Origin of the sequence: Vibrio sp. SS-MA-C1-2, assembly GCF_021513135.1 — a bacterium.
In the GTDB taxonomy this organism is placed as follows: domain Bacteria; phylum Pseudomonadota; class Gammaproteobacteria; order Enterobacterales; family Vibrionaceae.
The window spans coordinates 230,687-346,029 of the sequence record NZ_CP090980.1 but is presented as its reverse complement, the minus strand read 5'-3'; the positions used below and the strand labels follow the sequence as shown (position 1 = coordinate 346,029).

The window sequence follows — 115,343 nt, the reverse complement described above, 5'->3', positions numbered from 1 at the left end:
ACACCAACTATTTTAGGTGGCTTACAGTGGACAATGATTATTCAGCCTGGTGAGGGGAGCGAGGGTGACAATGGTCCTGCTGATGGTATTTCAACAGCTTTAACTTATAGCACCAGCAAAACTTGGGCAGTGGGTTTAGCCTATAATAATAATATTAATGATACGGATATTATTAAATTAACCGGTAAATATCATGTCGGTGCCTTTGAGTTTGGTGCAGCTTATCAAAATGCGGATGGTCATGGTGATGATGATCTTTCTGGTGAAGGTGGTATGAGAGGATTAGGCACTGTAGGGCTTTCTCGTGAAAATATTGAATCTCAAAACGCTTACTTGTTAAATGCTGGCTATCACTTGGGAAAAATTTTACTGAAAGCTCAATGGGCCTATGGTGATTTAGAACAAAAAGATGGTTCTGAATCATATGATACTTATAACTATGCCATTGGTGCGGATTATAACTTTAGTCCAGCAATGAAGACTTACGTGACTTTAGCTCAAGGTCAAACAGATCTTGGTTACGGCAGCAATGGTAAAAACAGCCTTGCAACTGTCGGTATGATGTTGAAGTTCTAAATCATCTCATATAAGTGTTTAGTGGTTATTTTGCCTTTAGATCAAATTTATAAATAATTGAACTAAACTTTAAAAACAAGAGAAAACAGTGAGTAGCAGATTTCTGCTACTCTTTTTTTAAGGGAGATGATTATGAATAGAGTGGTCGTAACCATAATTGGAACAGTATTACTTGCCGGTTGTAATACCACTAGTCGTACAGATGAAAATACCGTCTATGCTGTTGATGTTCTTGAAACAGGCGACAATATGGCCGCGTTCTCTGATGAAAGTCAGGGGAAGAGTTTAGTTGTTTGGAGTGATGAAGAAAATAATCCAGGTCTGCTTAATGATGCAATGAATAAGCAGAAAACAGCAGCCCCTCAACTTGATACACCAACGATTCCGCCTAAAACAGCAAATACTAAGAGTGCAACGGCAGCGACAACTGCTACAGCGGTTTCAACAACTTCAATTCCAAAAGAGACAGCAACGAATGCCAACCCTGTTTCACATTTAATTGAAACTAGCTATACCACAGCAACGATTAACAGTGCCGTTCAAGCGCTTTATAGTGAAATGGATAAAGCTTGCAATGATGGTTGGGAAAAAATTCAAGAATACAGCAAAAAGATCCCACAAACTAATCAGTATCAACTTTACTATCGTTTCCGTTGTATCAATTAATTCAATAATAACCAAGCCATTTCATTTTCTATTTAAAAGTGATTCATAAGAAAATTGAATGACTTGGTTTTTTATGATTATAGCCTTCTTACTTGAAGTTGCTAGGTTATTGGCTACGCTCATTAGCCCCAATTATATAGTACACCTATACTCATGGGGGCCTCACTCACTTGCCGCCTACTAGCAACTCCAATTATTTTTGGTATAAGTTATCAATGACCTAAATTGTCAATAACTGCGAGTAACTTATCAATTCCTTGACGATCAACATCCTTATGAGTAACGAAACGCATAGGATTACCGCCTGAAATTAAAATATTTTGTTTTTTTAGTTCATTTAATAAGTGTGCTTGATCTAACTCTTCAGATACTTCAGCAAACAAGATATTGGTTTGAACTGACGACGGATCGATAGAAAAATGTTCTATTTTGTTTAACTCTTCAGCCAAATATTTAGCATTTTTATGATCTTCAATTAATAACGGCACTTGCTCTGTTAGTGCTAGTTTGCCAGCCGCAGCTAATATACCCGCTTGACGCATACCGCCACCAACCATTTTTCTCCAACGACGTGCCTCATTGATCAGTTCATGAGTGCCTAAAATCAGTGAGCCAATCGGAGCAGCAAGACCCTTAGATAAACAGACTGTCATTGAGTCAAAATATTGTGCAATTTCTTTGACATCTATATTCAATGCTGTCGCTGCGTTATATACTCTTGCGCCATCTAAATGAAGTTTTAATTGATTTTTATCAGCAAATTCACGAGCTTCTGATAAATAAGAGAGAGGGAGTACTTTGCCGCCAATGGTATTTTCTAAGCTTAATAGGCGAGTTCGTGCAAAGTGAATATCATCAGGTTTAATCGCTTTTTTTAATTTTTCAAAAGGTAAAGAACCATCCTCAGCATTCTCAATAGGCTGTGGTTGAACAGATCCTAAAATCGCAGCACCACCCGCTTCATATTTATAGTTATGAGCCTCTTGACCACATAAGTATTCATCACCTCGTTGACAGTGACTGATAATCGAAAGCAAATTGGCTTGTGTACCCGATGAAGTAAATAAAGCAGCTTCAAAACCATGACGTTCAGCAGCCCAAAGCTCAAGCTCATTTACAGTAGGATCATCACCATACACATCATCTCCGACAGGAGCTTTAGCCATTGCTTCACGCATAGCCGAAGTTGGGTGAGTTACAGTGTCTGAACGAAAGTCAATCATGGAATATTCCTAAATGTTAAGTATTAAGATCATGATTCTACTATAACATTATCTCGATAAATGAGGACAGGCATAATTTAATGAGGTTAATATAAAGTTGGGACAGGCACAAATATTGAACGAGGACATGCATGGTTTTAAACTGAATTTAAAAGTATGCCTGTCCTATGTTAGGAATAAGGACAGGCATAGTATGTAAGTTTTGAATCTGATGTTTATATTTAACTTTTTTGACGATCTCTTACACGTTTAATCATGGCTAAACGGCGTTCTGCTGATGCCTGATCTGCTTGAGGGTTATCCATGTTATTTCGACGACCTTGACGGTTTTTAAATGCAGGCTTACTGTTCATTTTCAAAATATACGAATCACGGTTTTTCGGTTCATAACCTGGTTGTTCAACGCGACGAATTCGTTGTTGGATTAATGATTCAACTTGAACTAGCGTCAATTCTTCTTCACGGTTAACGAATGAAACAGCATGACCACTCTTTCCTGCACGACCTGTTCGACCAATACGGTGGACATAATCTTCAGCAAGGAAAGGCATATCGTAATTAATAACAAATGGAAGATCTTCAATATCTAAACCTCGTGCCGCAACATCGGTTGCAACCATCACGCGAGCTTTACCTTCTTTAAATTCTGTAAGGGCACGACGGCGAGCACTTTGACCTTTATCTCCATGGCATAAAACAGCTTTAATACCATCTAATTTTAGCTCTTTGACTATTTCATTTGCAGTTTCTTTATAGTTCACGAAAACTAAAACTTGTTTCCAGTTTTTTCGACCAATTAACTCAGAAAGAAGTTCGGTCTTTTTCTCTTGATCGACAGGATAAACAACATGAGCAACTGTTTTCGCTGCAGTATTTTCACGATCAACAATAATACGTTTTGGTTTACGAAGAATATCAACAGCCAACTGGTTCATTTGAGTTGAGGTTGTTGCAGAAAACATCATAATTTGAGGTGCACTCTCAACTTCCATCATGATTTTTCTAACCGCATTAATAAAGCCCATATCCAGAATACGATCAGCTTCATCAAAGACTAAAAACTCAAGTTGGTTGATTGAAACATTTCCTTCTTGGAGGTGTTCTTCTAATCTGCCAGGGGTTGCAACTAAAATATCAACACCAAGTTCTAACTGACGAACTTGTGATGACATCTTATTTCCGCCATATACCGCTGTCACACTTAGGTTGGTATATTTAACAAACTCTTTAATATTCTGACTAATTTGAGCTGCTAGTTCACGGGTTGGTGCTAAAATAAGAGCTCTCGTTGTTTTGCGTGATGCAGGTTTTTCATTATCAAGCAGCTGTTGAATAAGTGGTAATGAAAACGCAGCAGTTTTCCCTGTTCCTGTTTGAGCCGTCGCTAAAATATCGTGGCCTTTACGTGCCATTGGAATCGCTTTTTGCTGAATAGGTGTGAGTTTTTCGTAACCACATTCAACAAGTGCTTTAACGAGTTCAGGGTGAAACCCTTGAGATGAAAATGACATGTAGCCGACTCCTTAAACAGACAGTCTTAAATTTAATTAGAATTGTTTGCCATTATAAAGCAAATAGAGTGATTTATCTCACAATTTATAAGCTTTATAGATTTTTATGACGATGTAGATTGTTTGTCTGTAGATTTGAATATGGGACAGGCACAATTTGTATTGGATTTTAAGTGTAAATGATCATTTGACCTTTATAGCTTAATTTATTTAATCAATCATAAATATATCCGTTAATAAGTGCCTGTCCTTAATTTACTTATTGATTTGAGTTATAATTTCTTGATTGATAGTAAGTAGAGACTTCAACGTGGCAAAAAGAACCCCAATTATTGATATGACATCTTATGGAATATATTCTCATTGGGATGCAAAATCTAAGCAACTACCAAAAATTACTGAGTTCACAACAACAATTCCAGCTAACGAAGATATAGAATTCGGTCTTACCGTTAATATTAAGAAAGCAAAAGGTGAATTAATCGAGTTTTGTATTTATCACCCAGGAGTGTTAGGGAAGAAAGGAAAAGTGCTTCCACCATTTGATGGCGAAGTTTATGTTCGTAGTAATGATTGGGATTTTTACTTAGGGGATACAATCCAGTTGCTAGATCCCATTAATGGATTTGATAGCAATATTGGAAAATGGAGAATGACCTTAGAGCTTAATGGAAAACTCATTGCGGAAAAAACCTTTGATGTTGTTGCAGCTGATGAAGCTAATTTTTGGAAGCAACGTGGATTTTAACTTACAATAATTTGAAAAAGTAGGGTTTTTGGCACATGAGACATTGCCTATGTGCCAAAAATATTAATTTAATTACAGTAGTTTATTGATTGTTTCTTGTAGTTCCTTTTCAATATCTGCATTTATTATTTTATTTTCTTCTAAATCAAAGTTTGAGTAAAAATTAGGAACAGATAATTGACCTTTTACATTGCCTGCAAAAAATGGAGCAGACCCAGTTGCTGCAGCAAGGACATTTTGTGCACCGCCCGGACCCGGTGAGGTTGCAAGCATTATTGTAGGTATATTTTGATAAACTTCGCGATTTACTCTTGTCGTCCAATCAAAAATATTCTTGAATGCGGCAGTATAATGACCATTATGTTCAGCAAATGAAATAACAATGGCATCATATTTACCTAACTCTTCAAAAAAAGCCTTTGCGTTTGGTTGTTGACCAACTTCTTTTTCTAATTGCTCGCTAAAAATAGGCATATCATATTGGTTTAAATCAAGGACAGTCACTGTTGCACCTGAAATTAAAGATGCAGCATAACTTGCTAGTTTCTGATTGATTGATGATGTGCTTGTGCTTGCACCAATTGCTAAAATTTTCATATAAGACCTTAATTTGTAGTTAATTATTTTTGAGGAGTCTTGTTGCAAATGGATGCCTGTCCTCATTTAAATACTTTATTTAGATTTATAATATAGCAGTCAATTATAGGAATAAATAGCAACTTTACGAAGTAACTGTTCGTATTTTAAGAACAATAAAAGCCAAATAAATAAGAACAATGAAAGTAGGCGTTGTAGAGAATATGAATACGGCTTAAAGTGAAAGAAGATATGTGAAGTGAAGATATTCTAGATAATTAAACCACAAGAATACTTTCGCCCCATTAACGTGATAGCTTGATCAATATCTTTCTTCGATCCAATTAAATGTGCATTTTTCTCTTCAAAATAAAGACAACGATAAATCCATTGCTCTATGTTGATATTGATACGATTTAAAATAGATGGCGCTTTATGATTAATTTTTCCTGATTTATCATCTCGATATTGCCTTCCTGTCCAATCTAATAACTTTAAATAATCGCTCAGAGTAAAATTTAATATGTGGCGTTTTTTTACTTTTGTCTTAAATCCAGCCAAAAACGTTGGTAAGTTTAAATTATTTTTTATGGCATCAATTCGAGTTTTAATTGATGTGTATCGCGACTGTTCAGGTAAATTTACTTCCCTTGCACGAACAGGGTTTAAATCAACATATGCCATTGCTGCAATTAAAGCATTATCATCCAATAGTGCCTGACACTTAAATCGTCCCTCCCAAAAATGCCCTGTACATCTATCTTCTTTATTTGCCAATGTAGCAATCCATTCATTCAATGATTTCATATACCAACTCAGACTATATAAACGGTTACGCCAACTTTGAATAATTTTTTCACACTGCTTCATTTCAAATTTAGTTTTTAAATCACCACTTACATATTTAGTAATGAGTGTGGGTGAGTGATGCAGTTTTAGCCATCGATTTATTACTTCAAGGTTGCTAAGCTGCAATGCTTCCTGCTCATCAATACAGCAAACTAAGTGATAGTGGTTACTCATTATCGAATAGGCACAAAGTTTTATAGTAAAAACCTCAGATAATTGCTTCATTCTTGATTCAATGAAAGCTCGGCGGTGTTCGAATGATTTTTGAGTGACAGCATCTTCTCCGCATAAAAAGCTGCGACGAACACATCGAGAGACGCAATGATAATATTTTGTTGCTTCTAAGCAGATTTGTTTACTTCTTGCTGTCGTCATGATTTCTCCTTAATACATTCATAGTTGAATTCCACTGCTATTTTCATTGAATAGCATTGGTGATGCATGACAATAGGAGTGAATTTGTGAAGTTTGTTCCTAAGATAGTTGAAACAACTTGTAGTTGCAGTAGAAAAGATTGTTATTAATCCGAGAAGATTTTAGCTATTAAACTAATGTTATGGGACAGGCATAAGTTATATATAAATTGAATGTTTTATCTGACCAATATTATAAATTTGTGCCTGTCCCATGTTATGAGATTATAAAAATCATGCCTGTCCTGAAATGAAATATGCCCTGAAATAAAGCGTAACAATCTTTAACCTTATTATTAAATTTAAAAATATTATTTAGAATTATAATGCAACCCATCATGAATATAATTTAACCTCTCAGTGGTATAGTGAACTAAATTTAATTCTTTCAATATCAATAAGGTTTGCAATATGAAAAGATTATTATCATTTATTATTACATTATTTATCTCAAGCTCATTAATATTTTCAACCGGCGCCATAGCGGATGGAAAACTAAATAGTGTTATAGAAGCTTATCGAGTCACGGTGGACAACAGTGGTGAAGAGGTTCGCTCACCAGCCGAAGAGGCATTCCCGGGGGATATCATTGAATATCAACTGGTTTATAGCAATGTCTCTGAGGGTGATCTTAAATCCCTTGCGATTACAGGGCCGATCCCAACCAATACCACCTATGTTGCAAACAGTAACCGAACCAAAGTTGATTCAGAATTTACCGTCTCAATAGATAACAAAAAAACGTTTGAATCTGAGCCAGTAAAGCGTAAAGAAGTAAAAGATGGTAAAGAAGTGGAAGTTATTATCTCTGCCGAAGAGTATCACGCCCTGCGCTGGAATACTCAAGCGTTATTAAAAGCGGGAGAAGAACAAGTATTTACTTATCGAGTTAAAGTTAATTAATTATTTATAATAAACATATTAATTAATAACTAAACATATTAATAGCTAAACATATTAATAATTAAGAAAAGTAACTAAGTAAAATAACAAAGTAAAATAACAAAGAAAAGTAACTAAAAAAGAAAAAATAACTAAGTACGGAAACAAAGTATAAATAAAAATTGACTTCATGGAGGGTGATGACTTATTTGAATTTTAAAAATAATAAAACCAATTCTTTTTTAATGATTTCATATTACTAATATAAGGTGATTGATATGGAAACGCGTAATAAATGGAAGCTTACGTGGGCAGCAGGTTTAATCTTAGGGGTTTCTTCCCTCTCAGGTTTAGCTTATGCAGCAAGTACTCCGCCAGATACAGAAATAACCAACCAGGCGACAGTAACTTATGAAGATGCCCTCGGGAATGGGTTCACCGCAACCTCTAATGAAGCGGTAATTACAGTAGGACAAGCTTATGCGGCTAGCCTCGGTGTGGATAGAGTAGTCTCAGTACCAATTGGTGGAATGGCAACAACTGTTCATACTTTAACCAATGAGGGTAATGTATTAGATACTTACTCAATGTCCTGTGGGTCTCATGATGAAGGTGGTGCCGTCACTGGTCTTACTCCAAAGGCCTACTTTGATCTAAATGGCAATGGTCAAGTTGACTCTAATGAATTGGGCTCAGAGTATAGTTGTGCTGGTACTGGTGCTTCGCAATCCATTAAACTGGCGCCAGGTGAGTCTAAAGATATTCTTCTTCAAGCTCCAACAGCAGGTACAACCGCTAATACAACATACGGTATGTTTATTAATGCATCAACAAGTGCTCCTGGTATTGTCGTTGACGATCTTACTCCCAATAACGGTCTTGATTCAAGTTCAGGTGGTGAAGGAAGCAACCACGATCTGGTTCACGTTGTTGCTGGTGATGTGCCTATTCTACAACTTGTTAAAGATGCGGCATTCATTCCAGATGGTGGTGCGGTGACGGGAACTGACCGAATCGAGTATACCGTAACGATTAGAAATGTCGGTCAGGCAGATGCATCTGATGTTATTTTTGTGGATGGATTACCAGAGGGAACAACTTTTGTTAGTGCTAGTTTCAATGGTTCATTGGGTGCAGATATTGACGCAGCCGCATGTACATTAGATGAAGCAGGTTCGATTACATCTAGTGTTCTATCTCCCCTCACGCCAATTTCAATTCCAGCCGAAGATTACAACTCAAATGGTAAATCTGAGACAAGTGTAGCCGGTGTTTGTGCTAAAGATCTCATCTTAGAATCCGGTACAACTATGACCGTTACTTTCTCTGTTGATTTTGATCCGTTAGATATCAATCCAAAAGAGGGGATCAACAATATCGCTTACGGTTGTTATGATTCAGATAGCACCAATACCAACTATACAACCGCTGAATGTTCAGAATCTAATAATCACTTCCTTGGTGAAGATGTCCTAACGTCTATCATTGATGGGGAGATTGTCGATACAGGAAATAAAGGAGCGGCTAGCGACCCTGGTGGTGTAGGTGATACCAATCCAACTGCAAATATTCAGACAGTTGATGAAGCTGAAGAAGGTTCTCAATTCTTCTTCTATAACATTGTTACTAACCTGAGTAACACGGAACAAGCCTTTATTTTAACCACTGATATAGGTAATCATCCTCATCCGAGTACACCTTCAATCGGCCCTCAAGGCTTCCCAGAAGATACGAAAGTGTCTTATATGAATGCAAATGGTGAGATTCCGCTGCTTAACGGTAATACCGCACCAATGCAATCTGCAAGTTGTTTAACAACAGATAGTTCGGTTCAAACCATTGATAATATAGATTTTTCTTGTAACCAAATGCTGGTTAGAGTCATGGTCACGTTACCATTTGGTCATGTAGGTGATACAGACTTAACCGCAACGACCAAGATCACTTCGGTGAGTGATCCAAGCATTGAATCAGCTGGTAAAGACGAATTCCTTGGGGAGATCACTAAAAGCACTGCGCGTGTTGATTTAGCTAACTCAACTCAAGCTACAGGCTTTGGTGATAAAGATGTTGAACCACCAGTAAATGCTGATAAAGCAGGAACTGGAACTGAAACCGGGAACGCTACTAAAATTAAACAAGCAGTACCGGGAGAGACGGTTATATTTGACCTCTTTATTGCTAACGAAAGCTCAACGCCTGATAGCTATATCTTAGGACATGGTATTGATACTGGTTTATCTTTTGATGCGGAGGGTAAACCCGATAAAGTTATTCAAGATCTCCCTGCAGGTTGGGTCGTTGTCTTTAAAGATAGTCGTGGTGTCGTGATTGATGGAGAAACAGAGATCATTGATCCTGTCGGTCCAGCGCCTGGTCTAGATAATGTATTTGCGTATACCGCTCATGTTACGGTACCAGAAGATGCCACAGCAGATACAACAAATATCGTATTCTCAGCCATTTCAGCTCGAGAGGGTGCAGCAGATGCGATTAACGACTACAAGATTGATGCCATTACCGTTACACTTGATCCTGATGTCATTATTAGCCCAGTCAAACTTGAAAATTCAGTCCAACAAGGTGGACGTGTTGAGTTTGAACATGATATTACCAACAACGGCTTTGCAAGCGATACCATATCGATTGGTGTTGCTGATACTGAAGCAGCCAATAATTTTAATACCGTAATTAAAGTGGTATTAGATGATGGTACTAAAGTGCTGCTGAGTGAAGTGTGTACTTTTACTGATCCTATCATTATTGATGGTGTAACTTATACCTCCCCAACTAACTTAGACTGTGCAACAAATGCGTTAAACCCAGTCTTTACCCTTGAGCCGAAAAAAACGATCTCGATTGTCGCCGAAGTGACTGCACCAACCAGTGCTAAAGAAGGCGCGACAAACGAGTCGACCATCACTGTCACAACATCGACGACTTCCGATGATATTGCCATCGATAAAGTCACAGTCGTGACCTCTGATGTTAAACTGAAACTGTTCAAGTTCGTAGCTAAGGCTAAGGATTGTGGGGCAACAACAGATGTCACAACTACATTCCAAATCAATCACAGTACCACGATCTTACCTGGCGAGTGTGCAATCTGGCGTGTGGTTGCAAAGAATGTCGGAACCGAAAATGCTAAAAATGTGGTGATTCAGGATAACCTCCCCGAATTTACCACCTTTGTAGACGGAACATTAAGAGCTTGTGTCTTGAATGGGGTAGCAGGAGAAAATACAGCTCTGCATAATCCGGATGGATTTGGTCAAACCCCTCACGCCGCTGGTGGCGATATTGATACTGAGATCGGGGATATTTGTTCTTTAGCGCCATATTCTTATGCTGACTTTATTGATGGAACCGTTGGCTTCGTGATTGGCACCATGATCCCTGGTGATAAAGCGGCTGTTGAGTTTAAAGTCAAGGTTAATTAATCAAGCTGAAATAGTGGATTAATTCAATTTAACCCCCAAAAGATTGAAGCTGTCGCCCCATTTAAAATAAGGCAGCAGCTTCAATCAGGGAATAAAACTGTAATCATAATTCATAATTCATAATTCATATTTTATAAGTAAAAGTAAAAGTAAAAGTAAAAATAAGAAAAAGCCAACCGCAACTTAAATGAATCACAACGCTAGCTGTCGTTGGCTTTATTTTCTCATGTTTTATTTTCCTGTATTTTTAATGAGTTAGGGTTGTTAATTATGTTGGGTGATAATTAAAATTAATAAATTAATAAATTAATAAATTAATAAATTAATAAATTAATAAATTAATAAAAATTGTAGTGAAAATAAAGAGTGAAAAATAAAGCAACACTCTGGCTTAATTAGTAATAATTTAAGAATTATACATTGAATAAGTAAAGCATAGAGCATCTATTTAACCCTAGAGCCGTACTAATTTCTGTTTAATTAAAGTGTTTTGAGTGGCACTTTAATTAAATAGAAGTAAGTAATAAAAAACAAAAAACAAAAAATAAAATAATTTAATTTCATAAAGCAGCTTTCTATTGCATGGATAGCTAGGCATTAACCCAATTAATGGTGTGATGATCATGGCAGCGCAAAAAAAACATATATTAAAGGACTTCACTATCGTTATCGGTGCGCTATTACTTATGGTAAGTAATGTGTTTGCATTAACGCCCCCGGGGCAAGTGATTTATAATCAGGCAACCGCCAGTTATATCGATAGTGAAACAGGATTTTTTCATCAGTATATCTTTTCCAATACCGCTAAGTTTACGGTAGGTGAAATTTTGGGGGTTGAAATAACCCCAGATCAAGAGATCGATAACAGCACTGCGGCGCCAGCAACGATTGCCGTGACGGCCCCTGGTCATGAGACACATATTTCTCATCAAGTGATCAATCGGGGTAATGTCAAAGATCGCTATCTCGTCGACACTTTCAACACATCAGAGAGTGACAGTGGTTCACTAGGGTCGCATGTTAGCTCAACGTCATACAAAATTAAAATCTATTCTGATAACAATCAAAATGGACAACTTGAGCCAGAAGAAGTTGAATTAGAAAAAGAGAGTTCAGGTCAATATATCACCCCTAGATTAGCGCCGGGTGAGATCTTCCCAATCCTATTTTCTGTCTATGTTCCACCCACTCAAATTGATGGCAGTAACTACTACTTTTCCACAGTGACAACCTCGATAGAAGATAAGATGGTCACGGATGAAACATGGAGTAAAGTGATCGTTAATACTGCGGGTAATATCGATATCTCTCTAAAGGGAACTCACCTGTGTGAAACTATTTTATACCCAGGTGATAAGATCGATTTCAGGGTCGACTACCGAAATACGGGTAATCAAATGATCGACTATACCGAAGGTCCCTACAACGTTTATGACTCTGAAGATTCAAACGTTAAACAACTTTCAGGGGTTTTGATTACCGCCGATGTTCCACCAAACATCACCATTGAAGAGATGGTCAATATCGACGATTATGCACCAAGGCTGATCTCCCTCTCAAGTAATGATTTTATTGGTGGTATCGTTTTAGTGGGTAAAAACCGTCAAGGCAGCAGCCTTAACCCTTCTAATCAAGAATTAGACTGGTATCGGTATGATACATGGAAAGAGAACGTCAATTCTCCTATAGAGCGAATTGGCTTTTTAGTGAATAAAACCTATTTCCAGCCTAACTTCTTTGGTCATTTTACTTATAACGCCAGAGTTAATGAATCGTTCCATGATCAACAATTGGTCGTTAATTCAGTGGCCGAAGTCAATATTGGAGAGAGAAGTGCCAACACAGACGATCCCAGCAATCAAGGGAAAACTATTTACAGTAATAACTACTGTAATACCCTCGGTTCGTTAGATCAGCCCGCGGTAACCATCAGTTTTACCAAGGTTAATTCCAACTTGGTGCAAACGCGTCGCAAAATTGATTACAGTAATGATGAACATTTTGAAGATACCGAATATTACACCCATACCGACAGTGGTAGCTTCGAACCATTAAAAGACAGTATCCATGCAAGAATCAATCTACCAAGAGCCAATAAAAACCGAGCATTGATCGATTTAATCGGGCCAAAAGATTCCGGCTTCCCTATTCGTTTGATTAATGAAAGTGGGGAGTATATCTATTGGTATATGGCAGAGACTGGGCCAAATACGGGGATTTTTAAAACCGTTGCCCCTTCTCATGTCAAAGTGAACTCGTCGGGAATACCGAATGAGGATCCGTCGACCATGACCAAAAAGAGTCGAGCCATTAAATCAACCCGTGGCGGTGCGCAGTGTTTAGGTAGCCTTTCAGGTAGTCCATTTTATACGGGAGATATCACCACCGACGATCTCGTTGACTCTATGCGGGCGATCATTAATTTAGACGCTGAAGATCTAAACTTTGGTGATGGCGATCTGACCAATGCCGATTGCCAAATCTCCGCTAAGTTTAATGAACGGCTGTTAGTTCGTGTTTATGAGAGCGATCCAGAGCAAGAAGGTTCATATAACTTATTGTTAGAAGATATCTCATGGGTTAGCCCTCAAATGCGCGTCTTTAATACCTTATCAAAAGAACCCGTTGCTGATGTTCCTGTTACGTTCTATCAATACGTTAAAGATTCGGAACCAATACGACTTGAGACGGTGAATTCAACCAGTGATGGCACCGTGCCTTATCCCGAAGCGCTATTAGAGACCAATAATAACGGATATTTCATTAACGTCGCCAATGGTGAAAGCTATAGCTGGCCGACAGAAATCAAACAGCCGAATGCTTTTATTAATTATCATGTCACCGACGCCTCTTACGGTAAAGATGGCCCGATGGGTCAACAAGAGTCTGGTATTTTTTATCCTAATGATGGCGAGTTACAGTTTGATATTCCCGTTGATCCAACCATCAGCTCAGGACAACTGTTGATCGAGAAAACCGCCGACCTTTCAGAAGCTGAAATCGGTAGTTATGTTCGTTACACCGTGACCATCAATAATTACATGGATGCTGGCGACTTTTATCGTCTCAATCTTTATGATGCCATTCCTTATGGTTTTAAATATATCGAAGGAATGACCACCATCAACAGCGTCTCTGTCGATGACCCGACTCAACTGAGCGATGGTTCACTTCACTTTGATCTCAATCAGTTATCAGGTCAAGGTCACGCCATAAAACTAAAAATTGGCGAACCTGTTGAGGTGAAATACCTATTACAACTCACGTCAGGCGCGATTGAATCCGATGGCATAAACTCAGCCTATGTCACTGCTTCAGTTGGAAATAGTCAGGAGATTATTGAGTCTAATACGGCCAATTTCCGTATCGATATCCGACAAACTGGCGTGCTAAACGATCGCAGTATCATCTTTGGTAAAGTCTACCTCGATGGAAATTGTGATGGTCAACAAGCTGATGGTGAGTGGCCAATTGGTGGCGTTAAACTCTACCTAGAGACCGGTGACTATGTCATTACCGATGAGAACGGACAGTATTCGCTATTTGGCGTTCAACCCGGGGTTCATGTGTTGCGAGCCGATCCTTATAGCTTGCCAGAAGGGCTGGAACTCAAACCCCTCGACCCCCGAAATGCCGGGGAAGGAAGCTCTCGTTTTGCTGATGTAAGAATAGGGGAGATGCACCGCGCCGACTTTGCCGCTAATTGTCCAGCCACTAATAGCGAAGCGATCATGGCAGAAATTAAAGAGCGCAACGTCAATATTAATGGCAGTTGGTTATTAGATGAAGCGATGAACTACCAAGGCACATTAGAAGAAAATAACCAAACTGCACCGACAACCGGTGATCTAAACAATGCCGTACTGTATGGTCCTGGCGATCAAAAGGTCAATGTTGAAAATCCTGAAACCAAGAAACTCGCTCAATTTACAGGCTTTGCAATTGAGTTAGGTGCAGGGACAGAAAAAGCGATGATGAATCGTCTCAATAAGTTAGATAAAGCGTTGCAAGAAGAGGCCTATCTCTATCAGTTAGATGAGAAAAAATTCAGCTTACGGATCGGTTTTAGTCCCGAAGAGACGCGTTTAACACAGTTAGAAGGGGATTTAGCCGGATATCGAATCAAAGGCAAAATAGTGCCGACCATTTATGAAGGGATCCCATTAGAAAAACGCTTTGCGATTGATAATAAAATCGAACGTTCCATTCCATTGCCATTAAAAGAAGCGAAAAAGATCACCCGTCAACAAGCCGCCGAAGGAACATGGTTATGGCCGACAGATCCAACTCGTGCTGATGGGCGTTTTATCGCGGTCGTTAAATCGGGGATGAAGCCTAAACTTTACCTCAATGGTGAAGAGGTCAATGAAGATCGCTTAGGTGAGCAGGTATTAAATAAACGTGAACGAGCTGAAATCCTTGGCTGGTATGGTGTGCCACTCAAAACAGGCAAAAATCTAGTCGAAATTAAAGCCGTTGATCAGTTCAACAATGAACGAGTGTTATTAAGTGAAACCTTTATCAGACCGCTATCTCCAGTTAGGGTGTCGATTACCGCTGATAGCGATCAAAACCTGAAAGCCGATGGGGGACGTAGTGTGGTTCCACTTAAGGTTCGTGTTTACGATAACAATAATAACCTCGTGAGCGGCACCCACTTTATTACGTTAGATTCTGATGCAGGCAATGTCTGGCTTGATCCTGATATTCAAGATCAAGAGACGGGGCATCAAGTTCGTGTGACTGACGGTGAAAAGACCGTTTACCTCCGCTCATCAGAAGTGACCGGTAATATCCAAGTTGCAGCAAAATATAACGACATGGAAGATGAAACCACTGTTTATCAAATTGCCGATCAACGTCCGCTATTTGTTACCGGTGTGGCTAATTTAAGTGCCAAATTTGCCGATATCACGGGCACCATTCCCGATAACCAATTAGAAGGCTATCAAGATGGAGAGTGGGACTATTCCGACCGTTTTGCGATCTTTATGAAGGGTCGAATTGTGGGCGGTAATTACTTAACCCTAAGTTACGACACCGATAAAGACGATGAGGATTTCTTCCGCGAACTAAACCCAGAAAGCTACTACCCGATTGCCGGGGATGCCAGTATTCGAGGTTATGAAGCGCGCAGCACCAGTAAATTCTATGCCAAGCTTGAGCGCGATAGACACTTCTTGATGTGGGGGGATTACAACACCGGCGATGATGCCAACAGTTATGATCTCGGACAGTCGACTCAAGTCGTGAATGGATTAATGGGCGTATACGATAATAATAAACTTCGGATACAAGTCTATGGCGCACAACCTGAAGATTTACTGAAAGTCGCACGTTTTGATGGTAACGGAACCGCGATGTTCTACGACATCAACGGAGATACCCGAGAAGATATCGTCCGCCACTCAGAAACCGTCACTATTTTTACTTATGACCGTGACAACCGAGGGCTAGTGATCGATAAGAAAGAACTCTCTCGTTATACCGACTACGTTTTAGATTACTACAACGGAACCATTCGCTTTAACGATGCGATCCCAAGTGTCGATGAAGAGTTTAACCCGATTACCGTTCAAGTGACGTATGACGTTGAAGATGGCGGTGATAAATATAACCTCGCGGGTGGACGCTTAACCTATCGTGTTACCGATGATCTGCTTGCTGGTGTCAGTTATGAAACCAATGAACATCGAACAGAAGGTTACGATATTGGCAGTGTTTGGTTTGATTATGAGTTAGGGTCGAAAACAACCTTAAGTGGCTCATTCGCCAAGATCAAAAATACAGGATTAAAGAACGATCCTGATCGAGAACTGACCGATCAAGAGCTTGATGATCTTGAATCAGGTAACGCGTATCGAATCCGAATTAAGCATAACTGGAGCCGTAATGCGGATACCGCCATTGAGTACGCCTATGCCGAACAAGGTTTCGATCACAGTGGTTCAGGCATCATGAAAGGACAAGAAGAGTTAAGTATTGACCATACCCAACGTCTTGGATCGAACGTGACCTTAAATATCGATGGTAATCACAGTAAAGATTTGGTTGATGATGATACCCAACAAAGTATTGGTGCCACCGTTACCACACCACTGTTTGGTACTGAGTGGGATGTGACCGCGGGAAGCCGATATATCAAAAGTGAGTACTCAAATAATTCAGATCGCAATGAAGAGTTCGCTACGGGGATTGTCGGCTTAGGTCGTAATATTAATATTCTCGATAAATCAGGCCGTGTTGATCTTGAATATGAACGAAGTTTTGATGATGCCGAGAAAGAACGAGTCAGCGCGAGAGGGGATCTACAGGTTCATGATCAAGCCAAAGTTTATGCTCAATATGAGTTTGTCGATTCTGTGTCAGGGATCAGTGGGCTAGGCAGTGGTTCAACCAATGAGTTCTCAGCCGGTATCGAAGTTGATTGGCTCGGTGGTGGTCAAACCTACAATGAACTCAAACAACGTGGTGTGAGTGATGGACGAGAACTGGAGTTGATCAACGGCTACCGAGGACGTTTCGAATTAGAGCCGGGTCTATCGATAGATCCAAGCCTTGAGTATGTTCATGTGCTCTATAGCGGCAATAACAAGAGTTTAGAGAATGGTTGGGCGGCATCCGTCGGAATAGCCGACACCCGTCACGATAACTATAAAACCAGTAGCCGTGTCGAGTATCGCAGTGGTGAAAGCCAAGATTATTACGGCGTTTCAGGGGCGTGGGTGACGCGAATTAATATCGATTGGAGCGCGATGGTTCGAGAAGAGTTCCGCTATGTTGACCGTGCAGATGGTGACGACAGTTGGAGCAATGACTTTAGCCTTGGTTTTGCTTACCGTCCTCGCCTCAATAATCGCTACAACATGTTAGCCATGTATGAGTGGAAAAAAGAGGACGACGACGCCGAGAGAGATGTCCATATCGCCTCAACCCATCAAAACTATCAGTTGACCGACAACGTCACGTTATCGGGACGCGTCGGGGTGAAAAGTGAGAGCTATCGAGATACCGAAATACTCAAACAAGTTGACTCTGTTAGCTCTATTTACGATGGCCGAATTATCTACAACATAGATCAACGTTGGGATCTTGATATCCATGGCGGAGTGTTGGCAACGGATGGTTTTGAAAGTGTCCGTTATTCTGCGGGAGCAGGGATTAACTACCTGTTAATGAAGAATTTACGTCTCGGAATTGGTTATAACCTTGTTGGATTTAATGACGACGATCTCGATCCACAAGGCTACAACCTCGATGGGGGATACATCAACTTAATGTTTAAGTTTGATGAGCAGATGTTTGACTGGTTAGCAGAGTAAAAAAGGGAATTTAAGATGATGAATAAAACAACACTCACAATCGCACTATTTTCACTCATGCTTACAGGCTGTAGTTCAACAGAGAAAATTTACGCGAAATACGACACAGGGGTCTGTGTGGTGGACTCTCAAGCAAAACAGATTGTTTCAAATGTTACGACAGAGTTGATACCGATTAAAGCACCAGCGGTAAAAGTGCCAGCAAAACCCGAATGGCCAGAAGGGATCTTTTTTGAGCTGAATCAGGCAGAACTTGATCAACAAGATAAACAGCAGCTCAATCGGTATGTCGCTGAACTAAAAAAATACCCAGAGAGCAGCATTATGGTGATCGGTTACGCCGATGCCCGAGGCGATCGCAGTTATAACGATAAACTGTCACTGCAACGAGCAACCCACGTCGGCCAGTATCTGACTCAGCAAGGGATTGCATCCCATCGTATTCAAACCATGGCAGCAGGAGAACGTTATCCCATTAAGCAAGCGGGGAAGGTTGCTGACTACGCTAACCATCGCCGCGTTCAGTTGCTATTGACCGACTTTAATCAAGTTAACCGTGAACAATCAAACGTTAATCAACGAATTAAATAAGCAGGGAGTAAAATGATGTTAAATAGCCAAAATCCATTAACTGCCAGCTTATTGTCCCGTTGCTTGCAATCTGATCGTTTACCCTCTGCTCATTTTCAAGCTAAGCGAGTCGGGAATAGGATCTCTCCCTTGATGACTTCGCTGTTAGTGATGGCGTTGCTGATCTTCTCTTTTATGGCTCAAGCGGCATTACCAGCCGGCACTATGATCAAAAACCAAGCTGCGGCAACCTACATCGACAGTGCGGATATTGCTCATCAGATAGAATCCAATATTGTTATTACAGAGATTCAAGAAGTATATGGTGTCGAGGTGACAAATGATGGTGCGAGTTATTATCATATTCCAGCCAACGGGGGATTCGGAGGTAATACAGAAGTCTCTATTCCTCACTCGATTCAGAATTTAGGTAATACTAGCGATAGTTATACGATTCTTTGTGAAGATATGCCTGTTTTTATCTCAACGGCAATACTTTACCGTGATATAAATAGTGATGGCCTCCCTGATGATAAAAATAGCCCTTTGTTAAGTTGTGCTGGAGGGGCGGCTACGTCGTTAAATTTTGGTCCTCTTGCTCCTGGTGAAAAAGCCAATCTTGTCATGAATGTGCTCAGTAATAGCAATTCAGGGGTGGAGAAATACCAATTAACGGCGACCAGTGAGACTGATACGAACATTTTTGATTCCGCTCAAACAGAATTAAATATACTCAATACGGCAATGATTTATGTTAGCAAGTCAATTACTCCAGCCATAGGTGTTTCTGGGAGTGGCGAGCGTTATCGCTTAATGTTTACTTATACAAATGTATCAACTGTAGACTTTATTGATTTTATTGGGACATCAGCCCCATCCAATGTGTATATTATGGATTATCTTCCATCGGGTATGCAATTAAATCCAGTCATAGATGGCGAACCATCATCCGGAGCACATATTAAATGGGCAATCAATGGTGTTGATCTTCCAATCGTTATGAATGAACACAAGCCTTCACCTACTGGAAACATCAATATTCAAGGGAAAATAGATGATACGAATAGTGACTATCATGAGAGTAATTTTGACGCAACTTTTAATCACGGTGATAATTCATTAATATTGACACTTGATGGCTTAAAGGCAGGAGACTCTGCGACATTTAGTGCAGATATTGTCATTGAAGAGGGGACGCCGGCTGGTATCCTTTATAATGAAGCAACATATGCCTATGCTAATACCTCCGGTTTTGGGGGGCCTGATTGGTCTTCGCCTATGACAACCAACACCGTCCCTTTTGTCGTCCTTGGTGAATATAGCGTTATCGCCAATAATGGAGGAGGCATTGATCAAGGTACTTGTCAGGGTTCTTCATCTTCATCTTCATCTTCAGGTTCATGTCGTTTGCCTACCGAGATCACCCCATGTGGTGACGCCAGTGGCAGTACATGTACTACAGATGATGGTAGCAACTTTGATAATGTGATCATTCATGGCGCCCAACAAGGACAAACCGTTAAGTTCAGTAACTATTTTTGGAATACCGGTGCGCAAGCAGACACCATTAATTTAATTTTTGATTATGTAACTGGTCTTCACTCAGACTTAAAAACAGCAGGTGCTATCGTCGCCTTCTATAAAAGTGATGGCGTGACACCACTGCTAGACACCAATAATGATGGCATTATCGATACTGGGCCAATCCTAGGTTATGGTGAACTTGATTCGACAACACCAAAGTGCCCAGATAATCAGGTGCTCAGTAGTGATACTCCTCAAGCGTATTGTGGTTATCAAATTATTACGGCTTTAACGCTACCAAATAGTTATGCCACTAATGAGGAAATTATTGCGCTGACTAAATCGGCGCAATCTGTGGGTGATCCTAGTCAGACTAACTCAGTCAATGATATTTTGTATCAGGTTGAAGAAAGTCGCGTAGATTTAACTAATAACTTTGCAGTAACTGATGCTCAATGTGATCAAGAAGACTCGACACCGAATGATGGATTTAGCTGTGGAAAAGGTGCGGGTATTACTACTTCGCCAGTCACTACCATTACCACGGAAGAGGGAACAACAGTGACATTTACTTTATTTGTCAATAACACCTCGGGTATTGCCGATGGTTATGATCTCTTCTATAACACAACGAATAGTTTCCCCGCCACAACGCTTCCTGCTGGTTGGACGATTAAATTTACAGATGGGGCAGGTAAAACAATAACAGATATCCCGATTCTTGCTCAAGGTCAGAGCGCCAAAGTGAAAGCTTTCATTACCATCCCTAATGGTGTCGATGATGGTGATTATCCAATCTACTTCAATGCAACGTCTCATCTTACCGGTCAATCAGATACAAAATATGACCAAGTCTCGATTAAGAATGTGAAGTGCCTTACACTGCAACCTGACCAAAAAGGTGCCGCCTTTGGAGGGGGCTCCATAATGTATAAACATACCTTAACCAATCCGCTTGATGCCAGCGTCGATTTCAAAATCACATTGGTTGAGGATCAAGTTAACTTCTTTAACTCAATGGTTTATCTTGATAGTGGTAGTTCAGGAAAAGATGAAGAGTTTGATGGAACCGACACATTGATCGCTTATCAGGGATCACCATCGGGGAGTCTTACGATTCCAGCTCACAGTTCAAAGGTATTATGGGTCAGTACCATGACCAGAACTCAAACCCCTGTAGGTACGGTGAATACAGCCACTATCACGGCTAACCAATTAAACCCTGTCCTCACTGCTGATTGTAGCGCTCCAAGCGTGACGGATGTCACGGTATTAAGTAATACCAATATGCGGATAGAAAAGCTACAAGGCTTAGATGCAAACTGTGATGGAAAAATAGAGGGGGGGCTTTTGTTAAAACAGGGCTAAACATTATGCCCAAACAGTGTGTTATCTATCAGCTAAATGCAGCAAACACAGCCATCGATGATGCGTATAACGTCAAAATCATGGATCTTGCGCCCGATTATACCTTCTTCCGCAGTGAAAATGGGTTGCCATCCATTTCTCACCCGCAAGGCAGTATCAATGGTGGTCGCAGTGGCAGTGGTCAAATTACAGGCCTTGTTAGCAGTCCCGTCGCTCCCGGAGAAGTTGTCACATTAACATTTATGTTAGAGGTGGAATAACTCATATCTCCTTCATACTTCAAGCTGATCATGGCGTTGTTGTTGGTATATACCCTTCATACTTCGCAGATTCAAGCTTGAAGTTACTATACCCTTCATACTTGAAGTTGCTAGGCTAGGTTTATAACAAGAATGGCTGTCTTCGTTCGCCCCATGAATATAGAAAACCTATACTCATGGGGCCTCATTCACTTGCCGCCTACTAGCAACTCCAATTATTTTAGGTATATATACCCTGATTATTCTAATTTTCTGCTCGAACCATTTATTAATGCTTAACTTTAAATCCTCTTAAACGGTTAGCATTGAGTACGACCGTGATGGAAGAGAGCGCCATGGCGACACTACCAAAGACAGGGCTAAGTAAAATCCCAAATACAGGAAATAGAATACCGGCGGCAATCGGGATCATCAGTGTGTTATACATAAACGCCCAGAACAGATTTTGATGAATATTGGTCATTGTCGCTTTCGACAGTGCCACCATATCCACAACCGACGTTGGGGATGAGTTAAGTAGCGTCATTTGTGCATTCTCTATCGCCACATCTGAACCACTTCCCATGGCTATGCCAACATCGGCAGACGCTAACGCTGGGGCATCGTTGATTCCATCTCCCACCATCGCCACTTTATACCCTTTTTGTTGGAGGGCTTGAATATGTTGTGCTTTTTGGTCGGGTAATACTTCTGCGATAATCTCATCGACACCAATAATGGCGGCAATTTTTTTAGCGACGGTTTGGTTATCTCCCGTTAACATTACCACGCGTAAACCTTGGCTTTTTATCTTCTGTACCGCGTCTGCTGCATCGTCTTTTATCGGGTCTGAAACCGCAATAATACCGGCTATTTTACCATTTTTAGCCGCTAAAATAGGAGTCCATGCTTGCTCTGTATATTGCGTCAGTTTCGGGGTTGTCTCCGTTAAATCGATAGCCCGTGAGTTCATTAATCCGATCGAACCCACTAACCAGTTATCGTTTGCAGTGACAGAATGGTTGATTGCATGATTATCGGAATCGGTATCTATATTAGTATCGATATTAGTCTTCGCGATTGTTGCTTCAACACCCTGACCTCGTAAGTTATTAAACGAGATTAGAGAGCTGGCTTTAATTTTTTGCTGTTCCGCATATTGGCAGATCGCCTTCGCCAATGGGTGTTCCGACCCTTTTTCTATGCCGTAAATATGTTCAAACAGTTGTGCTTCGGTTAACTGTTGATCGAATACCGTCATGTTCTGTACCGTCGGTTTACCTTTGGTTAATGTGCCGGTTTTATCAAAGACTAAAGTATCTATTTTACTTGCAGTCTGTAAGACATTGGCGTCACGAATTAAAATCCCCATCTGAGCCGCGTTACCGATTCCTGCGGTGATCGATAGTGGGGTCGCTAAACCTAGGGCGCAAGGGCAGGCAATAATCAGGACAGAAGTGACCACGATCAACACATAACTTGATGATGGCGTTGGCCCCCAAATTGCCCAGATAATCCCGGTGATTATCGCAATCAAAATGACAATCGGCACAAAGACCGAGGAGATTTTATCTGCCAATTTAGCAATGGCGGGTTTGCTGCTTTGTGCTTCACGAACCAGCTCAATGATCTTCGCGAGCATGGTATCGCTGCCAACACTGCTGGCTTCAATAATTAAGCTACCATCGCCATTAACGGTGCCGGTTGAGACTTTCTTTCCTGCTTCTTTCGCAACACTCAGTGGTTCACCGGTTAGCATCGACTCATCGACATAGGAGTGTCCTTCAAGTACGGTTCCATCGACAGGAATCTGCTCTCCCGGTTTCACACGAACTCGCATACCTTCAATAATTGAGGCGATCGGTTGTTGCTGTTCTTTGTTGTCGTTATCAATAACCGTGGCGGTTTTCGGTTGTAGCTTGACCAGTGCTTGTAATGATTTGGTCATTTTGGCTTTGGAGTAAGTCTCAATATAATGACCCAATGAGATCAAACCGATAATCATCACGCTGGCTTCAAAGTAGACATGACGGGAAGTGGCAGGGAACATCTCTGGAGCAATCACTAAAATCGCCGAATAGATCCAAGCTGCGCCTGTCCCTAATGCGATAAGGGTATCCATGGTAGCATGTTTATGTTTTAAGGCTTTCCATGCATTTTGGTAGAAGTACTTACCGACCGTTGACATAATTGCTAAACAGATTAGCCCAATCACCCCCCATATCAGTTGATCGCTGATATTACGGATCATCATATTACCGCCGCTTAAGCCCCAAATCATCATCAGGCCTCCGGCAATTATTCCCCAGATAGCGGCACGTTTATGGTGTTTTAGCTCTTTCTCTATCGCTTCTTTCTGTTGCTGTTGTTGACTATTTAAGTTCTGTGTCAGCGTGGCGCTGTATCCCGATTGACTGACTGAGGTGATAAGCTGTTGAATCAACTCATCATCGATATGATCGGCATTGATCGCTGCGGTTCGCTCGACTAAGTTAACGCGGGCATTTTTGACGCCTGTCACTTTGGTAAAGGCTTTTTCTACACTGGCGACACAACTTGCACAACTCATGCCACTGATATTGAAATAGAGGGTATCTGCTTTGGTGTTAGTTTCTGTTTCAGGTTTTTTCTTGTCTGTGGTGGTTGCACTTTTATCCGTTTTTTGTTCTGTTTGTTGTGCTTGTGCTTGTGCTTGTGCTTGTGCTTGTGCTTGCAATATGTCAGCGTCTTGCTGCTGAGAATATGAGATAAAATAGACGTGATAATTTAACGCTTCGATCCGAGAAATAACCGTTTGATGAGAAAGGGATGAAATTAACGTTAAGTCGGTTTTTGTTACGGTCCGTTGCTCAATATCCGGATCATTTTCAAATACGGCGTTTACTTTTGCGACACATTTGCCACAACTTAAACCTGACAGCGAGTAATGCGCCTGTTCTTTAGCATGAAAGCCTGCAGAATTTACCGCTTGAATAATTTCTTGGCTATCTAGAGATGCCCAAATGGTGAGCTCAGAGGTAGTTAGTTCGATAATTTCAATGGTGCTGGCTTCTGAGGTATTGAACATCTCTAATTGAGCGGTTAACTTCGCGACACATTTTTTGCAGCTTAATCCAGTGAGTTTAAAATGGTATGTCCATCCAGCCTGAAACTTCAATGTTTCAATTTGCGAGATGATCTCACGGGTTGCAAGTTCGCTATTGAGTCGTAATTTTTCTTTACTGATCTCAATTAATTCAGTGGTTGGGAGTGTTGTCACTAGATCGGTGACTTTTTTTACGCAACGTTGGCATGAAAGTCCACGTAATTGTAGTTCAACAGTACTCATTTCGAGTCTCCAAAATATTGATGAAATCTATTTTTAGTCTGATTCCATTTATTATTCATTGGGTTATTTTACATGATATCAGCCATTAATATCCCTATACCTTTCATACTTGAAGTCGCTAGACTAGGTTTATAATAATAATGGCTGAAAATAAATTAAAGATTAACGTAATTAGCCAAATAGTAGCATTAAAATCAACATGATCACGAGCATAGAGCCAACGACTTTTAACATTAAGCCAATATCATTTGAACCGCCATTCGGCGCTTTATTACAACAACTCATTATCTGTTCCTATTTTACTTCTGGTTTCATTTATGGGTAATGATGATAAGCGAAGTCGTGCCATCATTATTGATTAAAAAGACGGATCTATACCCAAAGTAATTGGAGTTGCTAGTAGACGGCAAGTGAATGAGGCCTCATGAGTATAGGTGCACTATATGATTGGGGCGAATGAGCGTAGCCAACAACCTAGCAGCTTCAAGTAAGAAGGGTATATCCTAGGACAAATAAAATGGCAGGCTTAGTGATGGGGTAAATTGGTATGTATACCGTTGTTGGACACTCAACATTTACATTCTATTTAACCAACATGAATATGAAATCTTAGATCCCTGATTATTTGTAATGTGATCCCCATAAGTTATCCAGTTTATTTAGAGGTAAAGATAGCTTTGATTCAAGCTGCTGATAGCTATAAGCAAGCTTGATTTGATGCAGGTCGTTAAAGTCTTTAACGGTGAGATTTGAACTTGTAAGGTCAAAATTTTTAGCTTTCACTTTAATGAGTTTATTATCGGGCTTTTGGTTATTTAAAATAAGTTGTCTGAGTAAAACCTGTTTGCCTTGTTCAGCTAACATGGAATAGCCTAATACTTCTAACTGATAAAGTGCTTGAGCATGAGTGATACCATGAACTTTCTCTCCGGCTAAAAAGTGATCATTGTTGTCGTAGTGGATATCCTGGGTACTTTGGTTTACTGCGTATTGATAGATCCATTCGCCTTCAAGTGCATTTTGTTGTTCTATGGCTAATGTTGAGTCAGTTAATGGGTGGTTACGATAATCGTCTATACCGGCATATCGATTCCCTCTATCTTGCTGGCAATTGATAATTAATGAAGCGACATTCTCAACTTGCTTCATAGTCACTTTATTCCCTTGTGCGGCAGTTAAAAAGAGAGCGCCATAAATAGTGCCATGACCAGAATGAGAAAGGTTTGTTGTGCTGATTTCTAATGCGTTTAATATCGGTGAAAAGTCATCGGTATATTGATCTAATATATGTTCAAACGTTAAAATCTCATTTTTATATTGGTCTGATATTTGATCTAATCTCTTATGTAAGGCGGCTTTGCCACTTTCAGATAAAGTCTTGCTATTCAGTAACTCCGAACCGGCAATTAATGCGGCTCCAATATGCCCACCAAACCATCCATTCTTTTCATTTTCAACAACACTGGCTAAAGCATTGATCCCTTGCGTCATGTGTTTATTCATCGATTAAGTTCCTTTTTATTAAAATTAATGATTAACAATAAAATACAAGTTAAAGTTAACTTTAAGTCAAGGCTGATTTTAATCTGTTGGACTTAAGTTTGAGAAAAGAACAAATAAAAGAGAGTTAATACAAATATACCCTTCATACTTGAAGTCGCTAGGTTGTTGGCTGTATTCGTTCGCCCCAATCATATAGTACACCTATACTCATGAGGCCTCACTCACTTGCCGCCTACTAGCAACGACAATGACTTTGAGTATAAGATGTCATTAAACAAACAATTCCACGAATAAAACAGAATTCTTTTAGTAAGTTAACCAACTAGGACGGTTATGTCAGGATTAAAAAAAGAGATCACCTTACTGGGTGGAATAGGACAGATGTCAACAACCCTGCTAGGAACAGGGCTGTTTATGGTGCCAGCGATTGCCGCAACCATTGCCGGTGAACAAGTATTATGGGCGTGGTGGCTCTTAATTATTGCTATTTTTCCAATTGTTATCACCTTTGCGGCATTAGGCAAGCGCTACCCCAATGCAGGTGGAGCATCCTATTTTGTTCGACAAGCTTTTGGGTCTCGACTAGAAAAAGCGATTGGGATTCTCTTTCTTTCAGTTATTCCTGTTGGTGTTCCTGCCGCGATTGCTATTGCTGGTGGTTTTGCTCAACAAATTGCACCAACACTTTTAGCGACACCACTCATTGCGCAATTGGTCATTGTCGTATTGCTGATGGGGGTTAATTTTGCCGGAAGTCGCTCCTCGAGTCAGTTACAGACATTGATTGCGATGGGGATTGTATTATTGGTGATACTGTTTGCTTGGTATGGTGATATAGAAACGCATGATTTACTGCCACACACTTCCCCTACAGACTCTTTTTTACCCATTATGGATGCGATTGCCATTATGTTCTGGTGTTTTGTGGGTATCGAGGCATTTGCTCATATGGGAGAGGAGTTTAAGCGCCCCGATCGTGATTATCCTATTGCGATTATTGTTGGTTGTTTGGTGGCTGGAACCATTTATTATTTATTTACTACGGTTGTGTTAAAGCATCATGCTTATGGTGACGAAGCATTAAATACCCTATCTGTTCCTTATTTAGCGAATATTTTCTTCGGTTCTCAGGTGACTTGGTTGATTAGTGTGATTGGTTTTCTCGCCTGTTTTGCAACCATTAATTTATATACTCAAAGTTTAGCAAGAATGATTTGGGCACTGGTGCGTGAATATCGTCCAACAAGTAAAGTGGCAACGCTTTCTCGTCGTGGTGTTCCTGTCCGTGCGACCTTAATTGTTGGTGTGACATTAGCGCTCTCTTGCTTATTTGGCGAGTTTTCTAATATTGATATTGAGCATTTTCTTGCGTTAGCTAATGGCATCTTTGTGGTGATTTATCTATTTGCGATGTGGAGTGCTTTTCGTTTATTAGCGGGCTTTCAGCGTATTCTTGCATTTATCTCATTAATTATCTGTCTGTTGGTTTTAATGTCGTTAGGGTTTGCGACCTTATATGCCCTTTTTATGTTGGGATTGGTTTGGTTGGTTATACCTAAATATGCAAGATAACGTTAATTGGATTGATTAACCTCAACCACATTTTATATCAATGTCATGTGATTGAGGTTTTTGCTTTGACGAGTGGATTAAAATAGTAGTTGAGTGAGATTTTGTGTTGTTGTTTTAGCGGCTTCAACCGTTACTGGTGTGTAGTGTTGATAAAACATAAAGCCACTCTCTGCATTCTCATTAATATTTTTCGTGTCAATTAAGTCGATGTTGTCTGGATCATCATTGTTAGCGACACAGGTATAAGCAATTGAGTAATTGCCTGCACCGACTGATGGGAAGTAGTAATCAAACTGATCAAATTCGCCATCATTGTTTGTATCATGACCTAGAATATTGGCAATGGCGACAGGTTTGCTTAAATCGCTTTGTTCTGTTGTGTCGTAAGCATCGCCCATCATACTGCGATCCATCTCACCCGCATAAAGATAAGCAGCGTGAACAAACTCGTCACCTTCAGTTCCATTGATCATAGATTGAGTATCATTGATACAAGCACTCATTTGTTGCTCGGTAATCGAGCCTGTAATTGAACCCGTTGTTCCAAGGTTTGTTAACTGAACGGCAGTCGGTTTTAATTTAAATAGGTCTTGCCCTGTCGGTTTAGTTAATCCTTTACGTAGATCAAAGTCGACAAGGAAAGAGTTATAACCACTATTTATTGAGAAGGTTTTATTGAAGAAAAGACGACCAGTATTCTCACCTTGAGGCTTAATTCCTGAGCAAGATCCTTGATTCTCCACAACTAAAGGAAGAATGCCATCATCAGTATCAACATAAGAGCGGTCTGTTGCACCCGCTGTTACACCATTTTTAACATAGAGACACATAGTGTAATCACCAATAGGAACATCTAAGCTTGAAATGATTGTTTCGTAATTCTCGCCTTGATATTGCAATAAATCTACTTGCTTTTCATCAAATGTATTAATGTAGAAAGGTTTACGGCTTTCATCGTTTTCGGATGAATTATCTTTTACAGGGACAAGCACAATTTCTGAGAAAGTGGTGACAACATGATTCGCTTGATCAACAGGAGCATCGGAAACATTGAGGGTAAAGGAGCCGATTTCCTGTGTTGAATTGTTTGTAGAAGGGGATGATGAACTAGAAGAATTGCACCCTGATAATAAAATAGAGGTAGTAATTAAAGATAGAACTAATGTTAATTTTTTCATTATGAAACCATATTTTTAGATTTTGGTTAATTTACCCTTTTTTATCTAAACTTATGTCACTAAATTGTGTGTGTAATGTCAGAAGAATATTAAGGACGACTCTTGGGTTGGGAGTTGTTCTTGATATATACCCTTCTTACTTGAAGTTGCTAGGTTGTTGGCTACGCTCATTCGCCCCAATCATATGGTACACCTATACTCATGAGGCCTCATTCACTTGTCGCCGACTGGCAACGACAATGACTTTGGATAGAGTATTAACGCTTAATCAAAGTTGGCAATTTAAAACCAATTAACATCATCACGAAAAAAATTAAAATATCGCTGTTTTCGCCGATCATCGAGAGTGAAGAGGCGACAGGACCTGGACAAATCCCCGCTAATCCCCAACCAATGCCAAAAAGTGCTGCGCCAATGAAGAGTTTTTTATCGATGATTTGAGAAATGGGTAAATTAAAGGTCTCTGAAAATAAAGGTTTTTTCTGTTTTTTAATAAAAATAAGATAAGTCGGCGCAAAGACTAACAGTGCCCCACCCATAACAAAAGCAAGGTCGGGTTTCCAATCCCCTGCAATATCTAAGAAGCCGATAACATTGATGGGATCAACCATGCCAGAAATCACCATGCCCATACCAAAAAGAAGGCCTGATATTAATGCGGTAATGAAAAACATAATCTGTTCCTTAATTAAGAATATGAAGGCGGATAAAAACGGTGATTGCAGCGACGATCATAAAGGTGATGGTGGCAACCATGGAACGAACCGAGAGGCGACCCATGCCACAAATTCCATGTCCACTGGTGCAACCATTGCCTAATTTTGTGCCAATGCCAACCAATAATCCCGCCACCGCAATTAATAGGGTAGAGCCTGAGTAACTCTCTGGAATAGAGTAAAGTCCACCTTGGTCAATCATCACAGTAACTTGGTTAATAATAAAGCCACCTAAAATCATGCCGAGTAAAAAGAGCATTCGCCAAGCCTTGTCGTTTTGGGGAGCAGATTTAGACGGTAGAATACCTGATAAGATCCCACTGATCCCCGCGATCTTGCCATTTCCCCACAACAGTAATACGGCTGACAGTCCTAATAAAATTCCGCCAAATAGGGAAGCCCATGGAAAAGTAAATGACATAATAACTCCTAACTTTCGTTATGCGGACAATATAGATCCTGTAATTGTTGAATTAATATCACCAGTTTTTGATCGGCGAGTGAATAAAAGACTTGTTGTGCTTCTTTGCGTGCCGTTACTAACTGTTTCTTTTTTAATACAGTTAAATGTTGAGAGAGTGCTGACTGACTCAGTACTGAGTTTGCTTGTAATTGACTGACAGGAACTTCACTGCCAATGAGCTGACACAACACCATCAACCGTTCGGAATGCGCAATGGTTTTAAGTAACTCTGCAACAACGGCAGAGTCTTGTCGCATTTTATTTAAATCCATTATTTGACCTCTGTTTACGGATTAGACTTTGCTAATCATACGATGCTCTTTATTTTAGTCAAGACTAATTTAGTTTTCTCTAATTCATATTTTACTAATTTAAAAAACTCTAATTTAGAGTTTACTAATATATAGTTTTGTTCTATTCTTGATCTATTGTTAACCTTGGAGAGGATTCTGGAATGAGCAAGATTGTGATTGTCGGTGGTGTAGCTGGTGGGGCTTCTGCTGCAGCAAGAGCGCGTCGATTGAGTGAAGAGGCTGAAATTATCATGCTTGAGAGAGGAAATTTTGTCTCTTTTGCAAACTGTGGTTTACCTTATCATATTGGTGGTGATATTCAGGAACGTAGTAAATTATTACTTCAAACACCTGAAAGTTTCCTTGCCCGTTTTAATGTTGATGTTCGAGTCAACAATGAAGTGGTAAAGATTGATAAAGAAAATAAAACAGTCACCGTTAAAAATTTGATTGATCAGAACGAGTATATTGAATCTTATCACTATCTTATTCTCAGTCCGGGTGCTGCACCGTTCATTCCTAACATTGAAGGAATATCTAATCCATTAGCCCACTCTCTCCGTAATATTCCAGATATGGATCGTATCTTAGATCTGATTAAATTAAATAAACCTAAACATGCGACGGTCGTCGGTGGCGGTTTTATTGGACTTGAGATGGTTGAAGCTTTCCATCAATTAGGTATTAAAACCACCTTAATTGAAATGACAGATCAATTAATGACTTCGGTAGATAGGGAGATGGCGGGATTTGCGCATGCTGAAGTTAAATCTAAAGGGGTTGATTTACGTTTAGGGGTTGCCCTTGAAGGTGTTGAGTATCAAGAAGCCGATCGCAGTGCGGATCTATTTTTAAGTGATGGTAATAAAATCAGTACCGATCTTATTATTATGGCCATTGGTGTAAGAGCAGAGTCTAAGTTAGCAAAAGAAGCGGGTTTACAACTGGGCGAACTTGGCGGGATCTTTACTACAGACTCAATGCAGACCAGTGATCCTTATATCTATGCGGTGGGAGATGCAATCGAGGATAGAGATTTTGTCACAGGAGAGGCTGGATTTGTGCCATTAGCTGGACCTGCAAATAGACAGGGTCGAATGGCGGCAAATAATATCTTTGGTCGTGATGAAACTTATCAAGGAACTCAAGGCACGTCGATTGTGAAAATCTTTGACTTAGCGGTGGCATCGGTAGGTAAAAATGAGAAATTCTTAAAACGCTCAGCGATCCCGTATGAAAAGGTGTATGTTCACACTGCTAGCCATGCCAGCTATTACCCCGGTGCTGAAGTTGTTTCGCTAAAAATACTTTTTTCTCCTGAAAATGGCAAGATTTTAGGGGCGCAGGCTGCAGGAAAAGATGGCGTTGATAAACGAATAGATATTTTGGCTGTCGCACAACGCGCAGGGATGACCATTGAGCAACTTCAACATTTAGAACTAACTTATGCGCCGCCTTATGGTAGTGCAAAGGATGTGATTAATCAGGCGGCTTTTGTTGCCAATAATATATTGATGGGAGATCTAACACCGATTCATTTTGATCAAATAGATCAGTTAAATGAAAACCAGCTTTTACTGGATGTTCGTAATCCGGGTGAGCTAGAGAAAATTGGTTATATCGAAGGTGCGGTTAATATCCCTGTGGATCAACTGCGCACAAGAATGAGTGAATTGCCTAAAGATAAAGAGATTGTTATTTACTGTCAGGTTGGGTTACGGGGTAACGTTGCTTATCGTCAATTGGTTAATTCAGGTTACCAAGCCAGAAACTTAATCGGTGGCTATCGAACTTATCTGTTTGCGAAAGCCTAAACTCTTCGTACTTATAGTTGCTAGGCTAGGCTAGGCTAGGCTAGGCTAGGCTAGGCTAGGTTTATAACCGTAATGGCGACATTCATTTGCCACGACTAGCAACGCCAATTACTTTGGCTTATACCCTTCATACTTGAAGTCGCTAGGTTGTTGGCTGCACTCGTTCGCCCCAATCATAGAGTACCCCTATACTCATGGGCCCTCACCCACTTGCCGCCTACTAGCAACGCCAATTACTTTGGGTATATATATTATTTCCACTTTGGAATTAAAGAGGCTTTTCCCGTACTGATTAAATTTAATACTACCGGTGCGAAGATTGCGCCTGCTAACATACAAATTGCATTAATCATCTTTTGTACGTCTTGTGTTGCGCTATATAGCCCAAATTCGTCAAAGGCACTACTAATAAAGCTTGCACCAATAATGATCAGAAAAATCATATAAAATTTTCGTGAGAGTCCATTCATTCGTTTTATTTTTTAGTTAATAAAGAGTGCCACCGAGTATACAGTAAAAACCCTATCTTTAGCTGAATTTATACCCTTCATACTTGAAGTCGCTAGGTTGTTCGCCCCAATCATAGACTACACCTATACTCATGGGGCCTCACTCACTTGCCGCCGACTAGCAACGCCAATTATTTGGGGTATAATTATTTGTCGTGCTTATTTTTTTGATAACTCGACATGGATTACCAACAGCAACACTATCACTCGGAATATCTTTATTGACTACACTTCCTGCACCGATAACGACATTATCGCCAATCGACACACCCGGTAGTATTGAGACATTTCCACCAATCCAGACATCATTGCCAATTGAGATTGGAGAGCCAAACTCCGTGATTTGACGTTCAATCGGATCGATAGGGTGACCTGCAGTTGTTATCATGACATGAGGGCCAATAAGGACATTATCCCCTATTTTTACTTCACAAACGTCTAGAATAGTGAGATTGTGATTGCTATAGAAATTATTACCTACATGAATATTAAAACCATAATCACAATAAAAGTTAGGTTCCATATGAGCCTCACCCTGAAAAGAGAGTAAAGACTTTACTATTTTCATACGTTCGGTTAATTGAGTTGGATCCGCCATATTAAATTGATGGCAAATCGATTTCGCTCTCATTCTATTTTGAGTTAGTTCATCATCCCAAGCATTGTATGCCAGACCCGCTAACATCTTTTCTTTTTCTGTTTGGTTGTTCATCATCGCTTCTTATTTATTATACTCTTCATACTTGAAGTCGCTAGGTTGTTGGCTGCACTCGTTCGCCCCAATCATAGAGTACACCTATACTCATGGGGCCTCACTCATTTGCCAAAATCATATTACTTTTCGTACTTTTTTCATACCAATAACTCCAATTGTTTTTAGTTTAGTCATTGTATTATTGAGCTTTTATACTAAATAAGGGAAGAATTAATTTAATTTTGTAATGTAATTTCATGTATTTTAAATATTGTTGGCTATATTAGTTAGACACGAAACAGATACTGTTTCAGAGCCAATAAATTTACGGTAATAACTCCTTTTTTGGCTTAGTGATTTAACCATATTTATAATAAAAGAGAAGTCATATTATGAAATTAAAAACGTTAGCATTCGTTGCAACAGCATTCATCTCTTGTAGTACCCTTGCGGCAGAAGAGTCTTCAAAAGATCCACTGGTCTATGTGGGTGGTTCATTCGGTACAACTGAATTTGATCAAACTGGTTGGGGATCTGATGATTGGTCTTCATATGGTGCTTATGTTGGTACGGGTATTTTACCTGTTGTTGATATTGAAGCGGGCTATCAGAATTTTGGTAACTTCTCTTCTTACGATAGTAATTCAGATGCAGAAACTCTATATCTTGCCGCTCGCGTAGGTATGAGCCTTGGCCCGATTGGTGTTTGGGGTAAAGCGGGTGTGCATAGCTTTAGTTTGAATGATGTTAGTATTTCAGATCAAGCTCAAAATATCGATGAAGATGACACTGATTTTATGTACGGTATTGGTGCTAATTTCTATGCAACGGATCATGTCGCCGTGGGTGTAAGTTATACTATTTTTGAGCTTGGTGACTACAGCAAAGTTAATGTTGCTGCCGCAACCGTTACTTTTAGCTTTTAATTGAGTTTTCTGAGTAGATGATGAATAAAACAGCCACTTTTCTTTTATTATCAGTGCTTTCTTTTGGCTCTTTTGCAGCCAATGAAAGTGGAATGATGACACAAAAATCCAATGAAATTGCGATGGGAATCGGTTTTGATCGAGGTCTTGGCGGTATTATTGAATATAAAAAAAATAAAGTCTCATTTGGTAATGATGGAATTGCTTACGATTATCGCTTAGCAACTGCACCTATTGGTGATGATAGCCATTCTGTACTTTTTGACTGGTATATTGGTGTTGGCGGCTGGGCTGATTGGGATGATGGTTTTGGACCAAGAGTACCTATTGGTATTGAAGCTGACTTTCAAAATAATTTGAGAGCTTATTTTCAGGTCAATCCAGGTGTTGATTTAGAGTCAAATGTTGACTTTGATGTTTCAGCTGCATTTGGCGTTACTTATCGTTTCTAATCCGTAACTTCATTTCTACTTGAGAGTGTCTGTGTAATATACGCAAAGTCATTGGCGTTGCTAGGTTGTTGGCTTCACTTGCCGCCTACTAGCGACTCCAATTATTTTAGGTATATAAGTGAGTTTCGATATATCAATAAGTCAACTCTCTGTCAATTAGTGATCATAATGCAGCGTAATTGTTATTGTTGTGTTATATTTTATTTGTATTTTATCCAATTCAGTTGACGGATTAATAGAGTTGGCGCATTAAAGTTGAATATGCTGCATTTTATTTTATTAAAATGCAGCTTTTTTATGCATGAGTGTATTACAGCTCAATAGCAACCGTTTTTGGATCAAAGCCGCGTAAAATATTACTGAGGGTAATAAAGGCAAAAATAACAATAATAAAGGAGAGATGCCAAGCTTGATTTAAGCCTAATTGAACCAAAATAAGGCTAACAATAGAAGAGACAATCATTTGACCTCCTCCCGACATTGCAGCCGCGACGCCAGCTTGAGTTTTGTACGGTTGCATAACCATTGCCTGAGCACATGGAAGGGCAATACCATTACCTAAGATCATTAATAATTGACCAAGCATCATGAAAATGGGCTCTACTGGAGCAAAAAATAGCCAGATTGCAGCACAAACATGAAGAATTGGGGTGACTAATAACATTCGCTTTGTACCGATTTTAGGTCTGACACGGTTACAAATATTTGTGCCAATAAACATACCAATAGCTGGAATCAAAGCCCACATTGCATAAGTATCTGATGTCATTCCTATCTGGTTCTGCATAATGAATGGCATGACGGAAACGGTGGTGATCATCAGACTGAAATTAAGCCAACCGATAGATGCAAAACTGATAAAGTACCGAGAAGAGAGTAATTGACGGTATTGTATATATATCTCTTTTGCTGATGGAATCGCTTTTTTTTCTGAAACGGTCTCTTTAAATTTAACCGCAATCACCAACCAAGCCATTAATACGTAGCCAAAAAGAGAGATAAAGATAATTAACCAATTAAAGTGATAGTTAATAAACCCCCCAATAACAGGGGCTAACATCGGTGTTATCGACGCAGTCATCGCAACATAAGACATCGCTATGGGTAGTTCTGCTCCGTTGAATCGATCTCTGATTGTTGCTCTTGCAAGCACTGCACAGCAGCCTGTTCCTAAGCCTTGTAAAAAACGGCCTAATACAACATTATAAAAATGCTGATGAAAAAAGATGATTGCCAGTAAACCTAATAATGCGATTAATAGTCCGAATAAAAGCACTTTTTTTCGGCCCAATGAGTCGGATATTGGACCATAAAGGAATTGTGATGGGCCAAAGCCAAGAAGGTAGACACTGATAAGAAGTTGAGCATCATCTATTGAGATATTAAAATCTTTCGCTATCCAAGGTAGAGAGGGGAGAACAAGCCCCATACTGAGCTGACCAACACTAATAATTAAACAAGCAAGCAGGATCGAACGAAAACGGAAGGCTGGCATGATGAAAAGTAGCTTATTGTGAAAGTAATTCGCACTAAGATACTGAATAATAAGTAATCATGCAACCTGGTTTTTCTGTATTTAACTTTGATTGATTAAGAGTAGGGTAACTCAATGGGAAAGGGAAGATCTATAATTTATAATAAATGTGCCTATTTTGTCATATTTAAAGTCGAAATATACCTAAAGTAATTGGCGTTGCGAGTAGGCGGCAAGCGAGTGAGGCGCATAAGTATAGGTATTCTACTTTATTGGCAGAGTATTTTATCTTTATCAATAATGTCTGAGATCATTTCTCTTGCAATATTTAATGAATTTTGGCTACTATTTATTTGTAATGTTGCTAAAACACCATTAATAATTAAGCAGATCTTTTCCGACTTTAATTCTGAGTTTTTAATGTTATGTTTAATTAATAAATCCGCGAATAGTAATTTTGTTTTTTCTTTATATGTTTGACAAGCTAGAATAACTTGTTGATCTTTATTCCAGTATTCACTGTAAGCCAGTTGGAACGGACAACCGTTGAAGTTATCATTTTGAGCACTCGTTTTGATAGCATTAAAATAATAATCAATCTTTTCGGAGAGGTTAAGGTTATCTTGTTTAAACACATCGTGTATTGTCTCCAGAAAACGAGTTCCGTTAATATCTAATGTTTTTGCAATCAGCCCTTCTTTGCTCTTGAAGTACTTATAAATGGTTGCTTTTGATAGACCTGTCGCCGCCGTTATTTTATCCATACTGGTACCATGAAAACCATTAGATGCAAATAGTTCTAAAGACTTATTTAGAGCAAGTAATTCTTTTTCTTTCATTTTTAGACTCCCAGATGGAAAATAGACTTAATATTCTAAACTAAACTAATTAGTTTATCTAGCTTGACAGGCAATAACATCTCCCCTAGACTAAAATGAACTAATTAGTTTATTCTTCTATAATGGATTAGCCTAGTTGATAATATTTGATTTTATTATGGCATTTATTGTGCAAAGGAATTTCACGTTAATAGGGATGTGATGATATGAAAGGTGTAATTGGGACCATATTTTTGTTCCTTCTATTTACCAATTCAACGTTAGCGATCGAGCTAGATATGGATAAAGAGAGTTATTTGAAAAGTATTTCTTTGTTGAGTGGTTTTCAGAGAAGTAACTCAATAAATAGTGTATTTGATGAATCAGCACCCATCATAGATAAAAGTTATTTTTTTGACCAGAAAGTCGATGAATATGAATTATCAGCTAATCAAACAGCATCGACAAGTCAAGATAAGTTAACTGTTCAAACTTCGGCTAATGAAGCACTTAACCAACTTGATCTAAGTATTGATCAATGTCTAAATCGCTTAGATCAATCATCAAAAAATATGTCGAATAATCACCATTTGATGAGGATGAGTGCAAAAATCAATAACACATCAAATGACAATCAGTTTGAGAAAGGGAGTCATTTTTCAAATAATATCGATATTACAAATAGTATTTATAGACGTTTTAAATTTTAAAATATGAGGCATCATTCATTTGTCTATGAATACCTTCAATGACATTAGGTCTATTATACCCCTCATACTTGAAGCTGCTAGGCTGTTGGCGTCGCCCGTTCACCCCAATCATATAGAACCTCTATACTCATGGGGCTTCACTCGCTTGCCGCCTACTAGCAACTCCAATTATTTTAGGTATATTAAGGTAATTATTTTGGCAGATCGCGAGTTTCCTCATGACATTGAGGCCGGTTAACAAGGAAAGTCTTTTTATGAAAAAACGAACTATTGTACTATTATTTATCTCTCATATCGCGGTCACTATTATTGGTTTTGCAGGCGGAATTTACGCTTTACCAATATTAACAGCTCCTGAAGCACCGACGGAGCAGGCTGTAAAAAGTGCGGCTAAAGATGCAAAATATAAAGGAAATTTTGTCAAAGATCTTCAAGATAGTGATGGTTTTCATTGGGGAGAAGGTGTTGTTACCATTGATTCTTCTGTGATTACATTCAAGGGAGAGTTAGCACCTGGACCCGATTATAAAATTTATCTCTCACCTGATTTTGTAGAAACTGAAGCTGACTTTAATCAGTTAAAATCAACAATGGTGAAAGTCGGAGATGTAAAAACCTTTAATAATTTTATTGTTGATATTCCTGAAACAATAAACCCTTCTGATTACACTTCCGTTATTATTTGGTGTGAATCCTTTGGGCAGTTTATTACAGCAGCAAAGTATCAATAACATTATTTATAAATATACCCTTCTTACTTGACGTTGCTAGGTTGTTGGCTACGCTCATTCGCCCCAATCATATAGTACAACTATACTCATGGGGCCTCATTCACTTGCCGCCTACTAGCAACTCCAATTACTTTGGGTATATACCTTTAATATTTGAAGTTGCTAAGTTGTACAGGTATAGGCACAGGTTACCGATTAGCAACTTCTATTATTTTTGATATGAATTGAGACTGACTTCAATCGATCACTTCTTCACGTACTTTGCGGTGATCATCATTTCTATTCCACTATCTAACTTACAGTCTAATTGATGATCTTTTCCTTCAATGATGCGTCTAATGACCGCTTTTGTGCCAATTTTAATTACGTTTGAACTGCCTTTTATTTTTAAATCTTTTACCATGGTGACTTTATCACCAGTTTCAAGAACGGTACCATTAATATCTTTTACTGCATTTGCCTTTTTTTGAGCTTCGAGTTCTTCAGGATTCCACTCATAAGCACATTCAGGACAGACAAGGTTGTTTTGATCTTGGTAGACATATTCAGATTGACAGTTTGGACAAGAAGGAATAGACATGCTGTATTGCTTTCATATAAATAAGTGATGGCAACATGTTACTGTATCTTCTCTGTGTTAGCGAATTTATACTGCTTATTTCCTACCTAATCGCGATTTCTACATTTAAAATAATTGGCGTTGCTGGTAGGCGGCAAACAAGTAAGGCTCCATGAGTATGGGTGTACTATATGATTGGGGTTATACCCTTCAAGCTAGAAGGGTATAAACATCATTTAAGATAATTTATCTAAAATAGATGAAAGCCATTTAGGTAGGGGTATAGACTCGGGTACAAACAAGAACAGGAATGCAGAGAAAGCAATCGAAGCTAAAAGATCTGCAGGCCAATGCATGCCTAACCAATATCGACTAAATCCAACACCGGTTGCCCAAGTCATAAGAATAATCAGTGGAATAAATTTACGGTGACTTAATAAAAACCCGCCCCAAAATAGCACACAGCTAGCTACAAAGATTGTATGGCCTGATGGGAATGAATAGTTCATGCTGTCTTTCCAACTTTCTACTCGCCAATGGTTAACTTGCCCTTTAACATTATCAATTAGCATTGTTTTTTCTTCGTCACTAGACTGATAAAATTCTGCAGGTGAAGAGACGACATGCATTTGAGTGAGCGCCTCTGTATATGGACGCGGAATCTCAGTCGTTGCTTTCAAAACAACCTTAGCACTGAATGCCAAGACTAACAAAATAGCAAATCGAACCCAAAGGGTAAAACACTGCTTAAGTGTCAATCTCATTAGCAATGGAATAAAACAAAGTAAACTAACTGGAATCAAGAAAAAAGGCGAACCAGCGGAATTAGTAAATAAATGATAGATAAAACCACTTGTTTCACTAGAAGGTACGGTAAGATTAGGTTTTTCAGTGAAGAAAAGGAGTAATGATAAAGGAATAAGAAACAGGATTAACGCAATATAGTTTGTTATTTTTTTAGATATAAAATTGTTTAGCATATGAACTTATTATTATTGAATGATATAACGGATAGAACAATTATAGCAACAAGACCAAAATAAGTTCGGTTTGGCAAATAAATGAATTGAGTAATAAGATTCCAAAAATCGGCTGTAATAATAATATATTTCAAATAAAAGAAGGGACTACGTAAAAAGTAGCCCCGATAAAATAATTTTAAACTTTTTGCTCAAGAAGGCTATGCAGTCGCTTTCTCATTAAAAATTGCGATAGTTTCTGTTAATACTTTATCGCCTTTCATCATGCCGTAATCCATCATATCGATAACACCAACATATTTGTTTACGGTATCAGCAATTGCTTGTAGTTCAGCTTGCTTAAAGCGCACTTGAGGGCCAAGTAAGAAAATATCGTAATGGTCTAAAGAATCTGTAAAGGTATCAACAGGTTGAGCATCAATCTCTACCTCAATGTTGTTTGCTGTTGCGTGAGCTTCCATTTTTTTAACAAGCATTGAAGTAGACATGCCAGCAGCACAAAGTAGTAAAATTTTCATCATAATTCCTTATACAACCATCGGTTGGTTAATAATATTGGGTTATAGTATTTATCTTCAATCTAAATTTATTAATTTAAATCTATCAATTCAAACTTATCAATTTAAACCTATAGCCACTATTTAAGCGATTTACTATAGCTTTGAACAAACAAGTTTATTCTGCTAATAATGCATTATTTATCAAATTCGAATAGACAAATATTTATTACCAGCCCTTATTTAAGTTGTTCTTATCATCTATGAAAAAAAATAACGTTACAAATCAAAAATTGAAATTTTGTGACGCAACCGAGATATTTTATTTCGCGATGGAAATAAATGAAACTTACGCGCTAAGTTGCTTATGGTTATGGCTTTTATAGTTATATTTTGTAATAGATAAAATTAATTTGCGAGCCAAATCTCATAATTTGAGCTCAATTTACAAGTTATTGTGATGGTGCTCATAAATTCTTAAAACCAGAATGTAACCGGTTTCTGTAATCGGTTACATTTGTCGTCAGTGAATTAAACTGACAAAATGAATTTTAGGGATTGAAGAAATGAGTACGACAACAGCAACACTTCAAAACTCCATCATGGAGAGAGTCAATAAGGCTTTACCAACTATATTGAAATTTGTTAACTCAAAACCGATTACCGCAATTAAAGAAGGTTTTATGTTAACCATGCCATTAACGGTAATCGGTTCTATCTTCTTACTTCTCGCTTTTGTACCGATCAATGGCTATAACGAATTTATGACAGGCATCTTTGGTGCAGAATGGGCAAAGCCTCTATTTCAAGTAACTGGAGCTACTTTTGATATTCTTGCTTTAGTCGGTGCATTTGGTATTGCCTTTACTTATGTTAAGTATGAAGGACATAACGGTATTAACGCGGGTATCTTAGCGATTGTTTCTATGCTAATTGTAATGAATGCCTTTGTTGTTGCACCAGATGGCACTCAGGTTGGTGGGGTGATTCCTAAAGCCTTCTTAGGGGGAAAGGGATGATTGCAGCGATTCTTATCGGTTTAGCAGTCGGTTGGATCTACTCTCAGATACTAAATCGCAACTGGGTTATTACATTACCAGACAGTGTGCCAGAAGGTGTTTCGAATGCCTTTAAGTCTCTAATTCCTGGTTCAATCATTATTACTTTAGCTTTCTTAACTTATATTTTCTTTGATGTTGCTTTTGATAAGACGTTTATTGAAACTATTTACTCAATCGTTCAAACACCATTACAGAACATGTCTGATTCTTTCTTTGGTGTTGTGGCAATCGCATTACTTATCTCGCTATTTTGGTGGTGTGGTGTTCATGGTCCTGTTCTTGTGATGGGTATCATGGGACCAATCGTCACGGCAAACTCACTGCATAACCAAGCGTTAATCAATGCGGGTGAAGTTCTTGTTGCTGGCGGAAATGCAAAAATCGTAACGAACCAATTTATTGATCAGTTTATTACTGTGGGTGGCTCAGGTCTAACCTTTGGTCTTGTTTGCTGTATGGTGATGTTTGCTCGTTCTAAGCAGTATAAGCAATTAGGTAAGCTTTCATTTATCCCGGGCATTTTTAACATCAATGAGCCAGTTATTTTTGCAACCCCAATCATCTTTAACCCAATCATGCTGATCCCATTCATCTTAGCGCCCGTGACTTCAGCGGTAATGGTTTACAGTGCCATTCAATTTGGATTTGTTGGCCCATTCTCGGCGGTACAGGTTCCATGGACAACTCCAATGGTATTGAGTGGTTTCATTGTCGGTGGTTGGAGTGCGGCACTGTTACAGATTTGCGTGTTCTTAATGACGGTTTGTGTCTACTACCCATTCTTTAAGTATCAAGACAAGATGGCAGTACAAAACGAAGTTGCTGAACAATCTTAATATTAAGAACTAAAACAAACTATTAATGAGTGATAATCAACAACAATAGGTTGTCACTCAAACTAAAATATTCAAGGAATAATAAAATGAAATTTCCACATGATTTTCTTTTCGGTGCAGCAACCGCGTCATATCAGATTGAAGGTGCTTGGGATGTTGATGGTAAAGGTGTAAGTAACTGGGATGTATTTACTAAGATACCGGGTAAGACATTTGAAGGTACAAATGGTGATGTTGCTATCGACCATTATCACCGTTATAAAGAAGACATTGCGCTAATGGCTGAGATGGGAATGGAGTCTTACCGTTTCTCTATCGCTTGGACTCGAATCTTGCCAAATGGTACGGGTGAAGTTAATCAAAAAGGCATTGAATTCTATAACAATGTGATTGATGAGTGTCTTAAGCATGGTATTGTTCCTTTTGTGACCCTGTATCACTGGGATCTTCCTCAAGTGCTTGAAGAGAAAGGCGGCTGGTTAAATAAAGATACCATCGACGCCTACCTAGATTATGCACAAATCTGTTTTGAAGCCTTCGGTGACCGAGTTAAAAACTTTATTACCTTTAATGAAACCGTGGTATTTACCGCACTGGGTTACCTTGCTGGCGCGCATCCCCCTGGTATTCAGAACGATCCAAAGAAATATTTCCAAGCGACCCATAACGTATTTTATGCGCACGCGCGATCAGTGATTGAATATAAAAAATTAAATCAATTTGGTGAAGTGGGTTTAAGTCATGTATTCAGCCCAGCATTTAGTGTGGATGACAGTGAAGAAAACAAACTTGCGGAATATCATGCTAACCAATTCAACACCCATTGGTTCTATGATCCAATTCTTTTAGGTCACTATCCAGAGTACGTGGTGGCAGAGCTTGAGCGTCAAGGTTTAACGCCAGATTGGACGGAAGAAGAACTACAAACACTAAAAGAAGCCGCACCATTAAATGACTTCATGGGCTTGAACTATTACCAACCAATGCGTGTTGAGAAATGTCCTGAAAATATTGAAACAATTGAAAGCACGCGTGAAAACTCAACAGGTTCTCCAGGCAAGCCTAGTTTTGATGGCGTATTCCGTACCGTTAAAATGGATGACAAACGCTATACCAAGTGGGATTGGGAAATTTCACCTGAAGGCTTTGTTAGTGGTTTAGAGATGCTGAAAGATCACTATGGTCAGATCAAGCTTTATATCACAGAGAATGGTTTAGGTGATGAAGATATTATTATCGAAGATACCGTGTGTGATATTCCGCGTATTAACTTTATTAACGATCACCTTGTGGCAGTGAAAACGGCAATTGACCGTGGTGTTCACATCAAAGGGTATTACGCGTGGTCTGCTATCGATCTTTTAAGCTGGTTAAACGGTTATAAGAAACAGTATGGCTTCATTCACGTTGACCATAACAATGACCTAAAACGTGGTAAGAAAGCCTCTTTCCATTGGTACCAAGAGGTGATTCAATCTCGCGGTGCAAACTTAAAATAACAATCATCAAATTAGGCTACCTTTGGGTAGCCTTAAGAGGTCGATATGAGTAAAGAGATTTTATTAGCATTTGATATTGGTGGCACACAAGTTAAATATGGCGTTGTGACTAAAGAGGGTGAGATTTTAGAAAAGGGCGCCATTGATACCAGTCATTCTGGGGATGAGATTGTTGCTAATATTGTCAAAATAAAAAATCAACTTGCTAAACAATATCCTTTGCATGGTGCCTCTTTCTCAATGCCTGGTTTTGTTGATGTAAATAGTGGCTATTTAGAAACTGCGGGCGCTATTTATGATTTTTATGGCCTTAACTTTCGTGACTTAATGTTAGAGAAGTTAGGTCTACCTGTTGAGCTAGATAATGATGTAAATTGTGTTGCGATGGCAGAGAAGTGGTTAGGCAATGGCAAAGGAATTGATAATTTTCTTTGCTTTACTATCGGTACTGGCATTGGTGGTGCGGTTGTCATTAATAATCAAATTGTTCGTGGTCATAATTTTAGAGCCGGTGAATTTGGTTTCACACTTGCAAATAATCCATTTAAAGCCGAAAGAAAAGGCAATGGACTAAGTGACACCGCTTCAATTTATGGCGGATTACGAAAGAAACTGGTTCGAAGAAAGCCTGAATTAAATTTTGACGAAACCTCTGGCAAAGACGTTTATCGATTAGCAGAAAATGGCAATAAAGATGCCCAACAAGTCATAGAAGCATTTTATCAAAGTATTGCTATCGGCATCTACAACCTGACTTTTGCCCTCAATCCACAAAAAGTGTTACTCGGTGGGGCGATTAGCGCAAGAGAAGAGATCTACCCTGAAATCACTAAAGCTTTGCAATATATTTTAGAACGAGAAGCACCGCAATTTAAGGTTCAAGTTTCAGATTTTGTCACTCTTGAATCTACCGCATTTAATAATGATTCTGGAATTATTGGTGCTGCTCATCACTTTTTTATGATGGCTGAGACGCGTAAATAGTCTCGCTCTTATCTCAAATTTTTATGAATTAATTAAAAGGAAAGACCCCATGTTAACTGCTGAAACGTTAGAAATGACCGTTATGGAACTGATTATTAATGCTGGTGAGTCAAAGTCATGTGCAATGGAAGCCTTAAGTGCCGCTAAAAAAGGTGAGTGGGATAAAGTCGATTCGCTATTAAGAAGCCTCTGCTGCGGCATCTAAGCGCGCCCATGATGTTCAAACGGCTCTTGATTGGTATGGATGAAGGTGAAGGAAAAGTGCCAGTAAACCTCATTATGGTTCATGCGCAAGACCATATTATGACGGCAATGCTAGCACGAAAGAGATGATTGTTGAGATGATCGATATTCATCGAAGATTACAAGCACTGTAATTGAAAATATCAAAAGGGAATGCTCTTTAATCTTATCCCTATTGAATTAGTTTATACCTAAAATAATTGGCGTTGCTAGTAGGCGAACGAGTACAGCCAACAACCTAGCGACTTCAAGTATGAAGGGTAGAGTTATTTTAAATTTAAGGAAGAATATCATGTTAAAAATTGCGATTGTTGGTGGTGGTTCAAGTTATACGCCAGAAATTATTGAAGGCTTTATTAAACGACATCAACAATTACCGGTTACTCATATTGACCTTTTTGATATTGAAGAGGGGCGTTACAAAGTAGAAACCGTTGGGGCGCATTGGCAAAACGAATGATCGAAAAAGCCGGTGTTGATATTAAATTAAACATTACCTTTGATCGTAAAGAAGCCTTAACCGGTGCCTCGTATGTCTGTTCTCAAATGCGTGTCGGTATGATCCCAGCCCGAATTGAAGATGAACTATTAGGCCATAAATTTGGCATGATTGGTCAAGAGACAAATGGTATTGGTGGTTTTGCTAAAGCAATGCGTACCATTCCTGTGACGCTGTCACTTTGTAAAGATATGGAAGAGATCTGTCCTGATGCATGGTTAATTAACTTCACTAATCCATCAGGCATTATCACTGAAACCGTGTTAAAACACTCCAATGTCAAAGTGGTGGGTCTTATGTAATGTTCCAGTTCATACTCAGTACGGTATTGAAGAGGTGTTAGGTAAAACCTGTCAGGTACAGTTTGCTGGTCTTAATCACTTTATTCATGCATTCCACGTTTGGGATCAAGGTCAAGATCGTATTGATGAGTTAATTGAACGTATGACCAATGGTGAAGAGTTTAATCTTCCCTAAAAATTTAGGTGAGGTCACTTGGATCCCTGAACAACTAAAACACCTTGGTGCATTGCCGTGTGGCTATCATCAATATTATTACAAACAAGATGATGCAGAGAAGAAAGAGCTAAAAACAGAAAATTTTGTTCCTCGTGGTGAAGAAGTTCAAGCAATTGAAACGGAACTGTTTAAGCTTTATGAAGATGTAAATCTTAGCGATTAAACCACCCCAATTACAAGAACGAGGTGGTGCATATTACTCTGATGCAGCATGTAACTTGATTAGCGCGATTCATAACGATGAGCGTATTTTAATGCATGTTAATGTTCGCAATAATGGCACGATTTCAGAACTTCCTGCAATGATTGTGCCATTGAAGCAACATCAGTCATTACCTCGTGTGGTCCTCAGCCATTAAATCTTGAACCAATTACAAACCCTGCCATTCGCGGTACACTTCAATTACAAAAAGCATTTGAAGAATTAGCCGTAGATGCCGGTGTAAATGGTGATTATGGTGCGGCACTTCAAGCGTTAACCATTAACCCATTGGTACGAAAAGGCACAGTAACCAAAGAGATTTTAGATGAGATGATTGCCGTTCATAAGGCGGATTACCTACCTCAGTTTGTATAGCAATATAGACTTAAAATAATTGGCGTTGCTAGTCGGCGGCAAGTGAGTGAGGCCTCATGAGTGTAGGTGTACTACATGATTGGCGCGAACGAGTGTAGCCAACAACCTAGCAACTTCGAATATGAAGGGTATAAAGTAATTAAAGCCCAACAACTCTAATCAATTGGGAAGTGGGCTTTAAATCAGGTTGATATTAAAAATAACTTTTATTATAAAATCAAATGAGGTATTTATACTTACTTAGAATATAAAACCTCTTTTTCCCTTTGGAATCGATATGACCACTATAAATGATATTTGTCGTAAAGTTGGCTTTTCAAAAGCGACGGTTTCTCGCGTCCTCAATAATACTGGACAAGTAAAACAGTCAACCAAAGACATTATCTATCAAGCAATGGAAGAGATGAATTATCGTCCAAGCTCTATTGCCCAGGCATTAGCGACAAATTCTTCTAATAGTATTGGGTTGGTTTTATCTGATTTTGATGGTGATTACTTTGGGCGATTACTAAAACATGCATCATCAACGGCGGATAAACTAGGAAAGCAGTTAGTCATTGCTGATGGTCATAATGATGCAGAGCAAGAAAAGAAAGCTGTTCATTTTTTAGTCGATCGTAAATGTGACATTATTATCCTTTATTCTCGTAAACTCTCCAATGATGATTTGATTAAACTAAAGCAAACCTCCTCGGTTCCAATTATTAATGTTGGCCATGTTTTAACGGAAGATGCTGGTTTTTCTATTGGGATTGATCACCAACAAGCTGCAACGTTAGCGATGCAGTACCTTGTCGATAATCATCACCAACAGATTGGTTATATTGGTCCAACACCCGTGACATCGACCTCTATTATTCGTTTTAATACCTTTAGAGATACGGTACTTGAACTTCAGAATATCAATCAAGATAAAAAGGAGAGTCAAGACCACTTAAATCCTAGATGTTATAACTTCACAGATGGTTATACCGCTTCTGAAGGTTACCATGCGGCGACGGAGTTATTAAAACGTCCTCAGCCATTGACGGCTATTTTTGCGGCTAGTGATGGATTAGCGATTGGAGTGTTAAAAGCGATCAAAGAAGCAAACTTACGTATACCAGAAGATATTTCACTAATTGGGATTGATAATGATGTTAATAGTCAATTTATGAGCCCGTCATTGACTACGATTCATCTACCTATTGCCAATATGATCAAAGAGGCATTTAGTTTTGCCGAACAAGTGATGGTAGATAATGAACTTAAACCCAAACAAGTTTCATTAAAAGGATCATTGATCGAGCGTGAATCTACACGCCCTAACACTGTTTAAGTCTCTGGCTAACTGTACTTTTATACTCTTCATACTTGAAGTTGCTAGGTTGTTGGTTGTACTCGTTCGCCGACTAGCAACGCCAATTATTGTAGGTATAGCCAACTCTACGACTTACTTAGGTGAGAATAAGATATCTTGAGGATCATCTAACCATTGAGGGAATTTTTTCATAATCTGACTAAAAATAGGCGAGGTTAAATGAGTTTGTAACCAACGTCCTGTCTGGGGATATGGACTTCCTTCAAACCATTTTTTATCTACGTGCGCAAACTGACGTATAAAAGGAAAGACCGCATAATCAGCCAATGTCGGTTGCTCGCCCATTAAATGCTCTTGACCTGTTAAACGCTCTTCTAGTTGCTGAATAAAGATCTCACATTGTTGACGATACTCCTCTTTTGATTGCTCCAAATGACGATCGGCATATTTATACTTATCTAACCAAGGTTTAAATTGTTGATCATTTTCTTCGATTAACTGCATTATTGCTTTCTGCTGATTGTTGCCATTTAAAAGAAAGTTTGCTTCAGGGCTTTGGTTTTGTGTTAATCCCCAAACCATAATATCTAAGCTTTCATCAATGACTGAACCATCCTGTAACTGAAGAACTGGGACTGTCCCTTTTGGTGATATATCCAACATCGCTTGCGGTTTGTTTTTTAATATAATCTCTCGAAGAATAACCGATTGATTACCTAAGAAAAGGCCAAGGCGACCCCGCATCGCATAAGGGCAACGACGAAAAGAGTAGAGTATTGGTAATAATTCCATGTTAAGCCTGTGTGTGGAATAGAAACTGAATAAAGTTAATCATAGATAATTAATAGAATCAATGAACATTCATTATCTATACCTTAAGTCATTGGCGTCGCTCGTCGGCGGAAATAAATGGGATTCCATGAATATAGAGGTACGCTATGATTGTTATAAATGAAAATAGCCTACAACTGAGTAACTTAAAGGAAAAGCGAGAGACGGAATTTAGCCATAATGACTTGATTATTAATCTACTATTTTGGATCTATACTTAAAAATTGACATGATCAATATTTTTATATGATTCAAAAGGATTTGAAATGCAACAAATAAAAAATAAACAGTTACTTACTTTTTTAGTTTCAGAAGAGAGCGAAAATCACATTAAAGTGACGAACCCAGCTACGGGTGAGTTAGTGGGATGTGTCCCATACTTATCTGAAACTGAGATCGTAGATGTGATAGAGAAGTCAAATATCGCTCAAAAGGAATGGGCAGCCATTTCTCTTAAACAACGATCGACATTATTAACTCGTTGGTATGAGTTGTTGATTGAAAATCAAGATGATCTTGCTCGTTTGATGACCTTAGAACAAGGTAAACCATTAGCCGAAGCAAAAGGTGAGGTGATATACGGTGCAAGTTTCATTCAATGGTTTGCAGAGGAAGCAAAACGCACATATGGAAATACAATCCCTGCCGGAACATCAGACAAAAAACTGATGACAATCAAACAACCGCTTGGCGTAGCCTGTGCAATTACACCATGGAACTTCCCTATTGCGATGATTACTCGTAAAGCGGGTCCAGCACTTGCGGCAGGTTGTAGTTTTATTGTTAAACCTGCTGAATTAACCCCTTTATCTGCGTATGCGGTCGTTGAGTTGGCCTATCAAGCAGGTATTCCAAAAGATGTACTGCAAGTTGTGATGGGGGAAAAAGCTTCGGCAGTCGGCGGTATTTTTACGTCTCACCCTTTGATTAAAAAGCTTTCATTTACCGGTTCAACGCCAGTGGGGCGTTTGTTGATGGAGCAATGTGCAAGTACGGTCAAGCGTACCTCAATGGAGCTAGGTGGTAATGCACCCTTTATTGTTTTTGATGATGCAGATTTAGATCAAGCCGTTACAGGAGCAATTGCCTCTAAATATCGTAATGCAGGCCAGACATGTGTTTGTGCGAACCGCTTCTATGTTCATGATGCTGTTTATGATCAGTTTATTGCTAAGTTTGATGCTGCAGTTAGCAAGTTATCTGTTGGTAATGGCTTAGATGAAGGTATTATGGTCGGTCCTGTCGTAGAGCAGAAAGCAAAAGACAAGATTCAGCAACTGATTAATCGTACCTTAGAGCAAGGTGCATCGTTAACGTCTGAAATGAAAGCATTACCAGGCTTATTTATGGCACCCGTCATCCTTCGAGATGTCACTCATAATATGGATATTGTACAAGAAGAAATTTTTGGCCCTGTCGCACCGGTTATTCGTTTTAGTAATGATGAAGAGCTGATTACTATGGCCAACGATACCATTTATGGCCTAGCTGCTTACTTCTATAGTCAAAATATCCATCGTATTTTCAAAATTTCAGAGTCATTAGAATACGGCATGATTGGCATCAATGAAGGCATTATTTCTACTGAGGTTGCCCCTTTTGGTGGGGTTAAACAATCAGGTATTGGACGTGAAGGAGGAAAAGAGGGGATTGAAGAGTATCTGGATGTGAAATACTTGTGTTTTGGTAATAACTAGTTCTCTGATTATTTTAGCGATAAATAGCAAAAAGGTTATGAAATTTGATAAATTCATAACCTTTTTAATTGAATTAAATAATAAAAAGATAAATTAAACAGAAAAGTAGGATTAAAAAAAGTCTGCTAATTTAAATTTAATATATTGTCACTCTAATTAATATTCAACAACAACTTCTTCTTTTACAACAATATCAACCATACATTCATAACCGACTACAGTCGCATAATGAATGCCATCTTGCTTTCTTGTTGACGTTACTTGATAAGCATTTATTTCACTATGACGATTTTTTAATATCTCAACACCTAAGTTAATTGCATTTCGTCTTAAATTATCATTTCTCGCTGTGGTTCTATCAACTAGATTACATTGTGTAGCTTGCTCACTAGTAATTTCAATTGGTTTATCCATTGGCATCGTCACTTGGTCATTCGATGAGCAGGCTGAAATAACAAAAACTGAACCTAACAAGAATGCTATTTTATATTTATGTAACATAGATTACCCCTCTACTAATATTAATTTCAGTGTAGGACTAAATTTTGATAACACAAATTTTAATTTATATGACTAAATATTTTTTCATATAAATTATCTGGTTAGTCTCTGATATTTTATTCCATATCGCTGTTATATCGTGGCTATTTTAATTTTATGACAATTTTTAATATAATATAAATTGCAGGTAGGATGTAGGCTAAATTTATCTGCCCTGCAACTAACGCCATTCCAATATCATCTAACGTATTGACCCAACTATTTTGTAGCTCGAAGCTGATTTGTGAACCAAATCCCATCATGTGTTTGTTATACATAGGTATTGCTAAGAATGCCCAAATAAGAAAAACATAACACCCTAAAAATGATACAACTTTATTCATTACTGTTTATTTTCTATGTTAAAAAAGTGGTATAGATAATATAGCCAACACCTTCTTATTTTATAATAAGAGAATTAAAATTATTATCATACTAAGATTAGAAATTTGAGGTTTTTAAATCATAGGAATGTGACTTTAAGGTAATGTATTTCAATCACATACAATGATGTGATTGAGATACATTCAATGCTTTTTTAAACAAGTTCTGTTGCTCGTTCACCTGCACCTTGAGAGGAACGATCACTATTGGCAACTAAGATCGCTGTCGCGGTCTGTTTTAACTGATTCCATTCTTGATCTTTAACAAATATTCCATCACGCCAAGAGAGTTCCCTTTGACGTTTAAACTCAGAGGCTGAAATATGCTTTTTATAATTCTGGTAACAAGCCGAAATATCAAAATCTGTTAACGATAATTCAATAGTGATCGACTGTTGACTGATGTTTTTGTCTTGCTCTATGTACTGCTGAGTAACCTCTTTTTTCCAATAAAGAGCTCAGGTGTTACTGCCCCTCGATTTAAAAAGTAAAGTACAGATCCTGAACTACTTTTTGTTGTCCATTGAGTCTTACACGCGATGCCTTTTCCTGCTAATTTAACCAATTCACTGTAAGCTAGCCATCGATTATGACAGTTATCTAATTGGATTGTTAAGGATTTTCTGTTGTTCTCTGCCATTAATTCTAATGCATAATCGATAATAATAGGAAGATGATAAGCCAAGCTACATTGATGTAAGTTTACCGTCATTAAAGTCTTATTTTGAGCAGATTGATCCGTTGATGTTTGAATATCAATTGGAAAATCAGGTTCACTTTTCATAAACTGACTTGCTCGATTAAAATGTTCTACACCATCAAGACCTATCATTTGTAGTTCTGTAACCATATTAGCAATAATATCCGCTTCACCACACTTACGTTGCATTCCCAAGAATGCTTTAGAAACTAAGGTAACCAGTTCATTATTTGATACGATCATAGTGATAACTCTCCATTGTTATTATTCTGATTAAGATGACTAGGAAGTAGAGGGAATAACCAATCATCAAGCTCTATTTCATCAAGCAATGGCGCACCTTGGAAAAAGGTCACTTGTACCCAACGATCGGAACGAGGATCGAATTTCGTTGCCCCAAATAATGCTAATTTACAGCGCAGTAAATGCATAGGTAAGGCATTTTGATGTAGAACATTCGATTGAATATCACCCATCACTCTATTTCCAAGAGTCCATACTCGTCTAACAATGGTTCGATATTGTGGTTGATTAAGTAAGAAGTCCGCAATGCTTTGAGTTTGTGGTGCATTGACTAAAGCTTGGTATAAATGAGAAGTTTGGCGTCCAATATCAAGAGGCAATTCACGTTCTTCTCCTAACTCTTCCCCTCTGACACCTAGACGAGGCTCTTCTTTGTCTTCTGAACGATACCAGAACCAATAGCTATTCTCAGGCAGGGTATAATCCGTTTCAATTGCCCATTGATAGCGACTTTGTATTAATGTTACCAATTCATTGACTTTCTTTCCGCGAGGAAGTGAATAAGCTTCATCACTGTTCATCTGATCAGAGAATTGATCCACTTTTTCTGGATAAATTTCCAGTAAACAAGACAGAATAATTTCTTGTGTCTCTAATGAAAGGGTATTGTTCTCTAAAATAAAATCAGACCATGTTGAAGCATTTAATGCTGTGTGTATTAATTCTGCTTGTAATTGATTTAACTCTTGAACAGCGCTGTGATTTAGTTGCTGTTGGTGAGCATTGATTGTGGTGGTTTGAGTTAAATGAGCTTTAGCTTTAGAAATGAATACCTTTAATGCATAAGCTTTCTCTTTGGTCACTGAAGATGCAAGTACTGTTGCAACTGCACGTTCTCTGGTTGTCATCCATTGATCAATAATATTTGGGTGATTGATAAGATAAGGCGCCATTCCTAAACCTGTCGCATTGCCGACACCTAAGAAACGTTGGAGACCTCGATCTAACGTGATTGCGTTATTACCGCCTTTTTGTTTCGCTAAATAATGGACCCAATCAAGACTAAAAAGACGAAGTAGATAAACTGCACACATTTGAGCACTAAATGACTGATTAAAATCTGGATTATCTTCAAGAAGCTTAAAGTCAGCAATGCCAAATTTTCCATTACCATAAACAGCTGTAGTACGGAGGATATAGCCGACATTGGCGAGTTCTTCTGCTTTAGGTTGCTGTCCATTTGCTAGTTGATCGATAATATGATCAAAAACGCGAACACTTTTATTGGCGCGAGCTAACACGAGAACGTTATTGGGGTTTCTGCCAGCTTCTTGGAGGGGCACATTTTGTTGTAATTGAGTCAGGAGGTTAATATCAACATCGCCCATCACTAAAGCGAATGTCACATCCCATTTTTCCGCAATGACACGATCATTACGTTCATGATCTTCGATTTGATCACAAAAGATCACTAAATTATAATAATGGTTTGGCGTCATAATTTTATAAATAACATGACCATAACCTTGTGGAGAGAGTTGCCATTCACTTTGACTGACTTTCCACTGTTCTTTTGCCATTTTTCTGGTTAATGAGCGCACAAAGCTAATGCGATTTTGGTGCATTGCGCCAAGACGATCGGGTTTCATCACAATATTGGCATTGCGTATTTCTTTAGTAATATCTATTGTTTTTTCTGTATTAATAGAACGATTTGCATCCATTTTGCTCACCTCTATCTTACTGATTTATTGGTTATTATTGTTACGACTTAAGTCGATATACCCTTCTTACTTGAAGTTGCTAGGTTGTTGGCTACGCTCATTCGCCCCAATCATAGAGTATACCTATACTCATGAGGCCTCATTCACTTGCCGCCTACTAGCCACTCCAATTACTTTGGGTATAGTCGTGTGAATAAAATTAAGCACCACATATAGACGTCACTGTCTATTGTGGTGTTAATTCGCTGTTTTTATCTGGTATACAAGTTTGCTTTTGGTATTTTATAAACCTTGTTCTTTCGCCATTCGCATCGCAATTTGTGGTGCATTCCAAAGAGAAGGTAATAATATTAACGATACAGGAACAGCGGTAATCACAATGAATGATTGCAGAGCACCAATACCACCAGAACCTAAGGAAATTAAGATCAGAGCCACAACCCCCATCATTACCCCCCAGAATGTTCGAACAAAGACATTCGGCTCTTTATCACCACTGACCACGACACTGATGGTATAGGTCATCGAGTCACCGGTCGTCACAATAAAAATGGTGGTTAAAATTAAAAATAAGATCGATATTAGTGTTGGCATTGGTAATTGTTGAGTGATGCCTAACAAGGCTCCTGGAAGGTTAAAGCCTTCGAATGCACTGCTAACACTACCAGGGTTTGAGATTTCAAACGCAAGACCTGAACCTCCAACAATCGTGAACCAGAAGCAGGTAGTTAATGGCGCAACAATACTGATGATCGAAACTAATTGGCGAATAGTACGTCCCGCTGAAATTCGAGCAATAAAAATTGCCATCATTGGGCCATATCCTAAGAACCAACCCCAAAAGAAGACAGTCCAGCCACTTAGCCAGCCCTCATCTCCACGATAGGTAGCCATTGGAATAAAGTTATCAATTAATGAGCCTACACCTTGGATATAACCGTTAACGATAAAGTTAGTGGGGCCAAATATCAGAATATAAACCATCAAAGCAACGGCTAATATAACGTTATAACGACTGAGGATCTGCATGCCACGATTAAGCCCACTAATTGCAGATAAGGTATACATAGCAATGGCAAATAGCACCACAATCAATTGAGTTGTAAAAGTATCAGGAACATCAAAGAGAGCATTTAAGATATAGCTCACTTGCAACCCTAAGAAACCAATCGGGCCAATAGTTCCTGCCGCAACAGCGATAATGCAACATGCGTCAATAATCGCACCTAATTGTCCGGTTAAAACGCGCTTGCCTAATAGAGGGTAAAGTAAAATACGTGGCTTTAATGGCAAGCCTTTTTGATAATGAAGATACATCACCACAATTGACGTTAAGCTGCCGACAATTGCCCACGCTAAGAAAGCCCAATGCATGAAAGCTTGAGTTAAGGCATTAATTGCTTTTTGAACATTATCATCTGGCGTTCCAAACAATGGCGGTGGTGATATAAAGTGAGCAATGGGTTCAGCAGCCGCCCAGAAGACACCACCACCAGCAAGTAGAGTACAAAATATTATTGACATCCATTGGAAGCTACTCATTTCTGGTTTGACATTACCACCGAGCACAACACGACCTGTTCTACCAGCAGCTAAGCCAAGACCAATTAAAAATGTTAATAAAAGAAGTAGTTGCCAATAAGGGCCAAATATTTTCACTGACCATGAAAAACTGACATTGACTAGATTAGACAATAGAGTTTGATCATAAAGTGCGAGAGCAACAAACAGAGAGATAAAACCACCGCTATACCAAAACACAGGGTTTTGTAAGCTAGATTTCATATTGCGCTCAGGTTGTAAATTAGATGAATTATTTTTATTTAATGGTGTATCGTTTTGTGTGGGATGATTTTTCTTATGACGAGAAACCGTATTTATTGTGTCTGACTTAATTATATCTGACATAGTCTGACTCCATCAGTACTAGTTGCAGTTGCAAATGTGAGTTTAACCAACTCTCTTTGAATAAATAAAAGAACATTTGAGTACCTTTACCAAAGAGAGCAAGTTTGGGTTAAATGATTAAATAGGCTTTAATCCTTGTTGCAGAAATTGATACCAGTTTTCACCGATAATTTGACCAACCTCTGGTTCACTAAAGCCATAATGGAGGAGTCCATTATAGATATTCTCCATACCGGAACTTCCACAGAACCAAGGGAGAGCATCAGGCCATCCACTGTTAGATTTCGAGCCTTCGCCATAATCCATAGATTTTGACCATCTGCCATTTCTCATCCACTCTAAAACAGATTGTGGTTGATTAAGGCATAAGTCACTACCTATACCAAGATGTTCGACACCAACCATATCCGCCGTTTTAGCGACCATTTGACAGAAGTCATTCAGGGTACATTGACTGCCATTTGGAAGATGGAAAGGGTAAAGACTAAACCCGAGTAATCCACCTCTTTCCGTCATTGCTTTAATCACGGTTTCCGACTTATTTCTTAGTGCATCATGGGCAAATAGCGGATTCGCATGACTAATGCAAATAGGTCGAGAAGAGTGCTCAATTGTTTCTAGTGTTGAACGCTCAGCACTGTGTGACATATCAATGATCATGCCGACTCGATTCATCTCTTGAATTGCTTGTTTGCCGAATCGAGTGAGCCCCGTATCATCACTTTCATAACAACCTGTCGCTAATAGGCTTTGGTTGTTATACGTTAACTGCATAATTAACAAGCCTTGCTGTCTCATGACTTCAATCAAACCGATTTCGTCATCGATAGGCGAACAGTTTTGAGCACCAAGAAAGATCCCAACTTTGCCAGTTTGCTTTGCCAGTTGAATATCCTCTACAGAGCGAATCGGCATGATAAGGTCTGCATATTTCTCAAAACGTAAATTCCATTCAGCAAAACGAGTTAATGTTTCACGGGCTGTTTCGTGATAAACCAACGTGGCATGAACAGCCGTGATCCCGCCCGCTTTTAATGTTTGAAAGTACTCTCGATTCCAGTTGCAGTATTGCAAACCATCGATCACTATACGTTGTTGATACATATCCGCTCCTTGGTTGATTGGCTTATACCCGTCTTACTTGAAGTTGCTAGGTTGTTGGCTGTGCTCATTCGCCCCAATCATATAGAGCGCCTATACTCATGGGGCCTCATTCACTTGCCGCCTACTAGCAACTCCAATTACTTTAGGTATATACCCGTCTTACTTGAAGTTGCTAGGTTGTTGGCTGTGCTCATTCGCCCCAATCATATAGAGCGCCTATACTCATGGGGCCTCATTCACTTGCCACCGACTAGCAACTCCAATTACTTTAGATCTACAATTTTTTCTTATTAATAAGGACGTTGATAAGCCGTTTTAACAACAGTGTAGAACTCACGGGCATATTGACCTTGCTCTCTAGGGCCAAAGCTAGATTCTTTTCTGCCACCGAATGGGACGTGATAGTCAGTGCCAGCCGTTGGAAGGTTTACCATGACACAGCCAGATTGAGCCTGTTGTTTGAAGATGGCACTTGTTTTTAGGTTTTGAGTGATGATTCCACTTGTTAATCCAAAGCGGGTTCCATTGGTAACTTCAATTGCTTCATCTAAGTTCGAAACTCGAATGACGGAAGCTAATGGAGCAAAAACTTCTTCTTGGTTAACTTCCCAGTCATTCTTAGTGTTCAAGAAAAGAGTAGGGGACATGTAGTAACCATCATGTTGTAGAGACAATTGCTCTCCACCAAAGGCTAATTCAGCGCCACTCTGACGAGCGTTTTCAACCCAATTTAAATTAGAAGCAAGTTGCTTATCGTCAACAACAGGACCCATGAAGATATCTTTTTCTAATGCGTGACCTACTTTTAAGGTGCTCATGCGTTGAATTAGTGCATCGACATATTGATCATGAACGCTATCCATAACCACTAAACGAGAAGACGCGGTACATTTTTGCCCTGCACCAGAGAAAGAGCCTGCAATTGTTGCTTCAACGGCTAGCTCAACATCTGCATCATCAGCGATAACTAAGGCATTCTTACTGCCCATTTCAAGCTGGCACTTAACAAAGTTAGGGGCGGTAGCGGCTGCAATCTTACGGCCTGTATCGACAGAGCCAGTGAAACTGACGCCATCAATTCCTTTTGCATTGATTAAAGTATCCCCAACAATAGAACCACTGCCTAAAACAAGGTTAAAAGTGCCAGCGGGAATACCTTGTTGACGAGAGATAATCTCTGTTAGCGCTACCGCACTTGCAGGGGTTAAGTTTGATGGTTTCCAGATAACACTGTTACCAAAAGCTAAAGCAGGTGCAATTTTCCACGCTGCTGTTGCAGTAGGGAAGTTCCAAGGTGAGATAATTGCAATCGTTCCCACGGCTTCTCGGGTCACATCAACAGAGACACCTGGACGTACAGAGCACGCATTTTCCCCTATTTGACGGAGGACTTCTGCTGCATAATATTGAAAAAATTGACCAGCACGATAAATCTCACCACGACCTTCTGCGAAAGGTTTACCTTCTTCGCGTGAAAGTAGGGTACCCAGCTCATCACAGCGAGCAATCAGTTCATCGCCAATTGCCTGAAGAGCGGATTGCTTATGCTCAAGTGTTGTCTGTTCCCAAGTCGGTTGAGCTTGATTGGCTGCTGCAATCGCTTGACCAACTTGGTCTTGGCTTGCTTGAGCAAAGTTACCGATTGACTCGGTAATATCTGATGGGTTGATGTTAGCAACACTGTTAATACCTTGTTGCCATTGACCGGCAATAAATAACGACTTTTCAGTTTCTATACCACATACTTGTGTCATTGGGTGTCCTTACTATCATGAGATAGGATTTAATAAGATTGAATTTTTAATATTTGATAAATGAATCAACTGTTTTATTGTCATACGTCTTTTAAAATTTTAATAAGAAGCTGATAAAAATAGTTTGTTAAGCGTTGATAATTGAATCATTGACGGCTGCATAAACAACAAACTCTACCAACATCTCTTCGCGAGCTAATCCTGCGACGACAACAGCGGCTCGATTTGGGAATGGGGCTTCAAAATATTCAGCGTAGACAGCATTTACCGTGGCTAAATATTGACGATCTGTGACGTAGATCAAAACCTGAAGAACTGAATCGAGATTTTCACCGGCACATTCTAAGGTGTGTTTGAGATTTTCCATGGTTTGACGGGTTTGAGCTTCGATACCGCCTTCGACAACTGCACCTGTTTTATCAATAGGAATTTGAGCCGTATAGAGTGTGCCTTGGCTTGTTACAGCCCACTCTAGCGGAGCTTTAGAGGCAAATAGCGCAGTTTTAACTGCTGATTTTTTATTAGTATCCATAGTCAAAATCCCATCCTTGTTAACGAAATGTTTCTTCTGTTAAAAAGAATACCTGTTGACTAATCAATGATCTAACGGTAAATTTTTAATGATTGATAAGAAAAAGTTATCACTTTATTTTCAATGTAATAATTATTATTGATTATTCGCTAACAGGGAGTCGGTGAAATGCATATCAAATTACAACAATTGAAATATTTTGTATTAATTGTCGAAGAGGGGGATTTCGTGCTGCTGCAACTCGAGCAAACCGTTCACAAGCTGCACTGTCTACAGCAATAAAAGAGTTAGAGAAAAATTTGGGACAGCCTCTCTTTGATTGCGGAAATAAGTCGAAATTAACGGAGTTTGGTAAGGTATGTTTGCCTAAGATTGTCCATTTTATTCATGTCTATGATGCCTTGGAAAATGATCTTCAATTAGCCGCTGAAGGCCAACGAGGTACGTTGAGTATTGCAGCGCTTCCTTCTATTGCCACGAAATTATTACCGAAGGTTTTAAGTGCCTTTTATCAAAAATATCCGAATATTAAGTTGAATTTAATTGATGATAATGCGGTTGGCGTTCAAGAACGTCTATTTGCAGGTGAAGTAGATTTAGCCCTTGGAAATTTTTCTAGTCTGGGTCAAGATAAGGTTCAGTTCACGCCTTTGATTTCCGATCCTATCGGTGTAGTTTGTGTTAAAGAGCATCCTTTAGTGAAACAAGAACAACCTGTTGTTTGGGAGTCTTTGCGTCATTATAACTTTATTAAAAATGGAACTTGTTCATTATTAGCGCAAACACCGGCTTCGGTACTGAGTCAAAATAGTCTTTATTCGGTTAAGAATATTACATCATTGTTGTCCTTATTAGAGTTAGGAATGGGAGTGACAACGTTACCTAAATTAGCATTAATGGGAAATCATCACTCTTTAACGTGGCTGCCCTTAAGCAATTTGAAAGTAGAAAGAGAAATAGGTATTTACCGATTACTTGATCGTACACCGTCACCACAAGCGATTGCATTTAATGATCTCTGTTTAGAGCATATTCCTGATTTTTACGGTTAACTAAATAAACGACATTTAAATGATTGTTTTAATAAGAAATAAATAACAATCATTTATTGTCATGTTAATATACTGGCTGAGTTAGTCGTAATTCTATAATTCAATATTCAATTGAGGTTTATGTGCTTAAATTTATGTCTCATCACTCGGCTATTTTTCTGATAGTTTTTGCTTTTTTAGGCGTAGCGTTACCTGATATATCGTCTGCAGTTTTTGTTTATCTGCCTTATGTTTTATTCTTTTTAATGTTATTTACGTTAATTGGTATAAACCAACAAGCATTAATAAAGGTACTGTGTAGTCAAAAAGTTTGGCTCTACACTTTTATTCATAATGTCATTTTAACGCTCATTTTAACTGTGATTGGTTGGATGTTTTCTGCTTCTGAAAGCATGATGTTAGCATTAGCTGCTGTGGGGGCAACGGGATCTTTATTTGCAACACCAGCGATTGTTCGTTCAGTGGGTCTAGATGCATTAGAAGCGATGGCTATGACGATCGCATCAACCTTATTGATGCCAATTGTATTGTATATTTCATTGTTGGTTTTTCAAACGAGTGACGTGAATTTAGATATGGTCGAGTATTGTAAGCGGTTGATTATATTTATCGCTGCACCAATGATTATTTCTGCTTTGGTCTATCGAGTTGTAGCACAATCAACCTTAAAACGTGCTTATGCAAAAGTTTCTCAAGTCACGATTATTTTAGTCATGGCCTTTCCATTTGGCTTGATTAATGGTTATAGCCGGTTATTACGTGAAGATTTTTTTGCAAGTTTGAATTACTTATTCTTAGCATCGATGATCGTCATTTTATTCTTTTTCATTGGATATATTATTTACCGCCAACGAGGTTTTGAGTTTGCGTTAATGGCAGGTATCACGGCGGCTAATCGAAATGTATTTTTGACTTTTACTGTTGCGGGACTCTATTTTGGGCCTGAGTATTTAGCTATTATGGGGGCGTTACAAATACCAACGTCAATTTTACCCTTATTAGTAAAACGCTTTATGGCAAGGCAAAGCGCATTAAAATTTAGTTGACCTTTAGCTAAAAAAGAATAAACAAACGGGTATATTTCATTAGAGATATACCCGTTTTTTTGTTTTTATATCTATAAAATTCAACGAAGAAAGATATAATATTTAAGATGCAATTCGACGATAATCACAATACTCTGGCATCCAGAACTCTTCTTCAATCTTTGCTTCGATAGCTTCTGGTTTTAATTTGGTCGCAACACCTTGCTCCATCGCTTTTAATGCAACGCGTAAAGCAATATATTTTGATACTTGCTGGATTTCAGCCAATGGTGGTAATAAACGTTCACTGCCACTGTCTTTAATGTAATCAGCAAGTGCAATACTTGACTCTTGAAGCATTTGCTCTGTTACGCGTTTTGCTTTTGATGCAATCACTGCAAGACCAATACCCGGGAAGATATAGCTGTTATTACATTGTGCGATTGGGAATTTCTGCCCATCGTACATCACATCATCAAATGGGCTACCTGTTGCAACAATCGCTGTACCTTTAGTCCAGTTTATAATATCTGACGGTTTTGCTTCAACACGGCTTGTTGGGTTTGAAAGAGGCATGATTAACGGTTGTTCACAACCTGCCGCCATCGCTTCAATGATCTCTTTAGTAAATAAGCCTGCAACGCCAGTAACACCAATTAAGATATCGGGATTAACGGCTTTAATGACATCAATAAGATTTATTTGTTGAGTTTTATCAATGCCCCAATCATCACGAATTGTTTGTTTTTGAGCTAAAGGCTGTTGGAAATTGATAAGATTAGTCATGCTATCATCTAATAGACCCCAACGGTCAATCATAAAGATCTGGCTGCGTGCTTGTTCTTCGCTAATACCTTCACTGATCATTTGAGAGATGATTGCTTCCGCGATACCACAACCTGCAGAACCTGCCCCTGAGAAGACAACTTTTTGCTCAGAGAGTTTTTTCCCGGTCTTTTTCGCTGCGGATAAAATTGTACCAACACTGATTGCTGCAGTACCTTGAATGTCATCATTGAAACAGCAAATTTGATCTTTATAACGTTGCAGGATAGGCATTGCATTTGTTTGTGCAAAATCTTCGAATTGAATTAATGCTTTAGGCCAGCGTTTAGTTAATGCCTTGATACAATTATTGATAAAATCATTATATTCATCACCACTAATACGCTGATTACGACTCCCCATGTAAAGTTCATCAGAGAGCAGTGCTGAGTTATTGGTACCCACATCAATCACAATCGGTAAAGTATGTTCGGGGTTGATACCGCCACAAGCAGTGTATAGAGCAAGTTTACCAATTGGAATACCCATACCACCGATTCCCTGATCACCTAGACCAAGAATACGTTCACCATCAGTAATAACGATGACTTTGACATCTTGATTTGGCGCGTTATTAATAATTTCATCAAGGCTGTATTTATTGGCGATAGAGAGGAAAATACCACGGTTTCGACGGTAGATTTCAGAGAAACGTTGACAAGCATCACCGACGGTTGGGGTATAGATTATAGGCATCATCTCTTCAACATGATTGTTAATCAGACGGTAATAAAGGGTTTCATTGGTATCTTGAATTTGACGTAAGAAGATATGCTTACGCATTGGAGAAACCATCGTTGAATATTGAACATAAGAACGGTGGGCTTGCTCTTCAATCGTCTCAATACATTCAGGTAGTAGACCAATTAAATTAAATTGCTTTCGCTCACTTGCAGAAAATGCATTTCCTTTATTGAGTAAAGGGGTATGTAAGAGAGTATTTCCTGCTTGTCTTATATATTTAGTTTCAATTTTCATCTGGTTGCTCTGTGAAGTAAAGAGTGAATAAAAGATAATTATTATCGATTAGCTTCTATTTTACCAGTATTGTTTATTAAAATAACGATAATAATCAGGCAATAAAAAATCTAGCTATAATTTTTATATAGCTAGATTTCTATTAAGTTAATTCTTTATCCCAGCTGTTAATTATTTATCATCTTTGGATAATAATATTATCTGGACATTTATTTCATGCTAAAAAATTAATTAAAGTGCAACCATTAAGATCTCTTTGGCAATTTCAGGTGTAATTTCACCCTGTTCGCCGAGTTGCGTCATGCCATTAGCCGTTAACGTTGCAATTAACTGTTCAATCGATTCTTCATTCAGATCGACATCAGTTAAAGACGTTGGAACGTCCATTGCTTTGAAGAAGGCCTTGGTTTGTGCAATAGCGGCATCAATACGTTGTTCATCACTACCTTCGGTGATATTCCAAACACGCTCAGCATATTGCAGTAATTTGCCTTTTTTCTGCTCGCGTCGAACTTGCATAACCGCAGGAAGAACAATACTTAATGTACGAGCATGATCAATACGATAGTTACCTGTTAATTCATGGCCAATCATGTGGGTTGCCCAATCTTGGGGAACACCAACACCAATTAAACCATTTAAACCTTGGGTAGCTGCCCACATGATATTAGCTCGAACGTCAAGATCATCCGGGGTTGTCAGCACTTTTGGTCCCTCTTCGATTAAGGTTAATAATAGACCTTCAGCAAAACGGTCTTGAACCTTAGCATTGACAGGGTAAGTTAGGTATTGCTCCATAACATGAACAAAGGCATCGACAACACCATTCGCCGATTGACGAGGAGAAAGAGACAGCGTTGTTTTTGGATCAAGAATAGCAATTTCAGGACGAACAAATGGAGACATGAAGGCAAGCTTTGTTGAACCATTAGTAACGACGGCACCAATATTGGTTTCAGAACCTGTTGCTGGTAATGTTAACACACAGCTTAATGGTAATGCAGATTTAACCGGTGCATGTTTTGAACAGATATCCCACTTGTTTTCGCCTTCAAAGCACGCAGCTGCTGCAATAAATTTAGTTCCATCGACCACGGAACCGCCACCAACTGCTAGTAGATAATCGTAACCTTCTGCTGCAATCATATCGACAGCTTTCATTAAGGTATTGTATTGTGGGTTTGGCTCAATACCACTAAATTCACCCCATGTGTGGTTTTCTAATGCTGAACAGACTTGATCATAGACACCATTTTTTTTGATTGAGCCACCACCGTAAGTGACTAACACTTTTTTATCGGAAGGGATATTGGCAGCAATTTCTGCAATTTGGCCTGCACCAAAGAAGATCATGGTTGAATTATGAAAAGTAAAGTTATTCATGATGTACCTTTATGTAATAGAAGTGATTTTCATCTTCATTTTAGCATTGATATGGGATGAGTGTGAGGGTATTTCTTTTTATAAAATGATTGTTGCTTGAATAAAAAAATAGAGCAATTTATATACTTGTTTAGACTGAAGGATAAAATTTGCTCTATTTTAGCTTATTGTTTAAATTATTCTCTTAGCTCTCGACGTAGGATTTTACCGACATTCGATTTAGGTAGTTCATCTCTAAATTCGATAATCTTTGGATTTTTATAACCGGTTAGATGCTTGCGACAATGCTTTTTAACTTCATCAGCTGTAACGTGACCATTCGCCACCACAAACAGTTTGATTTTTTCACCGGTGACGTCATCAGGAACACCAATAACAGCGGCTTCAACAATATGAGGGTGAAGGGTAGCAACTTCTTCGATCTCTGTTGGAAAGACATTAAATCCAGAGACTAAAACCATATCTTTTTTACGATCTTCAATATAGAAGATACCCTCTTCGTCCATACGGCCGATATCGCCCGAACTAATCCAGCCACCTTCATGCATAATCGCATCAGTTTCTATCTCTTGACGCCAATAGCCTTTCATCACTTGAAGTCCGCGAATTTGAATCTCACCAATTTCGTTAGGACCTAATGGTTGATTATTATCATCGACAATTCGTAATTCAGTACTTGGTAATGGTACGCCAATGGAAGGAATAAATGATTGCTGTTCATGGGTGCCTGCAGCGACAACAGGGGAGCATTCTGTTAAGCCATAACCTTCAATGATTGGCATTCCTGTGATTTTTTGCCACTCATCGGCAATATGTTTTTGAGTCGGCATACCACCAGCAATAGTAAAACGGGCATTACTGAAATCGAGTGACTTAAAGCCTTGATGTTTGTTTAAACCATTAAATAAGGTATTTAAACCAAAAATCATCGTAAATGGGTATTTACGGAGATCATTCGCAAAACTGTCTAGATCTCTTGGATTGGTAATCAGTAAGTTGGTACCACCTAAAAATAGCATCAACATCATACTTACTGAATTTGCAAAAATATGATAAAGAGGAAGAGGTGTCACAGCATGTTCTTTATCCAGTAGAGTTCTTGGCCCGAAATGGGCATGAACTTGAAGTACGTTTGAAATAATATTTCGATGTGTCAGCATAGCCCCTTTTGCTGGGCCTGTTGTACCGCCTGTATATTGAAGATAAGCGAGATCCTCAGCAACAATCGTAGGAGGAGTAAAAGGAGCTGTTTACCTTGAGTCAATGCGCGACGAAGAGAGATTGCACCAGGGATATTGTATTTAGGGACAATCTTTTTAACGTATTTAATGACAAAATTGACTAATGTACGTTTGTGTGGGGCTAATTCATCTCCAATTTTGGTTAAGATAACATGTTTGAGATTCGTTTCAGGCAGAACCTGTTGAAGGTTATTACCGAAGTTTGTGACTGCAACAATGGCTGTTGCACCTGAATCTCTTAGCTGATGTTTTAGCTCTCTGGGTGTATAAAGTGGATTAACGTTTACAATCACTAAGCCAGCTTGTAATGCCCCAAGAATAGTAATTGGATATTGAAGAAGATTGGGCATCATTAAGGCGATTCGATCACCTTTTTTCATTTTTAATTCATATTGTAAATAAGCGGCAAAGGCTAAGCTTTTGCTTTCAAGATCCTGATAGCTCAAACTTTGTCCCATATTGACATAAGCGGCCTTTTGAGCGTGCGTTTCGAAGCTTTTTTTAAATAGCTCGCTGATATTTTTAAATTGATCAGGATCGATTGTCTCAGGGACATCTTTAGGGTAATTTTTTAGCCAAGGTTTGTTATCTACAGTCATAATTATCACTTTATTATAATTAGAGAATAAGTTTTATTCTATTTTTATTCAATACTACTTGTTGTTTTAATAATAGCAGAATAAAGAAAATTAGAGTAACTTTACCATTACCATAATTATCAAAATATGATTTAAATTAACTAATTCGCAATATAGGAAAGCGGATAGGAAGAATATTGTGGTTTTTCACAATAAGAGAATAGCAACAATAAACAATGGGTTGATTATTGTTGCTAAGAAAGCTCAATCTGTAACCTTTATACTTGAAGATGCTAGGTTGTTGGCTTTATTCGTGTGCCGACAAGTAACTCCAATTATTTTAGGTAGATAAAATATTACAAAACCTATTGAGCATTATTCGGCGAGGAGTCGCATGCATTCCTTCGCATATTTCGAGCTTATTATTTTATAAGGCAAGCTACCTTGTTACACTCTATTCAGTATGATGTATAATTCATATAAATCAAGTTTTGACAAAATAAATTTATATATTATTTATTTCTGTCTGAAAAGTAAGCTATTTAATTTTAAAAATTAACGTTGAGATAAGATATCGTGTTTTCATTTTATCTTTCTAGAAAAATATATATGAAATAAAAAACAGCAATCTATTTAGATTGCTATTTTTTTTTCAGTTTTTGAATTTATTAAATATTGGTGACAAACTTCTCAATCGCTTTTCCAACACCACTATTTTCATTGTCATCAGTAATATGATCGGCAAGAGCTTTTGTTTCTGGGGTTGCATTGCCCATTGCAACGGCTAAGCCTGCATACTCAAGCATGTGATGGTCATTTTCCGCATCACCCATACAGATCACTTCACTCGCATCAATGCCTAAATGGTCGGCTAAAGCTTTAACACCGACACCTTTATCACTGTTTGGATTAAGAAACTCTAAAAAGAAAGGTGCACTTTGCACGATGGTGTAGTCTTGATAAAAACCTTCTGGAAGTTGCTCTATCGCTTTAGATAATAAATCAGGCGAATCAATCATCATGGTTTTTATAACTTCTTGCTCATTACTTAAGGTAGAGAAATCCTTTAAAGTAATATCGATACCATTAATATCTGCTTCGTGTTGAGTATATTCGCTGTGTGCTGGAGTAATTAGGCCATCTTCAGGGGTGAAAGCTTGCACATTAACACCGAGCTCTTGTGCTTTATTGGCAATACGCTTTGCATCAAGTCCTGTTAATATTTCTTGACGAATCACTGACAGATCACTGACTCGTTGAACACGTGAACCGTTGAAGCTCAATACATAATCATTTTCGCTATTCATGCCAAGTTGCTCTAAATATGGTGCCATACCTTCTAAAGGACGACCGGAAGCTAAAATAACGGTTACACCCATGGCTCTTGCTGCCGCGATAGCATGTTGATTTCGTTCTGTAATTTTTTTCTCGTTATTTAATAACGTACCATCTAGATCAAGTGCAATTAGCTTATACATCGTGGATATACCTATTTTTTATAAAAAATTAAATATTTTGATTACTACTATTTAAAAACAAAAAGGTTAAGAAAGCGAGTGGAGAAAGGAAATAAATCAAATTTTTATACCAAAAGTAATTGGCGTTGCTAGTAGGCGGCGAGTAAGTGAAGTCCCGTGAGTATAGGTGTACTATATGATTGAGGCGAACAAGAGCAGCCAGCAACCTAGCGATTTCAAGTAAGAAGGATATAAATTGATTATATTATTCAGGGTTAAGTCAATAAGGTGATTTATTTTATAGCATCGTAAGATAACTATTCTTCTTGTCGGTATAATAGAAAAATAAAAACAGATTGGAGCAGATTGTAATGGCTAATATTTGGAAAAAACAAGCAACTCTTGAACAGTTAAATAAGATGTCAGAAAATACGTTAGTAGAACATATTGAAATTGAATTCACTGAGTTAGGTGACAATTATGTTACTGCAACCATGCCCGTAAAGTCGATTACTCATCAACCTCTAGGTATGTTACACGGTGGAGCTTCTGTGGTTCTGGCTGAAACATTAGGTTCTGTCGCTGCCCATCTCTCTGTTAGTGATGATTATTATTGCGTTGGGTTAGATATTAATGCCAACCATATTCGTGCTGTTCGTTCTGGTACGGTGATAGGAAAAGCCTCACCGTTGCATATCGGTGCGACAACCCAAGTTTGGCAAATTGAAATTACCGATGAGAGAGAACGTTTAATCTCAATTCAACGTTTAACGGTTTCTGTTCTTCGTCACAAGCGAGATTTAGAGGGGGGACGTTAATTATGGTGATTACATTCTCTTTTGGAAAATTGATCATGACCCCTTACGAGTTGGTGATAAAATTGCCTGTGGGTCGAGTGACACTTCAAGCTCAACCTGATGATTTAACCTTGCTGTCAGACGAGAATTCAGGGGTTAATATTATTAGTGCAGATACAGGATCAGTAAAGTGGAACATGACGTTAGATAACGCGGAACAGTTGCAACAAGTCAGTGATATGTTGGGCGTGGCTTTAACTAAAATTTAATATAAAAAATGGGGTATTAAAGCTGACATTTAAGCGTTACATCCATACCCAAAGTCATTGGCGTTGTTAGTAGGCGACAAGTGAATGAACCCCATGAGTATAGATGTTCTATATGATTGGGGCGAATGACGCCGTCAACAACCTAGCAGCTTCAAGTAAGAAGGGTACCGAGCTGAATATTTTATCGGTTAGTGACGTCACTGAATGATGTAAATAGAGTTAACTTATTTTCACTACATTCAGTGACGTTGCCATATGGCTTCAATGTTTAGTGCAATACTACGGTGCTTAGTTGTTGATTGTAGTCGTTTTCGCTGCCGCAGTGTCTGTTTGATCGACTTTTTCTTCATCTACTTTACGAACTTGAATAATCATCCCAATTAATGGATTATCAAGGTAATGTGTTTCTGAACTACGCATGCGTTGATTTTGTTTAAACTTAAATGATTTTAAGAAGGTTTCCGTTTTATACTGATTTTCAATCTGTTGCAGAGTACCAACCGCGACTGTATTTGAGTTTGTATTATCCATATTGTCTGTAACAACAGCGGCATCAGTGTCAGAAATGGTAGAAACGGGTGCTAAATCTTCATTGCTCCCTTCTTCAGCCGTCGTATTTGGTGCTGTATTATCTAAGATAGTCGAACCAATAATCGTCTGTTTTTCACTTGGTTGATGAAGGTTAAAATCGGCATTAACAAAAAGGTAGTGTTGGACATACACTTGAATTGTCCCTTCTAACTCTTTTAATGCGGGATTAACCGCTAGTTCTGTACTGTCGTCATCAGATGTGGAAGCATCATTTAATGTCGTCGATGGCGTGATGACTTCAGCTGACTTGTTCACATTATCATCTTGCTCAGAGATAACGGTACCATCAGGATTAAATTGATCTGAAAAATCGTTCCCTAATGCAAATTTAAAAACAGGGGAGTTTGCTTCAGGTTCATCACCTTGACGCCAAGCAACATGCAGCATCGGTTTGAAGCCAGCATGTTTTTCTAGTGTTTGATACTGCTCATTTAACTGATACTCACTTGGATCAAGCAGAGTTACCCCTTTTTCTTCAAGGTAAACTTCATCATCTGTTGTATGTGCTTGACTGTAATCAATAGCGGCGACATGCTCTGGCCACTGCTCAGAAAGCGTATCTGGTGACTGATTGCGTTCAAAGAGAATAACTTCAACATCAAACTGACGTGCAGCGAAACTCGGAATACTGACAAAAAATAGTAATAAAAAGACTAATTTCTTCAAAGGGGGTTGCTCCATTTACAGATAGTAACCAATTAGGCTGCTAACATATTATCTTTAAACTGGGTTAAAAGCTTCTCAACAAATTCTAATCGATCTCGACGATCAACTAAAGGTTGTAGGAATTTTAGTTTACTTGGGCCTGACATTTGGAACTTGTTTGGCTGCTTTTGCAGCAACTGAACCATAAACATCGGATCGATAGCGGCATCTTGTTGGAAATCGATGTAACCACCTTTATCTCCAGCCTCTAGTTTCTTGACGCCTATCTTACTCGCCAATAACTTAATTTTATTATTATTGATGAGATTTAAGCTTGAATCCGGCAATAAACCAAAGCGATCAATCAGTTCTACTTTCAATTCTTGCAGTTCAGTTTGATCTTTACAACTTGCGATACGTTTATAAAGTGACAAGCGAGTATTAACATCGGGAATGTAATCTTCAGGCAGTAGAGCTGGAACATGTAAGTCCACTTCTGTTTTCTCTTTTAGCAGATCATCCAATGCTGGCTCTTTTCCTTCTTTTAGCGCGTCTACCGCTTGTTCTAGCATCTCCATGTAGAGAGTAAAACCAATGGTTTGGATTTGACCACTTTGGCCATCTCCCAATAATTCACCGGCACCACGGATCTCTAAATCGTGTGTTGCTAGAGTAAAGCCTGCCCCTAAATCTTCTAAAGAGGCAATCGCATCAAGGCGTTTAACCGCATCTTTACTCATCGCTTTCTGATTTGGTGTTAATAGATATGCATAAGCTTGATGATGAGAACGACCAACACGACCACGTAATTGGTGTAATTGAGCTAAACCTAAGCGATCCGCACGGTCCATAATAATCGTATTCGCCGTTGGGACGTCTATTCCCGTTTCAATAATGGTCGTACAGACTAAGATATTAAAACGTTGGTGGTAGAAATCACTCATCACTCTTTCTAATTCTCTTTCACGCATCTGACCATGGGCCACGGTGACTCGCGCTTCAGGAACTAACTTAGCGATATCCTCGGCAACTTTATCAATCGTATCGACTTGGTTGTGTAAGAAGTAGACTTGACCGCCACGCATCACTTCACGCAGGATAGCTTCACGGGTCACCGCTTCATCTTTCTCTCTTACAAAGGTTTTAATGGCTAAGCGGCGAGCGGGGGCTGGCAATAATCGAAAGGTCACGCATTCCACTCATTGCCATATTCAATGTTCTTGGAATGGGTGTCGCTGTTAACGTTAGAATATCCACATCTGCACGCATCGATTTTATCTTCTCTTTTTGACGAACGCCAAAACGATGCTCTTCATCGACAACCAATAAACCAAGGTCATTAAATTTAATTTCAGATTGCAGTAACTTATGCGTACCAATTAAAATATCGACTTTACCGTCAAGGCTATCTTGTAGTATTTGCTTCTGCTCTTTGGCCGATTTAAAACGAGATAGCACTTCAACTCGAATCGGTAAATTTGCAAAGCGATCACGGAAGTTTTCAAAATGCTGCTGAGCTAATAGAGTTGTTGGCACTAAAATAGCCACTTGTTTGTTGTTATCGATAGCTAAAAAGGCAGCACGCATCGCGACCTCGGTCTTACCAAAACCAACATCACCACAAACAAGTCGATCCATTGCTTTAGGTTGACACATATCTGACAGAACAGAATTTATCGCCAATGCTTGATCGGGTGTCTCTTCAAATGGGAATTCGGCAGTGAATTGACGATAAGAGTCGTGATCTAATGTAAATTTAAAGCCTTTTTTAATGGCACGTTTAGCATAAACATCTAATAATTCAGCGGCAACATCACGAACTTTTTCTGCCGCTTTTCGACGAGCCTTTGTCCATGCTTCACCACCGAGCTTATGAAGAGGCGCGGTCTCTTCTGCCCCCCCTGAATAACGACCGATAAGATGAAGTGCAGTGACCGGCACATAAAGCTTTGCGCCATCTTTATACTCTAGTGTCACATATTCAGCACACATTCCTGCTGCATCAATAGTTTGTAAACCGATATAGCGACCAATACCATGATCGATATGGACGACAGGCTGTCCTGGTTTTAGTTCGGCAAGGTTACGAATAACCGTATCAGAGCTGATGGTTTTTTTATCATCGCGACGCTGCTGGCGAACGACACTTTCACCAAAGAGATCACTCTCACAAATAAAGGCAAACTGACTATCCGTGTTGTTCTCTTGATTTGAATTGTTACTACCTTGATTACCGTAGATAAAGCCATATTCACTGGCGCCGATAACCAAGTTAAAACGATTTTTATGGTTTAACGCTTGATTTAGGCTATCACAAACAGTGGGCTTAAGTTTTAGCGGTTTAAGCAGATCAAGCAGTGCTTCTCTTCGACCTTCTGATTCAACTGAGAAAATGACTTTGCTTGTAAAAGACTCATAGAATTGACGAAGTGAAACCAGAGGCTCTTTGAGTTTATTGTTAATTGTTACATCAGGAAGCGCTGTAAATGGTGGATTAATTCTTCCTGCCGGTTCTTGTTCGGCACGAAAACGAATTTGTGGCCACTGTTTTAGCTCGCTATATAATTGATCCTTAGCTAACCAGAGTTGATTGGGTGCTAATAATGGACGTAGTTTATCTCGACGGCGTTGTTCATAGCGATCAACGGTATCATTTAAAAAATGGTCCATCGATGCTTCGATATGACCGACAGTTGCAACAAGAGCATTATCTGGCAGATAATCAAAGAGTGTTTCAGTCTGTTCAAAAAAGAGCGGTAACCAATATTCTATACCTGCTGGCCACACTTTTTTAGAGACTTGTTGATAGATAGAGTCTGGTTCTTTATTTGCTTCAAATTGTTCTCGCCAGTGAACTCTAAACTGCTCAATACCTTGGTCATCCGTTGGAAACTCATGAGCAGGAAGCAGACTGATTTGTTCTATTGTCTCTGTTGAACGTTGGCTATCAGGATCAAAACCTCGTATGGAATCAATTTCATCATCAAAAAAATCAATTCTTAGTGGTGTTTTACTGCCCATTGGATAGAGGTCAAGTAAGGAACCACGGCTGGCGTACTCACCATGAGAAAGCACTTGCTCAACATGACGATATCCCGCTGTTTCCAGTTGATTACGTAGTTTTTGTTGAGAGAGCAGTTGGTTGGTTTTTATGACTAACGCATGTTTGTGAATATAAGATGCCGGTGCCAATTTATGGAGTAGTGTACTGACAGGGACGAGTAAGACACCTCTTTTTTGACTTGGCAATTGATAAAGCGCTTTTAAACGATCGGAAGTAATATCTTGATGCGGAGAAAAGCTATCATAAGGCAGTGTCTCTCGATCAGGAAAGATAGTGACATCAAGATCGGTAAATTGTGAAATTTGTCGCTCTAGTTTAATTGCCGTCTGATTGTCTTCAACAATGGTTAACAACATATTAGTGTGCTGATTGGCGGCATCAGCAATAGAGAGAGCAAGGGCTGATTGTGAGACATTACCGACAAAGGTGATTTTTCCTGCATCCGTTGATAATGGCAATTTAACTAAAGCTTTAGGTTCCATAATTTCACTATATATCTGGTTCGTGAGCTAATTATTATCCATTGCTGCGTTATCAGCAAGCGTAGATCGTTTTTTTCATTTATTTTGAGCAATTTAGCTTTGACTGCTCTTGATGTTTACTTGGGAGCTGAATATTAAGTCAAAGGATCATTAGATTGAAACATCAATAGGTATTCTCAATCTATTAATTATAGTAATGAAAGCATACATTGATGTGAATATTACGATACTAAAACTACCCGATTGATGCAATTCCATGTATTCTAATCGAATCTTAATAATCCGATTCGTTGTAATCGATTATTGAACTGTTATTTTAGGGATTATCTTCAACATGTTTCATCCAGTTTCTGGGTTTATTGGTTTACGGTATTTAAAAGGGCGTTCAAATGACCCATTTAGTCGCTTTGTCTCTTATCTATCAACCGCAGGTATTACCATTGGTGTGATTGCACTCATTACAGTTTTATCGGTGATGAATGGTTTTGAAGACCAGTTAAAAGGCCGAATGTTAGAGGTTATCCCTCAAGCGATTGTCAACCAATCGTCAGACCAAAAAATAGATTACACTCAATCTGCCCCGCAAAATCTTTTAGCGCTACCTGATGTCACCAACGTCGATCCGGTCACTCAAGAAGAGGCGATTTATCAAAGTTCAAATGCTTTAGGGGCTGGAATTATGGTGGGCATTAATGGCAGTGATGATCCTATTGCTCAACATATGCTGGTGGGTGAACTTTCTCAGTTACAAGCAGGCAAATATCATATTGTTATTGGTCAGCTTCTCGCCAATAAATTAAATGTTTCGGTTGGTGATAAGATTCGTTTGATGGTGACCAGTGCGACGCAATATACGCCAATTGGCCGTATCCCGAATCAGCGAAATTTTACTGTCAGTGGTATTTACAGTAGTGGTACAGATATTGATGGCACTTATACCTTTGTTAATCTTGCTGATGCAGGCCGTTTACTGCAATACCCCATTAATCATGCAACAGGCTGGCGGCTTTTCTTTAGTGATCCTTTTGCTGTTTCTTCGTTACGCGCTGAATTACCTGATTATTCAATTAAAGATTGGCGTGAACAAAAAGGAGAGCTGTTCCAAGCGGTTAAAATGGAACGAAATATGATGGGCATTATGCTGGGACTGATTGTAACGGTGGCTGCGTTTAATATTATTTCATCACTGATTATGGTGGTGATGGAGAAACAAGGGGAAGTCGCTATTTTAAAAACCCAAGGAATGACGTCTAAACAGATCATGATGATCTTTATTATTCAAGGGGCGAGTAGCGGGGTGATTGGGGCCATTATTGGTGGAATATTTGGTATCGTCATTGCCAGTAATATCAATCCGATTATTAGTTTTTTTGGCGCTGAACAGTTACTTTTAGGTGGTTCTTTACCGGTTGTTATTGAATACTCACAAGTTCTTTTTGTGGTTTTATTAGCGCTTTGTCTTACTGTTTTAGCGACGTTATATCCATCTTATCGAGCAGCCTCTGCTGCACCTGCTGAGGCTTTACGTTATGAATAAAAATAGCGCATGTTCTGAGAGCCCATCAGCTGTTCATCTGACTACGGAAAACCCAATTATGTTACTCTCTTGTCAAAACCTCCATAAGAAATACACCGAAGATAAACTGGATACAGATGTTTTAAAAGGGGTTGATTTTAAAATAGAAAGTGGAGAGTTGGTTGCCATTGTTGGCTCATCAGGGTCAGGGAAAAGTACATTATTACATTTATTAGGAGCATTAGATCAGCCAACTCAAGGTAGTGTTTCATTTATGGGGCAAGACCTTTTCTCTTTAAGTGAATCAAAACAAGCGAAGTTGAGAAATAGACATTTAGGTTTTGTTTATCAGTTTCACCATCTTTTAGCCGATTTTTCAGCATTAGAGAATGTAGCGATGCCATTATTGATTGGTGGCACATCGATCAATAAAGCGAAAAAAGCGGCGACGGAGATGTTAGAAAAAGTGGGACTAACTCACCGAATCGATCACCGACCTTCTGAGTTATCAGGAGGAGAACGCCAGCGTGTAGCTATCGCTCGTGCATTAGTGAATCAACCTGATCTCGTTCTTGCTGATGAACCAACAGGCAATCTTGACTATAAAACGGCATTAGAGATTTATGATCTGATGCGAGAGTTGAATCAGCAATTTAATACCGCATTTCTTGTGGTCACTCATGATCTTGAGTTAGCCGCAAAAATGGATACTCAGTACCACATGTTAGATGGTGAGTTAAATGATCACCCGATGAGCAGAAAAGAGATTGAAGTCAAAGCGATTGACGCCAATAAACTCGATCAGGAGAGCTTGAATGTTTAAACCGTTATCTTTGTTTATTGCGCTCCGTTTTGGGCGTGGTAAGCAGCGAAATAAGATGGTCTCTTTTATCTCAATTTCATCGATTATTGGTATTGCTCTTGGTGTTTGTGTTGTCATTATCGGTCTTTCAGCGATGAATGGCTTTGAAAAAGAACTCAAAGATCGTGTTTTATCTGTGGTGCCTCAAGCAGAATTAGAAGCAGTAAAAGCACCGATGGATAATTGGCAGCAATTAATCACCAAAGTTGAGAAGCATCCAGAGGTTGAAGCAGCTTCTCCTTATGTTCAGTTTGTGGCATTGGTAGAACGGCGAGGAAAACTAAAAGCGATTCAAGTGCGTGGCGTTGATTTACAAGGTGAAACTGAAGTGAGTTCTGTGCCCAGCTTTGTCTTAAATCATCGTTGGCAAACTTTGGAACCAAATCAACATCAGATCGTGATTGGTAAAGGCATCGCAGACCTTTTGGCGGTAAAGGAGGGGGATTGGATCACGCTGATGATACCCTCAAAAAATAGTGCTAACCGTCTGAAAGCCCCTAAACGTATTCGTGTACAGGTGAGTGGGATTTTAAGTTTAGGTGGGCAAATCGATCATGGATTAGGACTGATTCCTATTCAAGATGCGCAACAGTATCTCGACTATGGGGCGGGTATTTCTGGCTTGACTCTCAAGGTTTCAGATCCCTTGGATGCACAGAGTATTGTTCGTGAAGTGGGTAATACGCTACCGGTTTATGTCTACTTAAAGAGCTGGATGGGTAAATTTGGTTACCTTTACCGAGATATTCAACTGATTAGAACGATTATGTATTTGGTGATGGTTTTAGTGATCGGTGTAGCTTGTTTTAATGTCGTTTCAACCTTGATGATGGCAGTGAAAGATCGTTCATCAGATATTGCAATTTTAAGAACCATGGGAGTTGAGTCGAGAACCATTCGAACTATCTTTATCTTTCAAGGTTTATTGTCAGGCATTGTTGGTAGTCTTACCGGTTCGATTGTTGGCTGTTTAGTGGCGTTGAATTTGACTTCTATTATTGGCCTTATTGAAAAGCTGATTGGGCATCAATTTTTATCCGGTGATATTTATTTTATCGATTTTCTACCGTCGTTATTGATGTGGCAAGATGTGGCGATTGTTTCGATAACTGCGATTGTCTTAAGCCTGTTAGCAACGTGGTATCCGGCTAATCGTGCCGCGAAATTACAACCAGCAAGGGTTTTGAGTGCTAAGTAATGAGTGGATGTTTATTTTCCCGTATTTAATCCGTATATTCAGAGATAAAAGCCTGTGAGTTTTAACGAGAAAGAGAATGAAAAATTCACAGGCTTTTTATCCCTTCTTACTTGAAGTTGCTAGGTTGTTGGTGTCGCTCATTCGCCCCAATCATATAGCACACCGATACTCATGGGGTCTCATTCATTTGCCGCCTACTAGCAACTTCAATGACTTTAGTTATATATTGCCCAATATTGAGTTTGGAAAGGAATTAATGGCTTAATAGCATCGAAACACACTCATCATCATGATTAAAATAGACGGTCATGGTGCCCTTATTGGTGCGATATTTCTTCCAGCCGTAAATCTCACCAATTGAAGGGACGTCCATTAATAAAGCACGTTCAATCGGTAACTCAATGGCTTGTTTTTCAAATGCTCGAATATAGTCATTGACCTCTTGAGTTGAAAATAGCAGCTTATTTTGTAGATTAAATAAAATAGCATCAATAATATTTTTATTTTTACTATTAATGATTAATTTTAATTCTCGATTTTTTGAGTAAATCGAGACTGTGCCATCTTTCTCAATGATTGGTTTTTTATCGACAAAAAGTTGAGTAAAAGGAACAACACGGTAAAGCTTATTGACATGACCACCGACAAAACTCATCAGATTATTCATAATTTAACCTTAAAATGGATAGAAACAAATTTAAGGTTAAAATACGAAATAAAATGTGGAAAGACCATGGTAGATGTAATTAAATAAATATTAATAATATTATCAAGTTAAGTTGATAGCCGCTTCCAGTATAAAAGAGCAATATAATGAAAGATGTTTAATCATCCATTCAAATAAGATAAGCACTGCTTTGAACTTTAATAGAGTGAAAGCAATAAACTCAGAGAAAGTACGGCAATCGTAATTAAATAAATTCTCTTTTCGGACAAGCTATGAATTAATTTAGCGGCCACTTGAACCCCTGCAAATGAACCAATCACAAATAGTAGCGCAGTATGCAGGTCACTCTGTCCGCCTTTGGCATAAGCAATCGCGGTTAATGCCGTTAAAATTAATGCTAAGACCACCGAAGAACCAATCGCTTTCTTAATATTCAAATTTAAGACAGAATTCAATATAGGTAATAATAAAACACCACCACCTACACCTGTTGAACCTAAGATCGTGCCACAAAACGCGCCAGAAAAAATCGCTGTTTTATTGTTATTTTTGGCTGGATTTGGTGCTGATTTTTCTTGATTCAAATGTCTAAATTTAAGTACAACAGAGATTAATGATCCTGCCATCACCGTCATCACCAAGACTTGCACAATCATCTGTGTCGTCGCTTGATGGATAGGGTGATTACTAAAATAGATCACCACTTGAGTGATTATTAACGTCATAGGAACTGCGCCAATAAAGAGATACCCGATGGCTCTCCAAGAGACATTTTTGGCGCGAATGTGAACAATCGAGGCATTTATTTTTACCAACGAAGATATCATGCTAGCCGTGCCTACGGCTAAAATGGTTTCCATTCCGCAGAAAATTTGCAACATAGGGATTAAAAGTACCCCGCCACCGACGCCGGTTAAACCAAGGCAAAGGCCAAAAAATGAACCTAATACGATTTTAAAAAGCAGCTGATCTGTTGCAATAAGTTGATTAAAAAAAGTGATGAAATCCATATCAAAAGTGCCAATAAATGAAGAATGACACTATTTTATCGAAGGTGATGTGATTCATTTATAGCGGTGATCATATTTTCAATGGGAGAAATAGGCTTTAATAACCAATAAGTTCGTTAATTACATCGATTTATTTTTATTTGGTATTCTGTTTTTTGTTATAGGTTAATAATCAGTGGCATAATAGTTGATATACCCAAAGCAAGAAGGTTATATGCGGTTCAAGGTTGAATCTGCGGATTGTAATCGTGATAAATAAAAGTTGGAGTCTCGATGGGAGAGAATAAGTCATTAGTAATAGAGCATTGTAGCCAGATAGCAAAGCTCTGTACTCAAGTAAAAGCCTTAAAGTCGAGCATGATTTACCAGTCAGGGGAAGAAGCGGTTGGTTTCTATTATGTTAAGCAAGGGCAGATTGGCTTATATCAAGTGACGGAGCAGGGAAAGGAGAATTTGCTGCGAGTTTATGGTGCAGGCTCCTATTTTGGTTATCGAACCCTATTTACTAAGCAACCCTACCCAGCAACTGCTCGTGCGATGCTTGAAAGTGATATTGAGTGGATAAAAGTGCGAGAATTTGATCACCTAATGGCACAAGATACCACTTTAGCGACTTATTTAATGCAACAGGTCTGTGCTGAGCTAGGTGAAGCTGAACAACGTTTAGTGCAATTTACGGTATACAGTTCAAAAAAGCGGATTGTTGACACGATATACACGCTATTTTCCCTTTATGGTAACTATCCTTGGACCTATCGGGAAATCGCGGAATATAGCGGCACAGATATCGGAACGGTCATTAGATTCTGTAAAATCTTAAAACAGAAAGGGTATTTAGATCAGGAAAGCCGCAAATTGATGCCGATTAACTTAGATGAAATGCATGCAGATTGTGAGCAGTTGATTGGTTAAGCGGATGGGTGAAGTGAGTTAAAATTAAAGGCATGACTCAATCCAAGTCACGCCTTTTTTGTTTTTTAGTTATTCATTTTTTAGAAGCTAATACTTAGGAATCAGTTCTTAGGAATGAATACATAGCCACTCATTACGAATCGACACAATTAACTATTTGCAGCTGGCTTCTTAAATTGTCGTCTTTGACCTGATGGTTTTGCGCCATTTTTCGAATTCGAATTTTGGCTATTACCGCTATTATTACGGCGTCTCTGACCATTGCCACTGTTATTATCGTTAGCTTCGCTTGATTTGTTTTCACCATTGCGGCTATTTGGCTTACGACGTTGGCTGTTATTATTAGCGCTATTGCCACGAGAACTGCTATTACGAGCGCTACTACGTGAATTATTACGTGAGTTACCACCACGAGAGCTTGATTTTTTGCTCAGGTCATTAACTGGAAGTGGCTGAGAGGGTTCAAATCCTTCAATCTCTTCACGTGGAATGTTTTTGTTAATGAGGCGCTCGATATCGCGTAATAACTTACTCTCATCACCACTCACTAATGAAATCGCTTCACCGGTTTGTCCTGCACGTCCAGTACGACCGATACGGTGAACATAATCCTCAGGAACATTGGGTAGATCAAAGTTAACGACTTGTGGCAGTTGCTCGATATCTAAACCACGTGCGGCAATATCTGTCGCAACAAGAACACGAATTTCCCCACTTTTAAATTCTGCTAGTGCTTTAGTTCTGGCATTTTGACTCTTATTACCATGAATCGCAGCCGCATTAATATTTTTTGCAGTTAAGTTTTTAGCTAAGCGGTTAGCACCATGTTTGGTACGGCTGAAAACCAGCACTTGTTGCCATTTATGTTGCTTAATCAGTTTAACTAACGCGCCGCCTTTCTTACTTTGATCAACAGGGCAAACCCACTGCTTAACTGAGTTTGCTGTTGAGTTGTTAGGTGTTACTGAGATCTCAACAGGATCATTGACTAATCCTTTTGCTAATGTACGGATTTCATCGGAGAACGTTGCTGAGAACATGAGATTTTGACGATCACGAGGCAACACTTTTAGAATACGTTTAATATCGTGGATAAAGCCCATATCTAGCATACGGTCAGCTTCATCTAAGATTAAAATTTCTAATTGGTCAAATTTTACGGCACGTTGATTATAAAGATCTAAAAGACGCCCCGGTGTCGCAACGAGGATATCAACACCGCGAGAAAGCTTGGCAATTTGTGGGTTAGCACCAACACCACCAAAAATAACCGTTGATTTTAATGGTAAGTTTTTACCGTAATCTGAAACACTTTCACCCACTTGTGCGGCTAATTCGCGAGTTGGCGTTAGAACCAAAGCGCGTACATTTTTAGCTTGAGCAGGTTGACCACCAGAAAGACGTTGTAGCAATGGCAATGTAAAGCCCGCGGTTTTACCCGTTCCTGTTTGTGCCGCAGCCATGACATCTTTGCCTTCAAGAACTGCAGGAATTGCTTGTGCTTGAATAGGAGAAGGTGTGCTATAGCCTTTTGCTTCAACAGCTTTTAAGATTTTATCGGATAAACCAAGGGTAGAAAAACTCATAGAAAGATCTCAGTGCGAATAGATCGTAACAACTGCTTGTTCGATATAGACAGGGAATGAAAGAAAGCCAATCAATCTGGCAGGCGTGCAGCTTACATTAATTATCTTTAAATCGCTAATGAAATGGAGCTTAGAGAGTCATGGTTATTTTTAAACTTTATTCACTAAACTATATGAGAGAATAATTTAAAGAACAAACGATAATAAATTTACACAGAAGGGAATGAGAAATGAAAAAAGTTGCAGTAATTTTGGCAGGGAGTGGGGTTTATGATGGTTCAGAGATCAATGAAGTTGTCTTAACGCTATTGGCATTAGAAAATGAAGGCGTTGCATATCGCGCATTTGCTCCCAATGTTCATCAAGCTCAGGTTATTAATCATCTTGATGGTTCAGAAGTGAGTGATAGTCGTAATGTGCTGGTGGAGGCTGGACGAATTGTTCGTGGTGAGGTTGATGACTTATTATCACTTGAAGCGAGTGAGTTTGATGGGGTGATTATTCCTGGAGGCTTTGGCGTTGCTAAAAACCTTTGTAATTTTGCATTTGTAGGCAGAGATTTTATTGTTAACCCAATTGTTATTGAAAAATTGACTCAATTTGCCACTGCTAACAAGCCTGCGGGTTATATGTGTATTGCGCCAGTATTAATTCCCAAAGTGTATGACAATGCAACAATGACGATAGGAAACTGCTCAGATACATCATCGGTGATTGAATTCCATGGCGGAACCCATCAAGAGTGTGCAGTGAATGAGATTGTGATTGATGAAGCTAATAATATCGTGACAACACCAGCATACATGTTGGCCACGTCGATTAAAGAAGCCAACAGTGGCATTACTAAGTTGGTGGCAGAGGTTGTAGGCCGTCTTTAATTCAACCTTATAAGCTAACGTAAAAAATGTTGAACCAACAATAAAAAAGTGAAATTAAAGACCGCAAAAATTGGCGGTCTTTAATTATCTAGCTTGCTATTTATTGCTCATAATTTTGTTTTTATTTATCGAGTGGATAGAAAACCGCACTAAAAATCTCACCAAAGCCTTCTGGAGAATTGGTCTTCACACCATTATTGATATATTCCTCTTGATCATACATGGTGGTAACAAAGTATGAATTGTCCTCTCTTTGATTAATGATCCAATGTTCAACAAATGCTGCATGTTCAGGTGAAGTTATGGTAATAATACCGAGATAATTGACTTGCCAATTAATGTCCCATTTGCCACCCTCATCATAATAAGTACCTGTTTTATCACCAAACTCTACTATCCAGCCCTCATTGTCAGTAATTTCTAATCCTGTTGGATCCATAACTCGAGGTGAATGGAAGTTCTCTTGGTTAAGGTCAATTAACAATGTATATAGCCCATAACTATGATCATCCGACGATAAATCTGACTCTGGATCCCAACCGGTTGAAAAGTAGGAGATATCGCCACTATATTCAATGACCTCGGGATCAAATGAAGATGTTAAGAAACTATCCTGCCAGTATTTACCATAACTTTTTGGTATATCACCAATTACATCTTCAAATTCGCTAGGATCGATAGAGAAATTAATCATTTTATAATGACCGAACCCGGCATCAAAAATAGCAAATTGAGCCTTGAAGCCATCTTCATTAAAGCCACAATACTCTCCTTGTTGCTCTACAAGTGAGACGTCGATAAGCGGATTATTATAAGTCCAATTAAATGTCATTTCACACTCTACGGTATCACCATCATACTCGAAAACCGTTAAGGTGTTGTCTGAATGGAACTGCCAACCTGTATCTGTGTAGAAGGTATAATTTTCGCCTTCAAGATCATGATCCATATTGCCGAACTTCAACCCTTTTAACTGTGCTTCGGTCAATGGAGAACCCATTAAATGACGGTTCTTCTCGACCAAATATTGCATGATTTCTGGCGAATCGACATTCTCATCTCGGGATTCATAATCGAATGAAAGTTCTTCCCAAGCGGGATTAGGCTCTACATTAGGTAAGGTGATTTGGTAGTCGGTGGCTAACTGATTTGAACTAAGGGCATTGATACTAATGGTATAGTTTTCACCTTTCGCATTGGTTGAGGTCAGTGGTGTTCCTTCAAGATAAAAGCTGTCACCATTGACGAACACGGCTAATCCACTATCGATTAACGAATCTTGGTTAATGGTATAAGTGAAGGTCTCATAAAGCTCATCAGGCTCTGTGAAGATTTCATTAAACGCGATAGGAGAAGAGAGTGAGTGATTATCTAAACCGACTTCTAACTGCCAATTCGCCACTTTTTGGTTAACTTGGGTTAAATCTTCCTTCAATTCAGGAGCTGTGAGTTGTTCAGATGCAACAGAAAAAGTGAATACCAAGTCTTGAACATCGTTATCTTCTACTGGACTTGCGATAGTCAGGGTATAATTGCCAGGGGTGACGATGGTATCGATAAGAGAGAGTTGTAATTCTGAGTTTGAATCTAACAATTGGAAAGCAGAAATATCCGCTTCTGGAGAAGCATGAGTGAGTGTTATCGCTTCTGGAAGGTAATAGTCTTGGTTTTTTTAAACAGCTCCGTTAACGCAATGGTTACAATTAATGGATCTTCTTCGTTAACTGGCTTATCGTTGACGTTTAAATTAAGTGCAGTAATTGCTGTTTCGATAGTAGAGACAACCGCATTATTAATGATGGTTTTATATTCCGTTTCGACCACCACTTCACCATCTTCTGTTACAAGGTCACCATTGTCATCTAGTTTTATTGTGACGTTGTAGCTTGGATCGTTGAGTTGTTCTTCTGTCATCGAGCTGACTTGCTCTACCGCAGTTTCAGCTAAATCTAAAGGTACATTAGGCTCAACCTCTACATCAGTGATTGAGCTTGCAATCACTTGACCTACCTTAACCAACTCTGCAGCACTGCTGTCATCCGAGCTTGCTGCTGCAACCAAATCGCTATTGAAATCAAGTTTGTCCGATCCAGGGGCAAGGACGTCTGTTAAGCTCTGTTCAATATCTTCAATGCTAGGTGCGTCGACACCGTCAATCTCAGCTTGTGCCTGCTGCTTTTCATATTCTAATACTAATAGATGAGTCAAAGGTGAGATAACTTGATAGTCTTCTGGAGTGCGGAGAATAAATTCATCGTTGAATGGTTGGGTAGGGAAGTCGGTATTCGTTGTGAAAGTACCCGCAGGGATCTCGACATCACCCACGACTTTATTATTTTTTTCATCTAAATTGGAGTCAGGGGTTAATGCTTCGAGTATATAACTTCCTTTTACCTCTTCAGTGACGGTTAATTGCCCTTTTTCATCCGTGATTCCTAAAATAGGTTCACCCGAATCCCAAACACCATTTTTATTGCTATCATCGACAATAACCGCGTTAGCTAAATAGCCAATATAAGCAGTGATAGTTTCTGATGTTGTTGGATTATCTGAAGAGTTTGATGAATCATTACAACCTGCTAATACACCAGCAATACATAATCCAAGCAGATGTCTTTTTGTTATATGTTTATACATAGCTATTTCCTTGTGTGAATAGATGTATACCCCTCTTACTTGAAGTTGCTAGGTTGTTGGCTACACTCGCTCCTCCCAATCAAATAGAACACCTATATTCATGGGGTTGCACTCATTTACCGCTTACTAGCAATTCCAATTACTTTAGGTATATATACTCTTCATCTTTGAAACTGCTAGGTTGTTGGCTACATTCGTTATTCCCAATCAAAAAGAAGACCTATTCTCATGGGGACTCACTCGTTTATCGCCTACTAGCAACTCCAATTATTTCGAGTATAGAAGACAATAAATTGTGGATTATTTGAAAACAATGAAATCAAGGGGGGTGGAGGTAGTATATATGGAGTATTTAATCAAATGAGTTTGGAAAGGGGGAAAGTGTTTTATTTTTGAGATAGTTATAAGGGATTAATTTTTATTATTATATTTATTATAAAAAACCACAGACACTTTATTTGAGGAGAAAGTGGCTGTGGTGCAATAAGGTTAAACAAAGTATTTAACCGATTATTTTATTATTAGAATTTAGATTAAAGAACTTTATGAGGACCAAATACTTCGTAGTTGATCTGCTCAGGTTTTACATTTAAATCTGTCAGCTGTTGCGCTTTAGCTTGCATGAATCCAACCGGGCCACAGAAGTAGAAATCACTGTTTTCCCAGTCAAGACCGAGTGTTGATAGCTTAACAAAACCGTCGTTAATGTGGTCATGTTGAGCAGCTAATGCTTTATCATTACTATACCAAACGTGCTGTTCAACGTTGTTATATTGAGCAACTAAAGATGAGATATGGTCATTAAAGCTATGTTGTTCTGAATTTTCAGCTGCATGAATCCAAACAATGTTTGCCTTATGGCTGTCTTTAATGGTTTCAAGCATCGATAACATTGGCGTGACACCAACACCTGCCGACATCAGGACAACAGGTTTTGTCTCTTCAGTTGTGAAGAAGAAATCTCCCGCAGGTGGTGCCAGTTTAATGATGTCCCCTACGTTTAAATCATCGTGCAAATACTGAGAAACAATACCATGACTTTCACGCTTAACTGAGATACGGTACGTTTTACCATTTGGTTGGTCAGATAAACTGTATTGACGAATTTCTTGATTTTCTAGTTTGTCATCATTGATATAGATACCAATGTACTGTCCAGGTTTATAACCAATGACGCTTTCGCCATCCTTAGGAGTGAAGACAAAACTAGTAATATTTTTGCTTTCTTCTGTTTTCTCAGTTAACACAAATTCGCGTAGACCACGCCATCCACCTTCTTGAGACTCTGTTTCACTATAGATTTCTTCTTCACGATTAATGAAAACTTGTGCAAGTAGGCCATAAGCTTCAGCCCATGCATCTAATACTTCTTGTCCTGGAGAAAGTAACTCATCTATCGTTGCTAATAGGTTTTCGCCAACCACATTATATTGAGCTGCGGTGATATTAAAGCTGGTATGCTTTTGTGCGATTTTTTCAACAACAGGAAGCAACACTTCAATGTTATCGATATTTGCTGCATAACCGTACACTGCATTAAATAGCGCTTCACGCTGGTTACCACTTCTTTGGTTCGCCATGTTGAAGATATCTTTTAATTCTGGGTGACGACTAAACATACGGTCATAAAAATGTGCGGTTAGTTTTGGTCCTGTTTCAGCAATAACTGGTGCAGTAGATTTTACGATATCGATAGTTTTTTGACTTAACATAATGTGCCCTTAAAGTTGTATCCCGTTTGCATGCTAAATAATGTATCTCAAATGCATCTTTAAGGCAACCCTTTGATACTAGATTTTATAAAGTTTTTTATTTATTTAAACAAAGGGGGAGTTTAGTATTTATTGGCATGGTATTTGCGCGTGACTTTCTCTGGTGTATATTTATAGATAAGTGAATGATCAATCATCTTAGGTTTTGATAAAATTCTCTCTTGTCAATTAAGGATAAAAATAATGAAACAAAGTCAACAAACGATTGCAACCATTCTTAACCATCGTTCGATTAGACGTTTTACCGATCAACCAATAGATAAAGAAACGTTCGAGACACTCATTGATTGCGCTATTGCGGCTTCGAGTTCAAGTTTTCTTCAATGCCTCTCAATTATTCGTATCACGAAACCAGAAAGTCGAAAACAGTTAGCAGAGTTTGCCGGTGGACAGCCCTATGTCGAGAGTGCAGCAGAATTTGTAGTTTTCTGTATTGATTTTAATCGTCATCGTGAAATTTATCCGCAAGCACAACTTGGTTTTACAGAGCAGACGTTAATTGGTGCAGTTGATGCGGGTGCAACGGCACAAAACTTTCTTTTAGCTGCGGAATCTTTAGGGCTAGGAGGTGTGTATATTGGTGGCTTACGTAACAATCCAGATAAGGTTGATAAATTATTGGCTCTACCGCAACATGTTGCGCCTCTGTTTGGTCTCTGTTTAGGTCATCCTGATCAAAACCCAGAAAAGAAACCTCGTTTACCGAGAGATTTAGTCTTACATCAAGAGCAATATCAACCCTTGGATCGTGAATTGTTGGCTAACTATGATAATCAAATAGAAAACTATTATCAGAACCGTTCTAGTAATATGAAGACTTCATCTTGGTCATCTCAGATTACAGCTACTTTAGAGAAGGAAGCTCGTCCATTTATGCGGAGTTACCTGCAGAGTAAGGGATTGAGCCTTAAATAAACATTGGTTGATATCCTCTATAAGATAAAATATTGGTCGCAAGCATGTTCACTGCATATTGATGTCATTTCTGATACACTAGCGCCAATATTTTATCCATTTAAGAATAAATCACTGTTTATTCTTCTAGATCGAGTCTCATATCATGTCATTTTCCGCTTTAGGTTTATCTGAAATACTGTTGCAACAGATTGAAAAAGCTGGGTTTGTTGAACCAACTGAAATTCAAAGCAAGACCATACCCTCTATTTTAGAAGGAAAAGATCTCCTCGCTGCAGCGCAAACAGGTTCGGGTAAAACAGCGAGTTTTGTATTGCCTCTTATCGATAAACAACTAAAGAGTGGCAATTCTGGGCGGGCAAAGCTGACAACCTTGGTGTTAGTTCCAACTCGTGAACTTGCTGCACAGATCGGTGGTGTCTTTGCTTCATTCTCCATGCAACAGTTAAAAGTTAGCACGGTTTATGGTGGTGTGAAGATTAACCCACAAATGATGGCATTGCGTGGTGGTACGGATGTTTTAGTGGCAACACCGGGGCGTCTATTAGATTTAGTTCAGCATAATGCAATCAAACTGCACACAGTTGAAACTTTAGTTCTTGATGAAGCTGACCGTATGCTTGATTTGGGCTTCTCTAAAGAGTTAAATGAAATCTTAGCTCTGTTGCCTAATCGTCGCCAAAACCTTTTCTTCTCCGCAACATTTCCTGAAGATGTACAGTTACTTACTGATGAGATTTTAAACGATCCTGTTAAAGTTTCGATTGAAGCAACCTTAACCACCGCAGATTTAGTACAACAACGTGCGATTGAGGTCGATAGAAGTAATCGTACTATGTTACTTAAGCATTTGTTAAATGAAGAAGGCTGGTCAAGAGTATTGGTATTTGCTGCGAGTAAACGTGGTGCCAATAACATTACCATGAAATTAGAGCGCGCAGGGATAAAAGCCAAAGCGCTACATGGTGATTTAAGCCAAAGTGCCCGTTCAACTGCTTTGTTTGATTTCAAAATGAGTCGAATTCAAGTGTTAGTGGCGACCGATGTTGCTGCCCGTGGTATTGATATTGAACAGCTACCTTGTGTGGTTAACTTTGATCTTCCACGATCACCTGCTGATTATGTCCACCGTATTGGACGTACTGGTCGAGCAGGAGAGCAAGGGGTTGCCATCTCATTTATTACTGTTGATGACGATAATCACTTTAGATTGATTGAAAAGCGAACAAAGCAACGTATTGTTCGCGAACAAATTGATGGTTTTTTGCGCGAAAATAAGCCGATGGAAGATTCGCATCAATCAAAAGAGCCAATTAAAGGGAAAAGAATGAGTAAAAAGGATAAGGCAAGAGCTGAGGCAGCAAGATTAGCGAATGGTGAGTGATAGATTTACATTGTAAATTTTGAAAAAATTTAAAGCCGAGTATTTAATAATTAATTTAAATACTCGGCTTTTTGCTATCTGATTACCCAATTTATACGTTTTAGGAGTAACTTTTGGGCAATAGCTTGTTGGGGAGCAGTTTTAGTGGTTATTTTTCAGGTTGTTGTTGGTATGCATGAGTGCCCCACAATGGTACTGTAGACAAACTATGTTTAAAGCTACCTTCTGTCTCTTTAGTTGTGTATGAAAGATAAAGAAGCGTCTGATTCTTTGGATCGTAGATACGGCGAACTTTCATCGATTTAAAGAAAATGCTTTTAGATTTCTTAAAGACGACTTCGCCAGAAGCACTTTTATCAATTTCTGCAATCATATCTGGTGTAATATCACCGGTCTGACGACAAGAAATTGAGCTATCACTGGGATCGGAAAGGCTTAAATTTGCTTCAATTGAGGCAATATGACAAGTCACACCGGTGACAACATCATCTTGTAATGAGGTGATTTTAATGTCTTTTAACGTAAACATACCAAGAGAGACATCACCAACCTCATTGTCAGAACAACCCGTTAATGTTAATGCGGAGATGAGCAAACTTGCGCCTAAGACTATTTTTTTGTTCATGTTCTTCCTTAATCAATTAAGAGGATTTTTTTAACCAATCATTAGTATACGTGATCTTCTAGAATTTACTTGAATTTGGTGGTTAAAACATGAGAAAAGAAGGGATTAAAATATTGATAGGGGATATAAATAAAAACCACAAGAATAAATGATTAATTGGTCATCATAAATTCTTATGGTTCAAGAGTTAATTACTTTTAAATTAGCAACATAACTCAGCAGGTGAAGATTCATTTAATAGTGAAATCTCATAATTAATTTCACTTAAAACAATATCAAGACCATGTTCAAAATTGACATCTTTAATATCTAAGTAAACAGAATTTTCGTTAATGATGGTGTCAACTTCAAAATCATAAGTATTATTTTCAATACTATTTTTTAAACTGATATCAAATAAAGAAATATTATCATTAACAGATATTATGTGATGTAAATCATGGAGTTGTGACTTCATCTGATCAGTTACGTCCGTGTGTAGTGCTAGAATATTCATTTTCATCTCAATAGTAGTAAAAGTAAACAACGAAGCGATTATACTCCGGAAGTGATATGTTTAAGATGATTATTTAAAATAAATGAGAGGTAGATACAGGATTTTTTATAAGACATTGAAATTTAAACTCATTAATTTATATAATAAACCGTGTTTAAAAGTCCTTTGTATTCAATGGGTTAAGTTTTTATTGTCAGTTAAAACAATAACTTAATAAAATATTAAGTTTAATGAGTATATATCAAAAAATAAATTTTCTATATTAGATATAATGAATATTTATTTAATTAATTGGGTTAATTTAATTCACTTTGAAAGTTTATTTTTATGATTTAAATTTGAATTTTTGTTAAATATCGAGGGTTTATATGGATAATGACATGCTGGATAAGCAACATCTTATTAAAATAGCGAGAACTAAAATGCCTTTTGGAAAATATAGTGGATTAGCTTTAGTTGATTTACCTGAAGCCTATCTATTGTGGTTCCAAAAAAAGGGTTTCCAGAAGGGGAGTTAGGTTTATTGATGGAAATCACGTTGAGTTTAAAAATCGAGGGGTTAGAGTCATTAATAAAGCCATTAAAGTTGGAATTTTGATTTAACGTGTAATCATTTAATGTAAATCGATATAAATAAAGATAATATTAGTTTTTTAATTAGATAACGAATTTTTACAAATTATGCCTCAGAATATTCCAGTTATGCGTCACCTGATGACAGCAACACACCAAGATGTACTTAATAATAAAGGAGATATGTTTACTCGGCATGCTTCTCGTGCAATCGTTTTGAAAGGTGATGACATTCTTTTGCTTTATACAGCACGTTACGATGATTACACTTTACCTGGTGGCGGTGTTGATCAAGGCGAAAATGTGGCGGATGGTCTTTTACGTGAGTTAGCTGAAGAGACGGGAGCAAATGATATTGAAATTATAGATGATTTTGGTATCTATGAAGAGTATCGCCCTTGGCATAAGCCTGATTTTGATACCATTCATATGCTCTCTTATTGTTATGTTTGTCGAATTGGAGATAACTTGGGGGAGACCAGTTATGAAGATTACGAACTAGGCAACGGGATGAAACCAGTTTGGATCAATATTTATCAAGCGATTAAGCATAATCAAGAGATTATCAAACATAGTGATAAGAAAGGAATGTCGATTGAACGTGAAACTTTCTTATTGAAAAAAGTGGTTGAAGAGCTGCTTTAACCATATGAATGCTTCTCTGCTTCTTACTTAAAGTTCTTGTATTAATGACAATAAAGTCGTCGTTTTCTGTTAAGCTAAATGACGTAAGTAAGAATTTAACTGTTAAAATCAAACCTTTGGAGAAAATCATGAGTGAAGAGACTATTTTTAGTAAAATTATTCGTCGTGAAATACCGTCAGATATTGTGTATCAAGATGAACTGGTCACGGCCTTTCGCGATATTACTCCTCAAGCTCCAACCCATATTTTGATTATCCCAAACAAATTGATTCCTACCGTCAATGATATTGAAGTGGAAGATGAATTAGCGATGGGTAGAATGTTTACTGTTGCAAAAAAATTGGCTCAGGAAGAGGGAATTTCAGAAGATGGTTATCGTCTGATTATGAATTGCAATCAGCATGGTGGACAAGAGGTTTACCATATTCATATGCATTTAGTGGGGGGCAAACCGTTAGGCAAAATGCTTGCTAATTAGACTTTATTACTCTCTTACTTGAAGTGGCTAATTAAATTTATATATCGGTAAGATAATGTTTGTATTTTACGTTAGCGTTTTTTAACAAGAGTACCGATTAATTTCATCTGACACGAGAGTTGAAATAGGAACACCACCACGCAACTGAAACTTCAAGTAAGAAGAGTCTATACTCAAGGAAAGAAGCGTATAAATATTAAGGAATGAGATGTGCGAATACTATTATTCTCTTTAATTTTGTTACTGACAGCTTGCTCATCAAGTGAACAAAATCTTACATTAACTCAAAGTGAACATGAAGTTGTCATTGCTGATGCTGATCTCGGTTCGACTTTAAAATGGGGAACCATTTCTCGTGATCATAAGGATCAGCAGTTACAAATCACGATCCCTTTCACCAATCTAGATACTAAGGCAGAAAGAGTCGCTTATCGTTTTTATTGGTATGATGATCAAGGTTTAGAAGTGCATGCTGTGGGAACAGTTTGGCAAACCGTGACGCTTGAACCAAAAGAAACCGTGACCATTTCTGACATCTCCCCTAAACAAGTGACAAGCTTTCGTATTTACTTACGTCATGCATCGACGAGTGGATCTCCTCTTTCTAATGATCTAAATTCCGATGATTCATCAATAAAGGTGCAAGGACACTAGAATGAAAAATTTATTCATTAGCCTCTCTCTGTTGTTATTAGTTGGTTGTACAAACCAAAATACTTCACAGAAGCATTCGGGGACTCAAGGGTATAATGATCATCATTCGATCGTTAAAACTGAACAAAGTCCACAACCGAAAATCGAAGAGTTAGAACCTGCGACACGCCACTTAGTGCATCAGATAGTTGAGTCTGGCGAGGTTGCTCAAGTGACAACGGCACACCGCCCAGTCATATTTATTAAACCGTTAAGAAATCGCACTAATGACTATGTCGATATAGATCTTATTGAGGAACGATTGGCTTCAGAGCTACTTGATTCTAGATTATTTCGTTTTGTCGAGTCAGATCATATTTCTGAAGCAAGAGAGCAATTAGAACTTGATTCGGATGATCAACTGGTTGATAAACGTTCTGCCGTGCGTTTTAGTCGAATGATTGGTGCTGAGATCATGCTTGATGGCGATGTCTTATCCGTTAGAAATAGTAGCTTAGGTCAATTAAAAATCTATAAACTTAGGTTAAAAATGGTCAATATTAATTCTGGGGTGTTGATTTGGCAGGGAGAAAATTCGTTCATTAATCCACAATAAAAAATAGGTTTATATTCCCTTCTTACTTGAAGTTGCTAGGTTGTAGGCAATATTCATTCGCCCCAATCATAGAGTACACCTATACTCATGGGGCCTCATTCACTTGCTGCCGACTAGCCACTCCAATTTTTTGGCTATAGTAGAAAAGTAATAAAGTAGAGAAAGATCACGAATCACTAAGTAGATAATAGGTTTCTCATAGTAGATCTTATGGAAATACACTATATTTTATAAGGTTAAGCTAATTATTGAGCAAAGCATTTTTATTATTAAAAAGGATAAGATGATGATTATTTATTTACATGGATTTGATAGTTCAAGCCCCGGCAACCATGAAAAGGTGTTGCAACTCCAGTTCATCGATCCTGATGTTAGGTTTATTAACTATAGTACTCTTCATCCTAAACATGATATGCAGTTTCTACTGAAAGAAGTTCATAAACTGGTGAGTGAATCTCAAGATAAAAATCCATTAATTTGTGGCGTTGGTTTAGGTGGTTATTGGGCAGAGCGGATTGGATTTCTTTGTCAGATAAAGCAAGTGATTTTTAATCCTAATCTTTATCCTCAGCGTAACATGGAAGGGCGTATAGATAGGCCTGAAGAATATGCTGACATTGGAAATAAATGTGTTGATAAATTCAGAGAAAAGAATAAAGACAATTGTATCTGCTTCTTAACAAGAGAAGATCAGGTGTTAGATAATAGTGAGACAGAAACTCTGTTATCACCCTATTATTCAATTGTTTGGGATGAAAAAGATAGCCATAAATTTAAAAATATCTCTCCACACCTGCAAACAATTAAAAAATTTAAAGCTAAGTAACAGATATTAAGGTATTGATTTAATATCACTTTTAATTATATCAATCAATAAAGAGATAGTAAAATTATCTCTTTATTGGTATTGCATTGTTGAGGCTAAAGTTAAAGTTAAAATATTAAAAATCTAAATAGGAACTATTTCTTTTCTCTACTTGATTACTCCTTTTTCCCCAGTATAATGCTTCAAAAATATTGCTATTTTTTATTGATTTTTTTTATCGATTTATTGGTGAATACCGCGTAGTTATTTCCGTTTTTTAGCCAGTAAATTTGAAGAAAGTTGATAAAAAATAGTCTTAAGTGAGGAATTGAAATGAACCGTATTATTGTCGTTGGTGGAGGCGCTGGTGGTTTAGAGTTAGCCACTAAACTAGGAAACACCTTGAGCCGTAAAGGTCGAGCGCATGTTACCCTTGTCGATCGTAAGTCTAGCCACTTATGGAAACCTTTATTGCATGAGGTTGCTACCGGTTCTATGGATGCAGGTGTCGATGCTATCAGCTATCGTGCTCATGGCCATAACCATCACTTTGATTTTCAATTAGGTAGTCTCTCTGATATTGATCGTGAGAATAAACAGATCACTCTTGCTCCTATTTATGGTGAAAATAAAGAGTTATTAGTGGCTGAGCGTGAATTACCGTATGATATTTTGGTGATGGCAATTGGTTCTGTTTCTAATGATTTCCGCACTCCGGGTGTTAAAGACAACTGTATTCTTCTCGATAGCCCTGAACAAGCTCATCAGTTCCGCAGTGAAATGAATAATGAATTCTTGAAGTTAAATGCCAAAGAAGGTAACGGCACGGTTGATATCGCTATTGTTGGTGGTGGTGCAACGGGTGTTGAGCTTTCTGCAGAACTTCATAATGCGATTAAAGCGCTACATAATTATGGTTTCTCTGATTTAGATAGCAGCAAGTTAAATGTCAATTTAATTGAAGCCGGAGAGCGTATTCTTCCTGCATTGCCGGCACGTATTTCTGGTCAGGCTCATCAAGAGTTATTAAAACTTGGGGTTAAGGTTCATTGTAATACGATGATTACTGAAGCGACGCCTGAAGGTTTGATGACGAAAGAGGGTGAACTAATTAAAGCGACGATTATGGTTTGGGCTGCGGGAGTTAAAGCGCCTGACTTCTTAAAAGATATCGCAGGATTAGAGACCAATAATCAAAACCAGCTGGTGGTTAAAGAGACCCTACAAACGACGCTTGATGATGATATCTTTGTTATTGGTGATTGTGCGAGCTGCATTCAACCCGATGGCTCAAAAGTACCGCCAAGAGCTCAAGCAGCACATCAAATGGCAAGTCTCTGTTTTAAAAATATTGTTTATAAAACAACCGGTCGTGAAATGAAGCCGTATATTTATAGTGACCATGGTTCTTTAGTTTCATTAAGTCAGTTCTCTACGGTGGGAAGCTTAATGGGCAACTTAACGAAAGGTTCAATGCTTGTTGAAGGCAAAATTGCTCGATTGGTCTATATTTCACTCTATCGCATGCATCAAATTGCTTTGCATGGTGTGGTGAAAACCGGATTAATTATGTTAGTTGGACGAATTAACCGTATGTTGCGTCCGTCTTTGAAGCTTCACTAATTTGTCATAATTTGAATCTAAATATTGATATCTCAGGCCAATTTTCTGAGATGTGAATTGATTAACCAGTTTATTTTTAACGGTAATTCGTTAAATTAAACTGGTTTTTTTTGCCTACCATTTTGTTATATCCCTCCTTCATACTTGAGCTGCTAGGTTGTTGGCGTCGTTCGTTCTATCTAATCATCTAGAACACCTTTTCAAAAGGCGAGCTCACTCGCTTTCGGCTACTAACAATGCCAAATATACTCGATATATTTGTTTCCTTTATCTTTTATCTTTTCCACTTTTATTGTCATTTATTCGTCATATTTTATTCACATTAATGAAATGTAACTTTCATATTCACGAAATATAACTGTCATATAGTGTCGTTAAACTGGCTTCATCAATTGAGGGGAGTCCTTAACTGATAAAATTAATTCGTTATCTTATATATATTTAACTGTCACATTTTAAGCTATCGATAATTAAAATTTCATATTAAAAATAGTGTAAGTATTTGAAAAAATGCGAACAAGGAATATTTCAGATGAACATTCGTGTAACTAAAGCTATAACTAAGACTGCAGTAACGGCATCCGTTTTATCAATCACATTAATGACATCATCGGCGATAGCTGATACGAATAAATATGTTGGTTCAGGCTCTTCGTTTATTTATCCAATTATGTCGGTATGGGCAAAAGGATATAGCCAGCAGACAGATAATGTTCAGATTGATTATCAATCTAAAGGTTCAAGTGCCGGTGTACGTGACTTGATTTCAGGTGTGGTTGATTTTGCTGTGTCAGATGCAGCAATGAATACAAAAGAGCAACAGAAAGTACCGGGTGGTGTGATTTTTCTTCCCGTTACTGCAGGCGAGATTGTTCTCTCTTATAACTTAAAAGGTGTCCAAAACTTAAAGTTAAGCCGTGATGCTTATACCGAAATTTTCTCTGGCAAAGTGACAAAATGGAATGACCCTGTTATCGCTAAATCAAACCCTGATGTGAAGTTGCCAGACCGCTCAATTACAGTGGTCACGCGTTCCGACGGTTCAGGCTCTACGTTTGCATTAACTAACCACTTCAGCGCAGTTAGTCCGGAGTGGAAAGAGACGATTGGCACCGGTAAAAAAGTGCAGTGGCCACAGCAATCTAACTTTGTAGGTGCACCACGAAATGATGGTGTGGCAGCTACCGTTATGCAAACACTTGGCGCAATTGGCTATATCGAATATGGTTATGCTCAGATTACACGCCAACCAATGGCGCAGTTAGAAAATGTCGATGGAAACTTTGTTGCACCTAATGCGAAAACAGGAGCCGCTGCCTTGGCAAATGTGAATTGGCCTGAAAACCTAGTCGCTTTTGCTGCCGATCCTAAAGGTGCAGACGCTTACCCAATCACAACATTTACTTGGATGATGATACGTAAAGAAGCATTGAAAGAAGGATCTTCTGCTGAGTTACAAAAATTTGTTAACTATATTTTGAATGAAGGCCAAGCGTCTGCTGAGAAAATGGGTTATATCCCCGTTCCTCAAAACCTAAAGCAGAAGATGACAGATGCAATAGCATTAGCTAAATAATCAAGTAGATGGGCTAATCTACTTAACCCTTTAATTAATATCTGTTTTTAATATTAAAGTGATTATACCCGTCTTACTTGAAGTTGCTAGGTTGTTGGCTGTGCTCATTCACTTGCCGCCTACTAGCAACTCCAATTACTTTAGGTATAACTCACTTTTTAATGAGTTATTTTACATTAGTGTCTAATTAGCTTTGCTTTGTTTCAGAAAATGATGGAATCATAATGAGCACAAAACAGTTGCAACAATTAATGGGTAATCAAGGACTGGCAAGTGCGCCTTCTTCTTTTGATTCATTAATGAATACACTTTTCCGTCGCTGTGCATTTGCGATGGTATTTTTTATATTTGTTTTAATTAGCTACCTATTCTGGTCGATTGGACAAGAAGCGTGGCCTGCCATTGAACGCTTTGGTTTCTCATTTATTACAGGCACTGAGTGGAGTGGGGCTCATGAAACGTTTGGTATTCTGCCTGAAATATGGGGAACCTTATATAGTTCCTTATTAGCGCTGTTAATTGGCGGTGGGTTAGGTGTTGCGGTGGCAATTCTGTTGACTCAAAATTTTTTGAAGCCAGTGATTGGAACCTATCTTAGAAATTTGATTGAAATCTTAGCGGCAATTCCAAGTGTTGTTTATGGTCTGTGGGGGATCTATGTATTGGTTCCTGCTATTCGTCCAGTATCTGAATGGCTACATCAATACTTTAGCTGGATACCAATGTTTAGCACTGAATTTCATGGTCCAAGCTTAGCGCCTGCTGTTTTAGTGTTATCGATTATGATTTTGCCGACGGTTGCCACTATCTCTATTGATGCATTAAGACGTATTCCTCATCGTACCGCAGAAGCCGCTTATGGTTTAGGTGCGACGCGTTATGAAGTGATTCGTAAAGTGATGTTACCGACAGCCTCTTCTGGCATTTTAGCGGCATTAATTTTAGGTTTTGGCCGCGCATTAGGTGAAACGATGGCATTGGCGATGTTGATGGGTAGTTCAAATCAAATCAGCCTATCACTTTTCGCTCCGGCAAATACCTTAGCATCGTTAATGGCATCGAATTTTCCTGAAGCGAATGAGTTAGAGATTCAATCTTTAATGTATGCGGGCATCGTACTGCTAGTGATTACTTTTGTTGTCAATATACTCGGCATGTGGGTTCAATTACTAACCAAGCGTAAGTTTGAGGGTAAATAATGAAAACTAACGTATTAAAACACGACTTAATTAAGAATAGCCGTAACGGACGTGGGTTGAGCGATAAACTTTTTACTCTGTTTATTATTGGGTTAACTGTTATTGCCTGTATTCCTCTTTTTTCAATTCTTTTTATGTTGATAAAAGAGGGCGGAAATCGTTTAAGCTTTGAAACATTAACTTCACTCCCTCCTGCTGGTTTTGAGATGGGGGGAGGGATCGGTAATGCGATTATCGGTACATTAACGATGGTTGGTATCGCCTCGGTTATTAGTATTCCAGTGGGGGTTTTTGCTGCGGTCTATATTAGCGAAATCGCACCAAACTCGTGGTTTGCAAAGACCGGAAAATTCTTAGCCCAAGTATTAACTGGGCTTCCTTCTATTCTCGCTGGTGTATTTGCTTACATCGCTGTGGTGGTGGTGTTAGGCTACTATTCAGCAATTGCAGGTGGTTTAGCATTAATGGTATTGATGTTGCCTACGGTTATTTTAACCACCATTGAAGCGTTAAAAAGTGTCCCAGAAAAAATAAAGCACGCGGCTTATGGTATGGGCTGTACACAGAGTCAAGTGATCTGGAAAGTGACATTACCGACTGCATTTCCAAGTATTATTACAGGTGTGTTATTGGCCGTTGCGGGTGCAGCTGGTGAGTCTGCACCGCTGCTCTTTACTGCACTGTTTAGTAACTATTATCTGTCGGACTTACATGAACCTGTGGCATCGTTATCGATTCTTATCTATAACTTCTCAGGTCTGCCTTTTCCTAATCAGATTGAATTAGCATGGGCTGCTTCTCTGGTTTTGGTTTTAATTATTTTATTCTTTAACCTTGTTGCTCGACTTGTTGGTCGACGTAAACTGTAATGGAGTGACACTGATGTCGACTATCTCTAAATTAAATCTAAATATTGCGACACCAACACAACGAGTCATTGATTCTGGTTTCAACCTTCAAGGTCAGTCAATTGCAAACAATGAAAATCGACAATTAAATGAAGAACAAGCCATGAAATTTAAGCCTCAAACTGAATTAGCGATGAACTGTCATATAGATTCTATCCATTACGGTGATTTCCTTGCCGTTCGAGATTCAGAAATTCCAATTGAAAAAAGCAAGATTACTGGTTTTATCGGTCCTTCAGGTTGTGGTAAAAGTACGGTATTAAGAAGCTTAAACCGAATGAACGATATGATTGATTCCTTCCGCTTCTCAGGAAAGATCGATTTTATGGGGCTTGATCTTTATAATAAAAATATTGATCCAGTGGTTGTTCGTCGTTATATCGGAATGGTATTTCAGCAGCCAAATCCATTTGCTATGAGTATTTATGACAATGTTGCTTTTGGTTTAAAACTGAATAAGTTTAAAGGTGACAAAACAGATTTAGATGAAAAAGTCGAAAAGGCACTTCGTCGATCAGCATTATGGGACAGTGTTAAAGATAAACTGAATAAATCAGGAATGTCGCTATCTGGGGGGCAACAACAACGTCTTTGTATTGCTCGTTCGATCGCAACAGAGCCGTCAGTTCTGTTAATGGATGAACCGTGTTCAGCGTTAGATCCGATTGCGACACGTAAAATTGAAGAGTTAATGTTAGAATTGAAAAAACGGTTTAGCATTGTCATTGTGACCCATAATATGCAGCAAGCAAAACGTGTTGCAGACAATACCGCTTTTTTCTCTGTCGATTTAACAGGAAAAAATCATACAGGGCACCTTGTTGAGATGGGGAATAGTCAGCAGATTTTTGATAACCCTCAACAACAATTAACCAAAGAATATATTGCGGGTGAGTTTAGTTAAAATATTTATCTCCTCTATTCCTTAACTCGGTAGGTTGTTGGCTGCACTTGTTCTCCCCAATCATGTAATACATCTACATTCATGGGGTCTCAGCCACTTGCCGCCTACTAGCAACGTCAATTATTTTAGGTATAGGGCTTATTGAGTTTTAATTTTTGACTGTTTTTTATTCAAGTTAACTAATTAATAACCAACAAGAAAAAATTGAGAGTAATTTATAAAAACAGACTTGATTTTAAAATTAGTTCCGTTTATTATTCTCTCCGTTGTCAAGCCAAGGTATTTAAACCCTTAGACGCTTGAAACATTGTTCCCCTTTAGTTCAGTTGGTAGAACGGCGGACTGTTAATCCGTATGTCGCTGGTTCAAGTCCAGCAAGGGGAGCCACTTTTAGAAAAGCCAATCTTCGGATTGGCTTTTTGCATTTCTAGCGATAGAACTTATTTGAAAAGCCTCTCTTTGATTAATACTTTATGTCTAGGTTAATGTTTCTACTTAATCTTGATATTTAAAGCTAAGTTAAACTATCTCCACACTAACTTGCTTGATACAGTTTTGCTATATACCTTTATCCCCCTCATACTTAAAGCTGTTAGGTTGTTCACTGCGTTTTTTCCTCCAATCATATAAGTACATACACCATAAACTTATGGGGCTTATTTACATGTCATCTACTAGCAACTCCAATTATTTTAGGTATATACAGCAGAAGAAAACAGGTAAACTCATCGCTTTCTAATAGAGTGAGAAAGATAATGAAAATTTGGGTTGATGCGGATGCTTGTCCTGTGGTGATTAAAGAGATTTTATTTAAAGCTGCAGAACGCAAGCAGATTGAAACAACGCTGGTGGCCAATCATTTTATGCGTATCCCACCTTCAAAAGTAATTCATTTTATTCACGTTAGTTCAGGCTTTGATGTTGCAGATAATGAGATTGTCCAACGGAGTGAAAAAGGGGATTTAGTGATTACTGCCGATATTCCCTTAGCGGCAGAAGTCATTGAACAAGGTTGTGTTGCGATAAACCCCCGTGGTGAACTGTATACTGAGCACAATATTAAAGCGCGTTTAAATATGCGAGATTTTATGGAAACTTTACGCTCTTCTGGTGTCGAAACAGGTGGCCCCTCTGCATTTAGTCAAAGTGACCGTCAAGCCTTTGCCAATCAACTCGATCGTTTATTAGCTAAATATTAAAGAGAAGCATCAATTAGGAATTTTTATGGGTAATTACATTAGCGTTAATCACTTAACACGCAGTTATGGAAAGCAAATCGCATTAGATAATATCAATTTTTCGATTAATGCGGGACAAGTCGTTGGATTGCTTGGACATAATGGCGCAGGGAAATCAACGCTAATTCGTCTATTATTGGGTGAACAGACTTCGTTTATTCCAACTATTTCAAACCAAAATCAACAAGAGAATAAGATAACCATATTTGGCCTCGATCCTGTGAAAGATCGTGCTGAAATCATGTTAGATTTGGCTTGTATCTCAGATGTGAATTCACTGCCTAACTGGATGAAAGTAAAAGATCTAATTAGTTATATTGCCGGTGTTCATCCTAAATTTGATCCTGAAAAAGCCAAACAGTTGATCTCTAAAACGGATATTCAATTAAAAAGTAAGATTGGTTCTTTGTCCAAAGGGATGAAAGTCCAGCTTCACCTCTCTACGATTATGGCAACAGAAAGTAAAATTCTAATTTTAGATGAACCGACATTGGGATTAGATTTAATCTATCGTCAAACTTTCTATCAACAAGTTATCGAATGGTTTCAACAAGCCCCAAGAGCGATTATTATTGCCAGTCATGAGGTGGCAGAAATTGAACGACTATTAACGGATGTGTTGATTTTAAAGCAAGGCAAGTTAATTGAGACGGGTTCAGTTTATGAATTTAAACAACGTTATATTGAATTAGAAAGTCGAGCGGAGCATCATGAGAAAATATTAACGTTAAAGCCGATTTGGTTTGAGCAAGGTGTTAGTCGTTGTCATTATCTCTTTTCTCGTTCACGTTTTTCTGACTTACATAAGAATGAGTTGCTCCAATTTGGTGATATCGCTGAACCTAATTTATCGCAACTGTTTGTGGCATTACAGCAAAGTAATACATTAAATTTTAATGCTCAATCTAGTCAACAAGCTAATTCTAATCAACAAGCAACAAACGGTATTCAATCATGAGTCGATTAATGAGCGAAATTAAAAAAGAGTTGCTTCAACACCCTATTATTACTCGATTACCGCTGGGTGTTGCATTGGTCGTCGCTATTGTTATTTTCTCATTCCAAATGCCAGACAACATGACCATTGAGTACAGTGGTATGTTACCGTTAGCGCAACAGAGTGATGGCTTTGCCGGATTTGTGGGTAGCTTTGTACATTATAGTTGTGGCATGTTGGTGTTCTTTTTAGCCTTGAGTTATTTGGCTTCCACGCTATTAAAAGAACGACAAGAAGGAACCGCTTCATTTTGGCGAAGCATGCCAGTCAGTGACTATTATGCTATCGGGATTAAATTATTGGTGAGTTTGGTGGTGATCCCGTTGGTCTCTCTGTTACTTTTACTGTTCTTTGATCTTTTGATTTTGTTATTAGGGCAATGGTTTCCTGTTGGTGCTAATTTAAGTTTGGCTTCGTTAGTGATCCATTTACTGCATTATTTACTGACTTTAGTTTGCTTTACTGTGGTATTTTTACCATTAGCATCGCTACTATTATTGGTTTCACAACTCACGAAGCATCCACTGATTTCACTGTTTATTGGTTATTGGGTGAGCTCTCTGTTATTTAAGATTATTTTAGGGACGAGCAACGGAATCAGTTATTTTATTTCGTTATGGTTTAAACTACCGACTGCGATATTTAGTCAACAAAATCCCTTCATGTTATTGACGCAACATGGTGTGAGTTTGGTTATTATGCTGGTGATTTCTGTATTGCTTTTACTATTAACCAGCAAATTACGTTCGGCAAAGTAGGTTATCGACACGAGTTTAGATCCTTACCAGATCTATACCCAAAGTAATTGGACTTGCTAGTCGGCGGCAAGTGAATGAGGCCTCATGAGTATAGGTGTACTCTATGATTGGGGCGAATGAACGTAGCCAACAACCTAGCAACTTCAAATAAGAAGGGGATAATCGTTTGATCCAAATCTTGATTGTTCATCAAAGATCCTTTATTTCACTTTGATTATCCATTTTCTTTCATGTTACAAATAAATGTTAATATTCTCTTTTCTTACTTAACGATAAAACGAATAATAACTCACTGAAAGTATACATATTGACCGTTTTGGTTGTTATTTATACAGATGTAGGTTTTTTTATTTTATATATTATGCTGAACAAGATCTATTTCCCCGTAAATCCTCGATAAACTTCACAAATAACCAAATTATCAATTGTAATATGGGATATTTATCACATTTCTGTCTATATTCACCTTGTTTTTTACAAAAAAAATACATTTATTAGACTAATGAAACTTTTTGTCTATATTTAAATGAGCTAGCAATGAAATAGAGAGTAACGATATCTATGGGCTCACATTGCTAAGTGATAAAAATTAAATATAGATTTAAGGATGATATAAATATGAAGATTAAGTTTATTGCTTTAGCTGTTGCTGCTGCCACTGCTTTACCTGTCAGTGCTGCCACAGTTTATCAAGATGACAATACTGTATTTAATGTCGGCGGTCGTGCCGAAGTTCGTGGTAATATTTCTGATGCCAATCAAGAGTATAATGATGCAGGTGTGAAAACTAATGATAGCAAATATAAGGATTATTCACGTGTTCGTTTAAGTGTTGATGGTCGTCAAACACAAGGTGATGATTTAGCTTTCTATGGTCGTTATGAATTTGAATTAAGTGAAAAAACGGATGCTGGTACAGATGATGTCTCAGTCAATACTCGTCACTTGTATGCCGGTGTTGAAACGAATAGCATGGGTAGTGTCTATTACGGTCACCAAAATAACGCAGTAACTTATATTACTGACTGGACCGATATGGCAGAAACTTTCTCTGGTTATACCAATGAATATAATGTCGCTACTGCTGACCGCGCGAAAAATGTTTTACGTTATGCTTATTCTCGAGATGCACTAACAATTCAAGCCGACGGTAATTTTAATTCTGATGATCAAAGCACTGGCTATGGCATTGTTGCTGCATATAAGTTGCAAGATAACATTGAATTAGGCTTAGGTTATGCTGGAAGTGATCAAGAGTATGGTGCTGGTGATGGAGTAACTGATAATTCAGATACTTTCTTAGCGTCTGCTAAATACCAAACAGAAAACATCTGGATTGCTGCACTTTACCAAGTGGGTACCATTTCATCAGAAGGTGAAAAAAATCAAGACTTTGATGCTATCGATGTGTATGCCGCTTACACCTTCGGTAATAACTTAGTCAACATGACTTATAACTATTATGATGCGGAAGATCTAAAAGATTTAGATATTAACTTCATTGGTCTTGAGTACGCTTACTATATCGGTAATGCAGCAGCCTACGGTAGTTATAAAATCAACTTGTTAGACAATGATCAAGGTGGTGTGGGTGATAATAATGATAACGAATTCCAGTTTGGTCTACGTTATTCATTCTAAGTTGTGAAGCTAAGTCAGCAAGATTATTTTAGTTATCTTTTAATCTAATTGATAGTTGAAAATAAAAAAACCCGTTAATGATAAGACTCGTTAACGGGGTTTATTTTTTTGCTTTTTAATCCGTTGAATTAAAAAGTTTTATGGTGATAGCTATTTTTATAGATCATCCACTACAGCAAGCACTGCTGATAAAGTGTCGTGACCAAAAGCGACACTGCGCTCAGGAGACCAACCGTAAAGGCTATCTGGTTGTGCGTTGTGGTCTTTAAATGGCATCTCTACTGTATAAGAGAGTGTCTTAAACTGCTCACCAACCCAATTAGAGCCCACGGTTAAGTTTGCTTCACCGGGCTTGTCTTTATCGTAACCATGCTCATCTTGGAACTCTGGTGTAATGGTTAATAACGCTTGTTTGAATTTGTTTTCTAATCCTTCAATGTGGTCATTATAGCTTGGAATACCCTCGCTTCCTGCCACAAAGTTATACGGAATCGCTTCATCGCCGTGGATATCTAAGAACATATCTAAACCGGTTTTTAGCATCTTTTCTCGGACATAGAAAACTTCAGGACTGCGTTCTACAGAAGGCGTTGCCCACTCACGGTTTAAGTTAACACCAATGGCGTTACAACGTAGATGACCACGAATACCGCCATCTGGATTCATGTTTGGCACAACATAGAAAACGGCTTTAGAGAGTAGGGCACGAGCGACGGTATCCGTCTCATCTAAAAGACGTTGGACGACACCTTCCATAAACCACTCAGCCATGGTTTCACCGGGATGTTGACGTGCAATTAACCATACTTTCTTTTTGCCTTCGTCAGGTGTTCCGATAGTCAATAGCGACATGTCATTGTTATCTAAGGTATGACCTAAGGTGTCTAAACGACATAGATGGCTGCTTTGCGCTAAATGAAGTAGGTCTTGGTGACGATCGTAGCTATAAGGGGCAAAGTAAGCGAAATAGATTGAACCAAATTCAGGGATAATATCGAAGGTTAACGTATCGCCGTCAAAGTCAGCAGGGATACGGAACCACTCTTCACGATCATAAGAAGCGACAACATCATAACCTTGCCACCCTTCTGGATAAGCAGATTTAGCTAGATTAAGAAGCTTAATAGTGTGTGATTTTTGCGGCTCACTCTCTAAACGAAAATGAAACCACTGGTAAAATTCAGATTGGTTATCATTGGGGATCGTGAGTTGAATATCATCGGCACGTTCAGCACTAACAACATTGATATTACCGCTTTCAAAATTACTAAAAATTTTCATAATACTCTCTTTATATCGCGTATCAAACTTAGATTAAATTGAGGGGGATGACTTTAAAACACCTTAATCAAATGGCTAACATTAGTCTAGATAAATCAGGTTAACGTCAACTCATTTGATTAAATTTACGACAAAAAAAGGAGCAGACCATAACGATCAACTCCTTCTCTATTTTTATATTAACTAAATAACTAAATAACTAAATAACTAAAAAATTAAATAACTAAATAGATTATAGACGTTCGCGAATCATTTGCTCTAGTTTACCTTGGTCAACCGCAAAGTTACGAATACCTTCGGCTAGTTTTTCTACTGCCATTGGATCTTGGTTATGCTCCCAAAGGAACTCAGAGTGAGTCATTTTTTCTGGGCGAGCTTTCGTTTCCGTTGCTGGGTTTAGTTTACGAACCACTTCGCCTTCAGCTTCACTTAATTGCTGTAGCAAATCAGGGCTAATCGTTAGACGGTCACAGCCTGCAATTTCTAGGATTTCGCCAATATTACGGAAGCTTGCACCCATAACAACCGTATTATACTCATGCTGCTTGTAGTAGTCATAGATTTGCGTTACAGATAAAACGCCTGGATCTTCAGACGCTTCAAATGCACGGCCTTCTTTCGCTTTATACCAGTCCATAATACGACCAACGAAAGGAGAGATTAGGAATACGCCAGCTTCTGCACACGCACGAGCTTGAGCAAATGAGAATAGCAGTGTTAGGTTACAGTTGATGCCTTCTTTTTCAAGGATTTCACCCGCACGAATACCTTGCCATGTAGAAGCAAGTTTAATGAGGATTCGTTCTTTGCCTATACCAGCTTCTTGATACAGTGCGATGATTTTGCGTGCTTGAGTCACACTTGCTTCTGTATCGTATGAAAGGCGAGCATCAACTTCTGTTGAGATACGTCCTGGAACAATTGAAAGGATCTCTTTACCGATATTAACCGCTAACTTGTCACATGTTTCGATCACTTGTTGCTCAACATCAGAGGTTTGGCTTTTCGCGTAGCTAATCGCATCTTCAATAAGTGGAGCGTACTCTTTAATTTGAGCGGCTTTTAATACTAACGATGGGTTAGTTGTCGCATCTTGGGGTTGATATTTAGCAATGGCTTCTACATCGCCAGTATCGGCAACAACAGTAGTAAATTGACGAAGTTGTTCTAGTTTATTGCTCATAATAATATCCTATTAAAGAGTAAAAATTTCTTCTGATGTGAATATAAGTAAAACTTTTGCTTCTCATGAGCGAATGATCTTCTCTTGAGAATCTGATTACTTAGTTTTATTCCTAATTGAGGTTAAAGTCAATATGACAACTGGAAAAATAGGGTTATTTATTGAGATATCTGATAATAAAAAGTAAGGTTAGCTATAGGTGAAGAGAGTTGCTGTTTTTTTATTCATTTAAGTTAATAGTAGATGGTTAGATAAAGGTGAGATATTGTAATGCACATGAGCGGATGTATAATGATTTATAATTAAGGCAGTTTAAAGTATAGATAAAAAATTTACCGATATAGAAAGGTTCTGTTTTAATTACGAATTATATTAACGGTAAGGTTCGATACCTATAATAATCGGAATTGCGAGTAGACGGCAAGTGAGTGAGGCCCATGAGTATGGTTGCACTATATAATTGGGGCGAAAGAGTCCAGGCAACAAGCTAGTGACTTCAAGTATGAAGGGGATAACAATATTGATCCTCAGTGCGTGCATTACTGGGTAGTCACAATCATAAGAGATAAAACAGACAATGAACCATAACGACACAATGAATGATGACAGTGATCTCTTAACCGAGATTTCAGTGGCTTACTACCAAGATGGTGCGACACAAGAAGAGATAGCTAAGAAGTTCACTATTTCTCGCGCCAAAGTAGGACGGCTTTTAAAGCGAGCAAGAGATGAAGGAATCGTTGAGATCACGGTTAAGTATCATCCGGTATTTAGTGCTCAAATTGAACAGCGTTTAATCGAACGCTTTGGTATTAAAAGAGCATTAATCGCCCTCGATCAATCGACTGAAGATGGACAACGAGAACAAGTTGCGGGGCTCGTCTCTAACTACCTAAATAGCCATTTAAAAAATAGTATGGTGGTAGCGGTAGGACAAGGACGAAATGTCTCTTCTGTGGCTCACTTTGTCGGTGTTGCTTCACCAAGACACTGTAAATTTGTTTGTGGTATTGGGGGAATCCATCCGAGAGGCGGTCAGTATAATGCGGATCATATCTGCCGTCAGTTTGCTAAAAAATTTGGTGGCAGTAGCGAAACGCTCTATGCACCCGCTTATGCTGAAAATGCCTTACAGAAAAGTGCCTTTATGGAAAATAGCACCGTTAAGCAAACTTTAGATCTGGCGCGTAAAGCTGATGTTGCATTAATTGGTGTGGGTGATATGAGTGAAAATAGCTACATGGTCGATTTGGGATGGTTTACTGCACAAGAAGTGGTGGAGTCAAGAATAAACCAAGGGGTTGTGGGTGATTTGGCTGGTTATGACTTTTTTGATATTAACGGTCAAATTGCCAATACGGTCATGAGTGATCGCGTTATCGGCTTAAATAGTGAAGAGTTTAGACAAATATCTGAAGTGATAGCGATTGCAGCCGAAAGTAGCAAACCCCTCGCTTTACTTGGTGCTTTACGCAGTGGCGTTATTGATGTCTTAGCAACCAGTGTTAGCAATGCATTAACGATTCTAAATTTGGATCAGCAATTGCGATAATCTTCGTTGATTGAGTGAAAAAGCCGACCTTGGCTGATTGTCCTGAATGATTTTACTCTTTAAGTCATCAATATAATCTATGATTGATCTATTTAGTTCAAGATTTTATAGCCACGATTAGTCATGCAGTTGCGCATAACGGTGTCAACTTCGTTATTATAAGCGGCAGCGTTAGCTTGTTCTGCACGACGGTGACCAAGTAGACCCGTAGCAACACCAATTCCTGCGCCAACTTTTGCCCCTTCACTGCCAGACCCGCCTGCAATTGCAACACCTGCGGCTCCAACTGCAGCCCCACGAGCCGCCCCACGAGCTGCTCCACCAACGACTGTACCTGTTTGACCTTCTTGTACTTGATGGCTTAATTGTTGGCATTGATACATATCAGCACTGTACTTTTCTTGATCAAGCCCTTGCTGGTCAATAATTAGATTAGTAGCAGAGATGGCATTAACAGAAAAAAGAGAGCCAGCTAAAATAGACGCTGTTATCAAAAGGGTTTTGCGATTCATTTCTATACCTAATTAAGTTATGTAAATTGACATTTTCAGTTTAATCTAAAAATAGTAAAAACAAGATAATTAAATTTGAAAAACAGTTTCTCATTTATGGTAACAACTGGTTATTAATCGATGCGTTTTGATCACGATTGGTCGGAATTATTAACATTGGGTTGTTTTATATCTTTAACCGTTTTAGGGTGTAGAGCATCCAAATTGTCAAAATTGTACTGCATACCGGAAGAGATAACCAAACCCCAGTTACACCAAACAGTGAAGATAAAATTCCCATCACAAAGAAGATTAAAATGAGTTTTCCACCGGTTAGTATCAACGCTTCTTTAGGGCGATTAGTCGATTGGAAATAAGTGGCTCCGACCAAAAGTAACCCTTCCATTGGGATCCCCCAAAAATAGAGCAGGCTTCCTTCAACGACAAAAGGGGTGAGTTCTTGATGATCTCCTGCAAAGAGATAAGCAAGGGAGCTCGGGTAGAGATAAATCCCGATAACAGAAATAATGGACACCACTAATGTGATGGTAAAAGCCATATTACGAAGGGCTAAAACACGCTTTGGCTTGTTGGCTCCAGTATTGAAGCTGGTTAATGGTTGAATGCCAAGAGCAATACCTTCAAATAATAGATAAAAGAATGATTCGCTGTAGCTAATAATACTATAAGCAGCCACATGGATAGTTTGTCCTACACGCAGAAAGGCAAAGTTATGTAACGTTAAGACAACGGATAGGTAGAGATACATTAAGAAACTCGACATACCTAATTTGGTAATTTGCCAACTGGTATCTAAGTTAAGTCTGATACTTTGCCAAGTAATTCTTAGTTCAGTTTTAGCCGTAAAAAAGGGATATAGACATAGGATTGCAGTAATGGCTTGTGCCAGCATGGTTGCAATGGCTGCTCCTTTTAACTGCCAAGGAATGACAACAATGAATATCCAATCAAAAATGACATTCAAAACGCCACCTAAAATCATAATATAAGTGACACGAGTTGGCTGTCCGTCATTACGTAGTAGGGCAGAGAATGACATCGACAAGATGGCAAATATCCCAAGAATGTAATACCAGTGGAGATAGTCTAACGCCTGTTCTAAAATCTCACCCTCTGCACCAAGGAGGAGCAATATATCTCGACCAAAGTACAACCCCAATGTTGTTAATAACAAGCCTGAAAGGATAGATAATGTGAGTGCTTGTCCAACGATGGACTGTGCCTGTACGGTCTCTTTTTGTCCGAGTTTGATTGATACTAATGCAGATGCGCCCATTCCCCACAATGCACCTATCGCATAGAGAATAGCCCCAATAGGATAGCCTAGCATAATTGCCGCTAATCCTTGTTCACCTAAAAAGTGACCAACGAACATACCATCGATAATGACGTAGACACCTGTCACTAACATAGAAGCGATGGTGGGAAGCGTATAGCGCCAAAATAGGGTTTTTATTGGGGCTTGATCAAGAGCCAGTGAGTTGTTCACGTTTATCCTTGTTGCGTATTAATCCTTTGTCGTTAGGTTTCGCGTTTATTTTTCTTTCGTTAATTGCTCTTTAGCTTATTGTTCTTTGATTTATTGCTTTTAAATATGACAAATTTGCTTTTACGTAAAGATAATAACCAAAGCGAAAATATTAAATAGATAGCGGGCTCAATAATGCCTGATTTAACAGACCAAAGATAGTGAATAGGCGCAATGATAGCGACCAAGTAGATGAAATTATGAAGCTTTTGCCATTTTACGCCCATTTTTTTTCGTATTGTATTCAACGAAGTTAAGGTGAGTGCGAATAACAGTATCCAACTTAGCGCACCTAATGTCAGATAAGGGCGCTTAACTAATTCAGAACCAATCAATGACCAGTCAAAACCTAAATCTAAATAACTGTAACTGAATAAGTGTAATGAAGCCCAAATAAAGCAGTAGATACCCACTAAACGACGGACTCTAATTAATCCGCCTTGCTTTAATCGCTTAGCGAGAGGTGAAATAATTAAGCTAATCAATAAGAGATGCAGCGCCCCTTTCCCTGTATAGTGAATAATCTCTGGTGTTGGATCGGCACCAAAATAACCTCTTAATGCCAATGGGTAGATTGCAACAATAAAACCCAATGAAAGAAGGTGGATTAACACCTTCAATAATAAAATTTGAGTGGATGATAAAACAGATCGCTTTTTAGCTTTGATTACCATGATTAATAGAGCTTCCTCAAATCCATATTGCGATAAAGGGAAGCCACCTCTTCTTGATATCCATTAAACATTAACGTTTTTTGACGCTGAGTTTTAAATAGTGAGCCCGCACCAATAAAACGCTCAGAGGCTTGACTCCAACGCGGATGATCAACAGTCGGGTTCACATTGGCATAAAACCCATATTCACTAGGCGCTAAAGATTGCCATGTTGTCGGTGGCTGTTGTTCTGTCAGTCGAATTCTAACAATCGATTTAATGCTCTTAAAGCCGTACTTCCATGGGACAACCAAACGTAATGGCGCGCCATTTTGTGGGGCTAATGTCTTACCATATAGACCAACTGCAATCATCGTTAGGGGGTTCATTGCCTCATCCATTCTAAGCCCTTCAATATAAGGGAAATCGATTCCTCCTCCTAATACTCGAGATGCTTGCCCGGGCATCTGCTCCGGATCGTACAGCGTTTCGAAAGTGACATATTTTGCTCGGCTGGTGGGTTGAACCATTTTCAAAATATCAGAGAGTTGGAAGCCAAGCCAAGGGACATTCATCGACCAAGCTTCTACGCAGCGAAGGCGATACAGACGTTCTTGCAGGGAAAATTGACTAAAAAGATCGTCATAGCCGAGTGTTATTGGCTTTTCTACTTCACCATCGATGACTACTTGCCAAGGATCAGATTTAAAGTTGGTGGCATTTTTTGCAGGATCCGTTTTGCTTGCACCAAATTCATAGAAATTATTATATTGCAGAATTTTATCTTCAGGGGTTGCTGTTAATTGTTGACGAGGTTGCCAAATGGTATGTTCGAGAGTTTTGCGATGATCAACCGCCGCCGTTTCTTCTTCATCAAAAATATTAAAAAGACTCGCTTGTACTGATGTCGTGGTAATGGGTAGCGTGGCAGCCGCTAAACCTAATTTTTTTAGAATATCTCTACGTTGATGATAAACCTCTTCTGGGGTTGTCTCATTTTCGCTTATTTGTGATGGTTTTTTTACTCGAATAAACATACTCTTTCCTTACTTAGGTATGATTTTTATCTTCCTCTGTTAAACATCGACCATAAAAGAGAATTAAGCAACTCGAATTGTCTGACTTATATTGAGCTTATTGCTATTTTCTTATGTGAGTCATTTAAAGGCGTTGTTTATCGTTTGGAATGATAAAAATTAGATGAAGCATTGGATAGTAACTAAACTAAATAGTTCAATAAATATTAATAAAAAGTAAAGGTTGTTAATGATTAGGCGTTTATTTGCGGTGAGAAAATGAAGACTTTTATATTTATAATCCTTTTGAATGCCGCATTTAGCGTAAAAAGCATAGCGGAAAGCATGACGGAGACTGAAATTCAACATAATGCTGTTTTTTCGATCAATTATTACACTTTACCTAAGTCCGAAAGTCGATTAATAGGAAAAATCCAATACCACACGGTAAAGCAAGGTGAGTTCCTTCAGTTAGTCGCAGATCAATATAATGTCGGATTTCTTGCATTGTTAGAAGCTAATCCAAATGTTGACCCCTTCTTACTTATTGCGGGGGATCGTCTGATTATCCCTACCCAAACTCTACTCCCTGATGCACCAAGAGAAGGCATTGTAATAAATTTAGCGGAATTGCGGCTCTATTATTTTGATTTAAAGCAGCAGCGAGTTTATGTCGCTCCTGTTGGGATTGGGCGAGTTGGAAGAGAAACGCCTGAGATGTCAGTCACTATATCTCAGAAAAAGAGAAACCCAACATGGACACCAACCGTAGAAACCAGAAAAGAGTACCTAGCCAAAGGCGTTGAGCTACCCCAAATCGTTCCTGCTGGAGAGAATAATCCATTAGGTCTGTTTGCGCTGCGCCTCGCTTATGGTAATGGTGAGTACCTAATTCACGGAACGAATAAAGATTTTGGTATCGGTTTAAGAGTGAGTGCAGGTTGTATTCGACTTCGTCCTGATAATATCGAGTGGTTATTTTCACAAGTTGAGCAAGGGGATAAGGTGACTATAATCAATCAGCCAATTAAACGTGCAATTGAAGCTGATGGCTCAAAATGGTTAGAGGTACATAGCGGTTTAAGCACTAACGAAAGAGACAGCGATCAACAAAGTCGGCTCGAGTTAGACGATAATGTCGTGAATTTTATCTCAACGGGTGACGTAAATCGTCAATTAGTAGATTCGTTATTGAACACTAAAAGTGGTTTGCCAACAAAAATTACAGCGTCGTTAGAGGAGATAAGTCGAGAGCTTTTTTGATGGTATCAGTTTTCTTTTTGGCCGACTAATAGAGAGGGTCATATTATTAATTTAACAAAATTTCCCCTCTTTCTTTAAAAGGAATGCGTCATTATTTTTTATATGATGATGCTACATTATCTATACGCGCATTGGCACGTTCGGCTTCTTGCCTTGCATCCATAGTCGCCATTTTTGATTCTTTAACATCACTCTTTAATGCAGCAACTTCTGCGGAGAGCTGATCAACTTTATTGGTTAAAATATTCACACTTTGTTGTAGTTGGGTATTATCAGCACAGCCACCAAGAAAAGCCGTAGCAACGATAGCCGTTGCGATAAGTTTTTTATTCATAGTCAATAATCCTTACTTAAATGATCACTATCCCCTTGAGACTTGAAGCTACTAGTAACTCCAATTATTTGGGGTATATACCTTTCTTGAAGTTGCTAGGTTGTTGGCTGCATTCGTTCGCCTCAATGATATAGTATATCTATATTCATGGGGCCTCACTCATTTACCGCCTACTTGCAACGCCAATGACTTTAGGTATAAAACATCTTTATTATGGCATATATTTGAATTTTATCTTTATGTTATTGATCTTCTGTTATCTAATCTGAAGTATTGAAGGGTTGTGTATATCCACTTCTTACTTGAAGTTGCTAGGTTGTTGGCTATATTCATTCGTTCAATTATATAGAAAACTTATATTCATGGGGTCTCATTACTTGCTACCTAATGGCAACGCCAATGACTTTAGGTATAAGCAGAAAAAAGAAACCCAATATTGAAATAGCATCAATATTGGGTTTTGAGTTATTCTTTAATCGGTATTTACTCGATACTTGCTATTTTTTATCGTGATCTTTATCAG

General features: G+C 38.6%; 89 protein-coding genes, 1 tRNA gene and 9 pseudogenes (2 of these 99 running past the window's edge). 51 read left to right on the top strand and 48 right to left on the bottom strand.

Annotated features, from left to right (window positions below):
* Positions 1-576, top strand: partial view of a porin gene (locus tag L0B53_RS01575; protein ID WP_235059557.1) — the 3' portion only. 483 nt of this gene lie to the left of the window's left edge; only the last 576 of its 1,059 coding nucleotides appear in the window; its start codon lies off the left edge, out of view; the stop codon is at positions 574-576.
* Between the two features lie 132 nt (positions 577-708).
* Positions 709-1,242, top strand: a complete 534-nt coding sequence (locus L0B53_RS01570) for a hypothetical protein (RefSeq protein ID WP_235059556.1) — start codon at positions 709-711, stop codon at positions 1,240-1,242.
* Positions 1,243-1,454: 212 nt separating this feature from the next.
* On the opposite strand, the gene ltaE is transcribed toward L0B53_RS01570, so the two are convergent.
* Together ltaE and L0B53_RS01560 are read right to left on the bottom strand one after the other, a co-directional pair.
* A complete protein-coding gene (gene ltaE / locus L0B53_RS01565; protein WP_235059737.1) occupies positions 1,455-2,462 on the bottom strand; it encodes a low-specificity L-threonine aldolase in 1,008 nt (335 codons plus the stop codon).
* A 224-nt stretch (positions 2,463-2,686) separates the two neighbouring features.
* A complete protein-coding gene (locus L0B53_RS01560; protein ID WP_235059555.1) occupies positions 2,687-3,976 on the bottom strand; it encodes a DEAD/DEAH box helicase in 1,290 nt (429 codons plus the stop codon).
* A gap of 310 nt (positions 3,977-4,286) precedes the next feature.
* Here L0B53_RS01560 and L0B53_RS01555 point away from each other — a divergent pair, with 310 nt between their 5' ends.
* The gene (locus tag L0B53_RS01555; protein ID WP_235059554.1) at positions 4,287-4,724 is read left to right on the top strand and encodes a DUF3859 domain-containing protein; all 438 of its coding nucleotides are present in this window, start codon (positions 4,287-4,289) and stop codon (positions 4,722-4,724) included.
* A 72-nt stretch (positions 4,725-4,796) separates the two neighbouring features.
* Here L0B53_RS01555 and L0B53_RS01550 read toward each other — a convergent pair whose 3' ends face one another.
* Together L0B53_RS01550 and L0B53_RS01545 are read right to left on the bottom strand one after the other, a co-directional pair.
* Positions 4,797-5,321, bottom strand: coding sequence for an NADPH-dependent FMN reductase (locus tag L0B53_RS01550; RefSeq protein ID WP_235059553.1), 525 nt, complete (start codon positions 5,319-5,321; stop codon positions 4,797-4,799).
* Between the two features lie 249 nt (positions 5,322-5,570).
* On the bottom strand, positions 5,571-6,524 hold the full coding sequence (locus tag L0B53_RS01545) for a transposase (RefSeq protein WP_235059552.1): 954 nt from the start codon (positions 6,522-6,524) through the stop codon (positions 5,571-5,573).
* A 449-nt stretch (positions 6,525-6,973) separates the two neighbouring features.
* Here L0B53_RS01545 and L0B53_RS01540 point away from each other — a divergent pair, with 449 nt between their 5' ends.
* The 6 genes from L0B53_RS01540 (at position 6,974) to L0B53_RS01515 (ending at position 21,928) form a co-directional block, all read left to right on the top strand.
* Positions 6,974-7,465 carry a hypothetical protein gene (locus L0B53_RS01540; protein ID WP_235059551.1) on the top strand — a complete coding sequence of 164 codons (492 nt, stop codon included), beginning with the start codon at positions 6,974-6,976 and terminating at the stop codon, positions 7,463-7,465.
* 257 nt (positions 7,466-7,722) lie between these two features.
* Positions 7,723-10,884: a DUF11 domain-containing protein gene (locus L0B53_RS01535; RefSeq protein ID WP_235059550.1), complete on the top strand. Its 3,162-nt coding sequence runs from the start codon at positions 7,723-7,725 to the stop codon at positions 10,882-10,884.
* Between the two features lie 623 nt (positions 10,885-11,507).
* Positions 11,508-18,206, top strand: a complete 6,699-nt coding sequence (locus L0B53_RS01530) for a hypothetical protein (protein ID WP_235059549.1) — start codon at positions 11,508-11,510, stop codon at positions 18,204-18,206.
* A gap of 15 nt (positions 18,207-18,221) precedes the next feature.
* A complete protein-coding gene (locus L0B53_RS01525) occupies positions 18,222-18,797 on the top strand; it encodes an OmpA family protein (protein WP_235059548.1) in 576 nt (191 codons plus the stop codon).
* A 12-nt stretch (positions 18,798-18,809) separates the two neighbouring features.
* Complete coding sequence (locus tag L0B53_RS01520; protein WP_235059547.1) at positions 18,810-21,668, top strand: hypothetical protein; 2,859 nt, start codon at positions 18,810-18,812, stop codon at positions 21,666-21,668.
* A 5-nt stretch (positions 21,669-21,673) separates the two neighbouring features.
* Entirely contained in the window at positions 21,674-21,928 is a 255-nt protein-coding gene (locus L0B53_RS01515) for a hypothetical protein (RefSeq protein WP_235059546.1), read from the top strand.
* A 268-nt stretch (positions 21,929-22,196) separates the two neighbouring features.
* Here L0B53_RS01515 and L0B53_RS01510 read toward each other — a convergent pair whose 3' ends face one another.
* Both L0B53_RS01510 and L0B53_RS01505 read right to left on the bottom strand, forming a co-directional pair.
* A complete protein-coding gene (locus tag L0B53_RS01510) occupies positions 22,197-25,235 on the bottom strand; it encodes a heavy metal translocating P-type ATPase (RefSeq protein ID WP_235059545.1) in 3,039 nt (1,012 codons plus the stop codon).
* Positions 25,236-25,856: 621 nt separating this feature from the next.
* Positions 25,857-26,738, bottom strand: coding sequence for a hypothetical protein (locus L0B53_RS01505; protein WP_235059544.1), 882 nt, complete (start codon positions 26,736-26,738; stop codon positions 25,857-25,859).
* A 333-nt stretch (positions 26,739-27,071) separates the two neighbouring features.
* Between L0B53_RS01505 and yjeH the strand changes: the two genes are divergently transcribed.
* Positions 27,072-28,310, top strand: a complete 1,239-nt coding sequence (gene yjeH / locus L0B53_RS01500; RefSeq protein ID WP_235059543.1) for an L-methionine/branched-chain amino acid transporter — start codon at positions 27,072-27,074, stop codon at positions 28,308-28,310.
* Between the two features lie 77 nt (positions 28,311-28,387).
* Here yjeH and L0B53_RS01495 read toward each other — a convergent pair whose 3' ends face one another.
* From L0B53_RS01495 to L0B53_RS01480, 4 genes are all read right to left on the bottom strand, one after another.
* A complete protein-coding gene (locus L0B53_RS01495) occupies positions 28,388-29,488 on the bottom strand; it encodes a DUF4382 domain-containing protein (protein ID WP_235059542.1) in 1,101 nt (366 codons plus the stop codon).
* 257 nt (positions 29,489-29,745) lie between these two features.
* Positions 29,746-30,162, bottom strand: coding sequence for a YeeE/YedE family protein (locus L0B53_RS01490; RefSeq protein ID WP_235059541.1), 417 nt, complete (start codon positions 30,160-30,162; stop codon positions 29,746-29,748).
* 10 nt (positions 30,163-30,172) lie between these two features.
* Positions 30,173-30,625 carry a YeeE/YedE family protein gene (locus tag L0B53_RS01485; RefSeq protein WP_235059540.1) on the bottom strand — a complete coding sequence of 151 codons (453 nt, stop codon included), beginning with the start codon at positions 30,623-30,625 and terminating at the stop codon, positions 30,173-30,175.
* Positions 30,626-30,633: 8 nt separating this feature from the next.
* Entirely contained in the window at positions 30,634-30,939 is a 306-nt protein-coding gene (locus L0B53_RS01480; RefSeq protein ID WP_235059539.1) for a helix-turn-helix transcriptional regulator, read from the bottom strand.
* Positions 30,940-31,121: 182 nt separating this feature from the next.
* On the opposite strand from L0B53_RS01480, the gene L0B53_RS01475 reads away from it, so the two are divergent.
* A complete protein-coding gene (locus L0B53_RS01475) occupies positions 31,122-32,774 on the top strand; it encodes an FAD-dependent oxidoreductase (protein ID WP_235059538.1) in 1,653 nt (550 codons plus the stop codon).
* 251 nt (positions 32,775-33,025) lie between these two features.
* On the opposite strand, the gene L0B53_RS01470 is transcribed toward L0B53_RS01475, so the two are convergent.
* A complete protein-coding gene (locus L0B53_RS01470; protein ID WP_235059537.1) occupies positions 33,026-33,217 on the bottom strand; it encodes a hypothetical protein in 192 nt (63 codons plus the stop codon).
* Between the two features lie 184 nt (positions 33,218-33,401).
* Positions 33,402-33,995, bottom strand: a complete 594-nt coding sequence (locus L0B53_RS01465) for a sugar O-acetyltransferase (protein WP_235059736.1) — start codon at positions 33,993-33,995, stop codon at positions 33,402-33,404.
* Positions 33,996-34,369: 374 nt separating this feature from the next.
* Here L0B53_RS01465 and L0B53_RS01460 point away from each other — a divergent pair, with 374 nt between their 5' ends.
* Entirely contained in the window at positions 34,370-34,903 is a 534-nt protein-coding gene (locus L0B53_RS01460; RefSeq protein WP_235059536.1) for a porin family protein, read from the top strand.
* A 17-nt stretch (positions 34,904-34,920) separates the two neighbouring features.
* On the top strand, positions 34,921-35,355 hold the full coding sequence (locus L0B53_RS01455) for a hypothetical protein (protein WP_235059535.1): 435 nt from the start codon (positions 34,921-34,923) through the stop codon (positions 35,353-35,355).
* A 310-nt stretch (positions 35,356-35,665) separates the two neighbouring features.
* Here the strand turns inward: L0B53_RS01455 and L0B53_RS01450 are convergent, their stop codons facing one another.
* Positions 35,666-36,850 (bottom strand): multidrug effflux MFS transporter, encoded by a 1,185-nt coding sequence (locus L0B53_RS01450; RefSeq protein ID WP_235059534.1) that lies wholly within the window; start codon positions 36,848-36,850, stop codon positions 35,666-35,668.
* Positions 36,851-37,098: 248 nt separating this feature from the next.
* The gene (locus L0B53_RS01445) at positions 37,099-37,668 is read right to left on the bottom strand and encodes a TetR/AcrR family transcriptional regulator (protein ID WP_235059533.1); all 570 of its coding nucleotides are present in this window, start codon (positions 37,666-37,668) and stop codon (positions 37,099-37,101) included.
* Between the two features lie 206 nt (positions 37,669-37,874).
* Here L0B53_RS01445 and L0B53_RS01440 point away from each other — a divergent pair, with 206 nt between their 5' ends.
* On the top strand, positions 37,875-38,357 hold the full coding sequence (locus L0B53_RS01440; protein WP_235059532.1) for a hypothetical protein: 483 nt from the start codon (positions 37,875-37,877) through the stop codon (positions 38,355-38,357).
* Positions 38,358-38,611: 254 nt separating this feature from the next.
* Complete coding sequence (locus L0B53_RS01435; protein WP_235059531.1) at positions 38,612-39,088, top strand: DM13 domain-containing protein; 477 nt, start codon at positions 38,612-38,614, stop codon at positions 39,086-39,088.
* Positions 39,089-39,332: 244 nt separating this feature from the next.
* On the opposite strand, the gene L0B53_RS01430 is transcribed toward L0B53_RS01435, so the two are convergent.
* The 3 genes from L0B53_RS01430 to L0B53_RS01420 form a co-directional block, all read right to left on the bottom strand.
* A complete protein-coding gene (locus tag L0B53_RS01430; protein ID WP_235059530.1) occupies positions 39,333-39,668 on the bottom strand; it encodes a zinc ribbon domain-containing protein YjdM in 336 nt (111 codons plus the stop codon).
* Between the two features lie 215 nt (positions 39,669-39,883).
* A complete protein-coding gene (locus L0B53_RS01425) occupies positions 39,884-40,627 on the bottom strand; it encodes a phosphatase PAP2 family protein (RefSeq protein ID WP_235059529.1) in 744 nt (247 codons plus the stop codon).
* Between the two features lie 200 nt (positions 40,628-40,827).
* A complete protein-coding gene (locus tag L0B53_RS01420) occupies positions 40,828-41,148 on the bottom strand; it encodes a PTS sugar transporter subunit IIB (RefSeq protein WP_235059528.1) in 321 nt (106 codons plus the stop codon).
* Positions 41,149-41,690: 542 nt separating this feature from the next.
* Between L0B53_RS01420 and L0B53_RS01410 the strand changes: the two are divergent.
* The 6 genes and pseudogenes from L0B53_RS01410 to L0B53_RS01365 all read left to right on the top strand — a co-directional run bounded on the left by L0B53_RS01410 (position 41,691) and on the right by L0B53_RS01365 (position 48,660).
* Positions 41,691-43,021 (top strand): annotated as a pseudogene (locus L0B53_RS01410) (PTS sugar transporter subunit IIC).
* A gap of 86 nt (positions 43,022-43,107) precedes the next feature.
* Positions 43,108-44,520 carry a glycoside hydrolase family 1 protein gene (locus tag L0B53_RS01405; RefSeq protein ID WP_235059525.1) on the top strand — a complete coding sequence of 471 codons (1,413 nt, stop codon included), beginning with the start codon at positions 43,108-43,110 and terminating at the stop codon, positions 44,518-44,520.
* A 45-nt stretch (positions 44,521-44,565) separates the two neighbouring features.
* On the top strand, positions 44,566-45,504 hold the full coding sequence (locus L0B53_RS01400; RefSeq protein ID WP_235059524.1) for an ROK family protein: 939 nt from the start codon (positions 44,566-44,568) through the stop codon (positions 45,502-45,504).
* Positions 45,505-45,553: 49 nt separating this feature from the next.
* A pseudogene (locus L0B53_RS19520) lies at positions 45,554-45,881 on the top strand (PTS lactose/cellobiose transporter subunit IIA).
* Positions 45,882-46,039: 158 nt separating this feature from the next.
* A pseudogene (locus tag L0B53_RS19325) lies at positions 46,040-47,342 on the top strand (6-phospho-beta-glucosidase).
* 277 nt (positions 47,343-47,619) lie between these two features.
* The gene (locus L0B53_RS01365; RefSeq protein ID WP_235059520.1) at positions 47,620-48,660 is read left to right on the top strand and encodes a LacI family DNA-binding transcriptional regulator; all 1,041 of its coding nucleotides are present in this window, start codon (positions 47,620-47,622) and stop codon (positions 48,658-48,660) included.
* Positions 48,661-48,774: 114 nt separating this feature from the next.
* Here the strand turns inward: L0B53_RS01365 and L0B53_RS01360 are convergent, their stop codons facing one another.
* Entirely contained in the window at positions 48,775-49,434 is a 660-nt protein-coding gene (locus L0B53_RS01360) for a glutathione S-transferase (protein ID WP_235059519.1), read from the bottom strand.
* Positions 49,435-49,739: 305 nt separating this feature from the next.
* On the opposite strand from L0B53_RS01360, the gene L0B53_RS01355 reads away from it, so the two are divergent.
* A complete protein-coding gene (locus L0B53_RS01355; RefSeq protein ID WP_235059518.1) occupies positions 49,740-51,170 on the top strand; it encodes an NAD-dependent succinate-semialdehyde dehydrogenase in 1,431 nt (476 codons plus the stop codon).
* A gap of 156 nt (positions 51,171-51,326) precedes the next feature.
* On the opposite strand, the gene L0B53_RS01350 is transcribed toward L0B53_RS01355, so the two are convergent.
* The 8 genes and pseudogenes from L0B53_RS01350 to L0B53_RS01315 form a co-directional block, all read right to left on the bottom strand.
* Complete coding sequence (locus tag L0B53_RS01350; protein ID WP_235059517.1) at positions 51,327-51,671, bottom strand: hypothetical protein; 345 nt, start codon at positions 51,669-51,671, stop codon at positions 51,327-51,329.
* A gap of 143 nt (positions 51,672-51,814) precedes the next feature.
* Positions 51,815-52,054 (bottom strand): hypothetical protein, encoded by a 240-nt coding sequence (locus tag L0B53_RS01345; RefSeq protein WP_235059516.1) that lies wholly within the window; start codon positions 52,052-52,054, stop codon positions 51,815-51,817.
* Positions 52,055-52,248: 194 nt separating this feature from the next.
* A pseudogene (locus L0B53_RS01340) lies at positions 52,249-53,036 on the bottom strand (DUF3726 domain-containing protein).
* On the bottom strand, positions 53,033-54,760 hold the full coding sequence (locus L0B53_RS01335; RefSeq protein WP_235059515.1) for a hypothetical protein: 1,728 nt from the start codon (positions 54,758-54,760) through the stop codon (positions 53,033-53,035). The pseudogene L0B53_RS01340 and the gene L0B53_RS01335 overlap by 4 nt, the downstream one beginning before the upstream one ends.
* 282 nt (positions 54,761-55,042) lie before the next feature.
* Positions 55,043-56,536: pseudogene (locus tag L0B53_RS01330) on the bottom strand (BCCT family transporter); the annotation flags it as partial.
* Positions 56,537-56,785: 249 nt separating this feature from the next.
* Positions 56,786-57,772 carry a membrane dipeptidase gene (locus L0B53_RS01325; RefSeq protein WP_235059513.1) on the bottom strand — a complete coding sequence of 329 codons (987 nt, stop codon included), beginning with the start codon at positions 57,770-57,772 and terminating at the stop codon, positions 56,786-56,788.
* A 290-nt stretch (positions 57,773-58,062) separates the two neighbouring features.
* Positions 58,063-59,526 (bottom strand): aldehyde dehydrogenase family protein, encoded by a 1,464-nt coding sequence (locus L0B53_RS01320; RefSeq protein ID WP_235059512.1) that lies wholly within the window; start codon positions 59,524-59,526, stop codon positions 58,063-58,065.
* Positions 59,527-59,653: 127 nt separating this feature from the next.
* On the bottom strand, positions 59,654-60,058 hold the full coding sequence (locus L0B53_RS01315; RefSeq protein WP_235059511.1) for a RidA family protein: 405 nt from the start codon (positions 60,056-60,058) through the stop codon (positions 59,654-59,656).
* A gap of 168 nt (positions 60,059-60,226) precedes the next feature.
* Here L0B53_RS01315 and L0B53_RS01310 point away from each other — a divergent pair.
* Positions 60,227-61,110 (top strand): annotated as a pseudogene (locus tag L0B53_RS01310) (LysR family transcriptional regulator).
* 134 nt (positions 61,111-61,244) lie between these two features.
* Positions 61,245-62,156 (top strand): hypothetical protein, encoded by a 912-nt coding sequence (locus L0B53_RS01305; RefSeq protein WP_235059510.1) that lies wholly within the window; start codon positions 61,245-61,247, stop codon positions 62,154-62,156.
* 102 nt (positions 62,157-62,258) lie between these two features.
* On the opposite strand, the gene L0B53_RS01300 is transcribed toward L0B53_RS01305, so the two are convergent.
* The 4 genes and pseudogenes from L0B53_RS01300 to L0B53_RS01285 all read right to left on the bottom strand — a co-directional run bounded on the left by L0B53_RS01300 (position 62,259) and on the right by L0B53_RS01285 (position 68,618).
* Positions 62,259-63,938, bottom strand: coding sequence for an NAD-dependent malic enzyme (locus L0B53_RS01300; protein ID WP_235059509.1), 1,680 nt, complete (start codon positions 63,936-63,938; stop codon positions 62,259-62,261).
* A gap of 231 nt (positions 63,939-64,169) precedes the next feature.
* Positions 64,170-65,321 (bottom strand): iron-containing alcohol dehydrogenase, encoded by a 1,152-nt coding sequence (locus L0B53_RS01295; RefSeq protein ID WP_235059508.1) that lies wholly within the window; start codon positions 65,319-65,321, stop codon positions 64,170-64,172.
* Between the two features lie 176 nt (positions 65,322-65,497).
* Positions 65,498-67,161 (bottom strand): annotated as a pseudogene (locus L0B53_RS01290) (AMP-binding protein).
* A 647-nt stretch (positions 67,162-67,808) separates the two neighbouring features.
* Entirely contained in the window at positions 67,809-68,618 is an 810-nt protein-coding gene (locus L0B53_RS01285) for a Cof-type HAD-IIB family hydrolase (protein ID WP_235059507.1), read from the bottom strand.
* A gap of 350 nt (positions 68,619-68,968) precedes the next feature.
* Here L0B53_RS01285 and L0B53_RS01280 point away from each other — a divergent pair, with 350 nt between their 5' ends.
* Positions 68,969-69,415 (top strand): hotdog fold thioesterase, encoded by a 447-nt coding sequence (locus L0B53_RS01280; RefSeq protein ID WP_235059506.1) that lies wholly within the window; start codon positions 68,969-68,971, stop codon positions 69,413-69,415.
* A 2-nt stretch (positions 69,416-69,417) separates the two neighbouring features.
* The gene (locus L0B53_RS01275) at positions 69,418-69,663 is read left to right on the top strand and encodes a DUF3389 family protein (RefSeq protein WP_235059505.1); all 246 of its coding nucleotides are present in this window, start codon (positions 69,418-69,420) and stop codon (positions 69,661-69,663) included.
* A 288-nt stretch (positions 69,664-69,951) separates the two neighbouring features.
* Here the strand turns inward: L0B53_RS01275 and L0B53_RS01270 are convergent, their stop codons facing one another.
* Both L0B53_RS01270 and mfd read right to left on the bottom strand, forming a co-directional pair.
* Entirely contained in the window at positions 69,952-70,920 is a 969-nt protein-coding gene (locus L0B53_RS01270; protein ID WP_235059504.1) for a peptidoglycan binding protein CsiV, read from the bottom strand.
* Positions 70,921-70,952: 32 nt separating this feature from the next.
* Positions 70,953-74,445 (bottom strand): annotated as a pseudogene (mfd, locus tag L0B53_RS01265) (transcription-repair coupling factor).
* 334 nt (positions 74,446-74,779) lie between these two features.
* Between mfd and lolC the strand changes: the two are divergent.
* From lolC to lolE, 3 genes are read left to right on the top strand one after another with little or no spacing between them, the layout of a single operon-like run.
* Entirely contained in the window at positions 74,780-75,982 is a 1,203-nt protein-coding gene (lolC, locus tag L0B53_RS01260) for a lipoprotein-releasing ABC transporter permease subunit LolC (RefSeq protein WP_235059503.1), read from the top strand.
* Between the two features lie 58 nt (positions 75,983-76,040).
* On the top strand, positions 76,041-76,784 hold the full coding sequence (gene lolD / locus L0B53_RS01255; RefSeq protein WP_235059734.1) for a lipoprotein-releasing ABC transporter ATP-binding protein LolD: 744 nt from the start codon (positions 76,041-76,043) through the stop codon (positions 76,782-76,784).
* Positions 76,777-78,021, top strand: a complete 1,245-nt coding sequence (gene lolE / locus L0B53_RS01250) for a lipoprotein-releasing ABC transporter permease subunit LolE (RefSeq protein ID WP_235059502.1) — start codon at positions 76,777-76,779, stop codon at positions 78,019-78,021. The genes lolD and lolE overlap by 8 nt, the downstream gene beginning before the upstream one ends.
* A 253-nt stretch (positions 78,022-78,274) precedes the next feature.
* Here lolE and L0B53_RS01245 read toward each other — a convergent pair whose 3' ends face one another.
* Both L0B53_RS01245 and L0B53_RS01240 read right to left on the bottom strand, forming a co-directional pair.
* The gene (locus L0B53_RS01245; protein ID WP_235059501.1) at positions 78,275-78,688 is read right to left on the bottom strand and encodes a hypothetical protein; all 414 of its coding nucleotides are present in this window, start codon (positions 78,686-78,688) and stop codon (positions 78,275-78,277) included.
* Between the two features lie 197 nt (positions 78,689-78,885).
* On the bottom strand, positions 78,886-79,698 hold the full coding sequence (locus L0B53_RS01240; protein ID WP_235059500.1) for a sulfite exporter TauE/SafE family protein: 813 nt from the start codon (positions 79,696-79,698) through the stop codon (positions 78,886-78,888).
* 273 nt (positions 79,699-79,971) lie between these two features.
* Here L0B53_RS01240 and L0B53_RS01235 point away from each other — a divergent pair, with 273 nt between their 5' ends.
* Positions 79,972-80,610, top strand: coding sequence for a Crp/Fnr family transcriptional regulator (locus tag L0B53_RS01235; protein WP_235059499.1), 639 nt, complete (start codon positions 79,972-79,974; stop codon positions 80,608-80,610).
* A 149-nt stretch (positions 80,611-80,759) separates the two neighbouring features.
* Here L0B53_RS01235 and L0B53_RS01230 read toward each other — a convergent pair whose 3' ends face one another.
* A complete protein-coding gene (locus L0B53_RS01230) occupies positions 80,760-82,196 on the bottom strand; it encodes a DEAD/DEAH box helicase (protein ID WP_235059498.1) in 1,437 nt (478 codons plus the stop codon).
* Between the two features lie 230 nt (positions 82,197-82,426).
* On the opposite strand from L0B53_RS01230, the gene elbB reads away from it, so the two are divergent.
* Positions 82,427-83,074, top strand: coding sequence for an isoprenoid biosynthesis glyoxalase ElbB (gene elbB / locus L0B53_RS01225; RefSeq protein ID WP_235059497.1), 648 nt, complete (start codon positions 82,427-82,429; stop codon positions 83,072-83,074).
* Positions 83,075-83,195: 121 nt separating this feature from the next.
* On the opposite strand, the gene L0B53_RS01220 is transcribed toward elbB, so the two are convergent.
* From L0B53_RS01220 to hmpA, 3 genes are all read right to left on the bottom strand, one after another.
* Positions 83,196-84,668, bottom strand: coding sequence for a hypothetical protein (locus L0B53_RS01220; RefSeq protein ID WP_235059496.1), 1,473 nt, complete (start codon positions 84,666-84,668; stop codon positions 83,196-83,198).
* Between the two features lie 44 nt (positions 84,669-84,712).
* The gene (locus L0B53_RS01215; protein ID WP_235059495.1) at positions 84,713-85,711 is read right to left on the bottom strand and encodes a hypothetical protein; all 999 of its coding nucleotides are present in this window, start codon (positions 85,709-85,711) and stop codon (positions 84,713-84,715) included.
* A 533-nt stretch (positions 85,712-86,244) separates the two neighbouring features.
* Positions 86,245-87,423 carry an NO-inducible flavohemoprotein gene (gene hmpA / locus L0B53_RS01210; RefSeq protein ID WP_235059494.1) on the bottom strand — a complete coding sequence of 393 codons (1,179 nt, stop codon included), beginning with the start codon at positions 87,421-87,423 and terminating at the stop codon, positions 86,245-86,247.
* A gap of 243 nt (positions 87,424-87,666) precedes the next feature.
* On the opposite strand from hmpA, the gene nfsA reads away from it, so the two are divergent.
* Entirely contained in the window at positions 87,667-88,398 is a 732-nt protein-coding gene (gene nfsA, locus L0B53_RS01205; protein WP_235059493.1) for an oxygen-insensitive NADPH nitroreductase, read from the top strand.
* A 145-nt stretch (positions 88,399-88,543) separates the two neighbouring features.
* Positions 88,544-89,782, top strand: a complete 1,239-nt coding sequence (locus tag L0B53_RS01200) for a DEAD/DEAH box helicase (protein WP_235059492.1) — start codon at positions 88,544-88,546, stop codon at positions 89,780-89,782.
* Positions 89,783-89,930: 148 nt separating this feature from the next.
* On the opposite strand, the gene L0B53_RS01195 is transcribed toward L0B53_RS01200, so the two are convergent.
* Both L0B53_RS01195 and L0B53_RS01190 read right to left on the bottom strand, forming a co-directional pair.
* Complete coding sequence (locus L0B53_RS01195) at positions 89,931-90,407, bottom strand: CreA family protein (RefSeq protein WP_235059491.1); 477 nt, start codon at positions 90,405-90,407, stop codon at positions 89,931-89,933.
* Positions 90,408-90,609: 202 nt separating this feature from the next.
* Complete coding sequence (locus L0B53_RS01190) at positions 90,610-90,903, bottom strand: hypothetical protein (RefSeq protein ID WP_235059490.1); 294 nt, start codon at positions 90,901-90,903, stop codon at positions 90,610-90,612.
* A 368-nt stretch (positions 90,904-91,271) separates the two neighbouring features.
* Here L0B53_RS01190 and L0B53_RS01185 point away from each other — a divergent pair.
* The 16 genes and pseudogenes from L0B53_RS01185 (at position 91,272) to L0B53_RS01110 (ending at position 105,498) form a co-directional block, all read left to right on the top strand.
* Positions 91,272-91,501 (top strand): annotated as a pseudogene (locus L0B53_RS01185) (DUF3820 family protein).
* A gap of 104 nt (positions 91,502-91,605) precedes the next feature.
* Entirely contained in the window at positions 91,606-92,121 is a 516-nt protein-coding gene (locus tag L0B53_RS01180; protein ID WP_235059733.1) for an NUDIX hydrolase, read from the top strand.
* A 128-nt stretch (positions 92,122-92,249) separates the two neighbouring features.
* Entirely contained in the window at positions 92,250-92,600 is a 351-nt protein-coding gene (gene hinT / locus L0B53_RS01175) for a purine nucleoside phosphoramidase (RefSeq protein ID WP_235059489.1), read from the top strand.
* 210 nt (positions 92,601-92,810) lie between these two features.
* Positions 92,811-93,254 carry a YcfL family protein gene (locus tag L0B53_RS01170; RefSeq protein ID WP_235059488.1) on the top strand — a complete coding sequence of 148 codons (444 nt, stop codon included), beginning with the start codon at positions 92,811-92,813 and terminating at the stop codon, positions 93,252-93,254.
* Position 93,255: 1 nt separating this feature from the next.
* Positions 93,256-93,849 (top strand): penicillin-binding protein activator LpoB, encoded by a 594-nt coding sequence (locus L0B53_RS01165; RefSeq protein ID WP_235059487.1) that lies wholly within the window; start codon positions 93,256-93,258, stop codon positions 93,847-93,849.
* A gap of 286 nt (positions 93,850-94,135) precedes the next feature.
* Positions 94,136-94,675, top strand: a complete 540-nt coding sequence (gene ycfP / locus L0B53_RS01160) for an alpha/beta hydrolase YcfP (protein ID WP_235059732.1) — start codon at positions 94,136-94,138, stop codon at positions 94,673-94,675.
* Positions 94,676-94,987: 312 nt separating this feature from the next.
* Entirely contained in the window at positions 94,988-96,277 is a 1,290-nt protein-coding gene (locus L0B53_RS01155; protein WP_235059486.1) for an NAD(P)/FAD-dependent oxidoreductase, read from the top strand.
* Positions 96,278-96,809: 532 nt separating this feature from the next.
* Positions 96,810-97,853 (top strand): phosphate ABC transporter substrate-binding protein PstS, encoded by a 1,044-nt coding sequence (gene pstS, locus L0B53_RS01150; protein WP_235059485.1) that lies wholly within the window; start codon positions 96,810-96,812, stop codon positions 97,851-97,853.
* A gap of 224 nt (positions 97,854-98,077) precedes the next feature.
* Positions 98,078-99,052 carry a phosphate ABC transporter permease subunit PstC gene (gene pstC / locus L0B53_RS01145; RefSeq protein WP_235059484.1) on the top strand — a complete coding sequence of 325 codons (975 nt, stop codon included), beginning with the start codon at positions 98,078-98,080 and terminating at the stop codon, positions 99,050-99,052.
* Positions 99,052-99,921, top strand: coding sequence for a phosphate ABC transporter permease PstA (gene pstA / locus L0B53_RS01140; protein ID WP_235059483.1), 870 nt, complete (start codon positions 99,052-99,054; stop codon positions 99,919-99,921). Before pstC ends, pstA begins: the two co-directional genes overlap by 1 nt.
* Positions 99,922-100,063: 142 nt before the next feature.
* Positions 100,064-100,864 (top strand): phosphate ABC transporter ATP-binding protein PstB, encoded by an 801-nt coding sequence (gene pstB, locus L0B53_RS01135; RefSeq protein ID WP_409202803.1) that lies wholly within the window; start codon positions 100,064-100,066, stop codon positions 100,862-100,864.
* Positions 100,865-101,175: 311 nt separating this feature from the next.
* Positions 101,176-101,251, top strand: a tRNA-Asn gene (locus L0B53_RS01130).
* Positions 101,252-101,619: 368 nt separating this feature from the next.
* Entirely contained in the window at positions 101,620-102,063 is a 444-nt protein-coding gene (locus tag L0B53_RS01125) for a YaiI/YqxD family protein (protein WP_235059482.1), read from the top strand.
* A 25-nt stretch (positions 102,064-102,088) separates the two neighbouring features.
* Positions 102,089-103,060 (top strand): ABC transporter ATP-binding protein, encoded by a 972-nt coding sequence (locus L0B53_RS01120; RefSeq protein WP_235059481.1) that lies wholly within the window; start codon positions 102,089-102,091, stop codon positions 103,058-103,060.
* Complete coding sequence (locus L0B53_RS01115; RefSeq protein ID WP_235059480.1) at positions 103,057-103,857, top strand: hypothetical protein; 801 nt, start codon at positions 103,057-103,059, stop codon at positions 103,855-103,857. Before L0B53_RS01120 ends, L0B53_RS01115 begins: the two co-directional genes overlap by 4 nt.
* A gap of 618 nt (positions 103,858-104,475) precedes the next feature.
* Positions 104,476-105,498 (top strand): porin, encoded by a 1,023-nt coding sequence (locus tag L0B53_RS01110; protein ID WP_235059479.1) that lies wholly within the window; start codon positions 104,476-104,478, stop codon positions 105,496-105,498.
* A 156-nt stretch (positions 105,499-105,654) separates the two neighbouring features.
* Here the strand turns inward: L0B53_RS01110 and L0B53_RS01105 are convergent, their stop codons facing one another.
* Both L0B53_RS01105 and tal read right to left on the bottom strand, forming a co-directional pair.
* Complete coding sequence (locus tag L0B53_RS01105; RefSeq protein WP_235059478.1) at positions 105,655-106,779, bottom strand: M14-type cytosolic carboxypeptidase; 1,125 nt, start codon at positions 106,777-106,779, stop codon at positions 105,655-105,657.
* A gap of 232 nt (positions 106,780-107,011) precedes the next feature.
* The gene (tal, locus tag L0B53_RS01100; protein WP_235059477.1) at positions 107,012-107,962 is read right to left on the bottom strand and encodes a transaldolase; all 951 of its coding nucleotides are present in this window, start codon (positions 107,960-107,962) and stop codon (positions 107,012-107,014) included.
* A 577-nt stretch (positions 107,963-108,539) separates the two neighbouring features.
* Between tal and L0B53_RS01095 the strand changes: the two genes are divergently transcribed.
* Positions 108,540-109,514 (top strand): sugar-binding transcriptional regulator, encoded by a 975-nt coding sequence (locus L0B53_RS01095; protein WP_235059476.1) that lies wholly within the window; start codon positions 108,540-108,542, stop codon positions 109,512-109,514.
* A gap of 92 nt (positions 109,515-109,606) precedes the next feature.
* Here L0B53_RS01095 and L0B53_RS01090 read toward each other — a convergent pair whose 3' ends face one another.
* From L0B53_RS01090 to msrP, 4 genes are all read right to left on the bottom strand, one after another.
* Positions 109,607-110,026 (bottom strand): glycine zipper family protein, encoded by a 420-nt coding sequence (locus L0B53_RS01090; protein ID WP_235059475.1) that lies wholly within the window; start codon positions 110,024-110,026, stop codon positions 109,607-109,609.
* 166 nt (positions 110,027-110,192) lie between these two features.
* Positions 110,193-111,515 carry an MATE family efflux transporter gene (locus L0B53_RS01085; RefSeq protein ID WP_235059474.1) on the bottom strand — a complete coding sequence of 441 codons (1,323 nt, stop codon included), beginning with the start codon at positions 111,513-111,515 and terminating at the stop codon, positions 110,193-110,195.
* 59 nt (positions 111,516-111,574) lie between these two features.
* Positions 111,575-112,228, bottom strand: a complete 654-nt coding sequence (gene msrQ, locus L0B53_RS01080; protein WP_235059473.1) for a protein-methionine-sulfoxide reductase heme-binding subunit MsrQ — start codon at positions 112,226-112,228, stop codon at positions 111,575-111,577.
* A 2-nt stretch (positions 112,229-112,230) separates the two neighbouring features.
* Positions 112,231-113,244, bottom strand: coding sequence for a protein-methionine-sulfoxide reductase catalytic subunit MsrP (msrP, locus tag L0B53_RS01075; protein WP_235059472.1), 1,014 nt, complete (start codon positions 113,242-113,244; stop codon positions 112,231-112,233).
* 324 nt (positions 113,245-113,568) lie between these two features.
* Here msrP and L0B53_RS01070 point away from each other — a divergent pair, with 324 nt between their 5' ends.
* A complete protein-coding gene (locus L0B53_RS01070; RefSeq protein ID WP_235059471.1) occupies positions 113,569-114,486 on the top strand; it encodes a L,D-transpeptidase family protein in 918 nt (305 codons plus the stop codon).
* Positions 114,487-114,577: 91 nt separating this feature from the next.
* Here L0B53_RS01070 and L0B53_RS01065 read toward each other — a convergent pair whose 3' ends face one another.
* Both L0B53_RS01065 and L0B53_RS01060 read right to left on the bottom strand, forming a co-directional pair.
* Positions 114,578-114,820 (bottom strand): Lpp/OprI family alanine-zipper lipoprotein, encoded by a 243-nt coding sequence (locus L0B53_RS01065; RefSeq protein ID WP_235059470.1) that lies wholly within the window; start codon positions 114,818-114,820, stop codon positions 114,578-114,580.
* Between the two features lie 497 nt (positions 114,821-115,317).
* Positions 115,318-115,343: the 3' portion of a DUF368 domain-containing protein gene (locus L0B53_RS01060; protein WP_235059469.1), read on the bottom strand. Its footprint extends 904 nt past the window's final position; the window shows 26 of its 930 coding nt (coding positions 905-930); the start codon falls outside the window, past its right edge — the gene reads right to left on this strand; its stop codon occupies positions 115,318-115,320.

Bases quoted from the DNA above. Each gene is read 5' to 3' on its own strand.
- L0B53_RS01355 (WP_235059518.1), top strand. From the start codon at position 49,740: ATGCAACAAATAAAAAATAAACAGTTACTTACTTTTTTAGTTTCAGAA.
- yjeH (WP_235059543.1), top strand. From the start codon at position 27,072: ATGTCAGGATTAAAAAAAGAGATCACCTTACTGGGTGGAATAGGACAG.
- L0B53_RS01495 (WP_235059542.1), bottom strand. From the start codon at position 29,488: ATGAAAAAATTAACATTAGTTCTATCTTTAATTACTACCTCTATTTTA.
- L0B53_RS01515 (WP_235059546.1), top strand. From the start codon at position 21,674: ATGCCCAAACAGTGTGTTATCTATCAGCTAAATGCAGCAAACACAGCC.
- L0B53_RS01510 (WP_235059545.1), bottom strand. From the start codon at position 25,235: ATGAGTACTGTTGAACTACAATTACGTGGACTTTCATGCCAACGTTGC.
- L0B53_RS01440 (WP_235059532.1), top strand. From the start codon at position 37,875: ATGAAAGGTGTAATTGGGACCATATTTTTGTTCCTTCTATTTACCAAT.
- L0B53_RS01545 (WP_235059552.1), bottom strand. From the start codon at position 6,524: ATGACGACAGCAAGAAGTAAACAAATCTGCTTAGAAGCAACAAAATAT.
- L0B53_RS01360 (WP_235059519.1), bottom strand. From the start codon at position 49,434: ATGGAATTATTACCAATACTCTACTCTTTTCGTCGTTGCCCTTATGCG.
- L0B53_RS01570 (WP_235059556.1), top strand. From the start codon at position 709: ATGAATAGAGTGGTCGTAACCATAATTGGAACAGTATTACTTGCCGGT.
- L0B53_RS01325 (WP_235059513.1), bottom strand. From the start codon at position 57,772: ATGTATCAACAACGTATAGTGATCGATGGTTTGCAATACTGCAACTGG.
- L0B53_RS01445 (WP_235059533.1), bottom strand. From the start codon at position 37,668: ATGAAAGAAAAAGAATTACTTGCTCTAAATAAGTCTTTAGAACTATTT.
- msrP (WP_235059472.1), bottom strand. From the start codon at position 113,244: ATGTTTATTCGAGTAAAAAAACCATCACAAATAAGCGAAAATGAGACA.
- L0B53_RS01095 (WP_235059476.1), top strand. From the start codon at position 108,540: ATGAACCATAACGACACAATGAATGATGACAGTGATCTCTTAACCGAG.
- L0B53_RS01530 (WP_235059549.1), top strand. From the start codon at position 11,508: ATGGCAGCGCAAAAAAAACATATATTAAAGGACTTCACTATCGTTATC.
- L0B53_RS01550 (WP_235059553.1), bottom strand. From the start codon at position 5,321: ATGAAAATTTTAGCAATTGGTGCAAGCACAAGCACATCATCAATCAAT.
- L0B53_RS01435 (WP_235059531.1), top strand. From the start codon at position 38,612: ATGAAAAAACGAACTATTGTACTATTATTTATCTCTCATATCGCGGTC.
- L0B53_RS01485 (WP_235059540.1), bottom strand. From the start codon at position 30,625: ATGTCATTTACTTTTCCATGGGCTTCCCTATTTGGCGGAATTTTATTA.
- L0B53_RS01090 (WP_235059475.1), bottom strand. From the start codon at position 110,026: ATGAATCGCAAAACCCTTTTGATAACAGCGTCTATTTTAGCTGGCTCT.
- L0B53_RS01115 (WP_235059480.1), top strand. From the start codon at position 103,057: ATGAGTCGATTAATGAGCGAAATTAAAAAAGAGTTGCTTCAACACCCT.
- L0B53_RS01110 (WP_235059479.1), top strand. From the start codon at position 104,476: ATGAAGATTAAGTTTATTGCTTTAGCTGTTGCTGCTGCCACTGCTTTA.
- L0B53_RS01275 (WP_235059505.1), top strand. From the start codon at position 69,418: ATGGTGATTACATTCTCTTTTGGAAAATTGATCATGACCCCTTACGAG.
- L0B53_RS01125 (WP_235059482.1), top strand. From the start codon at position 101,620: ATGAAAATTTGGGTTGATGCGGATGCTTGTCCTGTGGTGATTAAAGAG.
- L0B53_RS01520 (WP_235059547.1), top strand. From the start codon at position 18,810: ATGATGTTAAATAGCCAAAATCCATTAACTGCCAGCTTATTGTCCCGT.
- L0B53_RS01165 (WP_235059487.1), top strand. From the start codon at position 93,256: ATGAAAAATTTATTCATTAGCCTCTCTCTGTTGTTATTAGTTGGTTGT.
- L0B53_RS01120 (WP_235059481.1), top strand. From the start codon at position 102,089: ATGGGTAATTACATTAGCGTTAATCACTTAACACGCAGTTATGGAAAG.
- L0B53_RS01105 (WP_235059478.1), bottom strand. From the start codon at position 106,779: ATGAAAATTTTTAGTAATTTTGAAAGCGGTAATATCAATGTTGTTAGT.
- L0B53_RS01295 (WP_235059508.1), bottom strand. From the start codon at position 65,321: ATGAATAACTTTACTTTTCATAATTCAACCATGATCTTCTTTGGTGCA.
- L0B53_RS01465 (WP_235059736.1), bottom strand. From the start codon at position 33,995: ATGAACAACCAAACAGAAAAAGAAAAGATGTTAGCGGGTCTGGCATAC.
- lolD (WP_235059734.1), top strand. From the start codon at position 76,041: ATGTTACTCTCTTGTCAAAACCTCCATAAGAAATACACCGAAGATAAA.
- L0B53_RS01365 (WP_235059520.1), top strand. From the start codon at position 47,620: ATGACCACTATAAATGATATTTGTCGTAAAGTTGGCTTTTCAAAAGCG.
- L0B53_RS01460 (WP_235059536.1), top strand. From the start codon at position 34,370: ATGAAATTAAAAACGTTAGCATTCGTTGCAACAGCATTCATCTCTTGT.
- pstC (WP_235059484.1), top strand. From the start codon at position 98,078: ATGAGCACAAAACAGTTGCAACAATTAATGGGTAATCAAGGACTGGCA.
- L0B53_RS01190 (WP_235059490.1), bottom strand. From the start codon at position 90,903: ATGAATATTCTAGCACTACACACGGACGTAACTGATCAGATGAAGTCA.
- L0B53_RS01245 (WP_235059501.1), bottom strand. From the start codon at position 78,688: ATGAATAATCTGATGAGTTTTGTCGGTGGTCATGTCAATAAGCTTTAC.
- L0B53_RS01525 (WP_235059548.1), top strand. From the start codon at position 18,222: ATGATGAATAAAACAACACTCACAATCGCACTATTTTCACTCATGCTT.
- L0B53_RS01345 (WP_235059516.1), bottom strand. From the start codon at position 52,054: ATGAATAAAGTTGTATCATTTTTAGGGTGTTATGTTTTTCTTATTTGG.
- hmpA (WP_235059494.1), bottom strand. From the start codon at position 87,423: ATGTTAAGTCAAAAAACTATCGATATCGTAAAATCTACTGCACCAGTT.
- L0B53_RS01475 (WP_235059538.1), top strand. From the start codon at position 31,122: ATGAGCAAGATTGTGATTGTCGGTGGTGTAGCTGGTGGGGCTTCTGCT.
- ycfP (WP_235059732.1), top strand. From the start codon at position 94,136: ATGATTATTTATTTACATGGATTTGATAGTTCAAGCCCCGGCAACCAT.
- L0B53_RS01300 (WP_235059509.1), bottom strand. From the start codon at position 63,938: ATGAAAATTGAAACTAAATATATAAGACAAGCAGGAAATACTCTCTTA.
- L0B53_RS01335 (WP_235059515.1), bottom strand. From the start codon at position 54,760: ATGGATGCAAATCGTTCTATTAATACAGAAAAAACAATAGATATTACT.
- L0B53_RS01430 (WP_235059530.1), bottom strand. From the start codon at position 39,668: ATGTCTATTCCTTCTTGTCCAAACTGTCAATCTGAATATGTCTACCAA.
- L0B53_RS01065 (WP_235059470.1), bottom strand. From the start codon at position 114,820: ATGAATAAAAAACTTATCGCAACGGCTATCGTTGCTACGGCTTTTCTT.
- L0B53_RS01155 (WP_235059486.1), top strand. From the start codon at position 94,988: ATGAACCGTATTATTGTCGTTGGTGGAGGCGCTGGTGGTTTAGAGTTA.
- L0B53_RS01480 (WP_235059539.1), bottom strand. From the start codon at position 30,939: ATGGATTTAAATAAAATGCGACAAGACTCTGCCGTTGTTGCAGAGTTA.
- L0B53_RS01420 (WP_235059528.1), bottom strand. From the start codon at position 41,148: ATGATGAAAATTTTACTACTTTGTGCTGCTGGCATGTCTACTTCAATG.
- L0B53_RS01400 (WP_235059524.1), top strand. From the start codon at position 44,566: ATGAGTAAAGAGATTTTATTAGCATTTGATATTGGTGGCACACAAGTT.
- L0B53_RS01200 (WP_235059492.1), top strand. From the start codon at position 88,544: ATGTCATTTTCCGCTTTAGGTTTATCTGAAATACTGTTGCAACAGATT.
- L0B53_RS01505 (WP_235059544.1), bottom strand. From the start codon at position 26,738: ATGAATAAACACATGACGCAAGGGATCAATGCTTTAGCCAGTGTTGTT.
- L0B53_RS01180 (WP_235059733.1), top strand. From the start codon at position 91,606: ATGCGTCACCTGATGACAGCAACACACCAAGATGTACTTAATAATAAA.
- pstA (WP_235059483.1), top strand. From the start codon at position 99,052: ATGAAAACTAACGTATTAAAACACGACTTAATTAAGAATAGCCGTAAC.
- L0B53_RS01470 (WP_235059537.1), bottom strand. From the start codon at position 33,217: ATGATTTTTCTGATCATTATTGGTGCAAGCTTTATTAGTAGTGCCTTT.
- nfsA (WP_235059493.1), top strand. From the start codon at position 87,667: ATGAAACAAAGTCAACAAACGATTGCAACCATTCTTAACCATCGTTCG.
- L0B53_RS01315 (WP_235059511.1), bottom strand. From the start codon at position 60,058: ATGGATACTAATAAAAAATCAGCAGTTAAAACTGCGCTATTTGCCTCT.
- L0B53_RS01230 (WP_235059498.1), bottom strand. From the start codon at position 82,196: ATGAGTTTTTCTACCCTTGGTTTATCCGATAAAATCTTAAAAGCTGTT.
- L0B53_RS01305 (WP_235059510.1), top strand. From the start codon at position 61,245: ATGTCTCATCACTCGGCTATTTTTCTGATAGTTTTTGCTTTTTTAGGC.
- pstS (WP_235059485.1), top strand. From the start codon at position 96,810: ATGAACATTCGTGTAACTAAAGCTATAACTAAGACTGCAGTAACGGCA.
- hinT (WP_235059489.1), top strand. From the start codon at position 92,250: ATGAGTGAAGAGACTATTTTTAGTAAAATTATTCGTCGTGAAATACCG.
- L0B53_RS01450 (WP_235059534.1), bottom strand. From the start codon at position 36,850: ATGCCAGCCTTCCGTTTTCGTTCGATCCTGCTTGCTTGTTTAATTATT.
- L0B53_RS01535 (WP_235059550.1), top strand. From the start codon at position 7,723: ATGGAAACGCGTAATAAATGGAAGCTTACGTGGGCAGCAGGTTTAATC.
- L0B53_RS01280 (WP_235059506.1), top strand. From the start codon at position 68,969: ATGGCTAATATTTGGAAAAAACAAGCAACTCTTGAACAGTTAAATAAG.
- lolC (WP_235059503.1), top strand. From the start codon at position 74,780: ATGTTTCATCCAGTTTCTGGGTTTATTGGTTTACGGTATTTAAAAGGG.
- tal (WP_235059477.1), bottom strand. From the start codon at position 107,962: ATGAGCAATAAACTAGAACAACTTCGTCAATTTACTACTGTTGTTGCC.
- elbB (WP_235059497.1), top strand. From the start codon at position 82,427: ATGAAAAAAGTTGCAGTAATTTTGGCAGGGAGTGGGGTTTATGATGGT.
- L0B53_RS01490 (WP_235059541.1), bottom strand. From the start codon at position 30,162: ATGTTTTTCATTACCGCATTAATATCAGGCCTTCTTTTTGGTATGGGC.
- L0B53_RS01455 (WP_235059535.1), top strand. From the start codon at position 34,921: ATGATGAATAAAACAGCCACTTTTCTTTTATTATCAGTGCTTTCTTTT.
- L0B53_RS01540 (WP_235059551.1), top strand. From the start codon at position 6,974: ATGAAAAGATTATTATCATTTATTATTACATTATTTATCTCAAGCTCA.
- L0B53_RS01425 (WP_235059529.1), bottom strand. From the start codon at position 40,627: ATGCTAAACAATTTTATATCTAAAAAAATAACAAACTATATTGCGTTA.
- L0B53_RS01195 (WP_235059491.1), bottom strand. From the start codon at position 90,407: ATGAACAAAAAAATAGTCTTAGGCGCAAGTTTGCTCATCTCCGCATTA.
- L0B53_RS01240 (WP_235059500.1), bottom strand. From the start codon at position 79,698: ATGGATTTCATCACTTTTTTTAATCAACTTATTGCAACAGATCAGCTG.
- lolE (WP_235059502.1), top strand. From the start codon at position 76,777: ATGTTTAAACCGTTATCTTTGTTTATTGCGCTCCGTTTTGGGCGTGGT.
- L0B53_RS01320 (WP_235059512.1), bottom strand. From the start codon at position 59,526: ATGACACAAGTATGTGGTATAGAAACTGAAAAGTCGTTATTTATTGCC.
- L0B53_RS01560 (WP_235059555.1), bottom strand. From the start codon at position 3,976: ATGTCATTTTCATCTCAAGGGTTTCACCCTGAACTCGTTAAAGCACTT.
- L0B53_RS01070 (WP_235059471.1), top strand. From the start codon at position 113,569: ATGACGGAGACTGAAATTCAACATAATGCTGTTTTTTCGATCAATTAT.
- L0B53_RS01405 (WP_235059525.1), top strand. From the start codon at position 43,108: ATGAAATTTCCACATGATTTTCTTTTCGGTGCAGCAACCGCGTCATAT.
- pstB (WP_409202803.1), top strand. From the start codon at position 100,064: ATGAAATTTAAGCCTCAAACTGAATTAGCGATGAACTGTCATATAGAT.
- msrQ (WP_235059473.1), bottom strand. From the start codon at position 112,228: ATGGTAATCAAAGCTAAAAAGCGATCTGTTTTATCATCCACTCAAATT.
- L0B53_RS01285 (WP_235059507.1), bottom strand. From the start codon at position 68,618: ATGTATAAGCTAATTGCACTTGATCTAGATGGTACGTTATTAAATAAC.
- L0B53_RS01350 (WP_235059517.1), bottom strand. From the start codon at position 51,671: ATGTTACATAAATATAAAATAGCATTCTTGTTAGGTTCAGTTTTTGTT.
- L0B53_RS01215 (WP_235059495.1), bottom strand. From the start codon at position 85,711: ATGTATAAACATATAACAAAAAGACATCTGCTTGGATTATGTATTGCT.
- L0B53_RS01235 (WP_235059499.1), top strand. From the start codon at position 79,972: ATGGGAGAGAATAAGTCATTAGTAATAGAGCATTGTAGCCAGATAGCA.